This is a genomic window from Novosphingobium pentaromativorans US6-1 (assembly GCF_000767465.1).
Taxonomy (GTDB): domain Bacteria; phylum Pseudomonadota; class Alphaproteobacteria; order Sphingomonadales; family Sphingomonadaceae; genus Novosphingobium; species Novosphingobium pentaromativorans.
In genome coordinates, this window is record NZ_CP009291.1 from 2,691,693 (window position 1) to 2,801,845 (window position 110,153).

At 65.8% G+C, this 110,153-nt stretch carries 115 protein-coding genes (1 of these 115 only partly in view); 51 read left to right on the top strand and 64 right to left on the bottom strand.

The features are described 5' to 3' along the window. A protein-coding gene (rpoN, locus tag JI59_RS12605; protein WP_007012340.1) for an RNA polymerase factor sigma-54 crosses the window boundary here: on the top strand, positions 1-1,494 show its 3' portion. 33 nt of this gene lie to the left of the window's left edge; only the last 1,494 of its 1,527 coding nucleotides appear in the window; its start codon lies beyond the left edge, outside the window; the stop codon is at positions 1,492-1,494. Positions 1,495-2,336: 842 nt separating this feature from the next. Here rpoN and JI59_RS12610 read toward each other — a convergent pair. Continuing rightward, a complete protein-coding gene (locus JI59_RS12610) occupies positions 2,337-3,065 on the bottom strand; it encodes a Crp/Fnr family transcriptional regulator (RefSeq protein ID WP_007012338.1) in 729 nt (242 codons plus the stop codon). A 178-nt stretch (positions 3,066-3,243) separates the two neighbouring features. Here JI59_RS12610 and JI59_RS12615 point away from each other — a divergent pair, with 178 nt between their 5' ends. From JI59_RS12615 to JI59_RS12635, 5 genes are all read left to right on the top strand, one after another. Then, positions 3,244-3,519, top strand: coding sequence for a metal/formaldehyde-sensitive transcriptional repressor (locus tag JI59_RS12615; RefSeq protein ID WP_007012337.1), 276 nt, complete (start codon positions 3,244-3,246; stop codon positions 3,517-3,519). A 14-nt stretch (positions 3,520-3,533) separates the two neighbouring features. Next, positions 3,534-4,511 carry a CDF family Co(II)/Ni(II) efflux transporter DmeF gene (gene dmeF / locus JI59_RS12620; RefSeq protein ID WP_007012336.1) on the top strand — a complete coding sequence of 326 codons (978 nt, stop codon included), beginning with the start codon at positions 3,534-3,536 and terminating at the stop codon, positions 4,509-4,511. Positions 4,512-4,677: 166 nt separating this feature from the next. Continuing rightward, entirely contained in the window at positions 4,678-5,193 is a 516-nt protein-coding gene (locus tag JI59_RS25650) for a hypothetical protein (RefSeq protein WP_053226577.1), read from the top strand. Between the two features lie 190 nt (positions 5,194-5,383). Beyond that, positions 5,384-6,544: an aminotransferase class I/II-fold pyridoxal phosphate-dependent enzyme gene (locus JI59_RS12630; RefSeq protein WP_007012333.1), complete on the top strand. Its 1,161-nt coding sequence runs from the start codon at positions 5,384-5,386 to the stop codon at positions 6,542-6,544. Between the two features lie 187 nt (positions 6,545-6,731). Beyond that, positions 6,732-7,169: a hypothetical protein gene (locus tag JI59_RS12635; RefSeq protein WP_007012332.1), complete on the top strand. Its 438-nt coding sequence runs from the start codon at positions 6,732-6,734 to the stop codon at positions 7,167-7,169. Positions 7,170-7,192: 23 nt separating this feature from the next. Here the strand turns inward: JI59_RS12635 and JI59_RS12640 are convergent, their stop codons facing one another. The 19 genes from JI59_RS12640 to JI59_RS12730 form a co-directional block, all read right to left on the bottom strand. Next, positions 7,193-7,795: a response regulator transcription factor gene (locus JI59_RS12640; RefSeq protein WP_007012331.1), complete on the bottom strand. Its 603-nt coding sequence runs from the start codon at positions 7,793-7,795 to the stop codon at positions 7,193-7,195. 165 nt (positions 7,796-7,960) lie between these two features. Then, positions 7,961-8,332, bottom strand: coding sequence for a flagellar export chaperone FliS (locus JI59_RS12645; protein ID WP_007012329.1), 372 nt, complete (start codon positions 8,330-8,332; stop codon positions 7,961-7,963). Between the two features lies 1 nt (position 8,333). Beyond that, positions 8,334-9,770 (bottom strand): flagellar filament capping protein FliD, encoded by a 1,437-nt coding sequence (fliD, locus tag JI59_RS12650; protein ID WP_007012328.1) that lies wholly within the window; start codon positions 9,768-9,770, stop codon positions 8,334-8,336. Between the two features lie 70 nt (positions 9,771-9,840). Beyond that, entirely contained in the window at positions 9,841-10,980 is a 1,140-nt protein-coding gene (locus tag JI59_RS12655; RefSeq protein ID WP_007012327.1) for an EscU/YscU/HrcU family type III secretion system export apparatus switch protein, read from the bottom strand. After that, positions 10,977-11,756: a flagellar biosynthetic protein FliR gene (fliR, locus tag JI59_RS12660; protein ID WP_013834339.1), complete on the bottom strand. Its 780-nt coding sequence runs from the start codon at positions 11,754-11,756 to the stop codon at positions 10,977-10,979. The genes JI59_RS12655 and fliR overlap by 4 nt, the downstream gene beginning before the upstream one ends. Then, the gene (gene fliQ / locus JI59_RS12665) at positions 11,756-12,046 is read right to left on the bottom strand and encodes a flagellar biosynthesis protein FliQ (RefSeq protein ID WP_007012325.1); all 291 of its coding nucleotides are present in this window, start codon (positions 12,044-12,046) and stop codon (positions 11,756-11,758) included. The genes fliR and fliQ overlap by 1 nt, the downstream gene beginning before the upstream one ends. A gap of 8 nt (positions 12,047-12,054) precedes the next feature. Continuing rightward, a complete protein-coding gene (fliP, locus tag JI59_RS12670; RefSeq protein WP_007012324.1) occupies positions 12,055-12,852 on the bottom strand; it encodes a flagellar type III secretion system pore protein FliP in 798 nt (265 codons plus the stop codon). Next, on the bottom strand, positions 12,849-13,130 hold the full coding sequence (locus JI59_RS12675) for a flagellar biosynthetic protein FliO (RefSeq protein WP_007012323.1): 282 nt from the start codon (positions 13,128-13,130) through the stop codon (positions 12,849-12,851). Before JI59_RS12675 ends, fliP begins: the two co-directional genes overlap by 4 nt. 6 nt (positions 13,131-13,136) lie before the next feature. Continuing rightward, complete coding sequence (gene fliN, locus JI59_RS12680) at positions 13,137-13,436, bottom strand: flagellar motor switch protein FliN (RefSeq protein ID WP_007012322.1); 300 nt, start codon at positions 13,434-13,436, stop codon at positions 13,137-13,139. 19 nt (positions 13,437-13,455) lie between these two features. After that, complete coding sequence (locus JI59_RS12685; protein WP_007012321.1) at positions 13,456-14,319, bottom strand: FliM/FliN family flagellar motor switch protein; 864 nt, start codon at positions 14,317-14,319, stop codon at positions 13,456-13,458. A gap of 40 nt (positions 14,320-14,359) precedes the next feature. Beyond that, complete coding sequence (locus tag JI59_RS12690; protein ID WP_007012320.1) at positions 14,360-14,944, bottom strand: flagellar basal body-associated FliL family protein; 585 nt, start codon at positions 14,942-14,944, stop codon at positions 14,360-14,362. 26 nt (positions 14,945-14,970) lie between these two features. Then, positions 14,971-16,557: a hypothetical protein gene (locus tag JI59_RS12695; protein WP_081473943.1), complete on the bottom strand. Its 1,587-nt coding sequence runs from the start codon at positions 16,555-16,557 to the stop codon at positions 14,971-14,973. Positions 16,558-16,565: 8 nt separating this feature from the next. Beyond that, positions 16,566-16,991, bottom strand: a complete 426-nt coding sequence (locus JI59_RS12700) for a hypothetical protein (protein ID WP_007012318.1) — start codon at positions 16,989-16,991, stop codon at positions 16,566-16,568. A 40-nt stretch (positions 16,992-17,031) separates the two neighbouring features. Beyond that, a complete protein-coding gene (locus tag JI59_RS12705; RefSeq protein ID WP_007012317.1) occupies positions 17,032-18,354 on the bottom strand; it encodes a FliI/YscN family ATPase in 1,323 nt (440 codons plus the stop codon). 7 nt (positions 18,355-18,361) lie between these two features. Then, positions 18,362-18,988 carry a FliH/SctL family protein gene (locus JI59_RS12710; protein ID WP_007012316.1) on the bottom strand — a complete coding sequence of 209 codons (627 nt, stop codon included), beginning with the start codon at positions 18,986-18,988 and terminating at the stop codon, positions 18,362-18,364. 8 nt (positions 18,989-18,996) lie between these two features. Continuing rightward, positions 18,997-20,004 (bottom strand): flagellar motor switch protein FliG, encoded by a 1,008-nt coding sequence (gene fliG / locus JI59_RS12715; protein WP_007012315.1) that lies wholly within the window; start codon positions 20,002-20,004, stop codon positions 18,997-18,999. Then, positions 20,001-21,773: a flagellar basal-body MS-ring/collar protein FliF gene (gene fliF, locus JI59_RS12720; RefSeq protein WP_007012314.1), complete on the bottom strand. Its 1,773-nt coding sequence runs from the start codon at positions 21,771-21,773 to the stop codon at positions 20,001-20,003. Before fliF ends, fliG begins: the two co-directional genes overlap by 4 nt. A gap of 6 nt (positions 21,774-21,779) precedes the next feature. Next, the gene (gene fliE, locus JI59_RS12725; protein WP_007012313.1) at positions 21,780-22,181 is read right to left on the bottom strand and encodes a flagellar hook-basal body complex protein FliE; all 402 of its coding nucleotides are present in this window, start codon (positions 22,179-22,181) and stop codon (positions 21,780-21,782) included. Further along, positions 22,178-23,416, bottom strand: coding sequence for a sigma-54 interaction domain-containing protein (locus JI59_RS12730; protein ID WP_138921322.1), 1,239 nt, complete (start codon positions 23,414-23,416; stop codon positions 22,178-22,180). The genes fliE and JI59_RS12730 overlap by 4 nt, the downstream gene beginning before the upstream one ends. Before the next feature lie 320 nt (positions 23,417-23,736). Here JI59_RS12730 and JI59_RS12735 point away from each other — a divergent pair, with 320 nt between their 5' ends. Next, a complete protein-coding gene (locus JI59_RS12735; RefSeq protein ID WP_007012311.1) occupies positions 23,737-24,561 on the top strand; it encodes a flagellin N-terminal helical domain-containing protein in 825 nt (274 codons plus the stop codon). A gap of 937 nt (positions 24,562-25,498) precedes the next feature. Here JI59_RS12735 and JI59_RS12740 read toward each other — a convergent pair. The 13 genes from JI59_RS12740 to flgB all read right to left on the bottom strand — a co-directional run bounded on the left by JI59_RS12740 (position 25,499) and on the right by flgB (position 35,182). Then, positions 25,499-26,338 (bottom strand): flagellar motor protein MotB, encoded by an 840-nt coding sequence (locus tag JI59_RS12740; RefSeq protein WP_007012310.1) that lies wholly within the window; start codon positions 26,336-26,338, stop codon positions 25,499-25,501. Position 26,339: 1 nt separating this feature from the next. Continuing rightward, a complete protein-coding gene (motA, locus tag JI59_RS12745; protein WP_007012309.1) occupies positions 26,340-27,203 on the bottom strand; it encodes a flagellar motor stator protein MotA in 864 nt (287 codons plus the stop codon). A gap of 61 nt (positions 27,204-27,264) precedes the next feature. Then, positions 27,265-28,185 carry a flagellin N-terminal helical domain-containing protein gene (locus JI59_RS12750; protein ID WP_007012308.1) on the bottom strand — a complete coding sequence of 307 codons (921 nt, stop codon included), beginning with the start codon at positions 28,183-28,185 and terminating at the stop codon, positions 27,265-27,267. 7 nt (positions 28,186-28,192) lie between these two features. Further along, complete coding sequence (gene flgK / locus JI59_RS12755) at positions 28,193-29,530, bottom strand: flagellar hook-associated protein FlgK (protein ID WP_007012307.1); 1,338 nt, start codon at positions 29,528-29,530, stop codon at positions 28,193-28,195. Positions 29,531-29,533: 3 nt separating this feature from the next. Next, positions 29,534-29,869 carry a rod-binding protein gene (locus JI59_RS12760; protein ID WP_007012306.1) on the bottom strand — a complete coding sequence of 112 codons (336 nt, stop codon included), beginning with the start codon at positions 29,867-29,869 and terminating at the stop codon, positions 29,534-29,536. Beyond that, positions 29,866-30,966, bottom strand: a complete 1,101-nt coding sequence (locus JI59_RS12765; RefSeq protein WP_007012305.1) for a flagellar basal body P-ring protein FlgI — start codon at positions 30,964-30,966, stop codon at positions 29,866-29,868. The genes JI59_RS12760 and JI59_RS12765 overlap by 4 nt, the downstream gene beginning before the upstream one ends. Before the next feature lie 11 nt (positions 30,967-30,977). Beyond that, on the bottom strand, positions 30,978-31,658 hold the full coding sequence (locus tag JI59_RS12770; RefSeq protein ID WP_038577597.1) for a flagellar basal body L-ring protein FlgH: 681 nt from the start codon (positions 31,656-31,658) through the stop codon (positions 30,978-30,980). A gap of 5 nt (positions 31,659-31,663) precedes the next feature. Further along, positions 31,664-32,452: a flagellar basal-body rod protein FlgG gene (gene flgG / locus JI59_RS12775; protein ID WP_038576127.1), complete on the bottom strand. Its 789-nt coding sequence runs from the start codon at positions 32,450-32,452 to the stop codon at positions 31,664-31,666. A gap of 13 nt (positions 32,453-32,465) precedes the next feature. Further along, positions 32,466-33,209, bottom strand: coding sequence for a flagellar basal body rod protein FlgF (locus tag JI59_RS12780; RefSeq protein ID WP_007012302.1), 744 nt, complete (start codon positions 33,207-33,209; stop codon positions 32,466-32,468). Positions 33,210-33,246: 37 nt separating this feature from the next. Beyond that, positions 33,247-34,062, bottom strand: coding sequence for a flagellar hook-basal body complex protein (locus JI59_RS12785; protein WP_007012301.1), 816 nt, complete (start codon positions 34,060-34,062; stop codon positions 33,247-33,249). Positions 34,063-34,087: 25 nt separating this feature from the next. Continuing rightward, positions 34,088-34,429 (bottom strand): flagellar hook capping FlgD N-terminal domain-containing protein, encoded by a 342-nt coding sequence (locus tag JI59_RS12790; protein WP_007012300.1) that lies wholly within the window; start codon positions 34,427-34,429, stop codon positions 34,088-34,090. After that, the gene (gene flgC / locus JI59_RS12795; protein ID WP_007012299.1) at positions 34,426-34,833 is read right to left on the bottom strand and encodes a flagellar basal body rod protein FlgC; all 408 of its coding nucleotides are present in this window, start codon (positions 34,831-34,833) and stop codon (positions 34,426-34,428) included. Before flgC ends, JI59_RS12790 begins: the two co-directional genes overlap by 4 nt. A 1-nt stretch (position 34,834) precedes the next feature. Continuing rightward, positions 34,835-35,182: a flagellar basal body rod protein FlgB gene (flgB, locus tag JI59_RS12800; RefSeq protein ID WP_007012298.1), complete on the bottom strand. Its 348-nt coding sequence runs from the start codon at positions 35,180-35,182 to the stop codon at positions 34,835-34,837. A gap of 215 nt (positions 35,183-35,397) precedes the next feature. Between flgB and JI59_RS12805 the strand changes: the two genes are divergently transcribed. From JI59_RS12805 to JI59_RS12840, 8 genes are all read left to right on the top strand, one after another. After that, positions 35,398-36,087, top strand: a complete 690-nt coding sequence (locus tag JI59_RS12805; RefSeq protein WP_038576129.1) for a MotA/TolQ/ExbB proton channel family protein — start codon at positions 35,398-35,400, stop codon at positions 36,085-36,087. Further along, a complete protein-coding gene (locus tag JI59_RS12810) occupies positions 36,084-36,614 on the top strand; it encodes a hypothetical protein (RefSeq protein ID WP_007012296.1) in 531 nt (176 codons plus the stop codon). Before JI59_RS12805 ends, JI59_RS12810 begins: the two co-directional genes overlap by 4 nt. A gap of 20 nt (positions 36,615-36,634) precedes the next feature. Next, complete coding sequence (locus JI59_RS12815; protein ID WP_007012295.1) at positions 36,635-37,135, top strand: flagella basal body P-ring formation protein FlgA; 501 nt, start codon at positions 36,635-36,637, stop codon at positions 37,133-37,135. A 120-nt stretch (positions 37,136-37,255) separates the two neighbouring features. Next, positions 37,256-37,579, top strand: a complete 324-nt coding sequence (gene flgM / locus JI59_RS12820) for a flagellar biosynthesis anti-sigma factor FlgM (protein ID WP_013834314.1) — start codon at positions 37,256-37,258, stop codon at positions 37,577-37,579. Further along, positions 37,576-37,911 (top strand): hypothetical protein, encoded by a 336-nt coding sequence (locus JI59_RS12825; protein WP_013834313.1) that lies wholly within the window; start codon positions 37,576-37,578, stop codon positions 37,909-37,911. Before flgM ends, JI59_RS12825 begins: the two co-directional genes overlap by 4 nt. Before the next feature lie 81 nt (positions 37,912-37,992). Beyond that, on the top strand, positions 37,993-38,865 hold the full coding sequence (locus JI59_RS12830) for a lysozyme family protein (RefSeq protein ID WP_238532490.1): 873 nt from the start codon (positions 37,993-37,995) through the stop codon (positions 38,863-38,865). Then, on the top strand, positions 38,862-40,991 hold the full coding sequence (locus JI59_RS12835) for a flagellar biosynthesis protein FlhA (RefSeq protein WP_007012291.1): 2,130 nt from the start codon (positions 38,862-38,864) through the stop codon (positions 40,989-40,991). The genes JI59_RS12830 and JI59_RS12835 overlap by 4 nt, the downstream gene beginning before the upstream one ends. Then, a complete protein-coding gene (locus JI59_RS12840) occupies positions 40,988-41,761 on the top strand; it encodes a sigma-70 family RNA polymerase sigma factor (protein ID WP_007012290.1) in 774 nt (257 codons plus the stop codon). Before JI59_RS12835 ends, JI59_RS12840 begins: the two co-directional genes overlap by 4 nt. Before the next feature lie 20 nt (positions 41,762-41,781). Here JI59_RS12840 and JI59_RS12845 read toward each other — a convergent pair whose 3' ends face one another. Next, on the bottom strand, positions 41,782-43,830 hold the full coding sequence (locus JI59_RS12845) for a protein-disulfide reductase DsbD family protein (RefSeq protein ID WP_038577601.1): 2,049 nt from the start codon (positions 43,828-43,830) through the stop codon (positions 41,782-41,784). 98 nt (positions 43,831-43,928) lie between these two features. Here JI59_RS12845 and JI59_RS12850 point away from each other — a divergent pair, with 98 nt between their 5' ends. Both JI59_RS12850 and JI59_RS12855 read left to right on the top strand, forming a co-directional pair. Next, complete coding sequence (locus tag JI59_RS12850) at positions 43,929-45,614, top strand: alkaline phosphatase family protein (RefSeq protein WP_007012288.1); 1,686 nt, start codon at positions 43,929-43,931, stop codon at positions 45,612-45,614. Next, positions 45,611-46,870, top strand: a complete 1,260-nt coding sequence (locus JI59_RS12855; protein WP_007012287.1) for a UbiH/UbiF/VisC/COQ6 family ubiquinone biosynthesis hydroxylase — start codon at positions 45,611-45,613, stop codon at positions 46,868-46,870. Before JI59_RS12850 ends, JI59_RS12855 begins: the two co-directional genes overlap by 4 nt. 28 nt (positions 46,871-46,898) lie before the next feature. Here JI59_RS12855 and JI59_RS12860 read toward each other — a convergent pair whose 3' ends face one another. The 3 genes from JI59_RS12860 to hemC are packed head-to-tail and all read right to left on the bottom strand — an operon-like array spanning position 46,899 to position 49,515. Then, positions 46,899-47,855, bottom strand: a complete 957-nt coding sequence (locus JI59_RS12860) for a hypothetical protein (RefSeq protein WP_038576132.1) — start codon at positions 47,853-47,855, stop codon at positions 46,899-46,901. A gap of 14 nt (positions 47,856-47,869) precedes the next feature. Beyond that, a complete protein-coding gene (locus JI59_RS12865) occupies positions 47,870-48,568 on the bottom strand; it encodes a uroporphyrinogen-III synthase (protein WP_007012285.1) in 699 nt (232 codons plus the stop codon). A gap of 8 nt (positions 48,569-48,576) precedes the next feature. Continuing rightward, positions 48,577-49,515: a hydroxymethylbilane synthase gene (hemC, locus tag JI59_RS12870; protein ID WP_038576134.1), complete on the bottom strand. Its 939-nt coding sequence runs from the start codon at positions 49,513-49,515 to the stop codon at positions 48,577-48,579. A gap of 44 nt (positions 49,516-49,559) precedes the next feature. On the opposite strand from hemC, the gene tsaD reads away from it, so the two are divergent. The 6 genes from tsaD to JI59_RS12900 all read left to right on the top strand — a co-directional run bounded on the left by tsaD (position 49,560) and on the right by JI59_RS12900 (position 56,582). Next, positions 49,560-50,612, top strand: coding sequence for a tRNA (adenosine(37)-N6)-threonylcarbamoyltransferase complex transferase subunit TsaD (gene tsaD, locus JI59_RS12875; protein ID WP_007012283.1), 1,053 nt, complete (start codon positions 49,560-49,562; stop codon positions 50,610-50,612). Further along, positions 50,609-51,607 carry an NAD(P)H-dependent glycerol-3-phosphate dehydrogenase gene (locus JI59_RS12880; protein ID WP_007012282.1) on the top strand — a complete coding sequence of 333 codons (999 nt, stop codon included), beginning with the start codon at positions 50,609-50,611 and terminating at the stop codon, positions 51,605-51,607. The genes tsaD and JI59_RS12880 overlap by 4 nt, the downstream gene beginning before the upstream one ends. Beyond that, positions 51,604-53,124, top strand: a complete 1,521-nt coding sequence (locus JI59_RS12885; protein ID WP_007012281.1) for a lipopolysaccharide biosynthesis protein — start codon at positions 51,604-51,606, stop codon at positions 53,122-53,124. The genes JI59_RS12880 and JI59_RS12885 overlap by 4 nt, the downstream gene beginning before the upstream one ends. 112 nt (positions 53,125-53,236) lie before the next feature. Next, positions 53,237-55,027: a vWA domain-containing protein gene (locus tag JI59_RS12890; RefSeq protein WP_007012280.1), complete on the top strand. Its 1,791-nt coding sequence runs from the start codon at positions 53,237-53,239 to the stop codon at positions 55,025-55,027. A gap of 32 nt (positions 55,028-55,059) precedes the next feature. Continuing rightward, positions 55,060-55,788 carry an OmpA family protein gene (locus tag JI59_RS12895; RefSeq protein WP_007012279.1) on the top strand — a complete coding sequence of 243 codons (729 nt, stop codon included), beginning with the start codon at positions 55,060-55,062 and terminating at the stop codon, positions 55,786-55,788. Positions 55,789-55,979: 191 nt separating this feature from the next. Beyond that, positions 55,980-56,582: a hypothetical protein gene (locus tag JI59_RS12900; RefSeq protein WP_052117888.1), complete on the top strand. Its 603-nt coding sequence runs from the start codon at positions 55,980-55,982 to the stop codon at positions 56,580-56,582. Positions 56,583-56,588: 6 nt separating this feature from the next. Here the strand turns inward: JI59_RS12900 and JI59_RS12905 are convergent, their stop codons facing one another. The 4 genes from JI59_RS12905 to uvrB all read right to left on the bottom strand — a co-directional run bounded on the left by JI59_RS12905 (position 56,589) and on the right by uvrB (position 61,951). After that, complete coding sequence (locus JI59_RS12905; protein ID WP_007012276.1) at positions 56,589-56,792, bottom strand: plastocyanin/azurin family copper-binding protein; 204 nt, start codon at positions 56,790-56,792, stop codon at positions 56,589-56,591. 110 nt (positions 56,793-56,902) lie between these two features. Continuing rightward, a complete protein-coding gene (locus tag JI59_RS12910) occupies positions 56,903-58,417 on the bottom strand; it encodes a S10 family peptidase (RefSeq protein WP_007012275.1) in 1,515 nt (504 codons plus the stop codon). 94 nt (positions 58,418-58,511) lie between these two features. After that, a complete protein-coding gene (locus JI59_RS12915) occupies positions 58,512-59,534 on the bottom strand; it encodes a sensor histidine kinase (protein WP_007012274.1) in 1,023 nt (340 codons plus the stop codon). Positions 59,535-59,764: 230 nt separating this feature from the next. Next, positions 59,765-61,951, bottom strand: coding sequence for an excinuclease ABC subunit UvrB (gene uvrB / locus JI59_RS12920; protein WP_007012273.1), 2,187 nt, complete (start codon positions 61,949-61,951; stop codon positions 59,765-59,767). Between the two features lie 118 nt (positions 61,952-62,069). Between uvrB and JI59_RS12925 the strand changes: the two genes are divergently transcribed. Beyond that, positions 62,070-62,621 carry a DUF3617 domain-containing protein gene (locus tag JI59_RS12925; protein WP_007012272.1) on the top strand — a complete coding sequence of 184 codons (552 nt, stop codon included), beginning with the start codon at positions 62,070-62,072 and terminating at the stop codon, positions 62,619-62,621. Between the two features lie 37 nt (positions 62,622-62,658). After that, positions 62,659-63,417, top strand: coding sequence for an esterase/lipase family protein (locus tag JI59_RS12930; protein ID WP_007012271.1), 759 nt, complete (start codon positions 62,659-62,661; stop codon positions 63,415-63,417). 26 nt (positions 63,418-63,443) lie between these two features. Here JI59_RS12930 and JI59_RS12935 read toward each other — a convergent pair whose 3' ends face one another. Beyond that, entirely contained in the window at positions 63,444-64,964 is a 1,521-nt protein-coding gene (locus tag JI59_RS12935; protein ID WP_007012270.1) for a YifB family Mg chelatase-like AAA ATPase, read from the bottom strand. A 152-nt stretch (positions 64,965-65,116) separates the two neighbouring features. Here JI59_RS12935 and JI59_RS12940 point away from each other — a divergent pair, with 152 nt between their 5' ends. Further along, on the top strand, positions 65,117-65,803 hold the full coding sequence (locus JI59_RS12940) for an alpha/beta hydrolase (RefSeq protein ID WP_038577607.1): 687 nt from the start codon (positions 65,117-65,119) through the stop codon (positions 65,801-65,803). A gap of 46 nt (positions 65,804-65,849) precedes the next feature. Here JI59_RS12940 and JI59_RS12945 read toward each other — a convergent pair whose 3' ends face one another. Next, the gene (locus JI59_RS12945) at positions 65,850-66,092 is read right to left on the bottom strand and encodes a hypothetical protein (protein ID WP_038576140.1); all 243 of its coding nucleotides are present in this window, start codon (positions 66,090-66,092) and stop codon (positions 65,850-65,852) included. 348 nt (positions 66,093-66,440) lie between these two features. On the opposite strand from JI59_RS12945, the gene rpmH reads away from it, so the two are divergent. The 8 genes from rpmH to JI59_RS12985 all read left to right on the top strand — a co-directional run bounded on the left by rpmH (position 66,441) and on the right by JI59_RS12985 (position 73,033). Next, positions 66,441-66,575 carry a 50S ribosomal protein L34 gene (gene rpmH / locus JI59_RS12950; RefSeq protein WP_007012267.1) on the top strand — a complete coding sequence of 45 codons (135 nt, stop codon included), beginning with the start codon at positions 66,441-66,443 and terminating at the stop codon, positions 66,573-66,575. Between the two features lie 184 nt (positions 66,576-66,759). After that, on the top strand, positions 66,760-67,194 hold the full coding sequence (gene rnpA / locus JI59_RS12955; RefSeq protein ID WP_007012266.1) for a ribonuclease P protein component: 435 nt from the start codon (positions 66,760-66,762) through the stop codon (positions 67,192-67,194). After that, the gene (gene yidD / locus JI59_RS12960) at positions 67,191-67,436 is read left to right on the top strand and encodes a membrane protein insertion efficiency factor YidD (RefSeq protein WP_007012265.1); all 246 of its coding nucleotides are present in this window, start codon (positions 67,191-67,193) and stop codon (positions 67,434-67,436) included. Before rnpA ends, yidD begins: the two co-directional genes overlap by 4 nt. A 65-nt stretch (positions 67,437-67,501) precedes the next feature. Further along, on the top strand, positions 67,502-69,262 hold the full coding sequence (gene yidC, locus JI59_RS12965; protein ID WP_007012264.1) for a membrane protein insertase YidC: 1,761 nt from the start codon (positions 67,502-67,504) through the stop codon (positions 69,260-69,262). Positions 69,263-69,275: 13 nt separating this feature from the next. Next, positions 69,276-69,917, top strand: a complete 642-nt coding sequence (yihA, locus tag JI59_RS12970) for a ribosome biogenesis GTP-binding protein YihA/YsxC (RefSeq protein WP_007012263.1) — start codon at positions 69,276-69,278, stop codon at positions 69,915-69,917. Between the two features lie 204 nt (positions 69,918-70,121). Beyond that, a complete protein-coding gene (locus JI59_RS12975; protein ID WP_081473950.1) occupies positions 70,122-71,246 on the top strand; it encodes a DUF47 family protein in 1,125 nt (374 codons plus the stop codon). Positions 71,247-71,264: 18 nt separating this feature from the next. Further along, entirely contained in the window at positions 71,265-72,266 is a 1,002-nt protein-coding gene (locus JI59_RS12980; protein WP_007012260.1) for an inorganic phosphate transporter, read from the top strand. 104 nt (positions 72,267-72,370) lie between these two features. Beyond that, the gene (locus JI59_RS12985; RefSeq protein WP_007012259.1) at positions 72,371-73,033 is read left to right on the top strand and encodes a glutathione S-transferase family protein; all 663 of its coding nucleotides are present in this window, start codon (positions 72,371-72,373) and stop codon (positions 73,031-73,033) included. Between the two features lie 28 nt (positions 73,034-73,061). Here the strand turns inward: JI59_RS12985 and JI59_RS12990 are convergent, their stop codons facing one another. Then, on the bottom strand, positions 73,062-73,505 hold the full coding sequence (locus JI59_RS12990; protein WP_007012258.1) for a cupin domain-containing protein: 444 nt from the start codon (positions 73,503-73,505) through the stop codon (positions 73,062-73,064). Between the two features lie 56 nt (positions 73,506-73,561). Here JI59_RS12990 and dapE point away from each other — a divergent pair, with 56 nt between their 5' ends. Both dapE and JI59_RS13000 read left to right on the top strand, forming a co-directional pair. Next, entirely contained in the window at positions 73,562-74,707 is a 1,146-nt protein-coding gene (dapE, locus tag JI59_RS12995) for a succinyl-diaminopimelate desuccinylase (RefSeq protein ID WP_038577613.1), read from the top strand. Between the two features lie 112 nt (positions 74,708-74,819). Continuing rightward, complete coding sequence (locus JI59_RS13000; RefSeq protein WP_007012256.1) at positions 74,820-76,058, top strand: dicarboxylate/amino acid:cation symporter; 1,239 nt, start codon at positions 74,820-74,822, stop codon at positions 76,056-76,058. Positions 76,059-76,091: 33 nt separating this feature from the next. On the opposite strand, the gene JI59_RS13005 is transcribed toward JI59_RS13000, so the two are convergent. Genes JI59_RS13005 through dapB form a run of 3 tightly spaced genes read right to left on the bottom strand, consistent with a single transcriptional unit; the run spans position 76,092 to position 77,902 of the window. Beyond that, the gene (locus tag JI59_RS13005; RefSeq protein WP_007012255.1) at positions 76,092-76,490 is read right to left on the bottom strand and encodes a hypothetical protein; all 399 of its coding nucleotides are present in this window, start codon (positions 76,488-76,490) and stop codon (positions 76,092-76,094) included. Positions 76,491-76,502: 12 nt separating this feature from the next. After that, positions 76,503-77,162, bottom strand: coding sequence for an endonuclease III (gene nth / locus JI59_RS13010; RefSeq protein WP_007012254.1), 660 nt, complete (start codon positions 77,160-77,162; stop codon positions 76,503-76,505). 11 nt (positions 77,163-77,173) lie between these two features. Beyond that, complete coding sequence (gene dapB, locus JI59_RS13015) at positions 77,174-77,902, bottom strand: 4-hydroxy-tetrahydrodipicolinate reductase (protein ID WP_007012253.1); 729 nt, start codon at positions 77,900-77,902, stop codon at positions 77,174-77,176. Between the two features lie 125 nt (positions 77,903-78,027). Between dapB and JI59_RS13020 the strand changes: the two genes are divergently transcribed. Beyond that, the gene (locus tag JI59_RS13020) at positions 78,028-78,732 is read left to right on the top strand and encodes an NAD-dependent deacylase (RefSeq protein WP_007012252.1); all 705 of its coding nucleotides are present in this window, start codon (positions 78,028-78,030) and stop codon (positions 78,730-78,732) included. Positions 78,733-78,751: 19 nt separating this feature from the next. Here JI59_RS13020 and JI59_RS13025 read toward each other — a convergent pair whose 3' ends face one another. From JI59_RS13025 to mutM, 6 genes are all read right to left on the bottom strand, one after another. Continuing rightward, the gene (locus tag JI59_RS13025) at positions 78,752-79,525 is read right to left on the bottom strand and encodes a HesA/MoeB/ThiF family protein (RefSeq protein ID WP_007012251.1); all 774 of its coding nucleotides are present in this window, start codon (positions 79,523-79,525) and stop codon (positions 78,752-78,754) included. Further along, positions 79,522-79,953: a DUF983 domain-containing protein gene (locus JI59_RS13030; RefSeq protein ID WP_007012250.1), complete on the bottom strand. Its 432-nt coding sequence runs from the start codon at positions 79,951-79,953 to the stop codon at positions 79,522-79,524. Before JI59_RS13030 ends, JI59_RS13025 begins: the two co-directional genes overlap by 4 nt. Positions 79,954-80,026: 73 nt before the next feature. Next, a complete protein-coding gene (locus tag JI59_RS13035; RefSeq protein WP_007012249.1) occupies positions 80,027-80,896 on the bottom strand; it encodes a GGDEF domain-containing protein in 870 nt (289 codons plus the stop codon). Positions 80,897-81,160: 264 nt separating this feature from the next. Beyond that, positions 81,161-82,594 carry a chromosomal replication initiator protein DnaA gene (dnaA, locus tag JI59_RS13040; RefSeq protein ID WP_038577615.1) on the bottom strand — a complete coding sequence of 478 codons (1,434 nt, stop codon included), beginning with the start codon at positions 82,592-82,594 and terminating at the stop codon, positions 81,161-81,163. A 543-nt stretch (positions 82,595-83,137) separates the two neighbouring features. Further along, on the bottom strand, positions 83,138-83,398 hold the full coding sequence (gene rpsT / locus JI59_RS13045) for a 30S ribosomal protein S20 (RefSeq protein ID WP_007012246.1): 261 nt from the start codon (positions 83,396-83,398) through the stop codon (positions 83,138-83,140). A gap of 237 nt (positions 83,399-83,635) precedes the next feature. After that, positions 83,636-84,448 (bottom strand): bifunctional DNA-formamidopyrimidine glycosylase/DNA-(apurinic or apyrimidinic site) lyase, encoded by an 813-nt coding sequence (mutM, locus tag JI59_RS13050; RefSeq protein WP_038577617.1) that lies wholly within the window; start codon positions 84,446-84,448, stop codon positions 83,636-83,638. Positions 84,449-84,549: 101 nt separating this feature from the next. Here mutM and JI59_RS13055 point away from each other — a divergent pair, with 101 nt between their 5' ends. The 6 genes from JI59_RS13055 (at position 84,550) to dut (ending at position 91,184) form a co-directional block, all read left to right on the top strand. Next, positions 84,550-85,494 carry a DMT family transporter gene (locus JI59_RS13055; RefSeq protein WP_007012244.1) on the top strand — a complete coding sequence of 315 codons (945 nt, stop codon included), beginning with the start codon at positions 84,550-84,552 and terminating at the stop codon, positions 85,492-85,494. Positions 85,495-85,504: 10 nt separating this feature from the next. Then, positions 85,505-86,236 (top strand): class I SAM-dependent methyltransferase, encoded by a 732-nt coding sequence (locus JI59_RS13060; RefSeq protein WP_007012243.1) that lies wholly within the window; start codon positions 85,505-85,507, stop codon positions 86,234-86,236. 69 nt (positions 86,237-86,305) lie between these two features. Continuing rightward, entirely contained in the window at positions 86,306-87,883 is a 1,578-nt protein-coding gene (ubiB, locus tag JI59_RS13065; protein WP_007012242.1) for a 2-polyprenylphenol 6-hydroxylase, read from the top strand. A 74-nt stretch (positions 87,884-87,957) separates the two neighbouring features. After that, complete coding sequence (locus JI59_RS13070) at positions 87,958-89,052, top strand: hypothetical protein (protein ID WP_007012241.1); 1,095 nt, start codon at positions 87,958-87,960, stop codon at positions 89,050-89,052. A gap of 37 nt (positions 89,053-89,089) precedes the next feature. Continuing rightward, positions 89,090-90,730 carry a bifunctional phosphopantothenoylcysteine decarboxylase/phosphopantothenate synthase gene (locus JI59_RS13075; RefSeq protein ID WP_038577619.1) on the top strand — a complete coding sequence of 547 codons (1,641 nt, stop codon included), beginning with the start codon at positions 89,090-89,092 and terminating at the stop codon, positions 90,728-90,730. Further along, positions 90,714-91,184: a dUTP diphosphatase gene (gene dut / locus JI59_RS13080; protein WP_013834268.1), complete on the top strand. Its 471-nt coding sequence runs from the start codon at positions 90,714-90,716 to the stop codon at positions 91,182-91,184. Before JI59_RS13075 ends, dut begins: the two co-directional genes overlap by 17 nt. A gap of 6 nt (positions 91,185-91,190) precedes the next feature. Here dut and JI59_RS13085 read toward each other — a convergent pair whose 3' ends face one another. Both JI59_RS13085 and JI59_RS13090 read right to left on the bottom strand, forming a co-directional pair. Continuing rightward, positions 91,191-91,370: a hypothetical protein gene (locus JI59_RS13085; RefSeq protein ID WP_007012238.1), complete on the bottom strand. Its 180-nt coding sequence runs from the start codon at positions 91,368-91,370 to the stop codon at positions 91,191-91,193. A gap of 216 nt (positions 91,371-91,586) precedes the next feature. Then, entirely contained in the window at positions 91,587-92,261 is a 675-nt protein-coding gene (locus JI59_RS13090; protein WP_038576145.1) for a DUF4136 domain-containing protein, read from the bottom strand. A 205-nt stretch (positions 92,262-92,466) separates the two neighbouring features. On the opposite strand from JI59_RS13090, the gene JI59_RS13095 reads away from it, so the two are divergent. Next, positions 92,467-93,123 carry an MOSC domain-containing protein gene (locus tag JI59_RS13095; protein ID WP_038576147.1) on the top strand — a complete coding sequence of 219 codons (657 nt, stop codon included), beginning with the start codon at positions 92,467-92,469 and terminating at the stop codon, positions 93,121-93,123. A gap of 22 nt (positions 93,124-93,145) precedes the next feature. On the opposite strand, the gene trpS is transcribed toward JI59_RS13095, so the two are convergent. Genes trpS through secB form a run of 3 tightly spaced genes read right to left on the bottom strand, consistent with a single transcriptional unit; the run spans position 93,146 to position 96,340 of the window. Further along, a complete protein-coding gene (trpS, locus tag JI59_RS13100; RefSeq protein WP_007012235.1) occupies positions 93,146-94,165 on the bottom strand; it encodes a tryptophan--tRNA ligase in 1,020 nt (339 codons plus the stop codon). A gap of 18 nt (positions 94,166-94,183) precedes the next feature. Next, a complete protein-coding gene (gene murJ, locus JI59_RS13105) occupies positions 94,184-95,785 on the bottom strand; it encodes a murein biosynthesis integral membrane protein MurJ (protein WP_007012234.1) in 1,602 nt (533 codons plus the stop codon). Between the two features lie 48 nt (positions 95,786-95,833). Beyond that, entirely contained in the window at positions 95,834-96,340 is a 507-nt protein-coding gene (gene secB, locus JI59_RS13110; protein ID WP_007012233.1) for a protein-export chaperone SecB, read from the bottom strand. Positions 96,341-96,701: 361 nt separating this feature from the next. Between secB and JI59_RS13115 the strand changes: the two genes are divergently transcribed. The 3 genes from JI59_RS13115 to JI59_RS13125 all read left to right on the top strand — a co-directional run bounded on the left by JI59_RS13115 (position 96,702) and on the right by JI59_RS13125 (position 99,315). Continuing rightward, entirely contained in the window at positions 96,702-97,388 is a 687-nt protein-coding gene (locus tag JI59_RS13115; RefSeq protein ID WP_007012232.1) for a Tim44/TimA family putative adaptor protein, read from the top strand. A gap of 143 nt (positions 97,389-97,531) precedes the next feature. Beyond that, positions 97,532-98,740 carry a murein transglycosylase A gene (gene mltA / locus JI59_RS13120; RefSeq protein ID WP_007012231.1) on the top strand — a complete coding sequence of 403 codons (1,209 nt, stop codon included), beginning with the start codon at positions 97,532-97,534 and terminating at the stop codon, positions 98,738-98,740. Next, positions 98,737-99,315 (top strand): Smr/MutS family protein, encoded by a 579-nt coding sequence (locus tag JI59_RS13125; protein WP_007012230.1) that lies wholly within the window; start codon positions 98,737-98,739, stop codon positions 99,313-99,315. Before mltA ends, JI59_RS13125 begins: the two co-directional genes overlap by 4 nt. Before the next feature lie 467 nt (positions 99,316-99,782). Here the strand turns inward: JI59_RS13125 and ahpF are convergent, their stop codons facing one another. Further along, positions 99,783-101,381: an alkyl hydroperoxide reductase subunit F gene (gene ahpF / locus JI59_RS13130; protein ID WP_007012228.1), complete on the bottom strand. Its 1,599-nt coding sequence runs from the start codon at positions 101,379-101,381 to the stop codon at positions 99,783-99,785. A gap of 137 nt (positions 101,382-101,518) precedes the next feature. After that, on the bottom strand, positions 101,519-102,085 hold the full coding sequence (ahpC, locus tag JI59_RS13135) for an alkyl hydroperoxide reductase subunit C (protein ID WP_007012227.1): 567 nt from the start codon (positions 102,083-102,085) through the stop codon (positions 101,519-101,521). A gap of 340 nt (positions 102,086-102,425) precedes the next feature. Here ahpC and JI59_RS13140 point away from each other — a divergent pair, with 340 nt between their 5' ends. Further along, positions 102,426-103,382, top strand: a complete 957-nt coding sequence (locus JI59_RS13140; protein ID WP_038577621.1) for a sulfotransferase family protein — start codon at positions 102,426-102,428, stop codon at positions 103,380-103,382. Positions 103,383-103,421: 39 nt separating this feature from the next. Here the strand turns inward: JI59_RS13140 and aroC are convergent, their stop codons facing one another. Continuing rightward, a complete protein-coding gene (gene aroC, locus JI59_RS13145; RefSeq protein WP_007012225.1) occupies positions 103,422-104,504 on the bottom strand; it encodes a chorismate synthase in 1,083 nt (360 codons plus the stop codon). A gap of 125 nt (positions 104,505-104,629) precedes the next feature. Between aroC and JI59_RS13150 the strand changes: the two genes are divergently transcribed. Together JI59_RS13150 and JI59_RS13155 are read left to right on the top strand one after the other, a co-directional pair. After that, positions 104,630-104,935 carry an antibiotic biosynthesis monooxygenase family protein gene (locus JI59_RS13150; RefSeq protein ID WP_007012224.1) on the top strand — a complete coding sequence of 102 codons (306 nt, stop codon included), beginning with the start codon at positions 104,630-104,632 and terminating at the stop codon, positions 104,933-104,935. A gap of 2 nt (positions 104,936-104,937) precedes the next feature. Then, the gene (locus JI59_RS13155) at positions 104,938-105,285 is read left to right on the top strand and encodes an ArsC family reductase (protein ID WP_007012223.1); all 348 of its coding nucleotides are present in this window, start codon (positions 104,938-104,940) and stop codon (positions 105,283-105,285) included. 12 nt (positions 105,286-105,297) lie between these two features. On the opposite strand, the gene JI59_RS13160 is transcribed toward JI59_RS13155, so the two are convergent. Further along, positions 105,298-106,515, bottom strand: coding sequence for a hypothetical protein (locus JI59_RS13160; RefSeq protein WP_007012222.1), 1,218 nt, complete (start codon positions 106,513-106,515; stop codon positions 105,298-105,300). Between the two features lie 25 nt (positions 106,516-106,540). Continuing rightward, positions 106,541-107,305 (bottom strand): bifunctional 2-polyprenyl-6-hydroxyphenol methylase/3-demethylubiquinol 3-O-methyltransferase UbiG, encoded by a 765-nt coding sequence (gene ubiG / locus JI59_RS13165; protein ID WP_007012221.1) that lies wholly within the window; start codon positions 107,303-107,305, stop codon positions 106,541-106,543. Positions 107,306-107,370: 65 nt separating this feature from the next. On the opposite strand from ubiG, the gene JI59_RS13170 reads away from it, so the two are divergent. Next, positions 107,371-108,630 carry an aspartate kinase gene (locus tag JI59_RS13170; RefSeq protein ID WP_038576153.1) on the top strand — a complete coding sequence of 420 codons (1,260 nt, stop codon included), beginning with the start codon at positions 107,371-107,373 and terminating at the stop codon, positions 108,628-108,630. Positions 108,631-108,730: 100 nt separating this feature from the next. Here JI59_RS13170 and JI59_RS13175 read toward each other — a convergent pair whose 3' ends face one another. Continuing rightward, positions 108,731-110,029, bottom strand: a complete 1,299-nt coding sequence (locus JI59_RS13175; RefSeq protein WP_038576155.1) for an acetyl-CoA hydrolase/transferase family protein — start codon at positions 110,027-110,029, stop codon at positions 108,731-108,733. Positions 110,030-110,153 lie beyond the last annotated feature (124 nt).

Here is a 110,153-nt window from a genome sequence, read left to right on the forward strand (position 1 = left end):
AGCCAGTCGCTGGTCATGACGCCGCAGCTCCAGCAGGCGATCAAGCTGCTGGCGCTGTCCAATCTCGAAGTCGAAACCTTCATTGGCGAGGCGCTCGACGCCAATCCCCTGCTCGATGTCGGTGCGGAACCGGCACCTCCTCCGGTCGAAGCCGTGGAAATGCCCGAGGAAGCCCGGCGCACGACGCTTGAAGGTTCTCCGGTCGACCAGTTGATCGGCGAAGGCCGGGCAAGCGACGACCGGCCGCTCGACATCGACGCCGGATCGCTGGACCGGGACCGCGATACCGGTGACGGCGAACTGGCAGGCAATTCGACCAGCGGCACTGCCGACAACTGGGCCAGCGAATTCCGCATGGCCGGCGGCGAGGCCGGGCCCGGTATCGAGGACCATGCCGGGGGTGCAGCGTCGCTTGCCGAGCACCTGCAGGCGCAAGTGGGGTCCGAGGCGTTCAATCCCGTCGAGGCGGGCATCGCGCGCTACATCATCGGCCTGCTCGACGATGCCGGTTATCTCCATGCCGGCCTTGCCGAACTGGCAGCCGATCTCGGTGTGTCCGAGGATGCGGTCGAGGATGCGCTGCTCCTCGTCCAGTCGCTTGATCCTACTGGTGTAGGTGCTCGCTCACTGTCGGAGTGCATCGCCCTGCAGGCGCGCGAGGCGGACCGCTACGATCCGTGCATGGCGCGCCTGATCGATAATCTCGACCTTGTCGCCAAGGGGGAACTGGCTCGCCTCAAGCGCATGTGCGGCGTGGACGACGAGGATTTCGCCGACATGCTGGCCGAACTGCGCAGCTACGACCCCAAGCCGGGCGCGCGTTTCGGCGGGGAGGCAAGCGGGGCCGTCACGCCCGACATCCTCGTGACTCCGCGCAGCGACGGCGGCTGGGACATCGCGCTCAACCAGGCGACGCTGCCGCGCCTGATCGTCAATCGCGGCTATTACGTCGAGCTCAAGGGCACTTGCGAGGACAAGACCTCGCGAGCGTGGCTTTCCGAAAAGCTCGCCGATGCCAACTGGCTGATCAAGGCGCTCGACCAGCGGCAGAAGACGATCCTCAAGGTGGCGAGCGAACTGGTGAAGCAGCAGGACGGCTTCTTCCGGCACGGCGTCTCCCAGCTCAAGCCGCTGACCCTGCGCGCGGTGGCCGAAGCGATCGGCATGCATGAATCGACCGTCAGCCGCGTGACTTCGAACAAGTTCCTCAACTGTCCGCGCGGAACTTACGAGTTGAAGTATTTCTTCAGCTCGGGCGTCAGCGGCGCGGGCGGCGAGGGTGCGGCCTCGGCAGAGGCCGTGAAGGCCGCAATCAGGCAGTTGATCGACGCCGAGGATCCCAAGGCGATCCTGTCCGACGATGCCTTGGTCGAGCTGCTCAACGGCAAGGGTTTTGCGCTGGCGAGACGCACGGTCGCAAAGTACCGGGAGGCGATCGGGCTGGGAAGTTCAGTTCAGCGCCGACGTCAGAAGGCTCTTGCTGCAGCGCGGTAAGTAATGAGCAAGATGATATTGAGTATCTTCTGCATGTTGCTTGTCTAGGTTAGTAAAAAATTATACGCAAATTCCCATAGCGTGGTAAACTCATCGTCTATCAGCTGTGCCGGGCATGCGGAAGGTGGGAGCAGCCTGGCCACTGGAAGAAGGCGCTGACCATGTCCTGTATTGATCCCAAGCCGGGAGCAGATCGGTTGACAAAGGGCGGCGCCGTGGCCGCGCTCGCCCGGCACGGTGCATGGGCCAGCGGCGATGCGCGGCACGCTTTCTTCGGTTGGCTGTTGGCGCAGCGACCGCAGGCACTTTCGGTATCGGACAATAACAAGAGCTGTAGGGTAGCACCTGTCGAGGCACGAGTTGACAGGTCAATCCTGGGGGCGCCCTGAAAAGGGTGGCTCCGCCGGGGCGACATGTTCCGCACTCAGGTCGCTCCGGCACAGGTTGTCAGGGAGGAACGCCTTGCGATCGCCTCCGATCGCATAGACCCGCATTGGCGGGTCGACCGGCCCTTCTCGATCTTGTCGGCACCCCTACCGGCATCGTCGGGAAGGGCCATCTCGTTGCATCTCGGAAAAGTGGCGGCAGCCGTGTTGGGGATGGGCTCGAAGTATGCGGGCCCGGCTGCCGCCTTAGTCTGCGAGTGAATCCGGATGGAAGGGGGAGACCGAAGGTCGCATGCAAGCCTCACACTGGCTTCCGGTCGCATCCGAAAGCGGGGTCGCACGCTCCGGACAAGAACCTGTTAACCCTGACTGGAGGTTGAGCGCAGTGACCTAGACCACAGGGGCCTTGTGACTTTTACCACAATGCCGCGATGGGATCGTTGCGTTGCTGGCTGGTCAGGTCGTGCCGCGGCCGATTCCGGCCTGGTTGGCCCGCTGGATCAGTTCGACGTCCCCGGCAGCGGCGCGCACGATTTCCGCCAGTCGGGCAATGTCGCAGACGATCAGCTTGCGCCCGGAACTGGATGTGATGCCCTGTTCGGCAAGGTAGCGCAGTTCGCGGGTCACTGCCTCGCGGTGTGTGCCGATGCGGTTGGCCAGCTCGGCATGAGTGGGCGAAGGCGTGATCGTCGCCTCGTTACCCTTAAAGCCGGTATCGAGGCAGAAGCGCAGCAGTTCGCAGTGCAGGCGGCTGCGCACGGCAAGGGCATTGAGCTCGAAGATCCGCTCGTTGAGCTGGCGCAGCATGCGCACGAGGCGGCGGGTCAGCCACTCCGCCGATTCCGGATGCGCGAACGCGGCTTCGCGAAAGGCCGCCCCGGGAATACGCGCCAGACTTGCCTTGGTAGTGGCCATGACCGTTGCCGAGCGCGGCTGGTCGTCAAGCGCGGCGAATTCCCCCACGAGTGCGCCCGGACCGGCATCGCTGAGCGTGATCTCGCGTCCGTTCTGCGAGAGCAGTTCAATCCGCAGCGTGCCTTCGAGGATGACGAAGACGTCGCTCGTCTCGTCCTGGTGGCCCATGACCGTCTGCCCGGCCTTGAACTGCGCCAGGCGTGCAAGCGGCGCAACGGCTTCGGCAAGTGGCGCGGGAAGGTGACGGTCCAGATCGGACAATTGCGGCATCGATGACCCCAGTTCACATGGCGAGCCGCTACACCGCCGAGCCACGGCGGACCCTGCATCGACCCCGAATTGCCCGGCATAATGCCCAAGCCATGCCCGCCTGTCGACTTGGCCAGTGCGGGCGCGCTCGATGGATCGTCTTGCCGGATAAGTGGCTTATAGGATAGGGGGGTATCCTATGGGACACCTCTCCGCCAACAACGACGCCCTTGTCTTGCGCGTGCGCCGGCTCGTCGGTCAGCTCCAGGCCGTGGAGCGCGCGCTGGTCGGTGGCGAGGACTGTACCAAGACCCTGCATCTGGCCGCCGCCGTGCGCGGCGCGCTGAACGGTCTCATCGACGAACTGATCGAGGCGCACATGAAGGAACATGTCGCCGCGCCCCAACTCTCGCAGGAAGAGCGCGAAGCCGGGGCCGAGGCCCTGCTGGCGGCGATCCGGCGCTACGCGAAATAGAAAGACGGCCGAAGATGGCGAGCCAGCCTGAAATAGACCACTTCATCCACGACCACGATTTCCTTGGCGCGTCGCACGATGCCAATGCGCGCCGCACGCTATGGGTCGTGGCCCTGACCGCCGTCATGATGGCGGGCGAGATCGTGGCCGGATATCTGACCGGATCGATGGCCCTGCTTGCGGACGGTTTTCACATGGCGACCCACGCCGGCGCGCTGAGCGTTGCGGCGATGGCCTATGCCTATGCCAAACGGCACAAGCGCAACCCGGCTTTCAGCTTCGGGACCGGAAAGGTGGGCGATCTGGCCGGCTTCGCATCGGCGCTGGTGCTGGCCATGTTTGCACTGGGTATCGGTTTCGAATCCTTCATGCGCTTGCTTAGCCCGGTACGCGTTGCCTTCGGCGAAGCGACCGTGATCGCGATCATCGGCCTGGCCGTGAACGTCGTCAGTGCCCTGCTGCTTTCGGGCCATCACCATCATGGCCACGATCATCACCACGGGCATCACCACGGGCACCACCATGGGCACGATCACGACCACGGGCATCGTCAGGGGCATCATCATGGCCACGGGCACGGGGACAACAATCTGCGTTCGGCCTATATGCACGTCCTTGCCGATGCGCTGACTTCGGTGCTTGCCATCGCCGCCTTGCTGTCCGGGCGCTATCTCGGTTGGGTCTGGCTCGATCCGGTTATGGGCCTCGTCGGCGCGCTGGTGATCGCCCGCTGGTCCTGGACGCTCATGCGCGACACCGCCTCCGTCCTGCTGGATCGTACCGATGACCATGTTGCGGCAGAAGTGCGCGAACTGTTGGAGGCTCCGGGCGATGCGGTGATCTGCGACCTGCATGTCTGGCGCGTCGGACCCGAGGCCCACGCTGCCATCGTCGGTGTCTCCGTTCACGAGGAACGGGTCGATACCGCGGAACTGCGCCGGCGCCTGCGGCCGGTTCACGAATTGCAGCACATCACCATCGAGCGGTACTGAGCCCGCGCGGCACTAAGCCCGATCGGCAAGACGCGGCGTGCGATGGCCTCAAGTGGGCGGGCAGTCCTTCTTGCCGTTGCCATTCTTGCATCCGGGCGGCACGGTTACCCCGCCGGATGTACTGCCCCCCGAGGAACTACCGTTACCACCGCCCGAGGAACTGCCGTTGCCGCCGCCCGTGCTCGTGCCGCCACTGGTCGTGGTCGTGCCTCCGGATGTGCTGCTGGTGCTGGATGTGGTGGTCCCGCCAGACGTGTCGCCAGAGGTCGATCCTCCTGTAGTGGATCCACCGGTGGTCGAACCCCCGGTTGTCGTGCCCCCGCCGGACGAACTTGAGCCGCCCGAACTGCTGCCTCCGCTCGAACTTCCCGACGAAGTGCCGCCCGATGAGGTGCCGCCCGATGAAGTTCCGCCCGATCCGCCAGAGGAGCCGCCGCCTGAGGAACTGCTGTCACCGCTGGCTATCGAATGGGCGCCGTCGGCCATGGCAAAGTTGATTGAGCCGCTCAGGGCCAGCGCGGCGATGGCGATGCCGCCGCCGGCCATCGCCAGCAGAAGGGCGTACTCGGCCGCAGAGCTGGCCGTTCGGTCGCGTAGAAAGCGTAAGATCATCATGGCCCCGTCAAACGAGCGGCAAGCGGGCGGTTCGCCGAAAACCTCCGCTTGCCTGTCTTCAACATGATGCGAAACCGCTGCACATGCTCTGACTAACTTGTATGAGTGCGCCCATTTTAACTTATCTCTTTATTTCATATAATTAGATAGAAATTTCTGGGCAGGTGGTACCCCTTTTGAAGTATACCGGATGGCACCGGCCCAAGGATTTGCACCTCCGGCTTGTGCAAGCGATGCTGCAAGCCTAGCAACCGCCCATGGTTGCAAAAGTCGAACCCTTTCACGCCATGTCGATCGGCCGTCTCGCCTACGAGCTTGCCGAAGGCGGCCGCGACGTCATCCACATGGAATACGGGCAGCCTTCCACCGGCGCACCGGCCGCGGCCATCGCAAAGGCGCACGAAGTGCTCGACAGCGAGCCCGGCGGATACTGGGAAAACATCGCCCTGCTTGAGCGCATCGCCCGCCATTACGACGAGGCCTATGGCGTCAAGCTGGACCGGGAGCAGGTGATCCTGACCTGCGGAGCTTCTCCTGCCTTCGTCCTGGCGCTCACCAGCCTGTTCGAGCCTGGCGCGCGTGTCGCCCTCGCGAGGCCGGGATACGTTGCCTACCGCAATACCCTGAAGACGCTCTATCTGGAGCCGGTCGAAGTCGCCTGCGGGCCGACCGAGCGCTACCAGATCACGGCAGCCGCGCTCGATGCCCTGGACCCTGTGCCGGATGGCCTGATCGTCGCCAGCCCGGCCAATCCGACCGGCACGATCATTGCGCCCGAGGAACTTGCGGCAATAGCAAAAGTCTGTCGCCGCAAGGGCATCCGGATCGTTTCGGACGAGATCTATCACGGTCTGAGCTACACCCAGGCCGCGCAGTCGATGCTGCAATATGCGCCCGATGCCGTGGTCGTGAACAGCTTCTCCAAGTACTACTCGATGGCCGGATGGCGCCTCGGCTGGCTGCTCGTTCCGCCCGATCTGGTCGATGCGGCGCGCGCGCGCATGTCCAACCTGTTCCTGACGCCCTCGGTCCTCGCCCAGCATGCAGGGCTGGTCGCCTTCGACTGCCGGGAGGAACTGGCAGGCCATGTCGAGGTCTATGCCCGTAACCGTGAGCTGCTCTTGGCCGCGCTGCCGCGCCTGGGATTGCAAAAGATCGCACCTCCCGATGGGGCTTTCTACATCTATGCCGATGTCAGCCACCTGACTGACGATTGCCTGGCCCTTTGCCAGCAACTGCTCCGCGATACCGGCGTCGCGACGGCGCCGGGCATCGATTTCGATCCGGTCGACGGGCACCGCTTCATGCGCTTCAGTTTCGCTGTGTCCACTGCGCTGGTCGAGGAAGCGATCGAACGCATGGTGCCTTGGTTCGAAGAGCGCGCCCACACTGCCAACGCCAAAACGACTGCACGCTGAGCGATGCGCCGGGAGACGCATTGATCGTTTCTGGCGGATCTGCATGTCTGAATCCGCGCTTCACCTTGTGCAGTCATGCTGTAGCAAGGTGGGACGGCGCCTTATGTTGCGCGGAATCTGCGGATTGACAGGTGAACTTGCATGTCGTCTGGCGGGTGTGGGGCGATGGCAAAACGGGTCGGGCAACGTGATTGAGCGAACAACGGATTGGGAAGTCTGGACGGCCAGACTTCGAGATTTCCTGAACGATTGCGTCGGCAGCGACGCGGAAGAGGAAGGCGATCGCATTCGCGAGGCCGGTCTTCTGCTCCAGGGAACGCCGCTGGCACTCAAGCACGAACTCGATTTTCCGGTAGTCGAGGCGATGCTGGCCTGCGGAGCGGCGGAAAGCGCCGTGCTTGCAATTCTTGGCCCCGAGGTCGCCTTCATGCTCTCACGCGGGGGGAGCGGCTCCTGCCTTGCAACCGTGGTCATGGACGACGAATCCGAGGAAATGATTTCCGAAGGAGCGACCGTCGCCCTGGCCCTGTTGGCGGCGCATGTTTCCCTGCTGCTCGCGCGGCTGGATTTCGACCGGCAAGACCTGGAAGCCTTTGAAGTGCCGCCCGCCGCGCGCCTTCACTGAGCGGCTGCCAAAGGGGCTTTGCGTCACTTGATCAGGGCCGCCTCGATCGCAATGCGAATGGCGTCCGAGGTATGGCTGGCCCCGAGTTTTGTAAGCATGTTGGCGCGGTGAATCTCAACCGTGCGCGGACTGATCGAGAGCCTTTCACCTATCAGCCGGTTGGACAGGCCGCTTGCCACGCCGCCCAACACTTCCCTTTCGCGGCGGCTGAGCCGGTCGATCCGGGCCCGGGCCATAACTTCGCGCAGCTTGGCGTGGCCGAAGGCGTCCGTGCGGCGGATCGCGCGCTGGAGCGAGGCGTTCAGTTCCTCTGCCGTGATCGGCCAGCCGACATAGTCGATCGCCCCGTCGAGTACGGCCTGCACGATGCGCGGCGGTGAGGGATATTCGCTGAAGGCGATAATGGGAAACCATTCGCCGTGCCTGGCCATCTGTTCGATCAGGCTGGAAATCGCCCCGGCCTGCTCATGCAGCAGGACGACACCTGAGCTGGGCCAGGCCGCGCCGAGTTCGGAAATGTTTTCGAAAGGCTCGACATGAATCTGGTTCGTCGCAAGGGCATGGCTGATCGCGGCACGCCGGCGGGTATCGCCGTCTATCAGGATCAGGTTGGAAATGCGTTCCACTGCTCTCTCCCCACAGGATTACCCTTAGGGAATTACGCGCAGTCTTGCGGCCATGCGCGGCAGGATGCCCCCGATCTCGAGGTGATTGGGACTTGCGGATTCCAGACGCCGGGAAACGCTTGTGCGCTGGCAACCGAAACCGTGCGATCTCGGCGTCAATCCGGCTCAGCCGGCCTGGAGGGCCTGGCCGATCTCCATGAAGTCGGTGCGCAGCGTGTCGACCGTGCGCGGATCGAAGGCCACTGCATTGTCGAGAATCGTGCGGCGTGCCGATTCGTAAAGGTGATTGAGCGCCGCTGCCATTTCGTTCTCGCCCGAGACGCCCAGCTGCAGTGCCGTGACTGCGGTGAGCGCGCGGGTCATCGACCGGCTCTTGAGGCTGTTGTCGCCGATGCGATCCGCATGGATCGCGGTGCCCAGCGCGCTGACGAGATGTTCGTAGCACAAGTGGACGAGTTCGGTCGGGCTGGCGCCCTTGACGCGGGCGTCGAAATCGACCCGGCGGTAGGCTTCGTGAGGGGATCGGTGCGCCAGCATGTCAGTTGTTGCCCGAGTTGTTCCAGATGTCGATCTGGCTCTGGAGGAACGAGAGGGTGGACTGCGAGGAGCTGATCCGCGTCTCGGTCTTGGCGAAGCGGGCGACCATGCGTGCGCGAAGCTCCTCCTGCTTCACGACGAGGTCCGACTGGTCCTCGGTCACTTCGGTCAGCTGCTTGGAATAGCGCGAGATCGAGCCGCCCAGCGAACCGGGATCGCTTGTGCTGCTGGCCTTGCGGTAGATCGCGTCGAAGGTCGCGTAGACGCCGTAGATGCCGTTGGTGAACATCGCGACGACGCCGTCCTGGTCGGCTTCCATCGTCGCCTTGAAGCGTTCGGTATCTAGCGAAAAAGTGCCGTCGCGCTCGGTCTTGAGGCCGAGGTCGGCCAGGGTCTTGGCCACGCCGGTCGCATTGGGCATCACGGTGGTGCCGGCGAGCTGCGAGAGCGAACGCTTCAGCGCCCGGGCGCCGCCGTCGTTGGCCAGGTCCCCACCGATTGCCGTCGCCGCGTTCAGTTCCGACATCAGTTCGTTGAGCGCGCTGGTGAAGTCCTGCATCGCCGATTCGATGACATCGGTGGGATCGTTGAAAGTCACGTTCGTCGGCGCGCCGACATTGGTCGTGCCCAGCGTCAGCTTCACGCCCGGAATGGCTTCGGAAATCGTGTTCGAGCTCGAGGTCATTGCCAGACCGTCGACGTTGTACTTGGCGTCCTGCGCCGTCGCCAGGAGCTGGCCGTTCGCCGAGCCGGGATTCCAGGCCAGGTTGGACAAGCCGGGGTCTGCGGCATCCTCGGTCGCCTCGAGAACGAAGCCGTTGGATTCGCCTTCCGGACCGCGCAGGACGAGCTGCGCGCCGCTGACGGTGTTGGCGACATAGGCGGTGACGCCGGCATTGGCGCCGTTGATGGCCGAGGCCACCTGCGACAGCGTCGAGCCTGCGGCTATCGCGATGTCGACCGAGGCGTGGCCGGTGTCTTCAGTGAAGGTTCCACCCGAAACCGCGCCGAAGCGCAGGGTCAGTGTGCCCGAACCGACCGTGTCGGTCGCCGCGCTGTAGGCGTTCGAGGCGATCCGCTGGCCCGAGGCGAGCTGCGTGACTTCAAGCGAGAACGTGCCGGTCGGCTGGCTCGTGCCGGTCAGCGAGGCCGAGGCCACCGCGCCGTTGGCCACGACCGGGGTGCGGGCCAGGTCGCCCGAACGCACGAGCGTACCGAACGAGGTGTCGAGGTTGAGCAGCATCGACTTGATGTTCGAAGCCGCCGAGATCTTGGCGTCGAGCTTCTCCGACTTGGCAGCGAGCTGATCGCTGTGCGCGGCGAACTGCGCGGCCGACAGGCTTGCGGCGAGTCCGGCAAAGTCGATCCCGCTCCCTGCGCCGAGGGACGAAATCAGCGATGACGTCGCCGAACTGGTCGAGGATGTGCTGTCTACCATGTACCTCTAGGACGGCCTTGCCGTGCCGGGCTTAAGGGGTTGGAAACGGTTTTTTCCGGGAAAGCCACGATCAGTGCACCGAAGCCGGGTCGAGATTGCCGTTGGCGTCGAAGCGCAGCGTGACCGGCACCGACACTTCGGGGCGAACGCGCTTTTCGCCGCGCTTGAGCGACATGACGAAGGCAAGGATCGCGGCGACCGCGGCATAGTGCTCCTCGCGGATCACCTGGCGTTCGCGGGTGGTGTAGAACACCGAACGGGCAAGTGCGGGATACTCGAGGACCGGCAATTGGTACTCGGCGGCCAGTTCGCGCATGGCGAGCGCCTTGTCGCCGCGGCCCTTGGCCAGCACGATCGGGGCATGGGCCTTGTCCGGATCGTAAGTGAGCGCGATGGAGAAGTGCGTCGGGTTGGTGATGACGAATTGCGCCTCCTTCATGGCCGGGATCAGGCCGCCCATCGCGATCTTGCGCTGGGCGTTCCTGATCGCGGCTTTCTTCTCGGGCGAGCCTTCGCTTTCCTTGTTCTCGTCGCGCATCTCCTGAAGCGTCATCTTCAGGCGCGAGAGGCGGCGGACCATCTGCACCGGCACGTCGACCAGCGCGATCACGAAGAGACCGCCGGCAAGCCAGAACAGCAGAATGATGACGCCGTGCCAGGCATAGGAAAGCTGCCCGAACAGGTCGCCGCGGCCGAGCTTGGCGATGGTTTCGAGACGGCCGTCGGCCCAGAACCACGCGATCGTGCCGAGCAGGCCGACCTTGGCGATGCCCTTGCCCATCTCGATCCAGCCGTTCGGGCCGAACATGCGCTTGAGGCCCGACATCGGATTGATGCGCGAGGCCTTGGGCGCCATGTTGCCGCCGATCCAGCGACCCTCGCCGAAGCCGAGCTGCGAGATCAGCGAAACCGCGATGATCGCCAGGCCCAGCAGGAATACGGGCGGCAGGGCGGAGATGGCCGCCGAAACGATCAGCTGGCCGGGCTCGAAATCGTCGATCGCGGCGCGGTCCCAGACGAAACCGGCCCGCAGCGTTTCACTCAGCCGTTCCAGGACCCAGGGACCGGCGGCCAGCATCCACACCGCACCCACGGTGACGGCGCCAGCCGTGGCGAGTTCGCGCGAGCGAAGGACGTCGCCCTTCTGGGCTGCGTCGCGTTTGCGCTTCTCTGTTGGCGCAAAGCTCTTTTCGCCGCTCTGTTCGCTCATGGCTTCAACAGGTCCGAAGTGGCGCCGATGGCATCGGCGGAAATGCGGGTGACGAGGTCGGTGAGGACCGGGGCGGAAATCAGCAGGGCGGCAATGCCGGCCAGAACGCCGGCAGGCAGGCCCAGCGCGAAGAGGTTGAGCGCAGGTGCCGAGCGGCTGAGGACGCCGGTGACCATCTGGACGATCAGCAGGATCAGGCTGACCGGCAGGGCGATGGTGACGGCGGTTACGAACATGTAGCTGGCGAAACCGGCGATTTCGGACAGGCGCTCTGCACCGAGCCAGGTGTGGCCCGGGGGGAAGCTCTTGTAGCTCTCGATTACCAGCGAGAACCACTGCAGGTGGGCGCCAAGGGCAAGGAAGACGAGGGTGATGACCACCGAGAAGTACTGGCCGAGAGCGGGCGACTGCGCACCCGAGTTGGGATCGACCGCGGTGGCCATGCTCATGCCCATCGAGCCGCCGATGATTTCCGCGGCAAGGACAGGGGCGGCAAAGGCGACCTGCAGGATGAAGCCGAGCGAGAGGCCGATGAGGACCTCACCGGCAACCGATACCATCCCTGCCAGCGAGAACAGCGCTGCGGGAGCCTGGACGTCGGTCCAGGCGCAGACGAGAACGGCAATGGCTCCGGCTGCGACGACGCGAAGCTGGGGTGGCACGCTCGCGGTCCCGAACAGCGGGGCGGCAACAAGCGCCGCGCCGATGCGGGTCATCACGAAGAGCAGCCGCCAGAAATCCTGTTCAAGCGCGCCGAAACCGAAGTCCAGGTTCATCACGGCAGGACGCGCTCCGCCTGCGAGATGTTCGCGATCTGGGCGAAGATCTCCTGGGTGAAGTCGCCGATCAGCGTCATCATCGAGCCGCCGAAGAGAACCAGCACCAATGCGGTGATGGCCAGCTTGGGGACGAAGGTCAGGGTCTGCTCGTTGACCGACGTGGCAGCCTGGACGACGCCGACCGCGAGGCCGACGACCAGCGAGGCAATCAGCACCGGGGCGGCGACGAGCGCCGTCACCCAGAGCATCTTGTCGGCCAGGCTGAGCAGGTTGGTGATGTCTTCCATCGCCCGCGCTACCCGAAGCTGGAGGCCAGCGAGCCCATCAGCAGCGCCCAGCCGTCGACCATGACGAAGAGCAGCAGCTTGAAAGGCAGCGAAACGACCATCGGGCTCATCATCATCATGCCCAGCGACATGAGGACGGAGGAGACGACGAGGTCTATCACGAGGAACGGCAGGAACAGCATGAAGCCGATCTGGAAGGCGGTCTTCAGTTCGCTGGTGACGAAGGCGGGCAGCAGGATCGAGAAGGGCACGTCGGCCGGCTTCGCGAAACGCGGTGCATTGGCCATCTCGGCGAACATCGTCAGGTCGCGCTCACGCGTCTGGCGGATCATGAAGGCGTGGAATTCCTTGCCGCCGTTGGCAATCGCCTGCTCGGCATTGATGGTGCCGGCGGAATAGGGGGCGATGGCATTGGCGTTCACGCGTTCGAGCGTGGGCGCCATGACGAACAGCGAAAGGAACAGCGACAGGCCGATCAGCACCTGATTGGGCGGCGATTGCTGCAGGCCCAGCGCCTGACGCAGGATCGCCAGCACCACCAGGATGCGGGTGAAGCTGGTCATCATCAGGATCAGGCTGGGCAGGATCGTCAGCAGCCCCATGATCAGGAGCAGCTGCAGCGAAAGGCTCATGCCCGGACCCTCGGTGCCGCCCATTGCCCCGAAGGCGCGGTCGAGCGCGCCGGGGATCGCCGAGTCCGATGCAGGCGCCGCCGCCGGAAGCGACTGGGCCTGGACCTGCGCGAAGGCCACCGCGGGAAGCAGCAGCGCCGGCAGTGCGGCGATCAGGGAAACGATGCGCTTCATTCGGGCAGGCTTTCCGCAGTGCGGGGACGCGCCGGTGCTTCGGCCAGGCGGGTGAGGCCGCCGCGCGAGGCCGAGACGAGGATCTCGCGGCCGTGGAATTCGATCACCGCAAGCTTGAGCGTGGGCGAGAGCATGGTGGTCTCGACGATGCGGATCGACTTCGAACCGCCGCCGATTCCGGCCTTTTCCTGCATCTTCTTCGCCAGCTTGAGGCAGCCCCAGGCGATGAAACCGATCAGTGGCAGCAGGATGATAAGCTTGAGGATGTACCACAGCATGATGCGTCAGCCCTGCGCGCCGCCGGGAAGCGGGATGGCATTTTCGTCGGCTGTTTCCTCGACGCCGACCATCTCGACGATGCGCAGGCCGAAGCGGCCGTTGTGCGAGACGACTTCGCCCTTGGCGATCGGCTTGCCGTTGACCAGGACGTCAAGCAGCTCGTCCGACATGCGGTCGAGGACGACGACGCTTTCCGGGCCGAGGGCGAGGATGTCCTTCAGCTTCATTTCGGTGCGGCCCAGCTCGACCGAGAGCCGGACGTCGACGTCGCGAAGAAAATCGAAACCGCGGGGATGAATGCTCATGGTTGATCGTCTTTCGTAGTCAGAATGCGTGGGAAACCTGAACCGCGACGCGATCGTCGAGTTCACCGATAGTACCGTTGGCGACGGTCCGGTCGCCCACCTTGAGAGGAACGCTGCGCGCCACTGCCACCGGCAGGATGTCGCCGGGCTTGAGGCTGGACAGACGCGAAAAGCCCATCGTCATGTCGACGAGGACGGCCTTCACCTGCAGCGGCATCGAAGCGAAGGGCTCCGACGCCGGATCGGGCGCGGCCTGCATCATGCGCGCCTTGCGCGGGTGGCGCGGCACGGTGACGAGCGCCGAAAGCGTCGTCTGCGGGAAAGCGAGCAGCATCGACCAGGGCTCGCAGCCGGTTTCCTCGACTTCGAGCGAAAGGAGCAGCAGCTCCTCGTTGCGGTCGAACGGTGCAAGCTGGCGCAGGCTGGTCTCGCGGCGCACGGTGCGCACCGTGTGCTTCGCTTCGCCGCCAAAAGCGATCGAGAGCGCATCGGCAACGGTGCCCTCGATGCGCGCGATCAGCAGTTCGGCAGAAAGCGGGAAGGTATCGGGCAGCGGGTCCGGCACGTCGCCGCGTCCGCCGAAGGCACGGTCGACGAGGCGGAAGACCGGCGCGGCCTCGAAGACGGCCAGCATCGGCCGGGATTCCGCACCCACCGCAAGGAGCGTGTGCGAGGCAAGGCCTTCCAGTTCCGACTGGATGGAGCCCAGCGTGCCGTCGAGCGGCATGCCGACGCGCACGACCGGGGCATCGCCGCCCGAGAGGCGGGCAAGGCCCGAGGCGAGCGCCCGCGCAAGCCGCTCGCCGATCAGCGAGAGAGCCGGGACGAGCTCGCCGATCGACGGACCGGTCCCCAGCAGTTCCTTGCAGTGGCGGGCTTTCATGCGCTCGGTTCCTTGGGATGCGGCGGACGTCATCGTCGGATCACTGGACGATGAAGCTGCGGAAGTAGACGGCGTCGACGCCGCCGAAGCCTTCCTTCTGGGTGAGGACCTTGTTGATCGCGGCGGTCATGCGCTTCTGCAGCTGTTCCTTGCCGGCCATCGTGTAGACGTTCTCTTCGGGCGTGTCGGCGATGATGGTGAGAAGCTGCGAGCGGATCGCCAGTTCATGCTTCTTCAGCCACATCAGCACGCGGCCGTCGCGGCGGGTAGAGCAGGCCAGTGCCATCTGCACCATCGCGTCGGAGTTCTTGAGGTTCGAGGTGAATTCCTCGGAGAAGGTGTAGTAGGCGGTGCGATATTCGTCGCCGCCTTCGCCATCGACTTCCGCGGCGCCGCCTTCCTCCTTCTTGCCGCTGACCGGCGCGTAAGGGTCGACTTCGCCCTTGCGGATCAGCTTGGGATTGTTGTCCTGCTTGGCTTCGTGATGGCCGCCGCCGATCACGCCGGCCTGCACCAGGCCGAACATGCCGCCGCCGCCCACGGCCAGAAGGCCCACCGCGCCCAGGATCAGGCCGAGCTTGCCCTTGCTCTTGGCTGGCTTTTCTTCCTTGCCGGATTTGCTCATCTCAAAGTCCCCTGAATAGTCGGATGTCAGGCGTAGATGCCGCTACGCCGAGGGCCGTTGGCGGCCCCGTCGGACGGCTTGCGCTCGCCCTGCTGCGCGCCGGCCGAGGCGGACTGCGCGCGGTGAAAGTTGCGTTCGCCTTGCTCGGCGCGGGCCTGGGCGGCCTGTTGCTGCCCTTGACCCTGGCCCTGTCCGTTGCTCGATGCGGCGGACTGCTGCTGGGTCGATGCCTGGTGCTGCTGTTGCTGCTGGGCCTGCTGGCTGTCGCTGCGCTGCTGGTCGCCATTGCCCGCGGCATTGCCAGCGAGCGTCGCGGCGACTGCCGAGTGGACTGCCGACGTGAAGCCGGGATCGGCATTGGTGAGCGTCACGCTCATCTTCGCGTCGTCCTGGCGGAACTGCATCGAGACCTGGCCGAACTCGGCATGGTTGATCGCGGTGCGCACGACCTGCGGCGATGCAGCTTCGCGCGCTTCGGAAAGGCGGTCGACCAGCGTGGTGAAATCGTGGGGCTGCTCGACTGCTGTCGGCGCTGCTCCCGGGACAGTCGCAATGGCCGGCGCGGTCGAGACGGCCGGCTGCGCGCTTGCGAAGTGCATGGCGGCGGGCTGCACTGCCGAGCGCGTTGCTGGCTGGCTGGCGGATTGGGCCGTGTCGATGTCCTTCTTACCGGGGTCGGCAATGACCTCGCTCGCGGTGTTCGCCTTGGTTTCGGTGCGCGGTGCGGCATCGGTCTGAACCGGAAGTGCCGTAGCCTGAAGTCCGGGGGCCTGCGCCTTGCCGGTGGTCGCCGGCGCCACCTGCCCTGCGGGAGTAGCTGCGGCGGCGGCCTTGGCGGTGTCGATGCGGGCCATGATTGCGGCTACCGGATTGAGGTCGACCGGGGCCTGGGCGCTCTTGCCGGCTTCGGCCGCATCGGTGGTGACGATGGGGGCCAGTTTGACCTGCAGAACCTGTGCGGGCGCTGCGGCCTGGGCTTTGGTACCAGCGTTTCTGGCCGGTGTTGCGGTGCCCTGCACGAGCGCGCTCAGCGAAGCGGCAGAGCGGCCAGCGGCAGCGGTATCGGGAACCGCTGCCCGGAATTCGACGGGATTGTCGGTGCCGGGCAGCGGTGGGACGACAAGCGGCATGACGGGATTGGCAGCCGCGATGGGCACGTCTGCCTGGTCAGAAGTCGCTTCTTCGTCGGGAGCATCGGTGGTCTTCGCCTCGCCCTTGCCTTCGCCCGCTTCTGCGGTTTCGGCGGTGGGCTTGGCATCCTTGATGAGGGTCGGTGCGGCAACGGTTGCGGCAGCGGCTACAGCGGCGGCAGCGGCATTTGCGGCAACCGGCAAATCCTTGCCGCTTTCGTTGCCGGTTGCCTTGCCGTCCTTGCCGCCATTGCCGGTCGCTTGCACTGCCAGCGCCGCCGTCAATGCGGCAGCGGCGGGCTTGGCTTCGCCCGTGGCGGTCTCGCCCGGGGTCCCCGCAGCGCCGAGAAGCGCGGCGAAGTCGGCGGTTTCCGTGCCGTTTGCTGCAGTCGTCGGCACAGTACCGGCGGCCGGGGCAGCATTCGCGGAAATCGACGGGGCCGAGAGCTGGATCATGCCTTGATGGACCTCATGGTTAACCATGCAAGGTACTATTCAAGATCCGTGCCAGATCCCTTTCTACTGCCGAGGGCCGGCGTTTGCCCGGCCTTGGCGATCATGCGTTCCTGCAGCAGCGCGCGTTCCTCGATGGCGGCGCGGCGCCGTTCCGCCTCGGCAAGGAGGCGCTGCTTGGCATCGGCGATCGACTGCGCGCGTATCGCGTCGCCGTCGGTGGTCTTGGTCAGGGCCTGCAGCCCGCTGACGAACCGGCCGACCTGGTGGAGCGAGCCGCCATCGGTCATTTCGCGGCGGCTGGCATAGTCGCTCGCCATCTGCCGGGTGCGGTCGGACAGCGCGCGCAATTGCGTGAGCGTGCTTTCCGCCTGCGCGGATTCCAGGGCGGCGGTCTGCTTGGCGATGGCGCGGATCTTCTCGAGCCGCTTGAGGCGCGCAAGCCGCTTGCGCTCTTCCTTCACGGCATCGCCTCACGGCAAGGGGCAGGAGGAACCGATGAACTCATCCCAGCAAGGCGGCAAGCTGCGCGCCGCTGTCGGAAAGGTCGATCACTTCACCGGCCTGCTGGCACAGGAAGGCGGTCAGCAACTCGTGCATCGCGATCGCCTTGTCGAGCTGCGGGTCGGCTCCGGCACGGTAGGCGCCCATCAGCACGAGGTCGCGGTTGGCCTCGTAGCTGGCGATAAGCGCGCGGAACTGGCGGGCCAGTTGCTGGTGTTCGGGCGAGACGATGTCGTTCATCACGCGGCTGAGCGAGGCGGCGATGTCGACCGCCGGATATTGCCCGCGCTGGGCGAGATCGCGCGAGAGCACAATGTGACCGTCGAGGATCGAGCGCGCGGTGTCGACCACCGGGTCGTCCTGGTTGTCGCCGTCTGCCAGCACCGTGTAGAGCCCGGTGATCGAGCCCTTGCTGGCGGCCGAGTTGCCGGCGCGTTCGACGAGCTTGGTAATCGTGGCGAGAGCGGATGGCGGATAGCCGCGCGCTGCGCCGGGCTCGCCGAGCAGCAGGCCGATTTCGCGCGCGGCGTGGGCCACGCGGGTCAGGCTGTCGAGAATGAGCAGGACGCGCTTGCCCTGCGCGCGGAAGTGCTCGGCCATCGAAGTGGCGAGCATCGCGCCGCGCAGGCGCAGGTTCGGCGCGTGGTCGGCCGGTACGGCGACGACCACGGTCTTGTCCTTTTTCTCGGCGTTCATGTGCCGCTCGACGAAATCGGAAACCTCGCGGGCGCGTTCGCCGATCAGGCCGACGATGATCACGTCCGCGGTTGCGCCGCGCGCGATCATGTCGATCAGCACGGATTTGCCGACGCCCGATCCCGCCATGACGCCGATGCGCTGGCCGATGCCGAAAGTGGTGAGCGCGTTGAGTGAGCGCACGCCGGTGTCGAAGCATTCGCGCACCGGGCTGCGATCGAGCGCCGAAGTGCGCACGCCGCCCGCGGGCCATTCGGTGCGGGTATGGATCGGCAGGCCGCCGTCGATCGGCAGGCCTTCGCCATCGACGGCACGGCCGAGAAAGGCATCGCCCACCGGCAGCATGCCGGGGCGGCCTTCGGGGCATACGCGCGCGCCGGGGCGCAGCATGATCGTGTCGCCCAGCAACATCATCATCGTCTTGCCGTTGCGAAAGCCGATGACTTCGGCGGAGAGCGTCTTGCCCCGGCCATGGCCGACGCGGCACATCGCGCCCACCGGTACCGACAGGCCGCTGACCTCCAGCAGGCCGCCGTCGCAGGCGGTGACGAGGCCGAAGCGGCGCGGCGTCAGGTCGACCGGCTCGGCGGCCAGGTCGGTCAGGATAGGGTCCCAGAGCTTCAGCACGCGCGGCTCAGCACTGTTGCAAGGCTTCGGCGATGGCGATGCGCCAGGTTGCCGGGCCATCCTCGACCCCGCCGCTGGCCGTCTCGATTCGGATCGTGCCGCGTTCGAGGCCGGCTTCTTCCTCAACCTGCCATTCGGCGGCAAGGCGCGGCGAAACCAGCTTCACGTCTTCGGGGTGCAGCTTGATCACGCGCTCGTCGTCGGCGCGCGAGAGCATGCCCACCGCGGCATTGATCCGGCGCACTAGGGCGTCCTCGTCGATCGCCAGCGGAGCGATCGCGCTTTCGCACAAGGCGGCCACGGTTTCGCGCAGGCGGTTGCGCAGTTCCTCTTCGAGTACCGCGTTGAGGCGCGTCAGCGACAGCTCAAGTCCTTCGCGTGCGGCCGCTTCGGCCTGGGCCTGGGCCTGCGCCTCCTGCAGCGCCTGCTCGTAACCTGCGGTGAAGCCCTGGGTGAAGGCCTGCTCTACCGGATCGGGCGCAGCCGGTTCCTGGGATGGAGGCGGCGGCGCCGGTTCGGGCTCGGGGGCGGGCAGCGCGCCGAAACGCGCGTCGGCGCGAAAGCCCTGCGGCTGGGCCATGGCCTCGAACAGGCTCATGCCTTGCGTGGGTATCTTGAAGCCGAGATCGGACATCGCGCTGCTCAGACGTATTCGTCATCGCCCGAGCCGAAGATGATCGAACCTTCGGCTGCGAGCTTGCGGGCGACGAGGACGACCTCCTTCTGTGCGGCGACGACGTCGGCCAGCTTGGTGCGGCCGCGAGCGGCGATCTCGTCCTTGACGCCATCGGCGGCGCGGCTCGACATGGCGCGGAAGAAGTAGTCGCGTTCTTCCTCGCTGATGCCCTTGAGCGCGTCGATAAGGGTGTCGTTGCCGATGTCGCGCAGCAGCGTGCCCATCGATTGGGGGTCGAGCACGAAGAGATGCTCGAACTTGAACATCTCGTTCTCGATCTCCTTGGCGAGCGCCTTGTCGATCTTGCCGATCTCGCTCATCACCCGCTTCTCGATCACCTTGCCGGCGCCGTTGATGATGTCGGCCGCTTCCTTCGGACCGCCCATTGCCAGCGGGCGATGGCCATGGTTCTCGTTAATGCGGCGGGTCAGCAGTTCTTCCAGCATCGCGATGGCCTGCGGCGAGACCGGGCCGAGCGTGGCGATGCGGTGGACGATCTGCGACTGTTCTTCGGTCGGCAGGGCGTGCAGCACTTCGGCGGCGACGACCGGGTCGAGCTGCACCAGCAGGACGGCAATCGCCTGCGGATGCTCGCCCTTGACCAGCGGCACCAGCGCTTCGGAAGTGAGCCAGCGGGCCAGTTCGAGCGGCGAGGTCTTGGGCTCGTCCGGCATGATCTGGCGCATCACGCTCTCGGTCTTCACTTCGCCGATGGCGTTGCTCATCATCGAGCGGACCTTGTCGACGCGGTCGTGCGCGACGAGGCCGAGCTTTTCGGTCTTCTCGACGAAGCCGGCGATCGCCTCGGCAATGACGTCCGGGCTGATCTCGCCCAGGGCGCACATCTTCTCGCCCAGGCGGCGCAGTTCATCGGGCTCGAGTTCGGACAGGATGCGCGAGGCATTGTCGTTGTCGAGCAGCATGACCATGACCGCGGCGTTGTCCGCCGGGAACAGGGGTACGACTTCGCTCACTGCGCGAATTCCTTCTTCTCGGCCTGCTGATCGAGCGGTTCGTTGAGCATCTGGCGCAAGGCGGCAACGGCGCTGTCGGGCCGTTCGGCCACCAGCTTCTGGGCAAGGTTGAGTTGCCTGGCGAGCAAGTCAGAACGGGTGATCTCGATGTCGACCTCTTCGGCGCCGCCGGCGGGCAGGGCGCCGCGCACGGCGCTGCGCTGCAGGACCGGCTGGCCGTTCTCGTCGAGGACGGTTTCGCCTTCCTCATCCAGTTCGTCTTCGTCGTCGGCAGCGCCCTTCTTGCCTTTCCTGGCCTTCTTGGCAGGCTTGGGCTTGTCGCCGCGCACGGCCTTGACCATCGGGCGCACGCCCAGCAGCAGCACCATCAGGACGGCAAGGACGGCCGAACCGTAGCGCACGACCATCGGGAACCACGGCATTTCGTAGAACGGCAGGGCGGCGGCATCCCCGATCGGCTCGAAGCTGCGCGCGATGACCTTGACCTGGTCGCCGCGCTGCGGGTTGGCGCCGACTGCGGCGCTGACGAGCGCCTCGATTTCCTGGATGTCCTTGGCCTTGGCGCCCTTCATGGCATCGGCGCTGATCGCGACTGCGACCGAGAGGCGCTTGATGCCGCCCGGCGTGGTGTTGGCGACCGAGACTTCGCGGCCCAGTTCATAAGTGCGCGAGGAGCGGGACTCGCCGTTGGTCGGCGGAGTCGCTCCCGGCTGGGGTGCGGTGCCCTGCGGCGCGCCCGGCTGGGCCTGCGTTACCGGCGGCGGCGTATTGGACAGGACGCCCGGGACGCCGACGGCCGGAGTGGCAGCGGTCGATTGCGACTGTGCCTCGGTCTCGGTGCGTACGGCGCCGTCCTTGTCGTAGCTTTCGCGGGCGGAAGTCACTTCGTCCATGTCGAGGTCGACCTGGATTTCCGAGGTGAAATTGCCTTCGCCAAGCATCGGGCGCAGCAGCTGCGAGACCTGTTCGCGCAGCTTGGATTCCATCCGGGCCTGCAGGTCGAGGCGGTCGCTGTCGACCCCGCCGGTCTCCGACAGGAGCTGGCCGTGCTGGTTCACGACGCGCACGGCGTCGGGCGAGAGGCCCGGCACCGAACCGGCCACGAGATTGAGGATGGCCGAAACCTGGCTCTCGGTCAGCGAACGGCCGCGCGCGAGACGGACCATGACCGAGGCGGTCGGCGGCACGTTTTCACGCACGAAGACCGATTTCTCGCCCTGTGCCAGATGCACGCGGACCGATTCCACGCCGTCGATCTGGGCGATGGTCTGCTGCAGGTCGGCCTCGCGGGCTGCGCGCAGGCGTTCGCCTTCCAGCGTGCGGCTGGCGCCCATCGGCATGTTGTCGAGCATCTGCACGCCCGATTCCGGGGTCGCCAGCGCGCCATCGGAGGCGACCAGCATGCGCGCCTTGTAGAAGTCGCCCTCGGAAACCGAGAGGGCGCCGGTGCTGTTGTCGATCGAGTAGTCGATCGAGGCCTGGTCGAGCGCGGCGGCGACGCTCGCGCGTTCGCTGTCGGCAAGCTGCGAGTACAGCACGCGCTGCGGAGAAGGCGCGAGCGCGCTCCACGCGAGCAGGGCCCCGCCGATGGCTGACAGGCCGACGAACACCGGCAGGACCTTGCGGACCGCCGGCTGGGCCGTGAAAGTGCCAAGGCGCGTGAGCATGCTGCCGCCTGCCGGATCGGTGAGCGGAGCAAACATCGACTGCGTGGCGGGCAGCGAGGCCGCCGGGACGCCGTCAGGCGTGGCTGGAACGAGCTCGGGCATGGTACATTATACCCCCATCCGCATGATGTCCTGGTAGGCGGACAACAGCTTGTTGCGAACCTGCATGGTCGCTTCGAATGCGACTCCGGCTTCCTGCCGGGCAAGCATGACACTGGCTACGTCGGTCACTTCACCGCGCTGGTAGGCGTCGGTGATCGTGTCCGATTTGGCCTGGACGGCATTGACGTTGTCGAGTGCCGTCTTGAGCGTATCGGCGAAACCCTGGGCGGGGGCCTGGACCTCGGTCGGGGCTGCGCCGCCGACACCGGCCACGCCGCCTGCCTGATCAGGGCCTTTCGGCGCATGAATTTGCTGGAGCAGTTCGTTGCGCTGGATGATCTGCTGGCGCATGGCCATGATCTGTTGAATTCCTCCAGCGCCGCCCCCGATGCCGGAGATGCCGCTCATCGACGGCCTCCTGCGGCCGCTCTGCCGATCTCGATCCCGGCATCACGCATCGAAGCGAGGCGATAGCGCAGGGTCCGTTCGGAGATGCCGAGTTCGCGGGCCGCCCGCACCCGGCTGCCGCCGCATGCCTCGAGCGTCTCGACGATGGCGCGGGCTTCCGAGATCTGCACGATCGAGGAAAGCTTGCGCGGCGTTTCCGCCTCTTCGACCTGCGGCTGGGCGACGGTGACGCCGAAGCCGGTGGCCGTGACCGGCGACTGGATCAGGCGGGCCGGGCTGTCGAACACGATGTGCTCGGGCGTGATCATGTCGTTGCCGTGGGCGAGGAGCAGCGCGCGGCGCATGACGTTCTCCAGCTCGCGGACGTTGCCGGGCCAGGAGTGCAGCTTGAGCATCGCGATCGCCGCTTCGCTGGGGCACGGCACCTTGGCCGGGTCCGGCGCGTGACGCAGCGCCATCGCGAAGGCGAGCGGGGCGATGTCGTCGGCGCGCTCGCGCAGCGGGCGCAGCGTCAGCGGGAACACGTTGAGGCGGTAATAAAGGTCGGCGCGGAAGCGGCCTTCGGCCACTTCGGTCGGCAGGTCGCGGTTGGCGCAGGCGATGATGCGCACGTCGACCTTGATCGGCTTGGTCGAGCCGATCGGAACGACTTCCTGTTCCTGCAGGGCGCGCAGCAGCTTGGCCTGGAGCTGAAGCGGCATCTCGGCGATTTCGTCCAGCAGCAGGGTGCCGCCGTCCGCCGCGCGGATGAAGCCTTCGCTCGCCTGGGTAGCGCCGGTGAATGCGCCCTTCTGGTGGCCGAAGAGCATCGCCTCGAGCATCGTCTCGGGCATCGCTGCGCAGTTGACGGCGATGAACGGGCCTTCGCGGCGCGGGCTGCGGGCGTGGATGAAGCGGCTCAGGACTTCCTTGCCGGTCCCGGTCGGGCCGTTGATCAGCACCGGAATGTCGCTGCCGGCCAGGCGGTCGGCGAGAGCGAAGACCGAAAGGCTTTCCGGGTCCGCCGCGATCGGCTCGTCGGCGCCGGCCATGGCTGCGAGCAGCATGGCAAGCGAGGCTTCGCTGACCGGATCGACATAGGTCAACGCGATCTGCGATGCGCCCTTGCGACCGAATGCGGGCGCAGTGCCGCGTGAAAGTTGAACCGACCGCGTGCGCGGACGGCCAGGAGCCTCGTCCGCAGCGTCACGCAAATCGATTGCACCAAGATCGAGGAGTGAAGTGGCAATAGCCATTCCCCGATCTGCCAGCGGTCCGTGCCGCTGGGCGAATTTCGAGTCGAAATTCAACCCGCCCATGTCTCGATGTCCCCCGTAGTATTAACCAATCTCCACGGCCGTTTATGCGGGTGATTCAGTTAAAAATTCGGAAAATTTTACACTCGGGATTCGGCGAAGTTTGACGGGATTCCGCGGGTTTATGATGGGGTGGGTAACCTTTTTTTGCCGGGGCGGCTTAAATTTGCCGCCAGCTTGCCGGTCTTCACCTTGGCAGCGGAGCCGGATGGGCCGGCGAAGCTGATCCGGAAATCGGGACATTCAACGGGAGCTACCTAATGTCTGTTATCAATACCAACATCAGCGCGATTCGGGCTACCAACGCCTCGAACTCGGCAAGCAAGATGCTCAGCACCTCGATGGAACGCCTGTCGACCGGCAAGCGCATCAACTCCGCCAAGGACGACGCCGCGGGCCTCGCCATTGCCACCTCGATGACCTCGCAGATCAAGGGCATGAGCCAGGGCATCCGTAACGCAAACGACGGCATCTCGATGGCGCAGACCGCTGAAGGCGCGCTCTCGGAAGTCACCAACATGCTGCAGCGCGTTCGTGAACTGACCGTTCAGGGTTCGAACGACACCTACTCGGCCGATGACCGCACCCGTATGCAGACCGAAGTCTCGCAGCTTCAGTCGCAGATCACCGACACCCTGACCAACACCGAATTCAACGGCAACAAGCTGTTCGACGGTACCGCCGGCACCGCCGGCACGGTCAAGATCCAGGTCGGCGCCAACGCTTCGGACACCATCGACCTGACCTTCGACGACGTTAGCGGCGGAGCCGGCATGACGGCAGCTCTTGCGGTTGACGTGACCTCGCTTGCCGGCACGGAGCTTGCCAGCCTCGATACGGCGCTGGATGAAGTCTCGACCACCCGCGCCAACCTCGGTGCTTCGCAGAACCGCCTCGACATCGCCGTGAACACGATGACTGCCAACGTCACGAACCTCTCGGACGCCCGTTCGCGTATCGAAGACGCTGACTACTCGTCGGAAACGACCGCGATGGCCAAGTCGCAGATCCTGTCGCAGGCATCGACGGCGATGCTCGCCCAGGCGAACCAGAGCCAGCAGAACGTGCTCTCGCTGCTTCGCTAAGTAGCGAAAAGTAACCAATAGCCTGCATTCGGCAGGCTAAGGCCCCGACGGTTCTCCCCAGTCCGTCGGGGCCTTCTCCGTGCCTGCGCTTCGCGCGGGCCGAAGCGATTCGTGCCGTTACCCAAGCCAACGCGTGGCGGCCGAGCGCGAATCGCGAACGGGTTAACGGCGAATCGGTAGGTGATTCGCTCTCGGCGAAGGCGCCGTGCCAGGGGCGTCATCATTCGACAGGCTCAGGATGAGCGGTCAGGGTGGCGCGAGCCTCGCTCTCCAGCCCTGGCACTCACCCCACCGACTTCCACTCAGGCTGAGCCTGTCGAAGTCCAGTCACGGCGGCGCGTGGTTCGCGTCCTGCGACAGTCTTCGGATGAGCGGAGAGGGTGGCGCCGGCCTCGTTCTCCTGCCTTGCAATACCCCGCCTCCCACTCAGGGTGAACTTGTGGAAGCCCGGTCGCGGCGGTGCGCGGTTCGTATCCTGCGACTGGTTGAGGATGAATGGCGCGGGCGGGGCAGATCTGGGTCACTCCGCGGGCATTGCCCCGCGTGGGCTGACCTGGACGAGGCCGCCCCGGCCTGGCCCGCCGGTCTACAAATGCAAAAAAAGGCCCGCTCACACCCAGGCCGGGAGATCGCGCGAGGGTGCGGCGATCGCTTGGCGTGGGCGTGAACGGGCTGTCGTCAGGTGATTGGAGATCCGGGCCTACGGAGTTTGGAGACTGGCGGCCCGGCGAGGTTCGATGGCTTGTTGCGACAGATCGCCCTGAGGCGTCCGTCTCTTGCGCATTCTTTCTAGTGTGAAGCGGTGAAACCGATGGGGGCGAATGGAAGGCGGGAGCGCGGAAGGTGAGGGCATGGGGACCCTCACCTCACGGGCCGAAGATGATTGGAGATCGGGGGATCGGCCCGATTCGCGTCCCGCCGTGGACCGAGCCGAAGCTCAGTCCAGGAGAGTGATCGAGATACGGCGGTTGCGCGGGTCCTGCGGATTGTCGGGAATCAGCAGTTCCTTGTCGGCAACGCCTTCGATGCGCTTGAAGCGGTCTTCGGCGATGCCGTCACGCATCAGCGCCTGGCGGGTGGCTTCGGCGCGACCGGCCGAAAGCGACCAGTTGTTGCCGTAAGTGCCCGGCTTGTAGGGCAAGGCATCGGTATGGCCGCGCAGCGTCAGCTGGCCGCCGTCGGTTCCGACCGCCTCCGCAATCGCCGAGATCAGCTCGACCGCATCCGGCGTCAGCACGGTGGTGCCGAGGCGGAACATCGAGAAGTCGGCATCGTCGACGAGGTCGATGCGTACGCCGATCGAGGTGTCGACGAGGCGGACTTGCTTGGCGAGCTTGCGCAGCCGTTCGGTGGAGCGCAGCTTTTCCTCGACCGATTGCTTGGCGCGGGCCGAGCGCTTGATCTTGGTGCCGCCCTCCTTGGGGCCGCCGGTCGCATCGCGCGGGATCGTCATGGCCTGGGTGCCGGTCTGGCCCATGGCATGCGGATAATTGTCGACGTCGGTCAGCGACGAACCGCCGAGCAGGCCGTTGTTGGACCCGGCCGAGGACTCCTTGGTCTTGACCAGGGTCGGGGTGAAGTAGTCGGCAATGCCCTTGCGCTGCTTCTCGGTCGTGGCGCCCAGGATCCACAGCAGCAGGAAGAAAGCCATCATCGCGGTCACGAAGTCGGCATAGGCGACTTTCCAGGCCCCGCCGTGATGGCCGCCCTCGACCACAGTGATCTTCTTGACGATGATCGGTGGTGGCGGCTCGTTCTTGCCTCGCTTGGCGGCCACGTCAGCGTCCCCTCATCGCGTCGAGAAGTTCGGAAAGACCCGGGCGGAACGAATGACCGAGACCCGAGCGGGCCGATTCGACGACCAGCGGCTGCGGCCATCCGTGAAGGCTGGCGATGACTACCTGCTTGACGGCGTGGAAGATCTGCTCGTCTTCCTCGATCACCTGCTTGAGGCGGCCGGCCATCGGCGCAACGATGCCGTAGGCCAGCAACACGCCCATGAAGGTACCGACTAGCGCGGAGCCGATCATGCCGCCCAGAACCGAGGGCGGCTCGTCGATCGAGCCCATCGTCTTCACCACGCCGAGAACGGCGGCGACGATACCGAGCGCGGGCAGCGCGTCGGCGAGGGTCTGCAGCGCGTGCTGCGGCTCATGCAGTTCGTGGAAGTGCGTCTTCATGGCATTGTCCATGACGTCTTCGACCGCATGGACTTCCAGCGTGCCCGAGGAGACCACGATCAGCGTCAGGGTATCGCAGATCAGGTGGACCAGCGCGTCATTGGCAAGCAGGCGCGGGAACTCAGCGAAGAGCGAGGACGACTTGGGATCGTTGACGTGACTTTCGAGGGCCACGGGACCTTCGGTGCGCAGGATCTTCATCAGGCGCGTGGTCAGGATGATCGCGTCGATATGGTCCTGCTTGTTGTGCTTGGGGCCCTTGAAGACCTTGGCCAGACCGCCGCCGAGCGCCTTGAGCTGGTGCATCGAGTTGCCGGTAACGATAGCGCCCACAGCGGCGCCGCCGATGATCAGCATCTCATGCGGGATCGCGTGCATGACCGGTCCCAGCGCGCCGCCGGTGAGGGCGAAGCCGCCGAATACCATGACCAGCAAGATCACGACGCCGACGATTGCAAACATGGTTGGAAGTCCCCCTGAAAAGTAGAAACCCGGTCCTGTCCCGATGGACCGGGGGCAAGCGTCAGCTCAGATTGTTGAACAGCGATAGATTGGCGAGCTTGGTGAAGCTGGCCTGGCTGGCTTCCAGCACCAGCAGCGCTTCCTGCAGCGATGCCGCGGTTGAGGCGATGTCGGTCGAGCCGATGTCGGCCTCTTCGGTGGAGCGCAGCTGCGAAAGGTTGGTACGGCGGTCGGCGGTCAGCTCGATCCAGGCAAGGCGGGTGCCGACCACGGTCTGTCCGGTCGTAAGCGAGTCGAGGCCGGCCTTGAGCGCTTCCAGACCGTCATTGGCGGCGCCGGCCGGATCGGCGGCTGCACCCTGAAGCGCCGCCCCGAGATTTTTCACGACCGACAACAGGTCCGTCGGCGTGCCGCCCACGGAGAAGTTGAGGAATTCCGGTCCGGTCAGCGAACGGGCTACCGTCTGGCCTTCGCCGAGCGGAAGGGTTCCCGAGGTGGTCGTGCCGACATAGACGGGATTGCCCGAGCCATCGAGCGCATAGGCGTCGCCGGAGCTTTCGCCGCCGAACAGGGCATGGCCGTTCGAATCGCGTGCATTGGCGAGCGTCATCAGGGTCGAATAGATCGAGTCCAGTTCGCGGCCGATGGAGGCGCGCTGGTCGCTTGAGATCGAATCGCTGGCCGCCTGGGTGGCGAGTTCCTGCGCACGGATCAGCGCATCCGACATGTCGGAAAGCGTGGCGTCGGCAAGCGTCAGGTCGGCATTGGCGCGCTGCGAGTTCGACTTGTCGATGTTGGAAAGCGATTCCAACCGCGAGAGCGACCGCAGACGCGAGGCGGCGACCGGATCGTCGGACGAGCGCGAGAGCTTGTTGCCGCTGGAGAGCTGGCTTTGCAGGGTCTCGGTCTGTGCGCGCAAGTCCTTCAGATTGGTACGCGACCGTTCGAAGAAAGCGCTGGTGCTGGTGGAAACGATCGCCATGTCAGCCTCACCTGATGTTCAGGATGGAATCGAAGATGTCGCTTGCGACCTGCATGACGCGGCCGTTGGCCTGGAAAGCCTGCTGGTAGCGCACGAGGCTCACCGCCTCCTCGTCGAGGTCGACGCCGGCCTGCGCCTGGAGCGCGACCTTGGCGGTGCTTGCGATGGATTCCAGGGCGTCGCGCGTGACCGTGCGGCCGGCGACGGCGCTGGAAATGGTGAAAAGCAGGGTGTCCATTTCGCCGGCCGGATCGGCGGTGGCGAGGTCGTTGCGCAGGGCGGTCAGGTTGCCGGGGTCGCGGCTGTTCGCTGCCGATCCCGCAGGGGCCGTCGCGATCGCGCTGCCATTGGTGGCGATCATCGCCATGTCGCCGGCGCCGGTGCCCGAAAACAGCGGCTGGCCGGCATTGCCGTTGAGGTCGGCGCCATTGGCCTGTGCGGTGTTGACGACGTCGACGATCTTGGCGGCCAGCGTGTCGAGCTGGCCGCGGGTGTCGGCCAGCTGGGTGAGGGCCTGGCTCCGCCCGGCGAGCGCGCCCGAGCTGATCGAGGCGGCCGCGCCGTCCAGAGTAAAGGATATGGTGCCATCGGCGGCTGTAGCCATTGCCAGCGTCGCCGTGGTTCCGCCCGAGACCAGCGTCTGCCCGGCCGTGCCGCCGATGGTGACGCTGACGGTCTTGTCCGGATTGTAGCTGGCGTTGACGTTGGCGACCTTGCTCATCTGTTCGAGCAGCGAGTCGCGCTGGTCGAGCAGCGTTGTCTGGTCGCTCGACTGGTCCGACGCGCGCGAGAGGCGCAGGTTGACGCGGGCCAGTTCGCCGGCGAGCCGGTTGACCTCGTCGACGCCGTCCTGGGCGTCGAACTGCAGGCCCTTGCCGACAGCATCGAGGCTGGACGACGCGACGTTGAAAGTTTCCGAAAGGGTCCGCCCCTGCTCCAGCACGGCGGCGCGCAGCGAACCGTCGGTGGGGTCGGACAGAAGCTGCTGCAGGCTGCCTTCGAAGGCAACGATGGCATCGTAGACGCCGGTCTGCTCGACGGAACTCTCGATGTTTTCCAGGCCCTGGACTTCCGCGCTCGCGCGGGCGGCATCGGCGCCGGTGCGGCGCACTTCGGCCTGGCGGAAGACGTCGGCATTGCGCACGACCCCGTTGACCCGAACGCCTGCGAGGTTGACCGCCGTCGGGGCCGAGCTGACCGAGTTCGCAGAGAGTTCGGACACGCTGATCGTGCGGCGGACATAGCCCTCCGACGATGCGTTGGCGATGTTCTGCGCGGTCAGGTCCAGCGCGGTGCGGGCAGCCGCAGCGCCGGACTTGGCAATCGAGAGGAGGTCTGCGGCCATGGTTTACCTTTGCGCCTTTTCTTGCGCCGTGACGTCGGCTTCTGGCGTGGTCTCTGCAGGCAAGAACCGTGCCATCTGCGCCTCGATGATAGAGGCCATGCCGAGCGTGCCGGATTCGGCGGTGACATCGGCGAAGTGCTCGTCCTGAAGCTGGCGAAAGGTGTCCATTGCCTGGCTGCCGAACACGTCCTCGCCGCCAAAGTCGGTCTTGCGGGCGGCGGCCAGCATCTGGCGCACGAAGATGGCTTCGAACTGCTTGGCCGTCGTGTGCAGCTTCTCGCGGTCGCTGCCCTGCGCGTTGACGGTCAGGCCCGGGGTGGAAGGCAGGATGACACTCATATCACCACCATCTCGGCCTTGAGCGCGCCGGCCTGCTTGAGCGCCTCGAGGATCGCCACGAGGTCGGACGGGGTGACGCCCAGCATGTTGAGGGCATCGACGACCGAGGACAGCGAGGCGCCGGGCCTGAACATCGCGACCGAACGCTTTTCCTCGTCGGTCGTAATCGTGCTGTTTTGCTCGACGGCGGTCTGGCCGCGGCTGAACGGCGCGGGCTGGACGACGGTCGGGTCTTCGTCGACGCGCACGGTCAGCTTGCCGTGGCTGATCGCGGCAGGCGAGAGGCGCACCGCATTGTTGATCACGACGGTCCCGGTGCGGCTGTTGACGATGACGCGTGCGGCGGTTTCTGCCGGTTCGACTTCGATCATCTCGATCGCGGCCATGACGCTGGCCCGGGTGTCGGGCTGCGGCGGCAGGCGCAGGGCGAGGGTGACGCCGTCTTCGACCGAGGCAGTGCCCGGCAGGCGGCGGTTGATCGCGTCGCGCACGCGCGAGGCCGTGAGGAAGTCGGCGTTGAACAGGTTCCAGCGCAGCAGGGGATCGCTGTCGAAGCCGGTGGCGACCGCACGTTCGACGCTGGCGCCATCGGCGATGCGGCCCACGGTCGGAATGTTGACAGTGACGTTCGAGCCGTCCTTGCCCGAAATGCCGAGCCCGCCGACCGCCAGGTTGCCCTGGGCCATCGCGTAGATCTGGCCGTCCGCGCCGTAGAGCGGGGTCATGATCAGCGCGCCGCCGCGCAGCGACTTGGCCTTGCCGATTGTCGAGACGGTCACGTCGATGCGCTGGCCCGGCTTGGCGAAGGCAGGCAGGTCGGCCGTGATCATCACTGCGGCGGCATTCTTGAGACCGGGCGAGACGCCGGGCGGCAGGGTCAGGCCCATGCGGCCCGAAACGCCCTTCATCGCCTGCGTCAGGTATTCCAGGTTGTCGTCGCCGGTGCCGGGCAGGCCGACGACGATGCCGTAGCCGGTCAGCTGGTTGGAGCGCACGCCCTGGAACTGGCCGAGGTCGCGTACGCGTTCGGCGCTGGCGATGCCCGGGGTCAGCGCGGTCATCGCTGCGGCGAGGACGAGCAGGATTTTGCGGATCATCTCGGCCTCCCTCAGAACGGCGAAATCATGTTGAAGAACTTGCCCAGCCAGCCCTGGCGGCTGGCACGCTGGAGCGAGCCCTTGCCCGAATATTCGATCTTCGCATCTGCCACGCGGCTGGAGAGGATCGAGTTTTCCTCGTCTACGTCGGCCAGGCGAACGATGCCGGAGAACCGGACCCATTCATCACCCTGGCTGAGCAGCATCTGCTTTTCCCCTTTGACCAGCGCGGTGCCGTTTGGCCGCACTTCGGCGATCGTGACGGAAAGCGTCGAGGCGAGCGAACTCGTCTGGGCCGCATTTCCCTGACCATTGAACGACGAAGAGCTGCTGGCTTTAAGCGCATCGGGATTTAAAAATGACAGCGGCCCGGCCGTGGGCGGGGTGATCGAGGCGCCTCCGCCCTTCTGGCTCTTGGAACTGACGGCCTTGGACGCCGTCGTTGTCTCGATCAGGACGATGGTCAGCGGATCGCCGATCCGGCGCGCACGGTTGCCTTCGTAAAGTGCGGCATAGCCGGTCGAGGCATTGAAGATGCCGCCGGTCGGCGCGCTTGGCGCTGCGGGCTGGGCCAGGGGCAAGGTCGGCTCGAAGCCCGAAGGCTTGTGCTTCTTGGCATAGGCCGGCGCGCCGCCGAGTGCCGCAAGGGCGGCGACTGTGGCGATGGCCGAAACGATGGTCTTGCGCGTCATGGCGATCACAGCGTCTGGTTGGCGTTCTGCAACATCTGGTCGACCGCCGAGATCATCTTGGAGTTGATCTCGTAGGCGCGCTGGGTTTCGATCATGTCGACCAGCTCCTCGACGATGTTGACGTTGGAAGCCTCGAGCATCCCCTGCCGGATCTGGCCGCGGCCGTTTTCGCCGGGCACGCCGATCTGCGCCGGGCCGCTGGCCGCGGTCTCGAGCATGAAGTTGTCCGAGGAAGCCTGCAGCCCGCCCGGGTTGGTGAAGCTGGCGACCGTGATCTGGCCGAGCTGCGTCGGGTCCGATTGGCCGGCGATCTGCGCCGAGACGGTGCCGTCGGTCGAGATGGTGATCGACGTGGCGTTGTCGGGGACGGTGATCGAGGGCTGCAGCGCATAACCTTGCGAGGTCACCAGCTGGCCTTCGGACGAGCGGGTGAAGTTGCCCGCGCGGGTATAGCCGAGCTGGCCGCCGGGAAGCTGGACCTGGAAATAACCGTCGCCGTCGAGCGCGAGGTCGAGGTTGTTGCCGGTCGTCTCCAGCGAGCCTTGCGTTTCCATGCGCGTGGTCGACTGGATGGCAACGCCGGTGCCCAGATTCAGGCCGGTGGCGTAAGTGGTCTCGGTCGAGGAGTCTGCCCCGGCCACGCGCGCGTCCTGGTAGGCCAGCGTCGCGAAGTTGGCGCGGTCGCGCTTGAACGCGGTGGTACCGACGTTGGCGAGGTTGTTGGCGATCACGCGCATGCGCTGGTCTTGGGCTTCGAGACCGGTGCGGGCGACCTGGAGTGCTGAGCTAGGCATGGTTTCTTACTCCTCAGGAATCGATGCGCATGAGACGCGCGCTGCCCTCGTCGAGCTGCTTGGCGGTGTCGACGAGTTTGGTACGCATGTCGAAAAGGCGCTGGGCCGAGATCATTTCGACCAGCACTTCGGACGCGTTGACGTTTGACTGTTCAAGGGCCTCGGGGGTCAGCCGGGCGTTCTCGTCGACCGGCAGGACGCCGCCGCCGCGTACGCGGAACTGGCCGGCGAGGTCCTTTTCGATCTGCGATCCGGTGGTGCTGACCAGCTTGAGGCGGTCGAGGCGGACCGGCGGGTCCTGGGGCGTCGCCGGGTCCTTGACCAGCACGCCGCCGTCGGGCGCGATGGTGACGATCGAACCGGGCGGGACCGTGACCGGGCCGTTGTCGCCCAGGACCGGCAGGCCCTCGCCGTTCTCGATCACGCCGGTGACCGAGACCGAGAGGTCGCCGCGGCGGGTATAGGCCTCGCCGCCGTCGTAGGCCTGGACCGCGAGCATGGCATCGCCGTCGAGCGCGACGTCGAGCGGATTGCCGGTCGAAGTGACCGAGCCTTCCTTCATCGATGCGCCGCGCACTTCGGTGCTGGTCATCGCGCGCGCTTCCAGCTGCGGGCCTTCCAGCGTCATCGGCGTCGCCTGGATGATTTCCTTGCGAAAGCCGATGGTCTGGGCATTGGCCATGTTGCTTGCGATCACGCGCTCGCGCGTCATCGAGGCATTCATGCCGGAAACGGCGGTATAGATCAGCCGGTCCATGGGATCAGGTCCTTGTCAGGGTTTGCTACTGCTGGCTTCAGGTCCGCAGGTTGATGACGGTCTGCGAGATCTGCGAGGCGGTATCGATGGCCTTGGCATTGGCCTGGAAGTTGCGCTGCGCGGTGATCAGCGAAACCAGTTCCTCGGCGATGTCCACGTTCGAGCGCTCCAGTGAGCCCGACAGCATGGAGCCGTAGAGACCCGTCTTGGGTTCGCCGTAGCTGGCGGCGCCGGAATTGCCGGTCGCAGTCCAGCTAGCGTTGCCCATCTGCTTCAGGCCGTTGGGGGCGAGAAACGAGGCAAGCGCAACGACGCCCACCGTGGTGTTGGAGCCGTCGGCATAAGTGGCGACGACCTCGCCCCTGTCGCCGATGGACACGCCCGCGAAGATCGAGCCGGCGGCATTGGTCTGCGGCAACTGCGCATCCTGGAGGGTCGTGGTCGAAGTGACGGTGCCGGTTGCGTCGACCGGGAAGACCTGGACGCGCGAGCCCTGCGCGTTCTTGATGAAGCCCTGACCGTCGATGGAGAACGAACCGGCGCGGGTATATTCCGTCTGGCCCGAAGTCGGCGAAACGACCGTGAAGAAGCCGTCGCCGTTGATCACGACATCGAGCGCGTTGCCGGTCTGGTCGATCGGGCCGAGCGAGAAGTTCTGCTTCACCGCCGCGACGCGCGCGCCGATGCCCACGGTCGTCGAGGAGTCGGAGAAGACCGAGTTGGTGACGATGTCCGCGAAGGCTGTGTCGCTCTTCTTGAAGCCGCCGGTTTCCGCGTTGGCGATGTTGTTCGAGATGACGTTGAGGTCGGTCTGGGCGTTCTTGAGGCCGGTAAGCGAAGTGTAGAAAGACATGGCGTTGGTCTCCTGGAATGCAGTGTCAGGCGCTGGTCGAGCTGTCGGTCGCCTGCGAAGCGGCTACTTGCTGTGCGAGCGAGGTCAGGGCCTCGTTGGTCGAAGTCTGGGCCGTCACGAGTGTGTCGAGCTTCGAGGAAATCGTGCTCAGCGTGTCGGACATCTCGGTCGTGCTCGAGAGCTGCGAGAACTGCGCCATCTGCGCGAGCATTTCCTTCTGGTCGACCGGGTTGGTCGGATCCTGCTGCTGCATCTGCGCGAGCATCAGCTTGAGGAAATCGCCGGAATTGAGCGAAGCGAGCGAATTCTTGTTGGTCGACGAGGTGCTCGTCGACGCGCTTGTCGAATTTACGGAACTGACGGTCATTTGAGCCTCATCGTGTCGAGCATGAGTTGCTTGGCGGTGGAAAGGGCCTCGACCATGTTCTGGTACTGGCGCGAGGCCTCGAGCATCTCGACCATCTCGGCGTTCTCATCGACGGGAGCGGCCCAGACATCGCCGTTTTCATCGGCGAGCGGGTGGTCGGGATTGTGTTCGCGCACCGCTGCGGCCTGTTCGCGCACCACACCCTGCACCTGAACGGTGGCAAGGCCGCTGGCGCGATCGAGGTCCTCGGCGAAGACGGCGCGGATCGGCTTGTAGGCATCCGCCTCGCTGCCCGACACGGTGCCGGCATTGGCGAGGTTGGAAGCGGCGGCGTTCATGCGCACGAGCTGGGCGGACATGCCGCGCTGTGCGACGTCGAAGATGGTAAAGGGCTGACCGGCCATCCTATTCACCTCTCAGTGCGCGTTTGACGTTGTCGACGCGCGAGCGGATGAACTCGAGCGTGGTGGCGTAGCCGACGGCGTTTTCCGAAAAGGCGAGCTGCTCGTTCTGCAGCTCCACCGTATTGCCGTCGAGCGAGGGCATCACCGGAATGCGGTATTGCGTGGCGCTCTGGGCTGCGCTCTCGATATCGGCGCCGTTGCTTGCGGACTTCAGCGCCGCGGCAAAATCGATGTCGCGCGCCTTGTAGCCCGGGGTCCCGGCATTCGCGATGTTCGAGGCGATCACGCCCATGCGCTCGGAGCGAAGCTCGAGCGCCTTGGCGTGAATTCCGAACAGGTCCTGCGGCATTTGTCCTGGCTCCAGGTTTGATCTCCCCGGTTATTCGCAAGGACCGTGCCAGTTTCATCGATTGCCGCGGATTTCCGGGCTTCTGCCGCTCTCTTGCCGGAGACGGCAGGGCAAGGCGGCAAGCCTTTGCCGGATGGCGGCAAAAAGGATCCGTCAAGCCCCTGAAATTCCCGCATTGCCGTCCGTTCTATCCTGCACGAAGGAGATGCAGCTTCATGCAGGTCGACAATCTGTTCGATGCCACCAGCGCCCTGATCGTTGTGGGCGGTACGATCGCGGCGACGGTCATGCGCTGCGGCCTGCGGGACACACGCACGGCGATCGCATCGCTTGGCGGACTGTTCGGCAAGCGTTTCGACGCTTCCCGCGCCCGGTCCGAACTGGCCGGGCACGTGCGCGAAATGCAGACCCACGGGGTGATCCGCACGGCACCGCATCATTTCGGCGATGCGGAATTCGACGAGGCGACCGATGCCTTGATCGGAACCCGTTCGATCGGCGCCCTGCAGGCGGCCCACGTCGCCCACAAACGCCGCCGCGTGGTGCGCAATCGCCGCGCCGTGCGTACCTTCAACCAGGCGGCCGACCTCTCGCCGGTTTTCGGACTTGCCGGCACGCTTGTCTCGCTCAGCCAGTTGCCCGGCGGCGCGGAAGGGGCCGGAGATTTCACCACCGCAATCTCGATGGCGGTGCTGACGACGCTCTATGGGCTGCTGCTGGGCAACATCGTTTTCGCTCCGCTTGCGCGTGTCGTGGCCCGGGTGGGCGCGAAGGAAGAGCGTGAGCGCCAGAAAGTGCTCGATTGGCTGGAGGGCCAGCTCGTTTCCGCCTTGCCGGCCCATGCGCGCCCTGCGGCCATGGAAAAGGCCGTGGCGTCCATTGCCGCGCGCGGCTCACGCGCGTGAGCGGGCGCGCCTCGGTCGGTTGGCAAACCGCGCTGGCCGACCTTTCCCTGATCCTGTTCATGGTAACGGCCGCCGCGGTGAGCCGGCAGCCGCCCGAAGCCTTCGCCAAGGCCGGAAAGGTCGCGGCGCAGGCTGGCGGCGGAGCAGCGGTTTCGCCGCAATCCGAGCCGCTCGCCGTCTATGTCGATGCGCCGGGTGCGCCGCCGCTTTCGCAGTGGCTGGCACAGCAGGCCGTCGATCCGCGCCAGCAGCTCACGATCACCGCGCATTACGGAGAGGCCCCCGAGGCGCAGGCCCGCGCGATGGCCGAAGCCACGCGCCTGCTCGAGCAGGCGGGGCGGGCAGGCCACGCCGCACGTATCGTCGTCGAGCCCGGGCAAGGTCCATCGCGCGTCGTCATTGCTTACGATGCGCCGCTGGTGAACGATGAGGGCAGGGCGGCTGCGCAAGTCAGCCTCTCGTCGCGCGGGACGCAGAAAAATGCGCCGGAAGTGGCACGAAAATTGCAGGAGTCGGGCCAAAGTTAAAGCTACAGGATACCCTGAAGATGACGACTGGCCTTGTCCTCGCTGCCGCCGCGGCAGCTTCCGCCCTTGCCGGCTTTGCCGATCTCGAAGCGATCGACCGGCAGGTTGCCGGCTTTACCGGAGCGCCGATCGGCGCGGTCGGCGGGGCCTTGACGGGTGTCGACCGCCGTCTGCGCCTGCAGCCTTGCCGCAGCGGACTGGCGCTGTCCTGGCGCACGACGATGCATGACAGCGTCGTCGTCCAGTGCGGCGATGCCAACGGCTGGCGGATTTTCGTGCCGGTGCGCCAGGCCGCTCCGGTCGCCGCCGCTCCCGTGGCCAATGCGGTCAATCGCGGCGATGCGGTCGCGATCTCGATTTCCGGTGACGGCTTTTCCGTCTCGCAACCGGGCGAGGCTCTCGATGCAGGTGCCGTGGGCGACTGGATCAGGGTGCGCCCGGTAACCGGCACGCGCACACGTGCCGAACCGATGCGGGGCCGTATCGAACGGCCGGGCGTAGTATCCATTCCCTTGCCCTGAACAAAAACTTTCGGTTTGCCCTTAGTACCTTGCGGCTCATTTCGAAATTTTTTGCCCCGGGCCTTAAAAGAACCTTAGCCCCGCCGTTTTAAGCTGCAGGAACTTTCAAGGAGCGGCATCATGCCACCTATCGAAGTGGGACCTGCACGCGCAATTACCGCGATCAGTGCCAGGCTGGCCCGCACGGCGGGCAAAGACTCCCTGCCCGGCGCGAACGGCGCCGCGGCAGTCAGTAAAACTGCGCCGACCGACAAGCAGGCGGCGATTGCCGCCGGTGCGGCGGTGGAGACGACCGAGGCGCTCGATCCGAGCGCGCCGCCGGTCAATACCGAACGCGTGAAGCAGATCCGCAAGGCCGTGGAATCGGGGACCTATCCCCTCGTTCCCGCCGAAATTGCGGACGCCATGATTGCAGCCGGTGTGCTGCTGAGGAGCGGCAAGTGATTACCAGGACTGAACTTCGTGACACCCTGCGGCAGATGCTTGCCGTGCTGGAAAGCGAACGGCAGGCTCTTGCCGGTCTCGACCTCGACGCAATCGTCGGTGCGACCAACGACAAGGACCGCCTGTGCGGTACCCTTGGCGGCGTCGACGGCATCGAGCTCGACGACGAGTGCCGCAGCCTGATCGATACGGCCAAGCGCCTCAACGAGGTGAACCGGCAGGTCCGCAATATCATTGCCGCCAATGTCACGACGCGTCTCAACGCCATCGTCGGCAGTCCGCAGGTCTATAACGCAACGCCGCGCTATGCGCAGGCAGTGGGCCGCAACTGACATTTGCCTTTCCCGGCAGGGGCCGTTTGGCACGGTTCTTGCTGAAACACTCCCGGTTAGATTTTCGACCGGGAGCCGGAATTGAGCGATGCACCAGGTATCGGTGGGGTAGGAAGCCCGAATGGCGGCGGCACTCGCGTGCAGGCCGCCATTGCGCGTGCCGCTGCCGCCACCGGCGTCGACTTCAAATACCTGATGGCCCAGGCCAAGCTCGAGTCCAGCATGGACCCGGGCGCCAGGGCGTCGACATCCAGCGCCGCCGGCCTCTATCAGTTCACCCAGGGCACCTGGGTCGAAACGCTCGACCGCCATGCCGATCGCCATGGCCTCGACTGGGTCGGTTCCGCGATTGACGGTGGGCGGATCACCGATCCCACGATGCGCGCGCAGATCATGTCGCTGCGCTACGATCCCGACACTTCGGCGATGATGGCTGCCGAACTGGCCAGCGACAACCGCGCCGAGCTGACCGGCGTGCTGGGCCGCGAGCCGGATTCGTCCGAGCTATATCTCGCCCACTTCCTCGGCATTTCCGGGGCCAGCCAGTTCCTGTCGGCCCTCAATACCAATCCATCGCAGAGCGCGGCCTCGATCCTGCCCAAGGCGGCAGCGGCCAATCGCGGCATCTTTTACGACGGCGGCGCACCGCGCAGCGTCGGCGGGGTGATGGATCTCATCCGCGGCAAGGTGTCGCAGGCGATGAACGGCGAAGCGCCGGCGCAGTGGGCGACGATGTCGACCAATGCGCAGCTCGCGGCAGCACCGGCTGCACCGCAATCGCACCTGGGGCCAATCGCCCGCGAATTCCATGCCGGACTGGGCGAGGCGCCGCAGATGGCGACGCGCTCCATGTCCGCAACTCTCCAAGGCACTTTCGGTTCGGGCTCGGGGGCGGATGCCGCCCCGGCGCATGTCCGTAACGCCTACGCCAAGCTTGCGAGGTTCGGACTGTGAATCTGTTCAAACGCGTTTCGGACCCCGGGTCGCTGGCGTTGCCGGCCGGTATCCTCACGCTCATCGTGCTGATGATTGTGCCGGTCCCGGCCATCGTCCTCGACATCTCCTTCGTCATGAACATCGCGCTTTCGGTGGCGATCCTGATGGCGGCGATGAACGCGGACAAGCCGCTGGATTTCTCCTCGTTCCCGTCGGTCCTGCTCTTCGCCACCTTGCTGCGCCTGGCGCTCAACGTCGCCTCGACGCGCGTCGTGCTGGTCCACGGACACGAGGGCGAGGCGGCCGCTGGCAAGGTCATCGAATCCTTCGGCGCCTTCCTGATCGGCGGCAATTTCGCCGTCGGTATCTTCGTCTTCCTGATCCTGATGATCATCAATCTGGTCGTGGTGACCAAGGGCGCGGGACGCGTGTCGGAAGTTTCGGCACGTTTCACCCTCGACGCCTTGCCGGGCAAGCAGATGGCGATCGACGCCGACCTTGCCGCCGGACTGCTCACCGCAGACGAGGCCAAGGCCCGCCGCCGCGAAGTGTCCACCGAGGCGGACTTCTACGGCTCGATGGACGGTTCGTCGAAGTTCGTGAAGGGCGACGCGATTGCCGCGCTGCTGATTCTGGGCGTGAACATCATTGCCGGCTTCTGCCTCGGCATGATCAGCCACGGGCTGTCTGCCGGAGAGGCCGCGCAGACGTACATCACCCTGGCCATCGGCGACGCGCTGGTCGCGCAGGTTCCCTCGCTTCTGCTGTCGATTGCCGCTGCGGTCATCGTCACCCGCGTTGCCGACACCCGCGACCTTGCCGGCCAGATCGGCGGCCAGTTTGCCGATCCCGGCACCTGGTTGCCGGTTGCCGTCGTGCTTGGCGCGATGGGCATGATCCCGGCGATGCCGCAGTCGATCTTCCTGCCCGCATCGGGTCTCGCCTTCTGGTTGTGGTATGCGCTCAAGAAGCGGCGCGACCGCCCGGTGGTCGTGGCCGAGCCGATGCCCGAACCCGTCGATCCGGCGAAGATCGAGCTGGAGGAAGTCTCCGACCACACGCTTGTCACCATCGAGCTGGGCTATGGACTCGTCCAGCTGGTGGACGACCGCAAGGGTTCACCGCTTGTCCAGCGCGTCACCGGCGTGCGCAAGCAACTCAGCCAGGCGTTCGGCTTCATCGTGCCGCAGTTCCGGGTGCGCGACGCGCTCGACATGCCGCCGCACGAATATCGCATCATGCTGGGCGGGGTGAACCTGGGCGGCGCCATGATCCGCGCCGACAAGGTGCTGGCCATCGATGCCGGCGAAGTGCGGCCCAACCACACGCTCAAGGGCGAGGCGACGCGCGATCCCAGCTTCGGCTGCCCGGCGCTGTGGATCGACCCGGCCCAGCGCGACCATGCCACGGCAGAGGGCTTCCTTACCGTCGATGCCGGCACCGTTATCGCCACGCACCTCAACCAGCTCCTGTCGGAACGTCCGCAGGACATGCTCGGTCCCGACCAGGTCAAGGACTTGCTGGAATCGCTCAAGGAACATGCCTCGGGCCTTGTCGAGACGATCCATCCCCAGCCGCTCACGCTGGCTGCGATCACCCGCCTGCTGCGCTCGCTGCTGGAAGATCACATCCCGATCTCGCATCCCTTGCCGATCCTGCAGAGCCTCAGCCGCGCGGTGCAGCAGACGGTCGATCACGACCGGCTGGTGGAACTCCTGCGCGCGGACCTTGGCGCCCTGATCGTCGGGCGCATCTGCCCACCGCACGAGCGGCTTCCGGTCCTGACGCTCGACGCCGGGCTGGAATCCGCCATCGTCCAAGGGATGCAGGACCCGGTCACCGGTCAGCCGGTGATCGAACCCGACCTCGCCCGCATGATCGGCGAGCGCGTTTCCGAACTGTCGGAGGCCCGCGGCCCGGGCGCGATCCCGCTGACGCTGGTCGTCCAGCCCCGCGCCCGCCGTACCCTGGCCGCGCTGCTGCGCCTGCGCGCGCCTTCGTGTCTCGTACTCAGCATTGCCGAACTGCCGGCGACCCAACCGATCGAGGTGGTCGACGTCATCGGCAGTGCGCCGCCGCAGCGACAGGCTCCGGGCCTGCCGCGACCAGACCATAACGATCCAGCTGAAAGCATGGCAGCATGAAGCACGATCCCAATGCATTCGCGCCCGCGCCGACCTACAAGGTCAACACTGCGCAGTCCCGGCGTGTCAGTGGCGCCTATCAGGGTGACGTGGCGGACCGGGTTCGCCGGTTCCTGCCCATGGTCAGGCGGCTTGCCTGGCATGTGAACGGAACCGGCCGGCCCGGTATCGAACTCGAAGACCTGATGCAGGCTGGCCTCGTCGCCCTGACCGAGTGCGCCCAGCGTCATCAGGGGCCGGGCGAGGACGGCTTTGCCGCCTATGCCAAGATGCGCGTGCGCGGGGCGATGGTGGACCTGATCCGCCGGACGCTTCCGATGTCACGCGGTGCCAGCGAAAGGCGTCGCCTGCTGGCCGAAAAGCAGACCGAACTGCGCGGGGTGCTGGGCCGCGATCCATTGCCGCAGGAACTGGCCGAGGCCATGGGCATCGACGAAGCGGAACTGCACGCCCTGCGCGATTCCAGCCAGCCGCTGCACTTCGAGCCGATCGACGAGATCTATTCGGACCAGAACATGGCCTTTGCCGACGAGACCCCCGACAGCCTTTCCATCCTCCAGGAAGAGGAGATGCGCGAGGCGGTCATCGCCGCCATCGCCGAGCTTCCCGAGAGGCTCAAGCTGATCGTCTCGCTCTATTTCGTGGAGGAACTGAATCTCTCCGAAATCGCGCAAGTGCTCGATGTCTCGATCCCGCGCGTCCACCAGCTCAAGGCGCAGGCTCTCGCCAAGCTGCGCGAGGCGCTGGAAGGCATGGCGGAGATCATCTGATTCCGGCCTGACGGGCCGGATCAGCGGCCCGCTTTTTCCGCCAGCAGTGCTGGGGTGAGAACCTGCGGCAACTTCTCGGGCGTGCGGCCCGGTGCATACCAGACATAGAGCGGAACACCGGCCGCGCCCTGAGCGGTGAGATAGCGGGTAATATCCGGATCGCGCCGGGTCCAGTCTCCGCGCAGCACCACTACGCCTGCCTTTTCGAAGGCGGCCCGGGTGTCCTCGCGCTCTATGGCTACTTCCTCGTTGACCTTGCAGGTCAGGCACCAGTCCGCCGTCATGTAGACGAAGACCGGCTTGCCCGAAGCGCGCGCCTGCGACAGCGCTTCCTCGCCGAACGGCGCGGTCTTCAGGATGCTGTCGACATGCGCGGCACGCGGGCCCGGACGCGGCAGGAGGGCAAGTCCGGCAACGGCAGCGAAGGTCGCAAGCAAAGCTGCGGGCGCGGCGCTGCGACCCCGGCGCTGGGCCATGCCGGCCCCGGCGAGCGCCACGAGGACGACGCCGGTGAACAGCAGTGCGCCCAGCAGGAACCATTCGCCTCCGATTTTCCACGCCAGCCATGCGAGGGCCAGCGCGGTCAGGCCCATCGGCACGGCCATGATCAGCCTGAAGCGGCGCATCCACGCCCCGGGCCTGGGCAGGCGGCGGCGCAGGGCCGGGATGAATGCAACGGCGATGAAGGGCAAGGCGATGCCCAGGCCCAGCGCGGCGAAGAGGGTCAGCGCGGGCACGACCGGCAGCAGCAGCGCCGCGCCCATCGCGCTCGCCATGAACGGCCCGGTGCAGGGCGTCGCGACGAAGGCGGCAAGCAGGCCGGTGGCGAAGGCGCCCTGCGTATAGCTGCGCGGGCTGCCGCCGGACACGAAACCGGGAACGGCGAATTCGAACAGGCCGAGCAGGTTGGCGGTAATGGCGCTTGCCAGCAGCAGCAGGCCGACCACCACCAGCGGTTCCTGCAACTGGAAGGCCCAGCCTACTTCCTCACCCGCGGCGCGCAGCACCAGCAGGACGCCGCCCAGCGCCAGGCACGCGGCGATGACGCCGGCTGCATAGGCAAGGCCCTCGATCCGCGCATGGGCCTCGCTCTCGCCCGCGCGGGCGAGGCTGAGCGCCTTGAGGCTGAGGATCGGGAAGACGCAGGGCATGACGTTGAGCAGCAAGCCGCCTGCCAGCGCGGCGAGCAGCAGCCATGGCAAGGAGGGCAGCACAGGTGCGCCGCCGGCTGCGATCGTTTCCCCGCCCGTCGGCACCGTGCCGGGCCGTGCGGTGAAGGAAATGCCGTTTCCGGCGCGGTCGAACTTGAGCACGCCTTCGATCACTGCCGGGCTCTGCGGGTCGAAACCGACGCGCGGGATCGTCACCAGCAGCAGGTCGCCCTTGCGCGCGAAAACCTGCGGCGCGGCGTAGTCCACCACCTTGTCCTGCGCGATGAAGACGTGCGGTTCGCCAAGGTCGACCGAAGCCGGAAGCGGGATCGCGAGACGCAGGGACTGGTCGGAAAGCGCCATCTCGACCGGCGCGCCCAGCGGCGCGGGCAGGCGGCGGGTCCATTCGGCAAAGCGGGCGGGGTCCTCGCCCGGCGCACCGACAATCACTTCGGTGCCAAGGTCGGCGCGTTCGGGCACGCAGATCTGGTCGGTGCAGGCCAGCCACTGCGCCTTGACGCGCACCGGCAGGCGGCTGCCCGGCCTGGCATTCGCAGGCAGGGTCAGCGGCACGAGAACCGCGTAGTCGCTCTCATAGACATGGTTCATCAGCCCGGAGACGATCAGCGTGTGCGGTACCGGGTACTGCGGCTGGCCGACTTTCGCGCCGGAAGGCAGGGCCCAGTCGAGCTGCATGCCCAGCCCCGCGTCGCCCGGATTGGTCCAGTAGCCGTGCCAGCCCTTTTCAGGCTTCATGTCTATCGCGAGGGTGACGTGGTCGCCATCCGGGGCAGGCGGCCCGGCCACCAGCTGCGCAGCGATATGGTTTGGCGCTGCCGATACTGTCGCCGGAAGCAGGAACAGGGCCAGCAGGTGACACATGACTGCCACAAACAGGCGATAGCGGCGCGTATCCATGAAGCTCCCGTGCATCCGGCGGCCTTGCGAAACATATTCGCTCCGGCCAAAGTTGCATTGCCTGCATTGCGCTGACTTTTCAAGGAACCTCCCCCCATATGTCCTTTACTTCGCGCCTTCGCCTCGCACCGCTCGTTCTTGCCGGTTTCGCAGCTCTCTCATCACCCGCATTTGCCGAAGATGCGCCGTCTCCGCAGGCACCTGCGGCCGCGGCTGCGCAGGAAAAGCCGAAGATGATCCTGGCCATTTCGGTCGACCAATTTTCCGCCGACCTCTTCGCCCAGTATCGTGAGCATTACAGCCACGGCCTTGGCCGCCTGCTGACCGGCGCGGTGTTCCCGTCGGGCTTCCAGTCGCATGCCGCTACCGAGACATGCCCCGGCCATTCGACGCTGCTGACCGGCGTTCACCCGGCACGCACCGGCATCATCGCCAACAACTGGTATGTCCCGGGCATCGGCCGCGAGGACAAGCAGGTCTATTGTGCCGAGGACGAGAGCAATCCGCAGAGCACTTCAGACGATCCGGTCGTCTCGCCCGATCATCTCAAGGCGCCGACGCTGGGCGACCTGATGAAGCAGCGCAACCCGGCCGCGCTCAATGTCGCGGTCTCGGCCAAGGACCGTGCGGTCGTGATGATGAGCGGGCACACCGCCGATGCCGCCTACTGGTTCAAGGGCAAGGGCTTCACCAGCTATGCCGACCGCAAGCTGTCGCCCGCAGCGCAGGCCGAGAATGCCGCGCTGGCTCAGACCGTGAGCGCGGGCAGCGGCGACCTGCCGGTCCCGGGCTGGTGCGGCGCGGTCGATCGCGCAATGTCGCTCGGTACATTCTCGATCGGTACCTATCGCTTTCCGCTCAAGGCGGGCGACTTCAAGGGCTTCAGCGTCAGCCCGCGGATGGATGCGGCGACCACCGACATGGCCGTGCGCCTTGTCGACGAGATGGGCCTTGGCAAGGATGACGTCACCGACGTTCTTTCCGTCAGCTATTCGGCGACCGACAAGGTCGGCCATGCCTTTGGCACCGAGGGCGTCGAGATGTGCATCCAGATGGCGCAGCTCGACCAGACCATCGGAACCCTGCTCGATGCTCTCGATGCGCGCGGAATCGATTACCTGGTCGTGCTGTCGGCGGATCACGGCGGCATCGACGCGCCCGAGCGCCTGCGCGAGCAGGGCGTGCCCGATGCGGCCCGCCTCGATCCTTCGCTGACCGGCCAGGCTCTGGCGCAAGCGGTGTCGCAGGATACCGGGATCACTGCGAAGTCGGGGCCGCTCCTGTACGGTGCGGGCAGTTCGGGCGACATCTGGCTGGCCGACGGCCTGAGCGCCAGGGAGCGCCGCAAGGTGATCGCGGCACTGGTCGCCCGGCTCAAGGCGAACCCGCAGATTGCGGCGGTCTTTACCGCCGATGAGCTCAAGGCGGCCAAGATCCCCAGCGGCAATCCGCAGGACTGGACGATGATCGAACGCGTCGCGGCCTCCTACAACCCCGCCCACTCGGGCGAGGTTCTGATGATGACGAAGCGCGGCGTCGTGCCCGGCACCGAGCCGCATCCGGGCTATACCGCCACCCACGGCAGCCCCTGGGACTATGACCGCCGCGTGCCGATGCTGTTCTGGCGCCGGGGCATGGTGACGATGGAGCAGCCGCAGCCGGTGGAGACAGTCGACATCGCGCCGACGCTCGCCGCACAGATCGGTCTGGTCGAACCGGCGGGGACCTGGGATGGCAGGTGTCTCGACATCGACGCTTCGGAGGCCGATAGCTGCTCGCGATGAGCGAATCGCAGACGACCATGCAGCAGGCGGCTTCTCCCGAACCCGGGGAGCGCCGCGACCTGATCATCCTTGGCGGCGGCCTTGTCGGCATGACGCTGGCACTGGCGGCCGCCCGCTCGGGCATCACCAGCCACGTCATCGACCGGGCCGATCCCGCTGACCTGACCGCGGTCGGCGCCGATGGCCGCGCCTCGGCGATTTCTACCGCGAGCTGGAACCTGTTCCGCAACATCGGTATCGCCGACAGTCTGGATGCGCTGGGCTGTCCGATCGATTCCATCGCGGTAACCGACGGCATGAAGCCGGGCCGGATCGATTTCACGCCCAAGCCCGAGGAAGGCTCGCTGGGCCGCATGTTCGCCAACCGCGACTTGCGCATCGCGCTGTTCGATGCGGCGCGGCAGGAACCGAACATCGCCTGGCACGTGAAGACCGAGGCGGTGCGCCGCGATCGCGGGCCTCACGGTGTCGAGGTCGAGCTATCCGACGGCCGCGTGCTCAAGGCGAGCTTGCTCGTCGCGGCGGAAGGGCGCCAGTCGCCCACTCGCGACGAAGCCGGTTTCGCGCTGGCCAAGTGGGACTACAAGCACCGCGCCTTCGTGACCGGGCTGTTCCATGAAAAGCCGCATGACAATACCGCGTGGGAGATCTTCTATCCCGCCGGGCCTTTCGCGCTATTGCCGCTGCTCGACGACGAGGAGGGCCGCCATCGCAGCGCGCTGGTCTGGACCGTCGCGGAAAAGGACGCCGCCGGGATCACGGCCATGCCTGACGCGATGTTCGTCAACGAAGTGGCATCGCGCATGCACGGCGTGCTGGGCGCGATCTCGCTATCCGCGCCGCGCATGTCCTATCCGCTGCGGTTCCACCATGCAGGTCACGTGATCGACGACCGCCTCGCAGTGATCGGCGATGCCGCGCACGGCATGCATCCGATTGCCGGTCAGGGACTCAATCTGGGCCTGCGCGATGTCGGTGCGCTCTTGGAAGTGCTGACCGAAGGCATGCGTCTCGGCCTTGAGCCGGGCGATGCGCAGCTCCTGGCCCGGTACGAGAAGTGGCGCAGCCTCGATGCCTTCATGGTCATGTCGGTGACCGACGGATTGACCCGCCTCTTCGGGATCCCGGGCCGCCTGCCCAGCGCGGCGCGGCGCCTTGGCATGGGCGCCGTGCAGCGCATGCCGACGCTCAAGCGCTTCTTCATGGACGAGGCGCGGGGCATGTCGGGCAAGTTGCCCGCACTGCTGCAGGGATAAGGACGCAGGCCCGGCCGGCGCGCCCGCGTCAGTTGACCGGCATTTCCATCGGTTGATCTGCGCTGTCTTCGCCGGGCATGGATTCCGGCGTGCCGGGCGTGGCCAGTGGGCTGGGCTGATCGACCTTGTGGCCCTCGGCATCCTGCAGGCGGCGCGGTTCGAGCATGGCCGTCGTTTCCAGCAGGTCGAGTGCGCGCTGGACTTCCTCATAGCGGCGGGCGTCGGCGATCCAGCGGTCGGCGGCTTCCGCGCCCGGCAGGCGTTCCACTTCGGAGACCGCGCTGCCGATGCGCTTGGCGGTAAGCATGACGCTGGCGCGTTCGATTCTTGCCGACGGGCTCATCAGCGCCGCCGAATCGCGGTGGACCTTGAACATCCCGGCCAGTTCGGTGCGGGCACGGTCCCACAGGCTCATGTCGCTGCCGGTCGCGCTCAGTTCGGGTGAAAGCGCCTCCAGGCGCGCGCGCAATTCGTCGATGGTGACGGGGTTCTTCGAGAAATCGATCACCGTCTGCACCGCGCGCGGCTGGGCATTGGCGAAACGCAGGCGCAGCTGGTCGGCGACGTAGCTGAGCGGCTCGCCGCGATCGACCATGCGGCGTGCGGCAAAGGCGATCAGCAGGCCCTCGGCCCTTGCGGCATTGCCCGATGCGGCGTCGGTCTGGAAATCGATGCGGGAAAGCCGGTCCTCCAGCAGCGCGAGGCGCCCTTCTATCGATCCAATAGCGGCAAGCTGCTTGGCGGTGGGCTGGGAGGTCTGCGTGCTCGTGTCGGCAATGACGCTTTCGGTATCCGGCTCGGCAATCGCGGCGGGCTCTTCGGTCGGTTCTTCGACCGGCTGCAGCTTGTCGAGATAGCCGCGCGAACCCGCCCAGGCGACCAGCAGGGCGCCCAGCAGGAAGGCGAGCAAAGCCACGAAGATCACCCCGCTGCGCGAGCGCGGGCGGGTATGGGTTGCAGAGGATATCGCTGAACTGTCCTGCATCGAGCCTTTTTCGGTTATGGGACCCTGTTTGCGGTGTCTTGGCACATCTGCGAGGCCAAGACCAGTAAGGCGGCATCGCTCGGTTCGTCGGCGCTGTGCAACGCGGCCCAGCCATCGCCCGCCCGTTCGGCCACGCGGGGGCCGATGGTGGCCAGGGAAACGGTCCCGCGGTCGATTCCCGATGCCTCCACGCACTGTGCGAAGTGGGCGGCAGCCTCGCCGGAATGCAGCAGGACCACACAAGGCGCAGTCAACAGGCGCTTCAGGTCCGCGGGGAGGGGCAGGGGTTCGCTGGCATAGACCTCGCGGGTGGTCATGGTTACGCCGGGGGGCAGCGAAAGCTCGACCCGTTCGCGTCCGGCGAGCCGAAGCAGGCGACGGTGTCCGGGCTCGAGGTCAGGCAGTACGCGCTGCAGCCCGCCTTTTCCGGTCGCCACGATGTCAAGGCCGGCGGCCCGGGCCGCATCGGCCGTCTTTTCGCCCACGGCATAGGCGGGAAGCCCGCGGTAGGTTTCCAGCGCCGCGCCGCCATGGCGCAGGGCATTGGCGCTGCCCAGCAGGATCGCGTCGACTTCGCGTGCAGGAACCGGCTCCCATTCGAGCGCGCGGATCGCGAAGAGGGGGTAGCAGCGCGCATCGAGGCCCATGGCATGGGCTGCGACTTTCGTGGCACCCGCTCCGGGTTCAGGCCGAATGATGACGAGAGGGGTCATCGCCCCGCTCAGGCCGGTCCGTCGAAATGAGCGGCGATGGCCGGGACCGCGCGGGACAGGAGATCCGCACCCAGTCTGGCGGGGGCCTCGAGGTCGCCCGCGGCAAACCGGATTTCGCCTTCCACCTTCTCGGCGCCGTCCGGGCTGTACAGGGCGGCGCGCAGCACGATCCGGTCCCCTTCCAGGCGGGTCAGCACGGCGATCGGGCTGTGGCAGTTGCCGCCCAGCGATGCGAGCAGCGCGCGCTCGGCCATCACTGCGGACCGGCTGGGGGCATCGTCGATGGCCGAGAGAATCTCGTGGGTGCGCGCATCGTCGGCGCGGCATTCGATCAAGATGGCGGCCTGTCCCGGTGCCGGGAGCCATTCATCCTCGGCCAGGGGGTGGCCGGTTCCGGTCTGGCCCAGGCGCTCGAGCCCGGCGGCGGCAAGGAAGGTCGCGTCGGCTTCCCCCGCGGCCAGCTTGGCGAGGCGGGTGGCGACGTTGCCGCGAAAGGTGATGACCGAGCAGTCCGGGCGCGCGTGAAGCAGTTGCGCTGCGCGGCGCGGGGCGCTGGTGCCGACCACGGCGCCGGGCGGCAGGGCGTGGATGCTGTCGGCACCGATCAGCACATCGCGCACGTCCGCGCGCGGCAGCACCGCGCAGATCGCGAAAGCATCGGGCCGGATCGTCTCCACGTCCTTGGCCGAATGCACGGCGAAATCGATCTCCCCGGCAGCCAGCCAGGCGTCGAGTTCCTTGGTCCACAGGGCCTTGCCGCCGATTTCGGCGAGGGCGCGGTCCTGGATGCGATCGCCGCTGGCGGTAACCGCGACGATCTCTATATGCGCAGGATCGATTCCATGGGCCGCGGCCAGGCGATCGCGCGCTTCCTCGGCCTGGGCCATGGCAAGCGGTGATCGGCGGGTGCCGAGGCGGAGTTTCATGTCTTGTTTATCGTGTGCCATCGGCGGGTTGTGCTACCCGGCATTGTCGTTCAGGGAAAGTCGCGATGAGGACAGTTCTCGGGATAGAATCTTCCTGCGATGAAACGGCTGCCGCGCTCGTGACCGACGGGCGCGTCATTCTTGCGCAGCGCATCGCGTCGCAGGACGAGGTGCACCGCCCCTATGGCGGCGTCGTGCCCGAGATCGCCGCGCGCGCCCATGCCGAGCGCCTCGCTCCGCTGATCGAGGCCACGCTGGCCGATGCCGGCATGAAACTGGAAGAGGTCGATGCCATCGCCGCCACGGCCGGTCCCGGCCTCATCGGCGGCGTGATGGTCGGCCTCGTTACGGCCAAGGCCCTGGCGATGGCGACCGACAAGCCGCTCATCGCGATCAACCATCTTGAAGGCCATGCCCTCTCGCCCCGCCTGGCTGACGAGACGCTGGCCTATCCCTATCTGCTGCTGCTCGTTTCGGGCGGCCACTGCCAGATTCTCGCGGTCGAAGGTGTCGGGCAGTTCCGCCGCCTGGCCACGACCATCGACGATGCCTTGGGCGAGGCTTTCGACAAGACCGCCAAGCTGCTGGGCCTCGGCTATCCGGGCGGCCCCGCGGTCGAGCGGCTGGCCGCGCAGGGCGATGCGAAAAAAGTGCCCCTGCCGCGTCCGCTGGTCGGATCGGCCGAGCCGCACTTCTCCTTCGCGGGCCTCAAGAGCGCGGTCATGCGCGCCAAGCATGCCCTCGATGCGGCGGCGGATCCGGACTATACCGATGCGGATATCGCCGCTTCGTTCCAGCAGGCTGCGATCGACTGCCTGATCGACCGCACGCGGCGCGCGCTCAGGGGTGTGAGTGAAATGAACGCGCTGGTCGTGGCCGGGGGGGTCGCTGCGAACACGGCGATCCGCGGTGCGTTGGAGGCATTGGCACAGGATCACGGCCTGCCTTTCGTTGCGCCGCCGCTGGGCCTGTGCACGGACAATGCGGCAATGATCGCCTGGGCGGGCGTGGAACGTCTTGCGCTGGGGCAGTCGGATCCGCTGGATACGGCCGCGCGCCCGCGCTGGCCGCTCGATCCCAATGCAGAAGCCGTTCGCGGCGCGGGAGTGAAGGCATGACGTGCAAGGTTGGGGTCATCGGCGCAGGCGCCTGGGGCACGGCCCTGGCGCAGTCGCTGGCGAGCGACGGCAGCGACGTGCTGCTCTGGGCGCGCGAGAGCGAAGTCGTGGCCGAAATCAACGCGCAGCACCGCAACAGCCTGTTCCTGCCGAGCGCCGGGCTTTCCCCGACGATCCGCGCTACCGGCGATCTTGCAGAGATGGCGGGATTGTCGGCGCTGCTGCTGGTGGTGCCTGCGCAGTTCCTGGCCTCCATCATCGCCCTGTTGCCCAAGGGTGAGCATGACCTTGTCCTGTGCGCCAAGGGGATCGAGGCCGGCACCGGGCGCCTGATGTCCGATGTCGCGGCCGCTGCCGCGCCGGATGCACAGCTGGCGGTGCTGTCCGGGCCGACTTTCGCGCATGAGGTTGCCGCCGGGCTGCCGACCGCGGTGACGCTCGCCTGCGCGGGCGGGGAAGCGCAGTGGGACCGGCTGGCGCCGCTGATCGTGCGCCACACCTTGCGCCCCTATTATTCCGACGATGTCATCGGCGCCGAGATCGGCGGCGCGGTCAAGAACGTCCTCGCCATCGCCTGCGGCGTCGTCGAGGGGCTCAACCTCGGCCAGAACGCCCGTGCGGCACTGATCGCGCGCGGCTATGCCGAGATGCTGCGCTTCGGCATCGCGCGCGGCGCGCGGGCTGAGACGCTGGCCGGCCTTTGCGGCTTGGGCGACATGGTACTGACCTGCAATTCCACTTCCAGCCGCAACTTCTCGCTCGGTCTTGCGATCGGGCAGGGTCAGTCTGCGGCGGCGGCCCTCTCGGGCAAGAACAGCGTTGCTGAAGGCGCGGCCACCGCGCCGGTCCTTGCCGAACTGGCCGCGCGCGAGGGGATCGACATGCCCATCGTCCAGGCCGTGTGCCGCTTGCTGAAGGGCGATGCGCCTGCAGGAACCGTAGTTGAAGACATGCTCGCACGGCCGCTGCGCGCAGAGCAGGAAGCCAGTACTTGAGCGAGACTTCCGGCAGCGCCCAGGGCGCGCCCGGTTCCGGCGACCGGGATGACATTGCAGCGCTGGCCAAGGGCGGGCGGACGAACTTCTTCGGGTTCTTCCTGCGCCTGGCCGCGCGCATACCGTTTCTCTTCATCGCCGGCCGCGCCGCGGTCTACGGTCCGGCCGCACTCGGTCGCTTCGCCTCCGCGCTGGTGGTGATCGAACTGTGCGCAATGATCTGCACGATGGGCGAGAAACGCGGTCTGGCGCAGCGCCTCTCCGATACCGAGGGCGAGGTCCATCCCGCCAATGTCGTTGCCGATGGCATGGTCCTCGCGATCCTCGCCTCGTGCGCGGCGGCACTGATCCTCTGGTTCGTGCCCGCGCTGACGTTCCCGGGCGGCAAGTACACCGAGATCGACCGCTTGATGGTGATCGCCATCCCGCCCCTGACCCTGACCGAGATCTGGCTGGCGGCACTGGCCTATCGCCTGCGGATCAGCCCGACGGTCTGGTCGCGCGCCATCGTCGAGCCATGGACGATCTCGATCATGGCGGGCGCGATGATCTGGATTGCGCCCGAAAGCGGCCTTTCGCTGGCCTATATCGCCTCGATCTTCGCAGCGGCGATCACGGCCTTCATCCCCTTCATCCGCGAATACGGCCTGCCGCATCACTGGCGCCCCAAGGGCGGGCAGATGCGCCGTCTTGCGGTCCGTTCGATGCCGATCGCCCTGGCCGACACGATCGAGTGGGGGACGCGCCGCGTCGACATCTTCATGCTCGGTTTCCTTGCGCCGCCCGCTGCGGTGGGCGTCTACTACGCTGCCCAGCAGGTCGCGAGCCTGCCGCAGAAGCTCAAGACCAGCTTCGAGCCGGTGCTGGGGCCGGTCATCACCCGCAACCTGAAGGAAAAGGACTACGGGGCGATTGCCCGGCAGGTCTGCCAGGTGGGCTTCTGGATCACCGCGGCGCAGGCCGGCATTGCGCTTGCACTCGGTATTCCGGGTGAAGGCGTCATGGGCCTCGTCGGGCGCGAGTTTGTCGGCGGCACCGGCGCACTGGCCTTCCTGCTGGCGGCAGAAGTCGTCGCCGCGACGGCAGTCGTCAGCGAGGCGGCGCTGATCTACGTCGCCCGGGTCAAGAACCTCGTGGTCTCGGTCGTCACCATCGGCCTGCAGGCGGCCCTGACGTTGGCAGGCATCATGCTGATGCAGCACTATGGCTACAATTCGCTGTACCAGGCGGCAGCCGCTGCAATCGCGCTGATGCTGGCGCTGGGCTTCGCCTCGGTCGTCAAGTCGTGGATGCTGGCAAAGCACCTTGGCGAGAAGATCAACAACTGGCGCTGGGCGCTGGTCTGGGCGGCCGCTCCGGCGGTCGTCATCGGTTTCCTCGCCACGCAGTACCTGCCGGAATGGGCCGAACTGCTTTTCGGCATCCCCGCAATCCTCGGTTCGTACCTCTACGTCATCTGGAAGAAGGCCTTCGGTCCGGAAGATCGCAAGCTGTTCCAGAAAACGAAGGCGGCCTGAACCCGATTAACTCGCTGTAATCGGTTCGTCGCGCGCCAACGGCATTCAGTCGCGATTAACCCGCACTAGGCCCTTCTTCGCTCCGGGAAAGAATCCGAGAGGAGGGAAGGCCATGCCGAAGCAAAACGCAGGCCCGCGTTCATGGATTGCGGGCACGAGTATTTCGACGGTTCTCTTTCTTGTCGCCGGCTGTGCGGGTGAAACCGGCGATCTGGCAAGCGGGCAGGGCGCCGTGCAGGCCGATGCGACAAGACCGCGCGAGGCCGCGACCCAGGCGCCGCCTGCCGTGGCCGTTCAGGATGGGACCACGATCGTGACCACCGCGCAGCGCAAGAACGCGGGCTCGGTGCAGGCCGAGGCGCAAGTCGCCCCGCCGGCGTCGATCGCGATGGCCGCGCCGCCTCCACCGCCTCCACCGCCTCCACCCCCTCCACCTCCTCCACCCTATTCTTCGCGGCTTCTCGTTCCGCCGGTACAGGTGGCGACCGACCCCGGGCGTGAGCAATACGAGGGCAAGGAAGTCTCACCCGTCCATCTCGCGCGCGAGGAGCCCGTCTCGACTTTCTCGGTCGACGTCGACACCGGCGCTTATGCCAATGCCCGCCGCTTCCTGACGCAAGGCCAGCTGCCCCCGGCACGTGCCGTGCGCACGGAGGAGATGATCAACTATTTTCGCTACGACTATGCGCGGCCCGAAAGCCGGGAAGTTCCCTTTTCTGTGACGACCGACCTTGCGCTCACGCCCTGGAACCCGGCCACCCGGCTCCTGCGCGTGGGCCTGCGTGGCTATGACCTCCCGCGCGAGGGACGGCCGCCCGCCAACCTCGTTTTTCTTGTCGACGTGTCCGGCTCGATGAACGCGCCCGACAAGCTGCCGCTGCTCAAGTCGGCACTGGCCGGGCTCGCGGGTGAACTGGGCAAGCAGGACAAGGTCTCGATCGTCGTCTATGCCGGTGCGGCCGGGCTGGTGCTCGAGCCGACCAACGACACCCGCAAGATCCGCGATGCGCTGGATCGATTGCAGGCCGGAGGATCGACTGCCGGGGCCGCCGGGCTCCAGCTGGCTTACAACATTGCCCGGGACAACTTCATCGAAGGCGGGGTGAACCGTATCCTCATCGGCACCGATGGCGATTTCAACGTCGGCGTCACCAACCGCGACGACCTGATCGCCATGATCGAAAAAGAGCGCGACAACGGCATCACGCTCACCACGCTCGGCTTCGGGCAGGGCAATTACAATGAAGCGCTGATGGAGCAGATCGCCGACCACGGGAACGGCAACTACGCGTATATCGACAGCGCTCTGGAAGCGAAGAAGGTGCTGGGCGAGCAGATGAGCTCTACCCTGTTCACCATCGCCCAGGACGTGAAGATCCAGGTCGAGTTCAACCCCACCCAGGTCAGCCAGTATCGCCTGCTCGGTTATGAGAACCGGGCGCTGCGCGAACAGGATTTCGACAATGACAAGGTCGATGCCGGCGACATCGGCGCCGGCCACCAGGTCACCGCGATCTACGAGATCGTTCCTGCCGGTGCGAAAGGCTGGATCGCGCCGCGCCGCTATGACGATCCGCTGCCGGCGGCGGCAAGGCAGTCCGGCGAGCTGGCCTTCGTCAAGCTGCGCTACAAACTGCCCGGCGGCAAAATCTCGAAGCTGATCGAGCGTCCGGTTCCTGCGCGCCTGATGGCCGCCGCCGCGCGGCCGCGGGGGGATTTCGCCTTTGCTGCCGCGGTTGCCGCCTTCGGCCAGTCGCTGCGCGGCGACGACCTGCTGGGCGGCTTCACCCCCGCGCAGATCCGCCAGCTTGCCGGTGCCCAGGACGATTACTGGCGGCAGGAGTTCGTCAAGCTTGTCGACGTCGCCGATTCGCTTGGGGGCAATTCGCGCGAAGGAGGCTGACAGCGCCGGGTTTGCGCCCTAGGCTTGAGGGCATGAACCCGCGCCGTGCCTCGATTGCTGCAGCCGGAGCTGCCCTGTGCCTGGCCTTGTCCTTCGCCGCCTCGCGGCTTTACGGGCCGGTTTTCATCGAGGAGCTTGAACGCAAGGCGGCAGCAGCGCGCGATGCGGCGGGCGGGCAGGGCATCGAACTGGCATTTCGCGATCGCTATGGCTGGTACACGCGCCACCCGATCCTGTCCGGTGGCAATAAGCTCGACACGGCCACGCGCACCCGCGTCGCGGCGGCCGTGGCCGAAATTCCGGGCATCGGCGGGGTCAGCTGGGCGCGCGACGGCGAGGGCGTTCCGGCGGTAACGACGCTGCATTGCCAGGACGATGTCCAGACGATCCTGCGAACCCGCACGATCCGCTTTTCCGAAGCGAGCGCGCGCATCGACCCGGCCAGCGAACGGCTGCTTGATGAAGTTGCCCATGCCCTGCGGCCCTGCGTGGGCAGCATCATTGCGGTTACCGGCCATACCGACGGGGTCGGCAACAACGAGGCCAATGTCGCGCTGTCCAGGGCGCGGGCGGAAGCGGTACGTTGGGCCCTTGTGGGCCGCGGCATCCCGGCTGATGGATTGCGGGCGACGGGCGTAGGTTCGCGCGATCCGATTCCGGGGCTCGATCCGCTCGATCCGGCGAACCGCCGCATCGAATTCTCGGTGATCACGTCCGCGCCGGTCAAGCCGACGCCGATCGATACGCCGGGGCCGGGGTGATATGAACTTGTCTGTTGAGCGCGCGCCCGACTTTGGTCATGGGCAGATCCGCGAGGCCACGGGATCGTGGCAGAAAGGATGCGCGGATGCCGCTTTGGCTTGAAATGGCCGTCTCGGTGCTGCTGACATATTGCGTCGGCTTCGGCATCGGCTGGCTCTTGTGGAACCGGAAGGGATAGATCTTGGTGCAGATGATCGCAGCCAATTGGCTGATCTTTATCGCCGCTCTGCTGATCGGCATTGTCGTTGCCTACTGGCTCTTCGTGCATGGCTCGAAGCAGGGCAGGCGCGATCGCCGGCCCGACGTCCTCGATGAAGGGGCCGCTCCGGCCAAGCGCAACCAGGCGCTGATCGACGCGCCGCCTGCCGCCCATATCGATCCGCCCGCGATGGCGGGCACGATGGCCGGTATAGGCGAGGTGATCGCAGTCGCCGCGCAGGACGAAGTCGACGCGGTGAAAAAGCCCGCAGCGCCTGCGCCCACTCCCACAACCACTTCCGCACCCGCACCCGCTCCCGCCCCTGCCGCGCCGAAGGCCGAAACGGCAGCTGGCGAGGCTGACGATCTGCGCAAGATCAAGGGGCTCGGCCCCAAGATGGCGACGCTCCTGACCTCGCTCGGCGTGACCCGCTACGAGCAGATCGCGGCCTGGACCGAGGCGGATCTCGACGAGTTGGACACCAAGCTGGGCTCTTTCGCGGGACGTCCGCGCCGCGACAACTGGGTTGAGCAGGCAAAGCTCCTCTCGAGCGGAGACAGCGCCGCCTACGAGGCCAAGTTCGGCAAGCTCTGATGCGCGTCAGTCGACGACGATCTTCCCCTTCATGCCGAACCCGGCATGAAGGAAATGCGTGCACTTGAGCGGATAGGTCGCCGGTGCCTGCGGGGCGGTCAGCCTGAGATCGACCGCCTCGCCGCCCTTCAGTTCGATCTTGCCGTCCCTCACCTTGTCCCGGTCGTCCGGGGCAAGCGCGGTGTCGGCGAAGAAGGCCCCGGTTAGCAAGCGGGGGCAGGCGCACGGTTGCTCTCCCGGTTCGATCGGGCGATCATACGCCTCGTGCGCTGCCCCGTCGCGCTGAATCGATAGCTTCGCGTCGTCGCAGCGGCTGGCGCTCAGCCCCTTGCCCGGTAGCTGGCCATGACATCCTGGCGCATCATCTCGCCGCTGTCCGAGCGCGAATAGAACATGTGCCCGCCGGGGTACATGTGCAGGCGCACCCGGTTCTCGACGCCGAAGTCGGGCATCTGCGAAACGATGAGGCGTGAGGCGAAGTAGGGGCAGGACAGGTCGTCCCAGCCATGGACGATATCGACCGTCATCTTCGGGTCGATGGAAATGGCGCGCCGCAGGTCGGAAACCGGGCTGTCGGTATCGTCGCGGTCCCACTTCTCGTTCACGTCGTAGGACAGCGCGTTGTAGCGCGCATCGACCTTCCAGCCGACCTGCCGGGTGACGAAGTCCACCATGGCTGAAGTCGTCGGAGCGATCAGTGTGGTCAGCAGCGGATCGTTATACTGGGGCGAAGCGCTGGCCGGGAAGGGGTCGTAGGCGGTGTAGTTGGAATCGTAGACCGATCCGATGAGCCCCTGATCGCGGCGGATTTCGCGAAGGTAAGTGGCAATGTCGACGCGTCCGTTCATGCGACGGACCATCGCCGGGTCCAGTCCGGTGAGTTCCGCGACCCTGGCCGAAAGCCGGTCGGTCGCGGCCTTGTCGCGCGGTCCGGCAAGGAAATCCTGAACGAACTGGGTGCGCATGTAGGTTTCGACCGGGCCCATCGTCGCATCGTCGAGATGCAGGCCCTGACGCTCGAAATGCCCCGCGGCCATCGAAGGATAGGCGATCATCCAGGGCAGGGGTGAAAGGGCATCGTCCTCGCCGATGGCGGGCGGGTCGAGATAGGGCGAGACCAGCGTCATGCCGGAAATGCCGACGCCCATCTGCGTCTGTAGATAATAGGCGAGGCGCGGGACCCGGTAACCGCCGTAGCTTTCACCGGTGAGGTACTTGCGGCTGGTCAGACGGTCGTTGGCGACGAGCCAGTCATAGACGATGCGGCTGAGGTAGTGGATGTCGGCATCGGCCGAATAGAATGCCTTCTTCGACTGCTCTTCGTCCACGCGTGAGCGCGAAAACCCGGTGCCGATGGGATCGATGAAGACGAGATCGGTGAAATCGAGCCAGGAATTGGGATTGTCGCGCAGCACCGCCGGATCGGACGGCGCATCGCCCTGTGCGCCGAACGGTACGCGCTTGGGGCCGATCGCACCGAGGTTGAGATAGACCGAGGCCGCGCCGGGGCCGCCGTTGAAAGCGAAGGTGACGGGCCGGTCGGTTGCGCGTCCGGGGACGGTATAGGCGGTATAGACGACCTCGCCGATGACCTTGCCCTTGTCGTCCTTGACGGGAAGGGCGCCGACCGTGGCGGTGTAGTTCACGGTCTTCCCGCCGATCACGGCCGATTGCCTGATCGATTTCGTCGCGGGGAAGGGTTCGAGCCGGTCTTCGGCGCTCTTGTCGTCGGACTTGGCCTCGGCGGCCTTTTCCTCGGCATGGAGCGCGACGGGGGAGAGGGTGGAAGCGGCGGTAAAGATGGCGGCCGATGCGGCCAGAGCGAGAAGTCGCATGGGGGGGGAAGTGACCTCGATTGCAGTGCCTTGGGCACCCGAAGCGGGGCACTGTATCGTCCGGCGCGCCGCCTGCAAGGGGCTGGGCGCGCGCCTAGTTGCCGTTGCCGCGCCGCAAGTGGACGCTACGTCCGCGCGCGGTCTCGCCGACGAAATATTCCGCCTCGGCCTGCCGGGCGAAGGCTTCCATGAGGCCCACTCCCATGCCGGCGGTTCCCGCGGCCTTCTGCTGGCGCGATTCGTCCGCGGCGCCGACGCCGTCGTCCACCACCCTGAGTTCCCAGTTGTCCTCGTTGCCGGTGAACGTCACGCTGACCTTGCCGGCGGCGCCGTCGGGGAAGGCGTACTTGGCGCTGTTGGTCAGCGCCTCGTTGATGAACAGGCAGATGGCGACGGCAGTCTGCTGCGGCAGTTCGCAATCGCTGGACCTGACCTCGATTTCGACAAGGTCGTGAAAGGACCCGGCCGATACCCGGGAGACGACGTCGCCGACATACTGGCGCATCGGCACGTAAGAGCCTTCCGCGTCGGTCAGCTTGAGGTTCTCGTAGGCGCGCGCGAAGGTGTCGACGCGGCCGATCGCCTGGTCGAGCGCCTCAACGATTTCGGGATTGTCGTGACGCCGCCGCTGCAATGAGAGCAGGCTGGCGACGAGGGCGAAATTGTTCTTGGTGCGATGCTCCAGTTCACGCAGCAGCACCTGACGCCGCTCCAGTTCGGCATCGCGAGCGCGGGTAACCTGCCGGACCGCGCGGCGGAAGATCTCGGCCAGCACCAGCACGACCAGAACCGCCATTGCGTTGATCGCCACGCGCGGCGGGTCGGTCGCGACCACGAACCGGAACGAATGGACCGTGGGCAGGACGATCCACCAGGCCCAGAAGAAACTGATCAGGTAGGCGACCGCGCCGGCCTGCCAGTGACCGTAGAGCGTGGCGATCAGGATCGTGGGATAGACCAGCGCGAAGGGCCCCGAGGTCGGCGCCCACATGTTGATGGCCGCGCGCAGTGCGATCATCGCCAGGGCGCAGATGATGCCGAAGCCGATTTGGGCAAGGATTCGCCGGGTTTCGCTGGGAATGTTCGCCGTGACGTCGAAGCTGGCCAGTCGGTGCATAGGGGTCTTCGCGCTCTCTCCGGTCAGCCGGTGCATCACCTGAAGACCCCGAACGCACAGGCGGACGGGGTCTCGATGTCAGTTAACTCTTGGTCGCGCGCGGCGTCGTGTGACCTGGTAACACTATCGTACGCGACTTGTTTCCTGTCGATGGAAATATTCCCCGCGCTGCCGCGCGCAGGACAGGGCAAGTGCCCAGGATCGGACAATATTCAGCTTGCGCGCTTTCGTCAGCGGCCGAACTTTCTTTGCGTCTTGCCGTAACGCAGCTTTCGCGTCCCCGGCTTGCCTTCGTTGGACCGGCCCACCAGCGGGGCCTTCTTCTGTGCGTCCGGCAGGCCGAGTTCGCTGGCCTCGAGGCGGCGGATCTCGTCGCGCAGGCGGCCCGCTTCCTCGAACTCGAGGTCGGCTGCCGCAGCACGCATGCGCTGCTCCAGTTCCTCGATGTAGGCGCGCAGGTTGTGGCCGACCAGTTCATTGCGCTCGCCGTCCTCGAGATCGACGACCACGCCGTCGCGGCTGGCGGTATCGGCGACGATGTCGGCGATGCGGCGCTTGATCGTCTGCGGGGTGATGCCGTTAGCCTCGTTGAACGCCTGCTGCTTTTCGCGGCGGCGGTCGGTCTCGGCGATGGCGCGCTCCATCGAGCCGGTCATGCGGTCGGCATAGAGGATCACGCGGCCATCGACGTTGCGCGCAGCGCGCCCGATGGTCTGGATCAGCGATGTTTCGCTGCGCAGGAAGCCTTCCTTGTCGGCATCGAGGATGCACACGAGCCCGCATTCGGGAATGTCGAGGCCCTCGCGCAGCAGGTTGATGCCCACCAGCACGTCGTAAACGCCCATGCGCAAGTCGCGGATCAGCTCGATGCGCTCGAGCGTTTCGACGTCGGAGTGCATGTAGCGCACGCGCACACCTGCCTCGTGCATGAACTCGGTAAGGTCCTCGGCCATGCGCTTGGTCAGGGTGGTGACGAGGGTGCGATAGCCCTTTGCTGCGGTTTCCTTGCACTCGTTGATGCAGTCCTGCACCTGGTCCTCGACCGGGCGGATGGTCACCGGCGGGTCGATCAGACCGGTGGGACGGATGACCTGTTCGGCGAAGACGCCGCCGGTCTGCTCCATCTCCCAGCTGCCGGGCGTGGCCGAGACAGCGAAGGTCTGCGGGCGCATCGCATCCCACTCATTGAAGCGCAGCGGGCGGTTGTCGATGCAGCTGGGCAGCCGGAAACCGTACTCGGCCAGCGTGATCTTGCGGCGATGGTCTCCCTTGGACATCGCGCCGATCTGCGGCACCGTCTGGTGGCTTTCGTCGACGAACAGCAGGGCATTGTCGGGCAGGTACTCGAACAGCGTGGGCGGTGGTTCGCCCGGCATGCGCCCGGTGAGGAAGCGAGAGTAGTTCTCGATGCCGTTGCACGAACCGGTCGCGGCGATCATCTCGAGGTCGAACTGGGTGCGCTGCTCCAGCCGCTGCGCTTCCAGCAGGCGGCCTTCGGCTTCCAGTTCCTTGAGTCGCTCGGTCAGCTCGAAGCGGATCGCCTCGCTCGCCTGCTTCATCGTCGGGCCGGGAGTGACGTAGTGCGAATTGGCATAGACCCGGATCTTCTCCAGCGCCGCGCCCTTCTTGCCGGTCAGCGGATCGAACTCGGAGATCTCCTCGATTTCGTCGCCGAAGAACGAGATGCGCCAGGCCATGTCCTCGTAGTGCGAGGGGAAGATTTCCAGATTGTCGCCGCGCACGCGGAAAGTGCCGCGGGTGAAGGCGGCATCGTTGCGCTTGTACTGCAAGGCGACGAGCTTGCGGATGATCTCGCGCTGGTCCTGGGTTTCGCCCGCCTTGAGGTCGAAGATCATCGCCGAGTACGTCTCGACCGAGCCGATGCCGTAGAGGCACGAGACCGAGGCGACGATGATCACGTCGTCGCGTTCGAGCAGGGCGCGCGTGGCCGAGTGGCGCATCCGGTCGATCGCCTCGTTCACCGAGCTTTCCTTCTCGATGTAGGTGTCGGAGCGGGGCACGTAGGCTTCGGGCTGGTAGTAGTCGTAGTACGAAACGAAGTACTCGACCGCGTTGTCCGGGAAGAAGTCCTTGAACTCGGCATAGAGCTGGGCGGCAAGGATCTTGTTGGGCGCCAGGATCAGCGCGGGACGCTGCAGTTCCTCGATCACCTTGGCCATCGTGAAGGTCTTGCCCGAGCCGGTGACCCCCAGCAGCACTTGCGTGCGTTCGCCTTCCTGTGCCGATTGCACCAGTTCCGAGATGGCGGTCGGCTGGTCGCCCGCCGGTTCGTAGTCGGAGACGATCCGGAACTTCTTGCCCGGCAGAGACTTTTCGGGTCGCAGCGGCTTGTGGGGGACGAAGTGGCCCGAGGTATCGGGTTCCTCGAGCCCGCGGCGGATGACGAGTTCGGCCATGGCGGAACATATGGGGTATATGAAGGCCCGCCGCAATGAGGGAGAGTGAATCGTTGGCAGTTCACAGGGCGGGTGTTACGCCCTCGCCCATGGGGATGGTCCAGAGGGAAGACAGGACATGAAACCACTTATCGCCATAGCCGCTGCCGGGATCGCGGTGCTGACGCTCGCGGGATGCGGCTCGGAAAAGGAACCGGCCAGGAGCCCGGAAGAGCAGGCCTCGGCGGCGAAGCAGGAAGTTGCCAAGCTCGAACCTCCGCAGCCTGGCCAGTACCGCCAGACGGTGGAATTCACGAAGTTCGAAGTTCCCGGGATGAGCAAGGAAGGCGCTGCCCAGTTCAAGACGATGATGGCGAACGTTCCGCCCCGCACTTACTGCCTGACCCAGGCGGAGGCGGACAAGGGCTACAAGGACATGCTCGATTCGCTGCCGGGCGACAGCCAGTGCAGTTATTCGCGCTTCGACGTCAGTGGCGGTACTCTGAACGCTCAGTTGGAGTGCAAGGACAAGTCCGGTGCAAAAGCGATGGCTACGATGGTCGGTACCGTCAGTCCGCAGGGCTCCGAGGTAAATCTCGACATGGAGCAGTCGATGCCCGGCATGGGTGAGCAGATGGCGAAGATGTCGATGCACATGAAGACGACGCGCCTCGGCGACTGCGAATCCTGAACCGCTGCGGTACCGAGGCAGGGAGTACGCGGATTACATGAGTGACGGGCGGGCCGAGAACGGACTGGCGGGATTGCGCGAGGCGCTTGCCCGCCGCGCGGCTCTGGCCCGCCAGCCCCGGCCGGAAGGTGCGCGCGCGCCTTCGCTGCGCCTCTTCCTTGCCGAACTGGCCTCGCTCCGGCGTGGACGGCCCAAGCCCGTCGCGGTGGAGAAATCCGCGCATCCGCAGGTGGTCATGCTGCTGCCCGGTTTCGGGGCGCATCCCAACCGGATGAGGCCGATGGCCGATGCATTGGCCGAGGCCGGGCATTCGGTTCACGAATGGGGGCTGGGTTTCAACTTCGGCCCCAACCAGCACAATTTCGCCTATCTCATGCGCCGCGTCGGCGCGCTGGCCCGGCAGCACCGCAATCCGGTGGCGCTGGTCGGCTGGAGCCTTGGCGGACTGTTCGCCCGTGAAATCGCGCAGCGCCAGCCCGAAAACGTCGCCAAGGTGATCACCATGGGCACGCCCTTCTCGGGCGACCCGCGCAACAACAATGCCTGGCGGGCCTATCAGGTCATCACCGGCCATGCGGTGGACAAGCCGCCGATCGAGGTCGACTTCGCGATCAAGCCGCCGGTGCCGACAATCGCCCTGTGGAGCCCGCGCGACGGGGTGATCCACCCTCGTTCGGCCTGCGGCTGGGCCGACGAGCGCGACAGGGCCGTATCGGTGCGCTGCACCCACCTGGGTTTCGCCAGCGATCCCAGGGTTGTCGCCGAGGTTCTGCGCCAGCTCGACCTTCCCGATTGAGAGCGAGGCGCGCGCCGCTGGGCACTTCAGGCGCGCGGCGGCTGCCGGCGATAGCTGAGGGCTTCCGCCAGGTGAATCCGGCCGATCTGCTTCGCTCCGGCCAGGTCGGCGATCGTTCGCGCCACGCGCAGGACGCGGGTATAGCCGCGGGCGGACAGGTGCATGGCCTCGGCCGCCTGCATCAGCAGCCTGCGCCCGTCTTCGTCGGGTGTCGCGTGCTGTTCGAGCAGGACTCCGCCGAGTTCCGCATTGGTGCGCGCAGGCGTACCCTCAAGGCGCTGCGACTGGATTGCCCGCGCGCGGCCGACGCGCCGGGCGACTTCGGCCGAACCTTCCATAGGTGGTGGCAGGGCGAGGTCGACGGCGCGGACCGGATCGACGTCGACGTGCAGGTCGATGCGGTCGAGCAGGGGGCCGGAAACCTTGCTCTGGTAATCCGCAGCGCATCTTGGTGCGCGTGAGCAGGCCAGCGCCGGATCGCCCAGGTGGCCGCAGCGGCACGGGTTCATCGCGGCGACAAGCTGGACGCGCGCGGGAAAGGTGACATGGGCATTGGCCCGCGCGACGGTGACTTCGCCGGTTTCCAGCGGCTGGCGCAGTGAATCGAGTGCGGCGCGCTGGAATTCCGGAAGTTCGTCGAGGAACAGCACGCCAAGGTGGGCCATGGAGATCTCTCCGGGCCTGACCTTCAGCCCGCCGCCGGTCAGCGCCGCGATCGAGGCGGAGTGGTGCGGCGCGCGATAGGGCCGGGCACGGGAAATGCGGCCCTCCTCAAGCGTCCCGGCGACCGAGGCGACCATCGAGACTTCCAGCGCCTCGGCCGCGGTCAGCTCGGGCAAGATGCCGGGCAGGCACGAGGCGAGCAGCGACTTTCCCGCACCCGGCGGACCTGCCATCAGCAGGTTGTGCGACCCGGCCGCCGCGATTTCGAGGGCCCGCTTGGCGGTTTCCTGGCCCTTCACCTGCCTGAGGTCCGGCCCGCTGGGCACCGGGTCGGCGCGGCCCGGTTCGGGTGGGCGCAGGACCTGCGTGCCCTTGAGGTGATTGAGCAGGCTGACGAGATCCGGCGCGGCCAGCACCGGCACGCCGTTGCTGCCGCCGCTGACCCAGCTGGCCTCGCTGCCTTGCGCGGCCGGACAGATCAGTCCTTTCTCCGTCTCGCTGGCATGGAGCGCGGCGAGCAGCACCCCGGGTGAGGGGATTACCCTGCCATCGAGCGCGAGTTCGCCCACGGCCACGAAGTCGGCCAGGTGTTCGGCATCGACAACGCCCATCGCCGCCAGCAGCGAAAGCGCTATCGGCAGGTCGTAGTGCGAGCCTTCCTTGGGCAGGTCCGCAGGGGAGAGGTTGATCGTGATCCGCTTGGGCGGAAGCGCGAGGCCCATCGATGTGAGCGCGGCGTTCACCCGCTGGCGGCTTTCGCCCACTGCCTTGTCGGGCAGGCCGACGAGATGGAAGCCGGGCATCCCGGGTGCGACCTGGCACTGCACTTCGACAGCGCGCGCCTCCAGCCCGAGGTAGGCGACCGTCGCGACGAGTGAGACCACTCCCTTACCCTTTTTCCTTGCAAACCCGCGTGTTGGACGATGCGATCCTTGCAGAAGCGGAGGGCGGGCGCAGCCAGGGAATTTATCCCTTACATGCTTTTAACCGAATCGCGCAGGGCTTGGGTAAGCTACGGGGCTGCATTTTCGCGCGCATGCGCTCGACCGCTGCGATCCTCGCCCTGGTGGCTCTGACTGTCTCGTCCCCCCTGTCGGCACAAGAGATCACCTACGAGATCGTCGACGTGGATGCCGATCATGCCGGCGACGGCGGCGAGCGCATGCTGCAAAGCGAGGCCGCCGCAATCCCGCAGGGGATTGCCGCTTACGGTCCGTTCCGGGTGCTGGACGACGGCCATGCCGCGCTGGTCGACGTCACCGATGCCCGCAGCCCCGCACAGTTTGCCGCCATGCTCAAGGACTTTCCGGGCATCGGCATGATCGAGATGATCGAATGCCCGGGTACCGAGGACGACCTCGCCAACCTGCGGCTGGGGCGGATGATCCGCGAAAAGGGAATCGCCACCCATGTTCCTGCAGGCGGCTCGGTCAGATCGGGCGGCGTCGAGCTGTTTCTGGCGGGCGCGCGGCGCTATGCCGATGCCGGAGCGGAATTCGCGGTCCATTCGTGGATGGACGACACCGGGCTGGAACCGGACGATTATGCCGCCAATGCGCCGGAGAATAGGCGCTACATCGTCTATTACGAGCAGATGGGCATGAGTGCCGTCGAGGCCCGGGCCTTCTATGCCATGACCAATTCGGTTCCGTTCGAATCGGCCCACTGGTTCGGCGCCCGCGAAATGGGACTTTGGGTTGCTCTGGACAGGGCTGGAGCCTGAGCCGTTCGAACGCCCTTTGCGCAGGGTCGTGACGACCGATCGGCGGCTAGTCGAACAGCGATTGCAGGAATCCCTTGCGCTTCACCGGGGTGAGCGAGCCCGAGGCCTTGAGCAGATAGTTGGCCAGTACCGCAGCCTGGCTCTTGGTCAGGAAAATGCGTGTGTGATCAGGTTCTTCGCCAGCCTTCCAGCTCGTTTTTTCGAAAGTCTGCAAGTCGACGAGCATGTTGGTGCCCAGATCCTGCGAAGACCAGCCCACCAAAACCCCAATGTCTTCTTCCTGTGGCATCGGTTCTATTGCCCCCACAATTCTTGGGTCGCGGGAAGCGGTTGCAAGATGCTTGCGGTTCCTTGTCCCCCCGGACCAATTGGAGCGGTTTGCCGCCGAGCCGACTAACCGTTCACTAATAACTTACCATGTCCTGCCGTCTCTTGTCATGCAAAGCCGCGGCTGCCATGCGGGCCGGGTGCTTCGGTCCGGTTCCGGCGATGAATTCGATGCGCCCACTGCGCGCCTTAGCCTTGACTCTGTTCCGGGCCTCCAGTAACGGCGCGCTTCTGTTTAGCGGTCGTCTGCATGGGCGATCGGATTTTGTTCGGGCCTTTAGGGGCCGTTTGTTGAATTTCGAGGACTGACATGAAGCGCACTTTCCAGCCCAGCCGCCTTGTCCGCGCCCGCCGTCACGGCTTCCGCGCCCGCATGGCGACCGTTGGCGGCCGCAAGGTGCTTCGCGCTCGCCGCGCCCGCGGCCGCAAGAAGCTCTCGGCCTGACCTGATCCAGCCTCACGGCTGGACTCGCACCGGCCCGCGCCTCCATCCGGCTTCCCGCTAGACGGGGAACCGGGCGGAGGCGCGGGCCGATGCCGTTTGGAGCTGGCGCCGTTTGGAACCGGAAGGGATTCGCGAATCGCCTGACGCGGTTCCGCAGCGCCCCGGATTGCGATAGACCCCTGTCATGAGCGCCGCCTACACCACGATGTCCCGCCGAGCGGACTTCCTGGCCGCCAATCGCGGTATCAGGGTGGCGCGGCCGGGTTTCGTGCTGCTGGCCAATGCCAATGGCGGCAAGGGGCAGCGCGCGGGCATCACCGTTACCAAGAAGATCGGCAACGCGGTGGTACGCAACCGCATGAAGCGCCGCTTTCGTGCGCTGTTGCGCGAGCTGCTGCCCGATCATGGCCTTGCCGATACCGACCATGTCCTGATCGGGCGCGATAACGGTGTGGAGCGCGAATTCGCGCGCTTGCGCGAGGAACTCATAGCCGCTCTCGGCCGTGCGCGCGAGGGCAAGGGCGATCCGCCTCGCGGTGCGAGGGGGCGCAAGGGTGGCGGCAAAGGTCGAGGTGGCAACAGGAACGCCGTCAGGGCCGGGGGTGCGGGAACGCCATGAAAAGGGCGCTTGCCTTCATCGCCGCGCTGCCCGGCTTCATTCTCATTGCCGTGGCCCGGGCCTGGCAGTGGGGGCCTTCGCGGATCATGCCGCCAACCTGCCGCTACTCGCCGTCCTGTTCGCAATATGCGATCGAGGCGGTGAAAAAACATGGTGCGATTAAGGGTGGCTGGCTCGCGTTCAAGCGTCTATTGCGCTGCCAACCGTGGGGTGGGCACGGCTATGACCCCGTCCCGGACTGAACGATGCAATACAGGCGGCGCGTCTCGCGTCGCCACTGGCGGGAACTCGACAGGAAAACGTCTTCGTGGAAAATCAGCGTAATATCATCCTCGCGGTCCTCCTGACCGCGCTTGTCCTCTTCGGGTGGGAAGCCGGAGTCGGCTATTTCTACCCGCAGGCCAAGACGCCGACGAAGGTCGAGCAGGCTGGCGGCGCCGAAAAGGCATCCAGCCCGTCCAGCTCGATCAAGCCGACTCGCGAGGGTGGTCTGCGTGACGCGGCCGACGTCGCGCTCGAAAAGCAGGACCTGAAGTCGGCACTGGCCGAAGGCGGCCGCCTGCTGATCGAGGCACCGGGTCTTTCGGGCTCGATCAACCTTACCGGCGCAATCGTCGACGACCTTGTCATCAATCGCCACCGTGAGACGGTGAAGAAGGATTCGGGCCCGGTCCGCATCTTCTCGCCCGCAGGCACTCCCGCGCAGCAGTTCGCCCAGTTCGGCTGGGTCGGCAGCGGCGTCGCCACGCCCAATGCCAAGACCGTGTGGACCGCGCAGAAGGACGCAAGGCTTACACCGTCCAGCCCGGTCACGCTGAGCTGGAACGACGGCAGCGGCCAGACCTATTCGATCCGCTTCGCGATCGACAAGAACTACATGATCACGGCCGAGCAGACGGTCGACAACAAGGGCTCGGCGCCGATCACGGTCCAGCCCTTCGGCCTCGTCAACCGCACTGACCAGACCGCCAGCCTCGACACCTGGAACGTCCACTCCGGTCCGATCGGCGCTTTCGACGGCTCGGTAAGCTTCTCGACCAATTACAGCGACGTGTCCGGCAAGGGCACGGTCAAGGAAGCCGGCAACACCGACTGGATCGGCTTTACCGACGTCTACTGGATGTCGACCCTCGCTCCGGTCGGCTCGAAAGCCGAAGGCACGTTCCGTTCGCTCGGCAACAACCTTTTCCGCGCCGACCTGATCTACGACCAGAGCATCGTGCAGCCCGGCCAGCGCCTTTCGCGCACCACCAAGCTCTTTGCGGGCGCCAAGGAGCACAACGTGCTCGACGCCTATGAAAAGCAGGGCATCACCAACTTCGGCCTTGCCATCGACTGGGGCTGGTTCCGCTGGTTCGAAAAGCCGATCTTCTGGCTGCTGGTGAAGCTGTTCAGCCTCGTCGGCAACTTCGGTGTCGCCATCATCCTGCTCACGCTGATCGTGCGCGGCATCATGTTCCCCATCGCCCAGCGCCAGTTCGCCTCGATGGCCGCGATGCGCGCGATCCAGCCGAAGATGAAGGCGCTGCAGGAGCGCTACAAGGACGACAAGCAGAAGCAGCAGCAGGAAGTGATGAAGCTGTACAAGGAGGAAGGCGTGAACCCGCTCGCGGGCTGCCTCCCCATGTTCCTTCAGATCCCGGTGTTCTTCGCGCTCTACAAGACCCTGATCCTGGCCATCGAGATGCGCCACCAGCCCTTCGTGCTGTGGATCAAGGATCTTTCCGCGCCTGACCCGCTGCACATCCTCAACCTGTTCGGCCTGCTGCCGTTCGACCCGCCCGGCTTCCTGGCCATCGGCGTGCTCGCACTTCTGCTGGGCATCACCATGTTCCTGCAGTTCAAGCTGAACCCGGCGCAGATGGACCCGACCCAGCAGCAGATCTTCATGATCATGCCGTGGTTCATGATGTTCATCATGGCACCCTTCGCCTCGGGCCTTCTGGTCTACTGGATCACCTCCAACCTTCTGACCATCGCGCAGCAGAAGTTCCTCTACAGCCGTCACCCGCAGCTCAAGGCCCAAGCCGAGAAGGACGCGGGCGATAAGAAGCGCGTGAAGGCGTGATCGGACTGACCCCGTGAGCGAGGAATTCGAAGAACTGACCGAGCGCGCGCGCAAGCTCTTTGCAGGACCGGTGACGTTCCTGAAGAGCGCGCCCGCGCTCAAGTTCCTGCCTGACCCGGACGTGCCGGAGATCGCCTTCTGCGGCCGCTCCAATGTCGGCAAGTCCTCGCTGCTCAACGCGCTGACGGGGCGCAAGGCGATCGCGCGCACCTCGGTGACGCCGGGGCGCACGCAGGAGCTGAACTTCTTCGAGGTCGGCGAGCCGCTGCTGTTCCGCCTCGTCGACATGCCGGGCTACGGCTTCGCCAAGGCTCCCCCCGCCGTCGTCGAGAAGTGGCGGCGCCTCGTGCGCGACTTCCTGCGCGGCAGGGTGGTGCTCAAGCGCACGCTGCTGCTCGTCGATGCGCGCCACGGCGTGAAGGCCGTCGATGCCGAGATGATGAAGATGCTCGACGAGGCTGCCGTCGGTTACCGAATCGTGCTGACCAAGGCCGACAAGATCAAGGCGACAGAGCTGGAAAAGGTCCATGCCGAGACCGTGGCCGAGGCGCGCAAGCATCCCGCGGCTTTCCCGGAAGTGCATATCACGTCTTCCGAAAAGGGCATGGGCATCGCCGAATTGCGCGCGGCAGTTCTGGCCGACTCAGAGATCTGATTCGGGTCCTCGCGAGGACTACGTTACTGACATTCATCGAATTATCGGGTTCGGCGGTCTATCATGTGCGATAGTCCCGCCAGCCCGGCGCGCCGTGCCGCAGGGCGACTCCGGGGAAATCCCGGAATATGACGATTGCGTGACACTCAAGAGTCCCCTAGTGGGCCCGCCAGTGCGTGTTGAGGAAGGAGGATAGTCTTGCCGCTGCGCCAGATTGCCGTTCTGCCTTATCGCACACAGGGACCCGCGGTGGATGCACCGATCGAGATCCTGTTGATCACCTCGCGCGAGACGCGTCGCTGGGTGATGCCCAAGGGCAACCTCATGAAGAACCTCCAGCCGCATGCCGCCGCTGCCCTCGAGGCAGAAGAAGAGGCCGGCGTGCTCGGCGCGGTCTGCCCGACGCCTTTGGGGTCCTATCGCTATCGCAAGCGCCGCAATTCGGGCGCCTCGGTCTGGGCCGACGTCGACGTTTTTCCTTTCGCGGTGACGCAAGAGCTTCCGACCTGGGACGAGCAGCACCAGCGCGATCGCCGCTGGTTTTCGCTGACAGACGCCGCCAATGCCGTGGACGAGGAAGACCTCGCCGCACTCATCCGCAGTTTCGGCGCCCGGGAGTTTCGCGCCGCTACCCAAGGTAGCCGGCTGTTCGAAACGGTTGCCGACAAGACAGGGGTCAATGCCATGTTTGCCTGGTTCCAGAAGCTGCTTCCGCAGCAGGGGAACTTCTTCGAGCTGTTCGAGCAGCAGGCCGCCACGCTGGTCGCCGGTGCCGACGCTCTTGCGCGCCTTGCCCAAGGCGGCGCGGGCCGCAACCAGCACATCCGCGAGATCGAGGAGCGCGAGCACGACGCCGACGAGATCACCCGCGAAGTGCTCCATGCGGTGCGCCGTACCTTCCTGACCCCGTTCGACCGTTCCTCGATCACCAGCCTGATCACGACGATGGACGATGCCATCGACGAGATGCAGCAGGTGGCCGGCGCCTGCGATCTTTACGACATTACCGACTTCGAGCCGGAAATGCGCGACATGGCTGCGATCATCGTCGATTCGGCGCGCCTCACCGCCGAGGCCATGCCGCTGCTGCGCAAGGTTGCCGATAACGGCCATCGCCTTCACGAGCTGACCGAGCGCCTCGTGCGCATGGAAGGCCATGCCGACGAGATCCACGCCGCTGGCATGAAGCGCCTGTTCAAGCAGAGCACCGGCAAGGACCCGCTGCACTTCATCGTCCGCCAGGAAATGTTCAAGCGCCTCGAGCGCGTGGTCGACCGTTTCGAGGACCTCGCCAACGAGATCGACGGTCTCGTCATCGATCACGCCTGACGCCGATTTCCTGCCCTCATGGATCATAGTCTCGCCCTGCCGCTGCTGATCGGCCTCGTCGCGCTTGCGCTGGCCTTCGACTTTCTCAACGGGCTGCACGATGCCGCCAACGCGATCGCCACGGTGGTGGCGACGCGCCTGCTTTCGCCGGTCGTGGCCGTCCTGTTCGCCGCGCTGGGCAATTTCGCGGCCTACTTCTTCGTCGGCCTCCATGTCGCCGAGACAGTGGGCAAGGGCATCATCGACAAGGATGCAGTAACGCCTGCCGTCGTCTTCGGGGCGCTTGTCGGGGCGATGTTCTGGAACGTGGTGACCTGGCTCAAGGGTATCCCTTCCAGCTCCAGCCACGCGCTGATCGGTGGCCTGCTGGGCGCCGGTATCGCAGCGGCGGGGCCCGGCGTCGTCGAAAGCTCGGGCACGACCAAGACGATCGTTGCCATCTTCCTCTCGCCCATCATCGGTTTTGCCATCGCCATGGCGCTGATGCTGGTGACCAGCTGGCTGTTCAGGGGATCTTCCCCGCGCGGATCGAACAGCGTGTTCAAGGGGCTGCACCTGTTGTCCTCGGCGGCCTATTCGATCAGCCATGGCGGCAACGACGCCCAGAAGACCATGGGCATCATCGCCGTATTGCTCTACTCGACGGGCCACCTCTCGGGCGATTTCCACGTTCCCGAATGGGTCGTGCTCTCGTGCTACACCGCGATTGCGCTGGGCACGCTCTCGGGCGGCTGGAAGATCATCAAGACGATGGGTTCCAAGCTGACCAAGCTCAACCATCACTCGGGCTTCTGCGCCTCGTCGGCGGGCTCGATCGTCGTTTTCGGCGCCAGCGCGCTGGGCATTCCGGTCTCGACCACCCATGCCATCACCGGATCGGTCGTCGGTACCGGCGCGGCCCGTCGTGCCAGCGCGGTACGCTGGAGCGTGGCGAGCCGGGTGATCGTGGCGTGGTTCATCACCATCCCCGCCAGCGCGATCGTCGGCGCCCTGTTCTACTGGCTGACGCTGCTGTTCTGATCGCGCCGTTGAAGCGCCGGAAGGGGCGTTGCGCCCCGCTTCACCCTCGACACGGCACGCCTTAACTTCTAGGTCCGGCCTTCAAGCGAGAGGGACCGCCGCCTGTGAAGCTGATCATCGGCAACAAGAACTATTCGAGCTGGTCGCTGCGCGGCTGGTTGGCCTGCAAGCAATCCGGCCTGCATTTCGAGGAGCTGACGGTCCCGATCTACGGCGACGACTGGGACCAGCGCAAGATCGAGGGCGAACTCGCGCCTTCGCACGGCAAGGTGCCGATCCTGTGGGATGGCGAGGCGGTCGTGTGGGACAGCCTGGCGATCGTCGACTACCTGGCAGACAAGGTGGGCCGTGACCGTTTCTGGCCCAAGCCGGACGATGCCCGCGCGATGGCCCGCTCGATGGTCGCCGAAATGCATTCCAGCTATCTGCCGCTGCGGCGCTCGCTGCCGATGAACGTGCGCGCGCGGGTGGAAGGCGCGCAAGTGGATGACGAGGTGCGCGGCGACATCGTGCGTATCCTGACGCTCTGGGCCGAGGCGCGGGCGCGCTTCGGCGGCGGGGGGCCGTTCCTGTTCGGCACGTTCAGCGCCGCCGACGTCTTCTATGCCCCTGTCGTCAGCCGCTTCCTGACTTACGGCGTCGGCGTACCCGGCTTCGCCCAGGCCTACATGCAGGCAGTCTGGGAACACGAATGGATGCAGCAGTGGGTCAGCGCCGCCGAATCCGAAGACTGGGTGATCGAGCAGTTCGAGGTCCCCGCGACCTGACCTGCGGCCCCTCCGGAGCCCTCTACCATCAGTAGGGCGAGCCGTCCTTGTGAACGAAACCAGTTTCGTTGAACGCAAGGTCGATGTCCGGATAGGAGCCGGAGGTGTCCTCACCGGCGCTGATCGCCACGAACACGCAGTCCTCCTCGGTTTCATTGACCAGGTGGTGCCCGTTCTCGACGCCCTTGGGCCAGGCGCAGATGTCGCCCGCGCGCAGTACGGTGCGTCCCTCGTCTTCGATCAGCACGGCCTCGCCGCTCAGCATGACGAGCAGTTCGTCCTCGCCAACGTGCCAGTGGCGCTGGCTGGACCACGCGCCGGGCTTCAGGACGACATGGCTTGCGCCCATCTCGGTCAGCCCGCCTGCAGGCGCGAGGCGTTTCCACCAGCGGCCCTCTACTGCCTTGTCGAAAGGGTCGGGGTAGCCGGTGGCATTGGACTGCGGAATCGCATCGAGATCGATTTTCGGCATGGCTTCCTCTTTACCACCTATGGTCAAGCCCGCAGGCATATGCGATGGGCCGCGATATGTCCCAGACCGCGCCTTCCACTGCAAGCGTTGCCGAGCTTGCCGAAGCCCTGATCGCCTGCCCCAGCGTCACTCCGGCCGCGGGGATGGTGTTCGACTGTCTCGAAGGCCAGCTCAAGCCGCTCGGCTTCGAAGTCGTGCGCTTCGTCGCGGGCGAGGCGCCGGACGGTCCGGTCGAGAACCTCTTCGCGATCCGCAAGGGGCCGGAAGGTTCGCGTCACTTCGCCTTCGCCGGGCATCTCGATGTCGTCCCGCCGGGCGAGGGCTGGACGAGCGCGCCCTTCATGCCCGAGCGACGCGGCGAGCTGCTCTATGGCCGCGGAGCCGTCGACATGAAGGGCTCGATTGCGGCGATGGTCGCGGCCGTGCGCGAAATTCCGCAGGATGCGGGCACGATCAGCTTTGTCATTACTGGCGACGAGGAAGGCCCGGCGCGTTTCGGCACCGTCGCGCTGATCGACCTGATGCGCGAGCGCGGCGACATTCCCGACTTGTGCCTTGTCGGCGAGCCGACGTCCGTCAATCGTCTCGGCGACATGATGAAGATCGGTCGCCGCGGCTCGGTGAACATCTTCCTCGAGGTCGAAGGGACGCAGGGCCACGTCGCCTATCCGCACCTCGCCCATAACCCGATCACGCCGCTCGTCGCGATGCTGGCCGAACTCAACGGGCTGCTGCTCGACGAGGGGACCGACTGGTTCCAGGCCTCGAACCTCGAAGTGACCGACATCACTGTCGGCAATCCCGCGCACAACGTGATTCCCGCCAAGGCGATGGCGCGCATCTCGATCCGCTTCAACGACCTGCATACGGGCGCGGAGCTGGGCGCGCGCGTGACCGAGATTGCCGAGAAGCACGGCGGCACCGCCCGCCCGGTGATCTCTGGCGAGGCATTCCTGACCGAGCCGGGCGCGTTCTCCGACCTCCTTGCCGACGCGATCCGCGCAGAGACCGGCGTCGAACCGGAACTGTCGACCAGCGGCGGCACGTCCGACGCGCGCTTCCTCAAGGACATTTCGCCGGTCATCGAATTCGGCCTGTGCAACGCGACGATGCACAAGCGCGACGAGGCCGTGGCACTGGAAGACCTCGAGGTTCTGGCCCGGATCTATCGAAGGACGGTACAAAACGCTCTGAAGGCTTGAATTATCGCCCTGCGCTTGCGAGCCTCGGGCGATAATCTTGATCGCGTCGCCCCTTCGCGGTGACGGCCAGTGGCCTGCGGGTTTCCTCCCGCAGTGCCGGAAGGGGTAATCGATGCTGCGTTTCTGGTTTGCCGTGCCGCTTTGGCAGCGCGTGGTCGCTGCACTCGTCCTGGGCGTGATCACCGGGCTGCTGTGGGGGCCCGAAGCCGAATCGATCAAGTGGATCGGCGACTTCTTCATCAAGTCGATCAAGATGCTGGTCGTGCCGCTGATCTTCGTCTCTATCGTCGGCGGCGTCGCTTCTATCGGCGACTTGCGCAAGCTGGGCGCGGTCGGCTGGCGGGCGATGGTACTGTTCGTGGTGACCGGCCAGATCGCCGTCTGGCTTGGCCTTGCCCTCGGCACGATCTTCGCGCCGGGTATCGGCGTCGATACGAGCGCGATTGCGGCGGGCGCGACGCCCGAGCCCGTGGCAACCAGCGCGGTCGACATGATCCTCTCGATGGTGCCGGAAAGCCCGGTCAAGGTGATGGCCGATGCGCAGGTTCTCCCGCTCATCGTCTTTGCCCTGCTGATCGGCATCGGCATCGTCATGGCCAAGGAGGAAGGCCAGCCGCTCGTCCGCGTCTTCGATAGCGGCTCGATCGTCATGCAGAAGGTGACGATGATCGTCATGGAGTTGACCCCGTTCGGCGTCTTCTCGCTGATGGCGTGGGTCGCAGGGACGCTGGGGCAGGATGCCCTCGTCGCGCTGGCCAAGCTCGTCGCGCTCAATTACCTGGGCTGCCTGCTGATCATTGGCGTCATGTACACCGCGATCATCAAGTTCCTGGCCCGTCTGCCGGTACGCCACTTCTTCCGCGGCATCATCGACGCCATGGCAGTTGCCTATTCGACAGCCTCTTCCAATGCGACCCTGCCGGTGACGCTGCGCTGCGCAGAACGCAACCTGGGCGTGAGCCGTCCGACCGCCAGCTTCGTCGTCTCGCTGGGGGCGACGATCAACATGGACGGCACGGCGATGTACCTGGGTCTGGCCACCCTGTTCGGCGCCCAGATCTTCGGCATTCATCTCGGCTTTTCGGACTACATCGTGATCTCCGTGCTCGCGACGCTCGGCTCGGTCGGCGCGGCCGGCATTCCGGGGGCCGGACTGATCATGATGGCATTGGTGTTCGGGGCCGTCGGCGTCCCGCTGGAGACCATCGCCTTCGTCGCCGGGGTGGACCGGATCATGGACATGATGCGCACCGCCACCAACGTCACCGGCGATTCGGCGGTGACGACGGCGGTTGCGGTCATGACGAACGAGATCGACACGGCCGAAATGATCAGCGCCGACGACGTCTAGGCGATTGCCTGGCGCCGCGCCTGCCGGACCGGCTTACTTGTCGAGCAGCTTGACCGGTACGAAGTCGCCCAGCCCGCAGGCCCCTTCGCGCTGGTACTGGCCGCCGTACTGGCGGATGGGATAGATGATGTCGTTGCTGCACAGCTGCGTCAGCGAAGTTTCGAAGCTGAAGCTGTCCGCGGATTTCAGGCCAGGGCACTTGTGGGGCAGCGTGACGCGCCAGACCTTGCTTCCGGCGCCGCCGATGAAATCGATGGTCCAGTCGTCGCGGATGCGGGTGGTCGAATAACTGGTGAGCGGCAGGCAACTCACGGCCTTGCCGATCACTTCTGCCGCCGGTGAGGCCGACGGTGCCTCGCCCGGCGCGGTCTTCGCGCAGGCGGTGAGCGCCAGCGGCAGCACGGCAATGGACAATGCGATGGAACGCTTCATGGCAACCTCCTGTCAGGAAGCCTTTTTCGCGGCTCCCTTCTCCATGATCTTGGGCTTGTAGCCGCACAAGTCAACGACCGGGCATCGCCAGCATTCGGGGCTGCGAGCCTTGCAGATGTATCGGCCGTGCAGGATCAGCCAGTGGTGCGCGCCGACGCGAAAAGGGGCCGGCACCTTTTTCTCAAGCTGCTTTTCGACCGCGAGCGGGGTCTTGCCCTTGGCGAGCCCGGTGCGGTTGCCGACGCGGAAGATATGCGTGTCGACAGCAAAGGTCTCGGCTCCGAAGGCGCAGTTCATGACGACGTTCGCGGTCTTGCGGCCGACGCCCGGCAATTCGACGAGCGCGTCACGGTCCTGCGGCACTTTGCCGTCGTAACGCTCGACCAGGATCTCGGACAGGGCGATGACGTTCTTCGCCTTGGAGTTGAACAGGCCGATCGTCTTGATGTGCTCCTTCAGCCCCTCTTCCCCCAGCGCGACCATCTGCGCGGGGGTCTTTACCTCGCGAAACAGGGCGCGGGTGGCCTTGTTGACGCCGACGTCGGTCGCCTGCGCGGAGAGCACCACGGCGACGAGGAGCTGGTAGGTATTGCCGAATTCCAGCTCCGTCTCGGGCGAGGGGTTCAGCTCGGCCAGGCGCCGGAAGAACTCGAAGACGTTGTCCTTCTTCACCGGATTGCGCCCTAGAGCCCGAGGACCTCGGGCATTGTGTAGCGGCCGGGCTTGCGCTCCAGCATCCACTGCGCCGCCTTAACCGCGCCGCGCGCGAAGATGCCCCGGTTCTCGGCCATGTGCGACAGGGCGAGGCGCTCGTTCTCGGCCAGGAAATGAACCGTGTGATCGCCCGCCACGGTGCCGCCGCGCAGGGCGGCAAAGCCGATAGTGCCGGCCTCGCGCTTGCCGGTGATGCCGTCGCGGCCGCGCTCGGAATTGTCCGCCAGCGCAATGCCGCGCCCCTTGGCGGCAGCCTCGCCCAGCAGCAGGGCGGTGCCCGAGGGCGCGTCGACCTTCATGCGGTGATGGGTCTCGACGATCTCGATGTCCCAGTCTTCGCCCAGGCGGCTCGCGACCTCGCGCACGAGATGCGCCAGCAGGGTGACGCCCAGCGAGGTATTGCCGGTCTGCAGCACCGGAATCGATTCGGCCGCCGTGTCGATCAGCCAGTGGTGGCGTTCCTCAAGGCCGGTGGTGCCGACAACGATCGGCTTGTTCGCGGCCATGGCCGCTTCGAGATTGCCTTCGAGCGCACCGGGGCTGGAAAAGTCGATCAGGACATCGGCCTTGGCGGCCAGCGCGGCGACGTCGCCGTCCTTGTCCACTCCGCCCGCCAGTTCCTCGCCCGCCGCACCGATCGCTTCCGCGATTGCGCGTCCCATGCGACCTTCGCTGCCGATGATTCCGATACGTGCCACGTTACAATCTCCATGGGGGCGGCAAGCCGAACTTGTTTCGGCGTGGTTCGTGCCCCAGACATCGTCCTGCGCATGGCGAAAAACGGCCCCTGAAACAAGGTCGGGGTGATGCTACGGGAATTTGCATGAACCAGATCCGCAATATCGTGATCCTCACAGGTGCCGGGGTTTCGGCCGAAAGCGGCATCGACACCTTCCGCGATGCCGGCGGTTTGTGGGAGCAGCACCGGGTCGAGGACGTGGCGACGCCCGAGGCATTTGCCCGCGACCCCGAGCTTGTCCTGCGCTTCTACGACATGCGGCGCGAGGCGATTCAGACCAAGCAGCCCAATGCCGCGCACCACGCCCTTGCCCGGCTCGATGCCGAGTGGCGGGGGGAACTGCTGATCGTCACCCAGAACGTCGACGACCTGCACGAGCGGGCCGGGGCGACGCGGGTCCTGCACATGCACGGCGAACACCTCAACGCCTGGTGCACTGCCTGCGACGAGCGCTCGCCCTGGACCGGTCCGTTGCTGGATCGTCCGGCCTGCCCCGAATGCGGGGTGGCCGCGCTGCGGCCCGACGTCGTGTGGTTCGGCGAGATGCCCTATCGTATGGAAGAGATCTTCGCGGCCCTGCGCGAGGCGGACCTGTTCGTCTCGATCGGTACTTCGGGCGCGGTCTATCCCGCTGCAGGCTTCGTGCGCAATGCGCGGGAGCTGGGGGCGGCGACGCTCGAACTCAACCTGGAGCCGAGCCAGGGCAGCAGCTGGTTCGACGAGTCGCGGCACGGCCCGGCGACCGAAGTGGTGCCGGCCTGGGTGGACGAGCTGCTGACCCGGAAATGAGCCCGGGGGCGGCGCAGCGTCAGGCTGGGAAGCCGCAGCCCTTGCAACCGGGGTCCTTGGCGATTCGCAGCTGGCGCATCGAGGGGGCGAGGCCGTCGATGAGATGGAGCGTACCGAACTGCGGCTCGCCCAGCGCGGCGCGGCCGGCAAGCAGGACGCGCATGGCATGCATGGCTGCGAAAGTGCCGACCATGCCGACCATCGCGCCCAGTACGCCGTCGGCGGCACAAGTGTCGCAATCCTCGGCATCGAAGGCATCGCCCACGAAGCAGCGGTAGCAAGGCTGGTCGGGCAGGTGGCCGGCGAAGTTCGCGACCTGGCCCTGAAATCGTCCCACTGCGGCGCTCGTCAGCGGAAGGCTCAGTTTGACGCAGGCATCTGACACCAGCAGGCGAGTCGCGAAGTTGTCACAACCGTCCAGTACGAGGCTCGCGCCGGCGAGGATCTGTGCGACGTTTTCTATTTTTACCCGCTGGACGATCGCACGGACCTCAAGGCCAAGATCAAAACGCCGCACCCATTCGGCCGCCGCTTCCGCCTTGGGCTTGCCGATATCAGACGGCGTGAAAATCGTCTGGCGCTGGAGGTTGCTGACGTCGACGACGTCGTCATCCACCAGGGTCAGTCGGCCTATGCCGGCTGCGGCGAGATATTGAAGGGCAGGACTGCCGATCCCGCCGCAGCCGACTAACACCACGTGGGCTTCGGCCAGCGCCATCTGTCCCGCACCGCCCACTTCGGGCAGCACGATGTGACGGGCGAACCGCTCGAGTCGATCCTGCTTAAGCGTCATACCTGGTCCGAACCTGCCTTTGTGCCCTCATTTTCGGGCAGTCTTTCCTTGCTGAAGCCGTGCAGTCCGTACCACCACTGCGCGGCGATGACCGCGCCTTTCGAAGGTTGAAGCAAGCCCAGCATCATCACCAGTGCGAGCGGCACCAGGATCGCGAACATGCCGGCGGGGCCCAGGTCGAAGTCCTTGGACAACGCGATGATCAGCGGCGCCATCAGGTGGCCGGTGACGATGATGGCGATGTAGGCAGGGAAATCGTCGGCGCGTTGCGGGCTCCAGTCGACTCCGCAATGCGGACAGGCGTCGAGCGGCTTGAGCCACTTGCGAAACAGCGGCGCTTCCCCGCAGCGGGGGCACCTGCTGCGAATTCCGCGCAGGGCGGCCTGCCAGAAAGTGGCAGGTAGCGAAGGGGTGAGACCGGGAACCATGGGGCCCGCTTAGAGCAGGAGCGAGGCCGGGGAAAGGAAGAAGGCGCGGGGGCTGGGCAGGCCTGCAGGGCGATCAGTTCTCCTCGACCTGTTCCTCCTCGGCGATCTGCAGGCGATTGCGCCCGCGCGCCTTGGCGACATAGAGCGCCGCATCCGCCCGTCGTGTCGCATCGCCCAGTTCTGGGAAGCTGCGCAGCGGCGCCAGCCCGCAGGAGAAGGTGACCGGCCAGCTGTCGTGCCCCAGCTCGCTGTCGAGCGCGACCGAGGCGCGCAGCCGCTCAAGCACCAGGCGGGCCTCGTCGAGCTGGGTGTCGGGGAACAGGACCGCGAATTCCTCGCCGCCCCAGCGCGCCGCGATGTCGGTACGGCGCAAGCCACCCTCAAGGCGCTTGGCCAACGCGCGTAGCAGCGAGTCGCCGGCGTCGTGGCCGAACTGGTCGTTGATCAGCTTGAAATGGTCGATGTCGATGATAGCGAGCACGGCATTGGTCTTGCCCTGCAGGATGCCTTCGGCCGCATCGAGGAAGCCCCTGCGATTGCGGATCCCGGTCAGGGCATCGCGCTGGGCGGCGGTGATCAGTTGTTCGATCCTGGTCGCGGATTCGTTGGCGGCAGTGGCCACGCCGTGAAGCAGGCGGCCGACGAGATCGGTGCCGCCGTCGGGAATATGCGAGATGCGCTCACCGTTCTGGATCGCCTCCAGCATCGCGGTTGCGCGCGCGATCGGGGAGAGCAGGCCGTGGATCGCCGCGATCCCGAGGCCGGTGCCCACCAGTGTCGCCAGGAGCAGGGTGATGAGGGTGACGGGGTGCCATTCACCGGTGACGACCTGGAGGCTGACGCAGGCAATCAGGGGGACATGTACCGCGCCGAAGCAGATCAGGAGAATCCGCCATTCGTAATTGCGCGGGAACAAGAATGTCGTGGCTCGGTAGAAGCGCATGGGGGGGTGCCTTCTCGTTGCAATTCGGGCTTTGTACTCGAAAGGTAACGGGAAGTGCTTTTCCAATAGTTAATCGAATTTTGGAAACGACTGAAAAATAGGGATTAAATTCTTGTAAGGCGGCTTTGCGTTTTCACGGATTGGCGCAATGCGACCGTCAACTACCCAAATGCAAGGAGCGCGAAAGGCTCGAACCTTTCGCGCTCCTCATGGGACGTCCCTGTTGGGAACCCTGTGCATTTCTCGGGACAGGCCCGGGAAAACTCAGCTTTCCAGCTGGCGCAGCAGCGAACGGACGTCGCCGTCCATGTCGGCATCGCGGGTTCGCAGTTCCTCGATCAGGCGCACGGCGTGGATGACCGTGGAGTGATCGCGGCCACCGAACTTGCGGCCGATCTCCGGGTAGGAGCGCGGCGTCAGCACCTTGGCGAGATACATGGCAACCTGACGCGGGCGGACCACGGCGCGCGCGCGGCGTTTCGAGCTCATCTCGGTCCGGTCGATCCGGTAGAACTGGCACACCGTGCGCTGGATCTCGTCGATGGTGATCCGGCGGCGATTGGCCGAGAGGATGTCAGTCAGCTGTTCCTCGGCCAGCTGCAGCGAGACGGCCTGACCGGTAAGCTGGGCATAGGCGATCAGCTTGTTGAGGCCACCGACGAGTTCACGCACGTTGCGGTTGATCGTCCGCGCGAGGAACTCGATGACGTCGGCCGGCACGTCGATCGACGCGAAACGCTGGAGGCGGTTCTCGAGAATCGAACGGCGAAGTTCGATATCGGCCGGCTGGATGTCGGCGACGAGGCCCATCGACAGGCGCGACAGCAGGCGCGGCTCGACGCCGTCGAGTGCCTGGGGCGCACGATCGGCTGCGAAGACGAGGCGCTTGCCCTCCTGAAGCAGGGCATCGATCGTGTAGAGCAGCTCTTCCTGCGCCGATGCCTTGCCGATGATGAACTGGATATCGTCCACCAGCAGCAGGTCGAAGCCGCGCAGGCGCGCCTTGAACTCGATCATCTGGTTCTGGCGCAGCGCCTGGACGAATTCGACCATGAAGCGCTCGGCAGAGCAGTAGAAGATCCGCGCATGCGGGTGGTTCGCAAGGTACGCATGCCCGATTGCGTGGAGCAGGTGCGTCTTGCCCTGGCCGGTCGCCGCCTTGAGATAAAGCGGCGAGAACTGCGGCTTTTCGCCGGCTGCCATGCGCTGTGCCGCATTGCAGGCGAGCACGTTTGCAGTGCCGGTCACGAAAGTCGAGAACGTCTGCGAGGCATCGATGCCGGCCGGGCCCTGGCCCAGCGATGCGAAGGCATCGCCGCTCAACGCCGCCGAGATGGCATCGCTTGCACCCACGACCGAATCGTTCGCCGGCGCGTGGCTGGGACGACCGCCATGGCCGAGGCGCAGCTCGGGCAGCTGGCGGCGGCCCGGGTGAACGAGAATGCGCACGTGGCGCACGTCGGGACGGGCGATCTTCCATGCCAGCGAGAGACGATCGGCGAATCGGTCATTCACCCAATTCGCCGAGAACTCGGTCGGCAGGTACAGATCGAGCGTACCCGTTTCCTTGCAATAGTTGCCGGGCTGGATCGGCTTGATCCACTGGCTGTGAGCCTGATGTCCCAAGTCCTTGCGCAGGCCCTGGCTGATGTCTGCCCAGTCCGCCGCCAAATTCACGGCTTCCTGATCCTCTTCCATCACCACTTTTCCTGCCTTCGATTTCTTCACAGTCTGATTTGCGCCCTGACCCGCCGAATTACCTGTCACTTGGTCGAACTCCCCTTGCCCGTAACCAACCCCCGAAATTCGGGCCGGATACGGAACTGGCATCACACGATTGCAAGGCAAAACGACCCCGTCACCGCAAACGCGTGTTTGCGGCAATTGTCTTACATGCTTTCGTTATTCCCCGGCCAGTTCCGCAACGGCCGAGGACCTTCATAAGGAGGCCTTGGCCTGACAGGCAAGACGGTCGCTCCAAATAAATAAAATTATCTCGGCTTGACTCACGGGAGACTGCCGAAAAAGCGTCATCTACTAAATTAATCGTTTATAATCAGTACTTTGCTGTGATGCCTATGACGAATCGCAGCTATTCCGTGCACTTGCGGATTCTTCCGCGTCGCAAGACCGCAAACAAGAACGGAGCCGGAGATTGTCTCTCCGGCTCCGTTCTTGTTTCGTGCCTGCGTCACACTGCGATTGGAGCGCTGACTCCAGTCTCAGGTGATTCGCAGCGACTCAGAGAGCGGCGACGCGCTTGCTGAGGCGCGACATCTTGCGCGCAGCGGTATTCTTGTGAAGCACGCCACGGGCAACGCCGCGAGCCAGCTCGGGCTGGGCAGCCTTCAGGGCTTCCGCAGCGGCAGTCTTGTCGCCACCGGCGATGGCGCTCTCGACCTTCTTGACGAAGGTGCGGATGCGGCTGACGCGGTTGATGTTGATCTCGGCGCGGCGCTCATTGCGACGGATGCGCTTGCGGGCTTGCGGCGTGTTGGCCATGAACTTTCCTCTGTCTGGCCGCCGGGCGGCCCAATTGCCTGTCGAATCTGCTGCTGGCGAGCGGACTCGCCGGAAAGCGCGCCCCTTAGCGGCAGGCGGTGCTTGCGTCAAGCCGCAGGCACGGCTGCAAACCGCCCGATTCTGCAGCTTTGGCCCAATATCGGCCCTTCCGGCGAACATGGCCATGCCTGATGCGCGCGGACTCGATGTAGACTCGCAAGGGCGCGGCGTCTCGCCCTACTTCTGGCAGCGCCTGCACCAGAAGGTGCTGCGCCCACCCTGGACGAAGCGCAGGACCGGCGCGCCGCAGGTGCAGGCTTGCCCCTCGCGGCCGTAGACTTGCCAGGACGTAGCGAAGTAACCCAGCTCGCCGGTCGGCTGCGCATAGTCGCGAATGGTCGACCCGCCGGCCGCGATCGATTCGGTCAGCACTTCGCGGATCGCCGGGACGAGGCGGGCGAGGGCGGCCAGGGAAACCCGGCCCGCTGCCTTGTCAGGGCGGATGCCGGACCGGAACAGCGCCTCACATACATAGATGTTGCCCAGACCGGCCACGATCGACTGGTCGAGCAGGAGCTGCTTGATCGGCGCGGTCCGGTCCTTGAAGGCAGCGCGCAGGTGCGCGGCAGTGAGCGCGTCTCCCAGCGGTTCCGGACCCATGTCGGCGAACGGGCCCCATGTCTCCAGCCCATCCGTGGCGACAAGGTCGACCGAGCCGAAACGCCGGGCGTCGTTGAGTGCAAGGACATGGCCGGAGCCCGTTTCGATCACGAGGTGGTCGTGCTTTTCCGGCCGCTCCGGCTCGATCCGCCAGCGACCCGACATGCCGAGATGGAAGACCATGGTCTGGCCGCGGTCGCTATGGATCAACCCGTATTTCGCCCGGCGTCCCATCGCGGTCACCGTCGCGCCGGTCATCACCTGCACGAGATCGGGCGGAAATGGGCGGCGCAAGTCGGGGCGGTTGACCGCAATGCGGGCAATCCTCTCGCCCTCGAGAAAGCGGGCAAGGCCGCGCACGGTCGTTTCGACTTCGGGTAGCTCTGGCATCGCCATGCAGATAGGCGCGCGATGCGCTCCTGTCATCGCTTCGTGATCGTTCGGCCGGGCCGCGCTCGCCAATCCGGCATGTCCCGGCTAAGGCCGCGGGCATGGGCAACGACCGGTCGCACCTTCGCGCATTCCTGATGCTGGGCATCGTCATGCTTTGCTGGGCAGGCAATTCGATCATCGGGCGCGCGGTGCGCGACGATATCCCGCCGCTCACGCTGGCCTTCGGGCGCTGGACTATCGCGGTGCTGATCCTGCTGCCGATCGCCTGGCGCCAGCTGCTGCTGGAGCGTGAGGCGGTACGGGCGGGCTGGCGCTGGATCGTCGCGCTGGGCGTGCTGGGCATCGTGTGCTTCAATTCGCTGGTCTATTCCGGGCTTCATTACACGACGGCGGCCAATGCCCTGCTGCTGCAGGCCTCGGTCCCGGCTGTGGTACTTCTGCTGGACCGAATCATCTTCAAGTCGCGGCCCGAGAAGATGCAGGCGATTGGCGTTATCGTATCGACCCTGGGGGTGGCGGCGATCGTCTTTCGCGGTGAGCTTTCCGCGGTCCTCAACCTGGAGATCGGCGGGAAGGGCGATGCGCTGATCCTGTGCGCGGTCACCGCCTGGTCGCTTTACACCGTACTCTTGCGCAAGAAGCCGCCGGTCAGTGCGCCGGTCTTCCTGCTGCTGACCTTTACGCTGGGCTCGGTAGTGCTTGCGCCCCTGGCCGCGATGGAATGGCTGCAGGGGCAGCGGGTGAACTGGGGCCTGCCGGTGCTGGGTGCCTTTGCCTATGTCGGCGTGTTTCCCTCGATTATCGCTTACTTCATCTACAATGCCGCGACCGCCACGATCGGACCGGCGCGCGCAGGGCAGGGCATCACGCTCATGCCCTTGTTCGGGGCCCTGCTTTCGGCGCTGCTCCTGGGCGAGCGGCTTCATGGCTACCACTTCGCCGGTATCGTCCTGATTCTCGCCGGGATCATTCTCTCGGCCCTCGCGTTGCGCAGCGGGGCAACGGGCAAAACTCCGGTGGCGCCCGGGCCGGCACGACGCTAGAGGACGGCGCATGAACGATAAGGTTTCCTTCGGCTACGAAGAAGTCGCCCCCGAGGACAAGGAGGGCCGCGTCGGCGCGGTCTTCTCCAGCGTCGCGCGCAAGTACGACGTCATGAACGATGCCATGTCCGCCGGCATGCACCGTTTGTGGAAGGACAAGTTCGTGCGCCGCGTGAAGCCGCAGGCGGGCGAGCAGATCCTCGACATGGCGGGCGGCACCGGTGACATTGCCTTTCGCATGGAGCCTTCGGGCGCGGCGATCACGGTTTCCGACATCAACCAGGACATGCTCGACGTCGGCATCGAGCGCGCCATGGAGCGCGGCATCGACAGTCTCGTCTGGTCGCGCCAGAACGCTGAGGAACTGTCGTTCCCCGACCGCTTCTTCGATGCCTACACGATTGCCTTCGGCATCCGGAACGTCACGCATATCGACAAGGCACTGGCCGAGGCGCACCGGGTGCTCAAGTTCGGCGGGCGTTTCTTCTGCCTCGAATTCTCGACGACCGAATGGCCGGGCTTCAAGGAAGTGTACGATGCCTATTCGCATCATCTCGTCCCCCGGATTGGGCAGGCGATTGCCGGCGACGCGGATTCCTATCGTTACCTGATCGAATCGATCCGGCGCTTCCCGCCGATGCCCGAATTCGAGGCGATGATCCGCGACGCGGGCTTCCGGCACACCAAGGTCGAGCCGATCATGGGCGGTCTCGTCGCGATTCACTCGGGCTGGAAGGTATAAGCCAGCCATGGTTCCGATGAGCAAAGCCACGGTGCGGGCCGACGGCACGCGGCAGTCGGATGCCGCCGCGTGACCGGCAAGGTAACCCATATCGCCCGCCTGCTCAAATGGGGGCGGGTGCTGGCGCGCCACGGTGCGCTGCGCGGGATCGAGAAGGACCGCAATGCCCCGGCGCCGGTCAAGCGCCTGTGCCGCATCGCCCGTTTCGGGACGCGCCAGCCCAGGGAGCCGGACTATGCCGGTGCCTTTCAGGAAATCGGCCCCGCAGCGATCAAGCTCGGCCAGGCGCTGGCAACGCGGCCCGATCTTGTCGGTGAAGGTCCGGCGCGCAATCTGCTTACCTTGCAGGACAGCCTGCCGCCCGTCGCCTTCGCGCTGATCCGCGAACGCGTAGAGGAAAGCTTCGGCAGGCCCATCGAGGCCCTGTTCTCCTCATTCGATGAAGAACCCATCGGCGCGGCTTCGATCGCCCAGGTGCATCGCGCCGTGACCACAGACGGCCGCCACGTCGCGGTCAAGGTGCTGCGCCCGCGTATCCGCGAGAAGTTCGCCCAGGACGTAGGCACCTACGAATGGGCTGCGGCGCACCTCGAGGCGCTGGGCGGCGAGGCGATGCGCCTGCGTCCGCGCGCGGTGATCGACAACCTCAAGCGCTGGACCCTGCGCGAGCTGGACTTGCGGCGCGAGGCGGCTTCGGCTTCGGAGCTGGCCGAAGCAATGAAGGGCATCGAAGGCTACGCGATTCCCGATATCGACTGGGACCGCACCAACGGTTCGGTGCTGACGGTCGAATGGGTCGACGGCGTCAAGATGAGCGACCTCGCAGCGCTGCGCGCCGCCGGGCACGACTTGCCCAGGCTCGCCCGCAAGCTGGTGCTGACTTTCCTGACCCAGGCGATCTCCAGTGGCTTCTTCCATGCCGACATGCACCAAGGGAACCTGTTCGTGCGCGATGACGGCACTATCGTCGCCATCGATTTCGGGATCATGGGCCGGATCAATCGGCAGGCGCGCCTGTGGCTGGCGGAAATCCTCTACGGCCTGACCACCGGCAATTATCGCCGCGTCGCCGAGATCCACTTCGAAGCTCAGTACGTGCCGAGCTATCACACGGTAGAGGAGTTCGCGACGGCGCTGCGCGCGGTGGGCGAGCCGATGCGCGGCAAGCCGGTGTCCGAGCTTTCGGTCGGGCAGATGCTCGACGGGCTCTTCGCCATCACCCGCGACTTCGACATGCAGGTCCAGCCGCACCTGCTGCTGTTGCAGAAGACGATGGTCATGGTCGAAGGTCTCGCGACCGCGCTCGATCCGCAGATCAACATGTGGGACGTCTCCGGGCCTTTCGTGAAGGACTGGCTGCGCGACGAACTGGGCCCGGAAGCCAAGATCGCCGACCGCCTGCGCGAAGACCTCGGTACACTCGCGCGTCTGCCTGACCTGGTCCGCCGGATCGAGGAGAAGTTCCCGCCCAAGGGCGGCGCGCCCGAACAGGCACCCCTGCCCGAAGTGGACCTGATCTGGGCCGGGAGATCGGCGCGGGAGGCTTCGGGCAAACCTGATGTTAACCATTGGGGTGGCTATGTTGTCGCAGCGCTTGCTGGGGGCATTGCTGCATGGGCCGTCACGTACTGGAGCATTCTGGGCTAGACCCGAGAGCCGGGGGGCTTGCGCCCGCCCCTGCTCGTGCTCCTGCTGCGCCGCGTTTTTCCGATTGGTCGCCGATGCTCGCCCGGCTTGTCCTGGCGATCCTTGGTCTGTTGCTCGTCGCCTCGGCCGTGGTGCCGGTCGGGCGACCGCAAGGCACGCCGGGAGCCATCGTGGCCTCGCATGCGAAGCCGGTCGACACTGCGGATGAGCCGTACGACGAGGACATCGCTTTGTACGAAGCGGCCATCGACCGCATTCGGCATGGCGAGAATTATTACGATTTCATCGTTCCCGAGCAGCGGGCGCGCAACTATCCGGTGAACCCGGGCCTTGCCGTGCGCCTGCCGACGCTGGCCTATCTCGATGCCTGGCTGGGCGAGGCGGGACAGATCGTCGCCGCGATTGCGCTGATGCTCGCAGTGATCGCCGCGTGGTGGTCGCGGTTTCGCGAGGACGCCTCGCTCGGCCGGCTGCCGCGCATGGCAACGACCATGGTCTTCGTCGGCGCATCGCTGGGGCTGAACCGCCACTATTTCCCGCTGCATGAGCTCTGGGCAGGCATGCTCGTTGCGCTTTCCTTCGGACTGCACCGCATCGGCACAGGCGGGCAGGGCGGATGCTGGGGAGGGGCCTTCCTTGCCGCGGCGCTGGCTCTGGCGATCCGGGAGCACAGCTTGCCGTTCGTACTGCTGATGGCGGCCACTGCGCTTTACTATCGTAACTGGCGCGAGGCCGGGGCCTGGATCGCTCTGGTCGCGGTCTTCCTCGCTGCGCTGTTTTGGCACCTTGCCATCGTCTCGCGCGATGTCCTGCCCAGCGACCCGCATTCCGCCCCATGGCTGGTGATGCGGGGTCTGTCGGGCTGGCTTGCCAATGTCGTGCAGGCGAGCAATCTGCGGTTCCTGCCGCACTGGTTGGCGGGTCCCGCCGTGGTGCTCATGACGTTCGGTTGGCTTGGCTGGAATTCGCGCGCCGGTACCTTCGGTTTCCTGCTCAGCGCGGGATACGGCTTCGCCTTCATGCTGGCCGGGCGCTGGGACAATTTCTACTGGGGGGCGATGATCGCACCGGCGATGTTTGCCGGGATCGTCTTTGCCCCGCGCGCCATCGCCGCCTTGATCGAGGCGGCCCGTTCGGGGGAAGGGCCGCGGTTAGTTGCGGTAAAGTAATTGCGTGAACTTCGATGCTGTTGCACAAGCGCCGACGATGAATGGACCCAGGATTCTTCTGGTCATTGGCGGCGGCATTGCTGCCTACAAGGCCTGTGAGTTAGTCCGCCACATCCGCAAGGAGGGTGGCGAGGTTACCTGTGTTCTGACCGAAGGCGGATCGAAGTTCGTGACGCCGATGGCGCTCGCAGCGCTGTCCGAGAAGCCGGTCTATACCACGCTCTGGGACCTCAAGAACGAGGCCGAGATGGGACACATCCAGCTCAGCCGCGAGGCGGACCTCGTGGTGGTTTGTCCGGCTACGGCGGACCTGCTCGCCAAGATGGCCTCGGGCATTGCCGACGATCTTGCCACGACGATGATGCTGGCGACGGACAAGCCGGTGATGGCCGTGCCTGCGATGAACGTGCGCATGTGGCAGCATGCCGCCACGGTGCGCAATGTGCAGGCCCTGCGCGAGGCGGGTGTCGATGTCATGGAGCCAGACGAGGGCACTATGGCTTGCGGTGAATTCGGACCCGGGCGGCTGCCCGATCCGATCGCGATCTGGCAGCGTATCGCCTGGGCGCTTGGCCTCGGTCCCGTCGAAGTCGCGCCGCTGCCCGGCGACATGCCAAGCCGGGCCCTGCCCGAACCGCAAGAAGATCCGCTTCAGTGGCAGCCGCAGTTCCATGAGCCTGAAGCGGATCTTTCCGAAGGTGAAGGACAGGGACTGGGCGGACTGTCGGGTTCGATGATCTCGCGCGGGCTGAAGAAGGCCAAGAAGGCGATTTCCTTCGGGCACCATGACGAGGACCCCGCAGCCACGCGGCCAGTTGCGCCGTCGCCTGCGTCCTCGCTCCTGGTATCGAGGAAGGGCGCTGCCCGCGCCGCGCCGCCGACCGACCCGGACGCGATCAATCACCTTGTCACCGGCGCCTCGGATTTTGCACGCCCCGAACCGTTCGATGGCGGCGTCGAGATGGTCGCCGACATGGGCGAGGTTCACAATCACCGCGGGGCCGGGACGCCGGAGCAGGCTTTCCCTGTCGAAGGGCCGCTGACCGGTCGCCACGTGCTGGTCACGGCCGGTCCGACCTGGGAGCCGATCGACCCGGTGCGCTACATCGCCAATCGCTCTTCGGGCAAGCAGGGCTTCTCGATCGCCGCCGCTGCGGCGGAAGCGGGCGCGCGCGTAACGCTGGTCGCCGGGCCGGTACACCTGCCCACTCCGCCGGGCGTCGACCGCGTCGACGTAGAGAGCGCGCTGGAAATGGCCGATGCCGTGAAGAACGCGCTCCCGGCCGACATTGCCGTCATGGTCGCGGCGGTCGCGGACTGGCGTACGGTCAATACCGCCAAGGAAAAGCTCAAGAAGCGCGGTTCGGCCCCGCCGGCGCTGCTGCTGACCGAGAACCCCGATATTCTGGCCACCGTTGCCGCGCGGCCCGACCGGCCGCCGCTTCTGATCGGCTTCGCTGCAGAAACCGACAACGTGCTCCAGTATGCCAAGGAGAAGCGCAAGCGGAAGGGCGCGGACTGGATCATTGCCAACGACGTGTCTGGCGATGTGATGGGCGGCGATGCCAATGCCGTGCACATCGTCACCGGCAGCGACGTCGTCAGCCTCCCCGAAATGCCCAAGGAGGATGTCGCGCGCATCCTTGTAGAAAGGTTTGCAGATGCACTCGCCCAGTAACGTTCCCGTGCCGATCAAGGTCCTGCCGCATGGCGAGGGGCTGCCGCTCCCCGCTTATGCGACATCGGGCGCTGCCGGCATGGACGTCGTCTCGGCCGAGGACGTGACGATCGCGCCGGGCGCGCGTCACGCCGTTGCGACGGGCATTGCCGTGGCGATCCCGCACGGATTCGAGATTCAGGTGCGTCCGCGCTCCGGCCTTGCGCTCAAGCACGGCATCACTGTGGCCAATGCGCCCGGCACGGTCGATTCGGACTATCGCGGCGAGGTGAAGGCTATCCTCATCAACCACGGCAACGCGCCTTTCGAAATCCGGCGCGGCGACCGCGTCGCCCAGCTTGTTCTTGCGCCGGTCACGCTGGCCTCGTGGCTGCCGGTGGAGGAACTCGACGAGACCGAGCGCGGTGAAGGCGGTTTCGGTTCGACCGGCGGGGTCGTCGCCCTCGGCAACTGACCTGCGTCAGTCGTCGCGGGCAGCGCTTTCGCGTCTGGCCCGGCGGCGCTTCATGCCATACCAGCCGACAAGGCCGAGCGTGCCCACAGTCGCGAACCCCTTGGCGAGCGAGGAGAAGGCTGCCGAAAGCGCGCCGACGGTCACACCCCAGAAGAGCTGCGACATGATGGCCATGAACGTGTTCATGGCTCGGGCTTGTCCGGGTTCGCGGCGGGCGCGTCAAGCTGCCTGAACGCATGAACCGCGCCGGCAGGTCTTACGGGGCATGCAAATCGGCTGGAGCAAGCTCACCCTCCGGGGGTGGGCAAATGGCAAGCCAGCGGATGCAAAAAAGGACGGGCCCGCATGTCGCAGCGGACCCGCCCCTCGGTGTCTCCCTCTTTGCGCAGGGAGCCTGTCAGATCACTTCTTTTCCGGTGCGACTGTAATGCGCACGGTCTCGCCTGAGTTCCCGGGGAATCCGGTAAACATCGATTCGACGAGATTGGGTACGAGATACTGCAGGCGATTGGAGGTCGAGAGGGCCTCTGCCTTGCCTTCGAACAGCCGCTGGCCGTCGGCCGCGCGGTCGATCTTCAGGCTGATGCCGCTGGTATAGACGGTGTAGCTGTCGACGCCGCCATCGAAGAACGGGTCGTAGAAGCCATAGCGCCACGGTCCGCCCCAATAGCCGAAGCGCGACGGGCCCCAGTAGCCGAAGCGGTTGTAGCCATACCACGGGCCCCAGTAGGACGACGGGCCGATGCCGGTCGAACGGATGCGTTCGCGCCCATTGTCGACGCCGTAGTCGAAGCGCACGATCATGTCCGCCTTTGCCGGGTCTTCGGTCGGGACATAGCCCAGGTTGGCCATGCGATCGCGCACGAGGCCAGCATACTGGGCGAATTCGAGACCGCCGGCCAGCTTGGGATCGTCTGCGACGACGGCGAAAGTCTGGCCCGAGGGGGCCGGAAGCTGGGACTGGAAGCGCGAGACGTCCGCCTTGAACGGCGTGGCGCAGGCGGCGACCGCCATCAGCAGCATGGCAGCGGCGACGAAGCGCAATCTGCCTAAAAATGATCCGGATTGATGTGACATCCTGGTTTTCTCCACGATCCATGCGGGGTCTGTCTTGCCCCGCCTGACGCGACCCGCGATTCCTTGCGATACTGTACTAGATTCAACGGCCTGAATAGCTGTTGAATGGAGGCGCAGCCGCGACGGGCCGTTGGCCTTGTTCAAACCGCCTTGGCGTGCGCGCTTCGGTCTATATGTAGGAAGACAAAGGCAAATGGCGAGTCTGATGTCCCCGTTGACCATTCCGGTTCTTTCCGTCCAGTGCGGCAAGGTGCGCAGCTTTCGCGGCGCGGACGAGCCGAGCGCAATCGGCAAGCGGCCGGTTGCAGGGAGGGTGGGTGTCGGCCGCCTCGGCCTCGACGGCGACGAGCAGGCCGACCTTGCCGTGCATGGCGGGCCGGACAAGGCGATCCACCACTATCCGCACGACCACTACGCCTACTGGCGGGGTGAAATCGGCGCGCACCCGCTTCTCGACGACTTCGGCGCTTTTGGCGAGAACGTGTCGACCCGGGGATTGACCGAGGACATGGTCTGCATCGGCGACCGATGGCGGCTCGGCACTGCACTCGTCGAGGTCAGCCAGGGGCGCCAGCCATGCTGGAAGCTCGACCACCGCTTCGACGGTGCGCGGGTCAACGCCGGCACCGTCAGGGCCCGGCGGCCGGGCTGGTACTACCGGGTGATCGAAGAGGGCGAGGTCGCTGCCGGCGACCTCATGGCACTCGAGCAGCGGCCCTATCCGGACTGGACGGTGCTGCGCGTCTTCGGCCTACTCATCGCAGGCGATCACAAGCGCGACCGGGCGAGCCTGGAAGCACTGGGCGATGTCGCGCCGCTCGCCGAACCCTGGGCCCGGCGGCGTACGCAACTCCTGGGCTGACGGCCTTTCCGCTAAGGGGCGCTCAGCCCCTGACGAGGCCGAGCGCCTTGTAGGTCGCATCGAGCGTCGGCACGGCCAGGGCGCGGGCCTTCTCGGCGCCCTTGTGCAGGATCGCGTCGAGTGCGCCGCGGTCCTGGCGCAGTTCGACAAAGCGCGCATTGATCGGCGCCAGCTTCTCGACCAGCAGTTCGCCCAGTGCAGGCTTGAACTTGCCGAAGCCCTCGCCGCCGAAATCGGCAAGCACGCCATCGACCGTGCTTCCGGTCATCACCGCGTAGATCCCGACGAGGTTCGCGGCTTCCGCGCGGCCCACAAGCCCGGCCTTCTCGGAAGGCAGCGGTTCGGGATCGGTCTTGGCCTTCTTGACCTTCTTCATGATCGTGTCGGCATCGTCGGTCAGGTTGATGCGCGCCATGTCCGAGGGGTCGGACTTGCTCATCTTGGCCGTGCCGTCGCGCAGGGACATGATGCGCGCCGCCTCGGGCGGGATGATCGGTTCGGGCAGGGTGAACACCGGGTTCTCTTCCGAGGCGAAGTCGTTGTTGAACTTCTGCGCGATGTCGCGGGCAAGCTCGAGGTGCTGCTTCTGGTCCTCGCCCACCGGAACGTGGGTCGCCTGGTAGAGCAGCACGTCTGCGGCCTGCAGCACCGGGTAGGTGAACAGCGCGACCGAGGCGCCTTCGCGGTTCTTGCCGGCCTTGTCCTTCCACTGCGTCATGCGGTTCAGCCAGCCCATGCGGGCCGTGCCGTTGAGCAGCCATTGCAGCTCGGCATGTTGGGGAACCTGCGCCTGGTTGAACAGGATCGAGCGGTCCGGGTCGATGCCGCAGGCGACCAGCGCGGCGACCATCTCGCGGGTGTTTGACGACAGCGTTTCGGGCTCGAAGGGCATCGAGATCGCGTGGAGGTCGGCGAGGAAATACAGGCTCTGCCCGCCCTGCGCGGCCATGTCGTCCTGCATCTTCACCCAGTTGCGGATCGCGCCCAGGTAATTGCCGAGGTGCAGGTTGCCGGTGGGCTGGATGCCGGAGACGATACGCATGATGGATGAAGCCTGATGTTATTCCGAAAGATCGACCGGTTCCGCCTTCGCGGCCGGCCGGCGACGCCGTAGCTGGGCAAGCAGGTCCTTGTCGAGAGCGCCGACGACATAGGCGACGCCGAAGAAGACCACGAGGCCCGCCGTGCACAGGGCGCCGAGCGACCAGATCTTCTCGAACACGTTGCCCCCATAGCGCGAGGCCATCGTCGGCACGAGCAGCCACAGGACCGCGCCCATCGCCGCGCTGGCGACGATCTGGCGCACGATGCGCGAGCCGAGCTTGCCGGTGAAGTGGAACCAGCCGCGCAGTTGCAGGATCGTGTAGAGCGTGATCACGTTGAGCGTGGAAGTGAACGCAGTGGCCGCGGCAAGGCCGACGATGCCGTAGATCGGCACGACGACGATGTTGATGGCGATGTTCACGATCAGCGCGCCGGCCGCGATCCAGACCGGGGTACGGGTGTCCTCGCGGCTGAAGAAGGCGGGCTGGAACACCTTGACCAGCACGTAGGAGGGCAGGCCGATGACCAGTGCCACGACGATGTCGGCCATGATCGCCCCGTTCGCGCCGGTCATCTTGCCGCCCACGAAGAAGGCCGTGACGAAGGCGGGCGCGCAGATTGCCAGCGCAGTGGCCGCGGGCAGCGTGAGCAGGGTTGCGATTTCGACCGCATTGGCCTGAAGGCGCTGGGCTCCGGCCCTGTCATCGCTCTGGATGTGGCGCGCCAGCATCGGCAGGATCGCGGTGCCCAGGGCAATGCCGACGATGCCGAGCGGCATCTGGTTGAGGCGGTCGGCGTACTTGAGCAGCGTGAGCGAACCCTGCGCCAGCGAAGTGGCGAAGAAGGTATCGACGAACTGGCTGATCTGGTAGACGCCCGCGCCAAAGGTGGCAGGCAGGATCAGCATGCCCAGGCGCTTCACTTCGGGAGTGAACCTGGGCGTCGTGAGCTTCAGCTTCACGCCGGCCTTGCGCGTGGCCCAGGCCATGTAGGCGAGCTGCGCCACGCCCGATGCCGTCACTGCGACCGCGATCGACCAGGCGACCGTCACGTCGCTGCCGCCGTTTTCGCGCAGGAAATAGCCGGTGAGGATGCCGGTGATCAGCACGATGTTGAGCAGCACCGGCACGAAGGCGCCCGGCGCGAACTTCGAGTGCGCGTTGAGCAGGCCCGAGAGCATCGCCACCAGGCTGACGAGGCCGAGATAGGGGAAAGTCACGCGGCTGAGCGTGACCGCGAGCTCGAACTTGCCTGGGATCGCCTGGTATTCGGCTGCGAGCAGCCAGACGATCAGCGGCATCGCCAGCATGGCGATTGCCGAAAAGCCCAGCAGGACCCAGACGAAGACCGCAAGGACGTCGCTGGCGAAACGGTCGGCGGCATCCTCGCCGCCTTCGCCGGCCAGCGTCCGGGTGTACATCGGCACGAAGGCGACCGAGAAGGCGCCCTCGGCGAACAGGCGCCGGAAGGTGTTGGGCAGGACGAAGGCAAGCTGGAACGCGTCCGCGGCCAGCCCGGCGCCAAGGACGCGGGCCAGCAGCATGTCGCGCGCAAAACCGAAGACGCGGCTGAGGGCTGTGAGGCCGCCGATCGTGCCGACGTTGCGGACGAGACTCATGGCATCAGCCCTTCGGCATCCGGCCCGTTAGCCGCGCTTCGGCAGGGGTCAGGCGTTGCCTGCGGGCTGGGTTTCGGCAGCCTGCTGCTGAGCCTGAAGCTGCTGGACGTAGAGCCCGTTGAAGTCGATCGGCTCGAGCATCAGCGGCGCGAAGCCGGCATCGCGGACGGCGTCGGAAACCACGCGGCGCGCGAAGGGGAACAGGATGCGCGGCGCTTCGGCGAACAGGAAGGCGTGCGCCTGGCCCTCGTCGAGATTGCGCATGCCCACGAGCGCGCAATAGGACAGGTCGACGACATAGGCGGTGCCGGCCTCGGCCTTCGAGGTGCAGGTGATCTTCAGTTCGACTTCATGGACTTCGCCGTCGATCGGGCGCGCGCCGATGTTGAACTGGATGTCGACCTGCGGCTGGTCCTGCCACTGGAAGCTCTGCGGCGAATTCGGGTTCTCGACCGAGAGATCCTTGACGTACTGGGTGATGATGCCCGCGGACGGACCGGTGTCCTCGCCATTGCCGAGGTTGAGATCGGAGATGATGTTGCCGTCGTCGGCCATTTTGCTGTCTTCCCGCAAGTAGGTCTGAAATGAACTCTGGCGGCGCGCCTAAAGCATTTTGCCCCCCTGTGGAACACCCGAAGCGCGTGAATTTGCCTTCCGGAACGGATTCGCGCAGGGGATTTTCGTGAAGATCGGGGTCGCCGGCGGGCTATCGGGCAACGGACGGGCGAAAAAATGCCCCGACCGGGCCACTCACGCGTTGTTCATTTGTAAAGGCTACCTATCTCAGGTTATGTTGAATCGCTGGAACAGGGGCTCGTCCTTCGAGTTGAATGCCTGAAGGGTTGTTTGCCGGAACATGGCGCAATCGCTGTTTTACAGGTTTCCCTCAAAGCGAAGAAGGGATGGAATAAGGAACGTGACACCGGAAATCGTGATCCTGGCCATGATCGCAGCCTTCCTGGGCTTGCGGCTCTATTCCGTGCTTGGGCGTCGTGCCGAGCACGAAGAAGAGCCCATTCAGGGACGCTTCGAAGGCCGCCAGGGGCAGCCGGGTGCAGCGCGCGTTCCGGCTCCCAAGCCCGACGCCAAAACGGACGATCGCAACCCTGCCCGCCAGGCCCAGCGCCTGCGTGAAATGCCGCTGGCCCCGCCTTCGGTCGAGCGCGGCCTCGCCGAAATCGCGCAAGTCGATCGCCGGTTCGATGCGCTTGCCTTCCTCGAAGGCGCGCGCAGTGCCTACCGCATGATCCTCGAGGCCTTCTGGAAGGCCGACAAGGCAGAGCTTCGCGCCCTGTGCGACGATGACGTCTACGAGAGTTTCTCGGCAGCGATCGACGCCCGCGTCGAGGCTGGCGAAACGATGGATAACCGCCTGATCCGCATTGAGGAATGCGCCGTCACGGCAGCCGGCATCGACAATGGTCTTGCCCGCATCACGCTGCGCTTCCGTTCGGATATCGCCGCGGTTACGCGCGACGCGGATGGGCATGTCGTGGCAGGCTCGCTCGACGATGCGATTGAAGCTGTCGACGTGTGGACCTTCTCGCGCGCCGTCAATTCGCCCGATCCCGACTGGCTGCTCGACGAGACCGACGCGGCCTGAGGATCAGGAGCACGGCAGCTCGAATGACGACCATTCGAAACTGAACTACGCGGGGCCGGTTTACCGGCCCCGTTCCGTCTGGGAGCATGGTCTTGGGGCAGGGACTTCAAACGGCAGGTAGAGCGCCAGAGGGCAAGTGCGCATTGGGCAACACTGGCGTTCCCGCGCGCAAGATCGCCGCTCTCTCGCTCGCCTTTCTGCTGGCCTCGTGCGTGCGACTGATCCCGGGGGGCAGCGTCAGCGGACCGGTGACGCCGCCGGTTCCTGCACCGACCGCCGAATCGGCCCTTGCCCTTGGCGTGCGGCAGGGGCCCGCCATCGCCGCATTGCGACTCGGACAGTCCGATGCGGTTTCCGCGCTGGCCTCGTTCCGCGAAAGCTGCCCGCGCGTGACGGTGCGCGCCGACGGCAGCGGGCTTACCCGGCCAGAGGACTGGCGTCAGGCCTGCGTCGCTGCGGCGAGCTGGGCGCCTGCGACCGCGCCGCAATTCTTCACCACGTTCTTCGAGGCCGCGCGCGTCGGCGACGGATCGGCCTTCGCGACCGGATACTACGAACCGGAGATCGCGGGCTCGCGCATTCGCCGTCCCGGCTACGATGTGCCGATCTACGGCCTGCCGACGGACCTGGTGCGGGCGAACCCCGGCGATGCGCAGCCGCTTGAGAACGGTCGCATGCCGCTGGGGCGGTACGATCGCGGCGGCCGTTTCGTGCCCTATTTCGACCGCGCCGAGATCGAGCAGGGTGCGCTCATGGGCCGCGGGCTGGAAATCGGCTGGGCGGCCGACCCGGTCGAAGTGTTCTTCCTGCAGGTCCAGGGTTCGGGACGGCTGCGTGCGCCGGACGGATCGGTGTTGCGGATCGGCTATGCCGGGCAGAACGGCCGGCCCTACACCGGTATCGGCGGCCTCATGCGCGAGCGCGGGTTGATCGGTTCCGGGCCCGGGCAGTATCCCGGCTCGATGCAGGGCATCATCCAGTACATCCGCGATCACCCGGCCGAGGGCGCGGCGCTCATGCGCGAGAACCGCTCCTGGGTCTTCTTCAGGGAGCTCACGGGCGACGGACCGCTTGGCGCGCTGAACGTGCCTGTACGACCGCTCAGCTCGGTTGCTGCCGATCCGCGCTTCGTGCCCCTCGGTGCCCCGGTCTGGCTGGACCTTGATCGCCGCGAGGCAGGCGGGCTCTGGATTGCACAGGACACCGGCGGCGCGATCAAGGGCGCCAACCGCTTCGATACGTTCTGGGGGGCAGGTGAGCAGGCCCGGCTGACCGCTGGCGGCATGAGCGGCCGGGGCAGTGCGCTGATCTTCCTGCCCAAGGGGAAGCTGAAGCGACTTGGCGCGCAATGAGGCGTCCCAGTCGCAAGCTGTCGCCCGACGAGGCGGAAGTGTGGGCCCGTGTCGCGCGCACGGTCACGCCGCTGGAGAAGCGCAAGCCGCTGCCGGTCGCATCGCCCGCGCCTGCGGAACGGCCCAGCATCTCGTCTCCGCCAGTGCCGCCGCCGAAGAAGATCAAGGGGCGGGTGCCGCCGCCGCTCCCGCCGAAACCTCTGCCGCCCAAACCGAAGGGGGAGACGCAGCTCCACCTCGACGGTTCATGGGAGAAGCGCATCGCCAAGGGCACGCTGGTGCCCGACTTCAGTCTGGACCTGCACGGCTCCACGCTCGACAGCGCCTATCATCGCCTCATGCATGGGCTGGGACAGGCCAAGGCCATGGGCGCGCGCGTGGTTCTGGTGGTGACGGGAAAACCCCGCCCGGTCGACGCGATGGATCGCGGTTTGCGGCGCGGGGCTATCAGGGCCAAGATCAATGACTGGTTGGCCGCCAGTGAACATGCCTCCGACATCGTCGCCATTCGCGGCGCGCATCGCCGCCATGGCGGGCAGGGGGCTATCTACGTGGTGTTGAAAAGAAGGCGCTGAACCCGAAAGGGTCCAGTCAAATTCATCCGAATCGACTGTGCAGATCCGACGCGACTGCGTCAGTTCTTGCGAGCGCGTAAGTCATGGGGCCAGATCTTCTCAGGGACTGGCAAATCCAGATGCCATGATCTTCGCAATAGTCGCGAAGTTCATGGAATTTGTCTTCTCTATACGTAAAGCGGTGAAAGTCCGATATATTGTTGGTCATGTGGCGAAGTATATACGAAGATTGCGAAATTTTCAACCGGAGCGGTTTGCATTATTTTTCATGTGACCTGCGCGATTTCAGCGTCATTTTTTTCGCCGGTCTCTATGCTCATTTTCTGCAAGTCACAGGCCGGCGGGCGAGCCTTCGCTTCCACCGGATGTAAGCCGGAACGCAGGAACGGGCGGGGACCCTGCGATCCTCGCCCGTTCCGGTTTTCCAGTGCAGTGCGCCGGATGATCCGGGCACCGCTGCTGCGCGATCAGGCGGCCTGGGCGGCCTGCGCGATCTCTTCGGGTGCCTCGTTGCGGATCAGGTAGTCGAACGCGGAGAGCGCCGCCTTCGATCCTTCGCCCATGGCGATGATGATCTGCTTGTAGGGCACCGTGGTGGCATCGCCTGCGGCAAAGACGCCGGGCAGGTTGGTCGCCGCCTTGCCGTCGATCACGATCTCGCCGAAGCGGGTCATCTCGAGACCCGAGTCCTTGAGCCACTCGGTGTTGGGCACCAGTCCGATCTGCACGAAGACGCCTTCGAGCTCGACGTGGTGTTCCTCGCCGCTGTCGCGATCCTTGTAGGTCAGGCCGTTGACCTTCTCGCCGTCGCCGGTGACCTCGGTGGTCTGGGCGGAGACGAGGATGTCGACGTTCTTCATCGAACGCAGCTTGTCCTGCAGGACCTGGTCGGCGCGCAGCCTGGCGTCGAACTCGATCAGGGTGACGTGGCCGACGATATTGGCCAGATCGATCGCCGCCTCGACGCCCGAGTTGCCGCCGCCGATCACCGCCACGCGCTTGCCCTTGAACAGGGGGCCGTCGCAGTGCGGGCAATAGGCCACGCCCTTGGTGCGGTACTCGGCCTCGCCGGGCACGCCCAGGTTGCGCCAGCGCGCGCCGGTGGTGAGAACCAGCGAACGGGCCTTGAGCGATGCGCCGTTCGAAAACTGCACTTCGTGATAGCCGCCGGCTTCGCTGGCCGGGATCAGCTTCTCGGCACGAAGCAGGTTCATGGTGTCGATGTCATATTCGCCCACGTGCTGTTCCAGCGCGGCTGCAAGTTTGGGACCTTCGGTGTAGGGAACAGAGATGAAGTTCTCGATCCCCATGGTGTCCATTACCTGGCCGCCCATGCGCTCGGCGGCGATGCCGGTGCTGAAGCCCTTGCGCGCGGTGTAGATCGCGGCCGAGGCGCCGGCAGGACCGCCGCCGATGACGAGCACCTCGAAGGGCTTCTTGTCGGCAAGCTTGGCCGCGGTCCTGGCGTCGGCGCCCTTGTCGAGCTTGCCGAGGATTTCCTCGATGCTCATCTTGCCCGAGCCCCACATCTCACCGTTGAGGAACACGGCGGGCACGGCGAGGACGCCGCGGCCTTCGACCTCGTCCTTGAACGCGCCGCCTTCGATCAGGGTGGCGGTGATGCGCGGGTTGTAGAGCGCCATCAGGGTCAGCGCCTGAACGACATCCGGGCAGTTGTGGCACGAGAGCGAGAAATACATCTCGAAATCGAAGTCGCCCTCAAGCTGGCGGATCTGGTCAAGGACCTCGTCGGATACCTTGGGCGGGTGGCCGCCGGTCCAGAGCAGAGCGAGGACCATGGACGTGAATTCGTGGCCGAGCGGAACGCCGGCGAAGCGGACCCATACCTCGGTGTTCGAGGCACGACGGATGATGAAGCTGGGCTTGCGCGCGTCGTCGCCGTCGAATTGGGCGGTGACCTTGTCGGAGAGCGCGGCGATCTGGGTCAGCAGGTCGCGGGTTTCGGCCGACTTTGCATCGTCGCCAAGCGAGGCAACGAGTTCGATCGGTTCGCGCAGCATGCCGAGGTACTGCGAAAGTTGCTGCTTCAGGTTTTCATCAAGCATCGTGTTGGGTCCTGTGAAAATGTTGGGAGAGGTTGCGAAGGTCCGCGGCCCGGGGCTTTCGGGGGGAGGGATCCGCCCCGAGCCGCGTCCTTCAGGCGGCCCTCAGGCCACCGTTCTCCGGTACGACCCGGAGGAAATCAGAGCTTTCCGACGAGGTCGAGCGAGGGAGCGAGGGTCTCGCTGCCTTCTTCCCACTTGGCCGGGCAGACCTGGCCGGGGTGGGCGCGCACGTACTGGGCGGCCTTGATCTTGCGGACGAGTTCCGACGCGTTGCGGCCGACGCCTTCGCAGGTGATTTCCATGATCTGGATCACGCCGTCGGGGTCGACGACGAAGGTGGCGCGGTCGGCAAGGCCCGAATCTTCGCGCAGGACGCCGAAGTTGTTGGTCAGCGCGTGGTTCTGGTCACCCAGGAAAGCATATCCGCACTTGCCGATCTTTTCCGAGGTGTCGTGCCAGGCCTTGTGGCTGAAGTGGGTGTCGGTCGAGACGCCGAACACTTCGACGCCCATGCCCTTCAGCGCGTCGTACTGATCGGCGAGGTCTTCCAGTTCGGTCGGGCAGACGAACGTGAAGTCGGCCGGATAGAAGAAGAACACGGCCCACTTGCCCGCGATGTCGGCTTCGGTGACGTCGAAGAAGTCCTTGCCCGCCTGGAATGCGGTGTTCTTGAACGGCTTGATGGTGCTGCCGATGATACCCATGGTCGTGTTTCCCTCTAGATTGGGTGTTGAATGGACGAGACGGAGATAGGCGCTGCGCGTGACGATTTGTAGCGCGATGATTCGATTGGCTTGATCGGATTGCTCGATTAGTCGCAGTCAAGTTGACCGATTTCATCGATAAGGCGTGTCCCCGCGCTTCGCGGGCCTCGAAAACGGCCGCTGCGATCATGCCGGAAGGGTTACCCTGTCGCCGCGTCCGGCACCGATCCGCTATCCCGAACGGGTAATTGACTCTCCGTGCCCCGGTCCTGTTCCCTGTAACTATAGATTAAAAAAGCGGTTTCGGAGTCGCGGTGTGAATGGGGATGAGGAACTGAACATGCGCGCCAGGTTGGGGCGTTTCGCGCGCGGGGCTGCCGGTTCGGCCATCAGGCTGCTGGATGCCTCGCTCGCGCCATTCGTGCCTGTCCGCTCGGGCCGGCCGCAGCATCCCCCCATCTTCATCGTTGGCCTGCCACGATCCGGAACCACGGTTGTCTACCAGGCAATGACGACGGTCTGGCGCTTCGCCTACATCAACAACATCACCGAGCGCTTCCCCCGCAGCAATGCGTGCGTTTCCAGGCTCTTGCGTGCGCATGCCTGGCGCGTGCCGCCCGAATTCACCAGCTATGTCGGCAGGACGCCGGGCCCGTCCGGACCGAGCGAGGGTATCGCCTTCTGGCAGCACGCCTTCCCGAGCGAGACGCACGAGGCGGTTGAGCCGGAGGAAGTGGATCCGGAGCGCGAGCGCTGGCTGGTAAACTCCGTGGCAAGCCTGAGCGAACAGTTCGATGCGCCCTTCCTGTCCAAGGTCCCCTGCAACAGCCTGCGGATTTCCGCGCTGGCGGCGATCTTCCCGGATGCGCTCTTCGTCGTCGTCCGGCGCGACCTGATGGACGTGGCGCAATCGCTGCTCAAGGCGCGCCGTGAACGCTGCGGAAACGCGCGCGGGCATTATTCCGTCATTCCGCGAGGGCTTGAGGATCTCGGCGATCTACCCCCGGTTGAGTATGTCGCCCAGCAGGTCGCCATGACCGAAATTGCCATGCGCGAAGCTCTGGAAAGTCTGCCGGGGAGCCGCTTCCACGAAATCGACTATGTGGACTTCTGCGCCGAGCCGCGGGACGTGCTGGCACAGTTCGAGCAATTCGCTTCGGGGCACGGTCTGGAGCTTGAGCGGCGATCCACGATGAGCCGGGTTCCCCCCGCTTTCGAAGCCAGCCAGGGGATCTGCATGCCTGCCGTCGAGCGCAAGACGATCGAAAAGACGCTGGTCAGGAACCGCGTGATCTAGACCGCGCCGCACTTTCGCGCGGCGCCGAAGCAGCCTCGTTCAGCCGCACTGGCCCCGGTGCAGGAGCTTGTGGTCCGCCAGCACCAGCGCCATCATCGCTTCGACTACCGGGACGCCGCGAATGCCGACGCAGGGGTCGTGGCGGCCCTTGGTGAACAGCTCGGTAGCTTCGCCTTCGCGCGTGACCGTCGGCTGCGGTGTGAGGATCGAGCTGGTCGGCTTGAAGGCGACGCGCACGGTCACCGGCTGGCCGGTCGAGATGCCTCCGGCAATGCCGCCGGCGTGGTTGGCGAGGAAGTCGGGGCCGTGCTCACCGGGGCGCATCGGGTCGGCGTTCTGCTCGCCGGTCAGGCGCGCGGCTGCGAAGCCGTCGCCGATTTCCACGCCCTTGACCGCATTGATGCCCATCATCGCCGCAGCGAGATCGGCATCGAGCTTGCCGTAGAGCGGGGCGCCCCAGCCAGCAGGGACATTGGTGGCCACGCATTCCACCACTGCACCGACCGAGGAGCCGGACTTGCGGGCATCGTCGACGATCTTCTCCCAGCGAGGGACCGCTTGGGGATCGGGGCAGAAGAAGGGATTGCGGCCGATCTCGGCGGGATCGAAATTCGCCATGTCGATGGCATCGCCGCCGATCTCGGCGACGTAGCCCAGGATCGAGACATCGTCGATGACCAGCCGCGCGACTGCTCCCGCCGCGACACGGCTTGCGGTTTCGCGCGCGGAGCTGCGGCCGCCGCCACGATAGTCGCGAAAGCCGTACTTGGCGTCGTAGGCATAGTCGGCATGGCCGGGGCGATAGGCCCTGGCGACGTCCGAATAGTCCTTGGAGCGCTGGTCGACGTTCTCGATCATCAGGCTGATCGGCGTTCCGGTGGTGCGGCGCACGCCGTCGGGAGCCTCGAACACGCCGGACAGGATGCGGACCTGGTCCGGTTCCTGGCGCTGGGTCGTGAACTTGGACTGGCCGGGGCGGCGCGCATCGAGGAAGGGCTGGATGAGCGCTTCGTCGATCTCGATGCCCGGAGGGCACCCGTCGACGACGGCGCCGATCGCGGGCCCGTGGCTTTCGCCCCAGGTGGTGAAACGCAGGATATGGCCGAAGGTGTTGACGCTCATGGGTTGCGCTTTGTCGCGACAAGTACGGTTTGTCCAGCGTTTCGCAGGGTCTGGCGGCCTGCTCATATGCCTGTACTGCGTCCTGCGAGCTTTCGCGAAGTTGGCGAGTGGGATAGGGGGCAAGGATGTTTCTCGTCGTCTTCCGCAACCGCAAGCGCGCCGACATCGATGCGCGGGCCTATTCCCGCGATGCCGAGGCGATGGAAGCGCTCGCCCGCAGCCAGCCGGGCTTCCTCTCGTTCAAGAGCTACGCCAGCGAAGACGGCGAAGTGATCGCGCTGTCCGAATGGGAGGACGAAGCCAGCGCCCGCGACTGGGGCCGCCAGGCCGAGCACGCCATCGTCCAGGGCCGCGGCCGCGACGACTACTATCGGGACTATACCCTCTTCGCGTGCGATTCGCCGCGCATCCACCGCTTTGAAAGGAGCTGACATTGAGCCTCGAATTCTACGGCATTCCCAACTGCGACACCGTCAAGAAAGCGCGTAAGTGGCTGGAGGGGCAGGGGCTCGACTACGCCTTCCATGACTATAAGAAGGAAGGTGCGGATGCCGCCAGGCTGGAGAAGTGGGTTGCAGAAGCCGGTTGGGAAAAGGTCCTGAACCGCGCAGGCACGACCTTCCGCAAGCTGCCCGAAGAGGACAAGGCCGATCTCGATGCGGCCAAGGCCGTGCGCATCATGGTGGCCAATCCGAGCTGCATCAAGCGGCCCATCGTCGAGCATTCCGGTGGCATTCTCGTCGGTTTCAAGCAGCCCGAGTGGGAAAGCGCGCTGGGCTGAGGCGGCTCCGGCTCACCCTTCGGCGGAGGTGCCGAACACCGCGGCCGCGGCACCGAGAACGGCCAGCGCGCCGAACAGCAAGACCCGCCGGTCGCGGCCATCCCTGGCGCCGCCATACCAGGCGCGCAAGGCGGCCAGCAGCGATTGCGCCGCGTAATAGAAGGCGAAGGCGCGCGATGCATAGGCGATGATCTCGAAGACATTGGCAAGCCAGGTCATGGCGAGGCCGACGCCGACCAGGATCAGGTAAGTCGTCTTGCCGCCGACCTTGCCTTGCGTCAGTTCGCGCACGAGGCCGCCCGATCCGTTGGTGTCTGCCACGGCGGCGCTGAACTGGGCGCTGAGCGCGGCCAGGATCAGAAGCGGGCCGAGGACGACCGAAACGCCGCGCATCATGTCGATGATCGCGGTTTCCTCCAGCGTGAACGAACCGCTTTCGAAGCTGACGGCGAGCAGGGCGACATAGGCGAGGTAGATGCCGGTCGCGATCCACTGCGACAGGCGCATGGACCGCTGCCGCTCGTCTGGCGAGTAGTGCGAGCCGAGATAGCGCGATGTCTCGAAGCCCTGCACCGTCACGATCAGGCCGAACATCAGCTGGACCGAGCCGATGAAGCCCAGCTTCATCCCGCTGGTTTCGAGGTGATGGCCGTTCCATTCGACCCCTGCATGGACGGCGAGGGCGGCGATCAGGGCGGCGATGACCACCAGCTTGATCGATACCGTGACCTGCTCCATCCGCTCGAGCAGCGAGAAGCCCTTGGTCAGCCCCGCCGCCAGGATCACCAGGTACACGCCGGTGGTGATGGCGCGTCCCAGGAGGTCCGAAGGCGCACCGAAGATGCGCGCGGCGAAGGCGCCGAACAGGTTGAGGTAATAGGCAACCGAAATGACGTAGGCGAAGGCCAGCGCCCAGCTGGCGATCCCTTCGACGCGATTGGCGAGATCGGTGTCGCGGTCCGGCTCGTCGAGGCGGGCGATGTTGTAGCGGATCGCCGAGCCGAAGGCGTAACCGGCGAAACACAGCAGCGCCATGGCGACGATGCCCCAGGTGCCGAAAGTATCGGTGAGGATCGGGCCGAGAATGAGGAAGCCGCTGCCGATGATCGAGGCGAGCGGCGTTACCGTGGCCCGCCACAGCTTGGCCTTGGCAAGCCGCGGCCAGAACAGCAGGGCTGCCACGGCGATGCCGGCCACGGCCATGGCGATGTCGATCATGCCGGCGATCATCGGTTTCGGGTTCCGGGTGGAAGGATCAGGCCGCGCGCGCGGTGACGATGTAGTTGAGGGACATGTCCGAAGAGAGGTGCAGGCCGCTCACCGGCGACCACGAAATCCCTTTCGGCTCGCCCATGACAAGACCGGCTGCGGCCAGCAGATCGTGCAATTCTTCGGGCGTGACGAACTGGCTCCAGTCATGCGTGCCGCGCGGCACCTTGCCGAGACGCTCGGCGGCCTCGACCAGCAGCAGGCGCGAGGCAGGTGTGCGATTGGGGCACGAGAGGATCATCAGCCCCTCAGCTGCCAGCGCTCCTGCCAGCTCGCTCACGAACTGCGCCTTGTCGGCGACGTGCTCGATCACTTCCAGCGAGCAGACGAGGTCATGGTCCCGCAGGCCCAGCGCGCCGAGTTCGCCGTGACGATAGTCGATGGCAAGGCCCATGGCCGCGGCATGGGCGCTGGCGGTCGCGACGTTCTCGGCCGCAGCATCGACGCCGGTGACCTGTCCGCCCAGCCGCGCGAGCGGTTCGCACAGCAGCCCCGCGCCGCACCCGGCATCGAGCACGCGTTTTCCCGAAAGTGGACGCAGCGCGTGCGAATCACTCCCGAAATGCAGGTCGATCGCCTCGCGGATAAAGGAAAGGCGCACCGGATTGAGCTTGTGCAGCATCGCGGAGGAGCCTTTCGGGTCCCACCACTCTGCCGCCAAAGCCCCGAAATGTGCGGCTTCTTCCGGGCGAATCGTGGCACTTGCGGAAGGCTTGTTCACGTCCGTGCTCGTGGCAGTTGCATTGTTCATGGACCATCCCTAACAGCGCGCCGAACTCTTATCTACTCGCGCAATTTGACGGGAGCACCGGCACCTTGGCACGTATCGTGATGAAATTCGGCGGCACTTCTATGGCCGGGACCGAGCGCATTCGTCGCGTGGCGGGCATCGTCAAACGCCAGCAGGAAGCCGGGCACGAGGTTGCCGTGGTGGTTTCCGCGATGGCGGGCGAGACCGATCGCCTCGTGAACTTCTGCCGCGAGGCCAACGCGCTTTACGATCCGGCCGAATATGACGTCGTCGTCGCCAGCGGCGAGCAGGTCACGGCCGGCCTCCTGGCGCTGACCTTGCAGTCGATGGGCTGCAAGGCCCGTTCATGGCTGGGCTGGCAGCTGCCGATCCGCACCGACGATGCCCACGCCAAGGCGCGCATCGAGGAAATGGATTCCGAAGCCGTGCTGGCCTCGATGGCGGGCGGCGAAATCGCGGTCTTCCCGGGCTTCCAGGGCATTTCGCCCGATGGCCGCGTGACCACGCTTGGCCGCGGCGGTTCCGACACTTCGGCCGTTGCCGTGGCTGCTGCGGTCAAGGCCGACCGCTGCGATATCTACACCGACGTCGACGGCGTCTACACCACCGATCCGCGCATCGTCGCCAAGGCGCGCAAGCTGCCGCTCGTCACCTATGAGGAAATGCTCGAACTGGCTTCGGTCGGCTCGAAGGTCCTGCAGACCCGTTCGGTCTCCCTTGCTATGAAGGAGAACGTCCGCGTCCAGGTGCTCTCCTCGTTCATCGACGAGAACGCCCCGCCGGCCGACGACCTGCCCGGAACGATGATCGTCAGCGATGAGGAATTGGAAGGAAGCGACATGGAACGCCAGCTGATCACCGGCATCGCCGCCGACAAGAATGAAGCGAAGATCACCCTGACCCGTGTGCCCGATCACCCGGGCGCCGTTGCCGCGATCTTCGCGCCGCTTGCCGAAGCGAACATCAACGTCGACATGATCATCCAGAACGTCCCCAAGGACAAGGGCGAGACCGACGTGACCTTCACCGTGCCGCAGGCGGACCTCGCCCGCGCGCAGGCGATGCTCGAGGAACGCAAGGAAGCGATCGGCTTCTTCCGCATGATCGCCGACGACAAGGTCGCGAAGATCAGCGTCGTGGGCGTGGGCATGCGCAGTCACGCCGGCGTAGCCTCGACGATGTTCAAGACGCTGGCCGACCGCGGCATCAACATCCAGGCGATCTCGACCAGCGAGATCAAGGTATCGGTGCTGATCGACTCGGACGAAACCGAACTGGCCGTGCGCGTCCTGCACACCGCCTACGGGCTCGACGCCGCGGCCTGATTTCCCGTCAGACCCGGCTTCGCGCGCTGGCGCGGACCCGGGGTGGCCGTTATGCGCTCAATCGGCCTCGCTCGCGTCGCGCACTCGGCCGCATGGATGCCTAGAGTGACCTTGCCAGTTCGTCACGAAAGTGCGGATGGGCGAGGGCGATCATCGCTTCGGCCCGCTGTCTCAGCGATTTGCCGCGCAAGTTGGCCGCGCCGAATTCGGTGACGATCCAGTGGACGTCGTTGCGCGGCGTCGTCACCGGGCCTTCGAGGGACGGGACGATGCGGCTGACGGTTCCGTCCTTGGCGGTGGAGCGGCAGGCGATGATCGAGATACCGCCCTTCGAGGCATTTGCGCCGCGCACGAAATCGAGCTGCCCCCCCGATCCCGAGTACTGGTGGCCCATCATGTGCTCGGAATTGCACGCGCCCGACAGGTCGACCTGCAGCGTTGCGTTGACCGAGACGACATTGTCGTTCTTGGCGATGTGGCGCGGGTCGTTCACGATGTCGACCGGCAGCGAGTAGATCGCCTGGTTGTCGTCCAGCCATTCATAGAACGCGGTATCGCCCATCGCGAACGTGAAGACGGTGCGGCCCGGGAAGGTGGCCTTGCGCCGGTTGGTGACGGCTCCGCGCTGCATCAGCCCGGCGAGTGCGGGGGTGAGCAGTTCCGTGTGGATGCCAAGGTCACGGCGGCTCCTCAGGCGGCTGCAGACGGCGGCGGGCAGGTTGCCGATGCCCATTTGCAGGCAGGCCCCGTCATCGATCATTTCGGCGACGATCCGCGCGATTGCCTCGTCCTCTGGCGCTGCGGCGTGATCCTTCACGGTGATCAGGGGGGACCGTTTCTCGACGATGGCGTCGATTTCCGAGACGTGCAGCGGCGATTCGCCGAAGACGCGCGGCATCAGCGGATTGACCTCGACGATCAGCTTCCTTGCAGATCGGGCGGCAACCGAGGTGTAGTCGTTCGCCGTGCCGAAGGTGAAGTAGCCGTGCTTGCCCATCGGCGAGACCATCGTGACGCAGGCGTCGAGCGCCACATCCTCGCGCAGGAGCTGCGGCGAGGCGCTGAAGGCGGTGGGCACGAATTCGATCAATTCGTCGCAGTGCGCCGGATCGTTCTTCATCAGGCCGCGCTCGACGCTGGACAGGAACATGCAGTGCGGGCGTACCCGGTCGAGCAGGTCGCGCCGCAGGACGCTGCTCGCCGCATGGGTCATCGAGTGGAAGTACCACAGTCGCAGCGCCGACAGGTCTTCGGTCTCCACGCGCCGTGCGATCGCGGCAAGCAGTGCCGGCGGTTCGGCAACGGCCATGCCCATGGCGACGTCGCTGTCGGCAACGAGAAGCCGCGCCGCGTCCTGCGCGGACATCAGCTTCGAGCGATAGAGTTCCTGGACGTCCATTGCGGGCAAGGCTCGCACCGCCATGCGACAATATCAAGTCGGCAGCCCCGCTTCGCAGCGGGCCTGACAGGCCCCATCGATCCTGCTGCAGGCGTCAAACACGCGAAATAGCCGAAGGCGAGGC

Excerpts from the sequence above, each read along its gene's own strand:
- JI59_RS12940 (WP_038577607.1), top strand. The coding sequence starts at position 65,117 with ATGCGCTCGACCGCTGCGATCCTCGCCCTGGTGGCTCTGACTGTCTCG.
- JI59_RS12780 (WP_007012302.1), bottom strand. The coding sequence starts at position 33,209 with ATGGACCGGCTGATCTATACCGCCGTTTCCGGCATGAATGCCTCGATG.
- JI59_RS12645 (WP_007012329.1), bottom strand. The coding sequence starts at position 8,332 with ATGCTGGCGCACCGATCCCCTCACGAAGCCTACCGCCGGGTCGATTTC.
- JI59_RS12925 (WP_007012272.1), top strand. The coding sequence starts at position 62,070 with ATGAAACCACTTATCGCCATAGCCGCTGCCGGGATCGCGGTGCTGACG.
- JI59_RS12630 (WP_007012333.1), top strand. The coding sequence starts at position 5,384 with ATGGTTGCAAAAGTCGAACCCTTTCACGCCATGTCGATCGGCCGTCTC.
- flgB (WP_007012298.1), bottom strand. The coding sequence starts at position 35,182 with ATGCCGCAGGACCTGTTCGGAATTCACGCCAAGGCGCTCGAGCTTCGC.
- JI59_RS12890 (WP_007012280.1), top strand. The coding sequence starts at position 53,237 with ATGCCGAAGCAAAACGCAGGCCCGCGTTCATGGATTGCGGGCACGAGT.
- JI59_RS13150 (WP_007012224.1), top strand. The coding sequence starts at position 104,630 with ATGTTTCTCGTCGTCTTCCGCAACCGCAAGCGCGCCGACATCGATGCG.
- fliN (WP_007012322.1), bottom strand. The coding sequence starts at position 13,436 with ATGAGCATTCATCCCCGCGGTTTCGATTTTCTTCGCGACGTCGACGTC.
- JI59_RS13070 (WP_007012241.1), top strand. The coding sequence starts at position 87,958 with ATGCTCGCCCGGCTTGTCCTGGCGATCCTTGGTCTGTTGCTCGTCGCC.
- JI59_RS13025 (WP_007012251.1), bottom strand. The coding sequence starts at position 79,525 with ATGACGCTTAAGCAGGATCGACTCGAGCGGTTCGCCCGTCACATCGTG.
- JI59_RS12765 (WP_007012305.1), bottom strand. The coding sequence starts at position 30,966 with ATGATCCGCAAAATCCTGCTCGTCCTCGCCGCAGCGATGACCGCGCTG.
- JI59_RS13005 (WP_007012255.1), bottom strand. The coding sequence starts at position 76,490 with ATGAAGCGTTCCATCGCATTGTCCATTGCCGTGCTGCCGCTGGCGCTC.
- aroC (WP_007012225.1), bottom strand. The coding sequence starts at position 104,504 with ATGAGCGTCAACACCTTCGGCCATATCCTGCGTTTCACCACCTGGGGC.
- JI59_RS13160 (WP_007012222.1), bottom strand. The coding sequence starts at position 106,515 with ATGATCGCCGGCATGATCGACATCGCCATGGCCGTGGCCGGCATCGCC.
- mutM (WP_038577617.1), bottom strand. The coding sequence starts at position 84,448 with ATGCCAGAGCTACCCGAAGTCGAAACGACCGTGCGCGGCCTTGCCCGC.
- JI59_RS12850 (WP_007012288.1), top strand. The coding sequence starts at position 43,929 with ATGTCCTTTACTTCGCGCCTTCGCCTCGCACCGCTCGTTCTTGCCGGT.
- ahpC (WP_007012227.1), bottom strand. The coding sequence starts at position 102,085 with ATGGGTATCATCGGCAGCACCATCAAGCCGTTCAAGAACACCGCATTC.
- JI59_RS12895 (WP_007012279.1), top strand. The coding sequence starts at position 55,060 with ATGAACCCGCGCCGTGCCTCGATTGCTGCAGCCGGAGCTGCCCTGTGC.
- JI59_RS13030 (WP_007012250.1), bottom strand. The coding sequence starts at position 79,953 with ATGGTTCCCGGTCTCACCCCTTCGCTACCTGCCACTTTCTGGCAGGCC.
- JI59_RS12845 (WP_038577601.1), bottom strand. The coding sequence starts at position 43,830 with ATGGATACGCGCCGCTATCGCCTGTTTGTGGCAGTCATGTGTCACCTG.
- JI59_RS12900 (WP_052117888.1), top strand. The coding sequence starts at position 55,980 with ATGATCGCAGCCAATTGGCTGATCTTTATCGCCGCTCTGCTGATCGGC.
- JI59_RS12855 (WP_007012287.1), top strand. The coding sequence starts at position 45,611 with ATGAGCGAATCGCAGACGACCATGCAGCAGGCGGCTTCTCCCGAACCC.
- hemC (WP_038576134.1), bottom strand. The coding sequence starts at position 49,515 with ATGGCACACGATAAACAAGACATGAAACTCCGCCTCGGCACCCGCCGA.
- dapE (WP_038577613.1), top strand. The coding sequence starts at position 73,562 with ATGTCCCAGACCGCGCCTTCCACTGCAAGCGTTGCCGAGCTTGCCGAA.
- fliQ (WP_007012325.1), bottom strand. The coding sequence starts at position 12,046 with ATGGAAGACATCACCAACCTGCTCAGCCTGGCCGACAAGATGCTCTGG.
- JI59_RS12915 (WP_007012274.1), bottom strand. The coding sequence starts at position 59,534 with ATGCACCGACTGGCCAGCTTCGACGTCACGGCGAACATTCCCAGCGAA.
- JI59_RS12675 (WP_007012323.1), bottom strand. The coding sequence starts at position 13,130 with ATGCTGTGGTACATCCTCAAGCTTATCATCCTGCTGCCACTGATCGGT.
- rpsT (WP_007012246.1), bottom strand. The coding sequence starts at position 83,398 with ATGGCCAACACGCCGCAAGCCCGCAAGCGCATCCGTCGCAATGAGCGC.
- flgG (WP_038576127.1), bottom strand. The coding sequence starts at position 32,452 with ATGCCTAGCTCAGCACTCCAGGTCGCCCGCACCGGTCTCGAAGCCCAA.
- JI59_RS13140 (WP_038577621.1), top strand. The coding sequence starts at position 102,426 with ATGCGCGCCAGGTTGGGGCGTTTCGCGCGCGGGGCTGCCGGTTCGGCC.
- JI59_RS12790 (WP_007012300.1), bottom strand. The coding sequence starts at position 34,429 with ATGACCGTCAGTTCCGTAAATTCGACAAGCGCGTCGACGAGCACCTCG.
- JI59_RS13175 (WP_038576155.1), bottom strand. The coding sequence starts at position 110,029 with ATGGACGTCCAGGAACTCTATCGCTCGAAGCTGATGTCCGCGCAGGAC.
- JI59_RS12910 (WP_007012275.1), bottom strand. The coding sequence starts at position 58,417 with ATGCGACTTCTCGCTCTGGCCGCATCGGCCGCCATCTTTACCGCCGCT.
- JI59_RS12840 (WP_007012290.1), top strand. The coding sequence starts at position 40,988 with ATGAAGCACGATCCCAATGCATTCGCGCCCGCGCCGACCTACAAGGTC.
- JI59_RS12860 (WP_038576132.1), bottom strand. The coding sequence starts at position 47,855 with ATGCAGGACAGTTCAGCGATATCCTCTGCAACCCATACCCGCCCGCGC.
- rpmH (WP_007012267.1), top strand. The coding sequence starts at position 66,441 with ATGAAGCGCACTTTCCAGCCCAGCCGCCTTGTCCGCGCCCGCCGTCAC.
- fliR (WP_013834339.1), bottom strand. The coding sequence starts at position 11,756 with ATGAACCTGGACTTCGGTTTCGGCGCGCTTGAACAGGATTTCTGGCGG.
- yidD (WP_007012265.1), top strand. The coding sequence starts at position 67,191 with ATGAAAAGGGCGCTTGCCTTCATCGCCGCGCTGCCCGGCTTCATTCTC.
- ubiG (WP_007012221.1), bottom strand. The coding sequence starts at position 107,305 with ATGAACAATGCAACTGCCACGAGCACGGACGTGAACAAGCCTTCCGCA.
- JI59_RS12735 (WP_007012311.1), top strand. The coding sequence starts at position 23,737 with ATGTCTGTTATCAATACCAACATCAGCGCGATTCGGGCTACCAACGCC.
- JI59_RS12945 (WP_038576140.1), bottom strand. The coding sequence starts at position 66,092 with ATGCCACAGGAAGAAGACATTGGGGTTTTGGTGGGCTGGTCTTCGCAG.
- JI59_RS12730 (WP_138921322.1), bottom strand. The coding sequence starts at position 23,416 with ATGGCTATTGCCACTTCACTCCTCGATCTTGGTGCAATCGATTTGCGT.
- JI59_RS12695 (WP_081473943.1), bottom strand. The coding sequence starts at position 16,557 with ATGGTTAACCATGAGGTCCATCAAGGCATGATCCAGCTCTCGGCCCCG.
- JI59_RS13020 (WP_007012252.1), top strand. The coding sequence starts at position 78,028 with ATGAACCAGATCCGCAATATCGTGATCCTCACAGGTGCCGGGGTTTCG.
- rnpA (WP_007012266.1), top strand. The coding sequence starts at position 66,760 with ATGAGCGCCGCCTACACCACGATGTCCCGCCGAGCGGACTTCCTGGCC.
- secB (WP_007012233.1), bottom strand. The coding sequence starts at position 96,340 with ATGGCCGACGACGGCAACATCATCTCCGATCTCAACCTCGGCAATGGC.
- JI59_RS12710 (WP_007012316.1), bottom strand. The coding sequence starts at position 18,988 with ATGTCCGATCTCGGCTTCAAGATACCCACGCAAGGCATGAGCCTGTTC.
- JI59_RS12930 (WP_007012271.1), top strand. The coding sequence starts at position 62,659 with ATGAGTGACGGGCGGGCCGAGAACGGACTGGCGGGATTGCGCGAGGCG.
- JI59_RS12770 (WP_038577597.1), bottom strand. The coding sequence starts at position 31,658 with ATGACGCGCAAGACCATCGTTTCGGCCATCGCCACAGTCGCCGCCCTT.
- fliP (WP_007012324.1), bottom strand. The coding sequence starts at position 12,852 with ATGAAGCGCATCGTTTCCCTGATCGCCGCACTGCCGGCGCTGCTGCTT.
- dut (WP_013834268.1), top strand. The coding sequence starts at position 90,714 with ATGCACTCGCCCAGTAACGTTCCCGTGCCGATCAAGGTCCTGCCGCAT.
- JI59_RS13055 (WP_007012244.1), top strand. The coding sequence starts at position 84,550 with ATGGGCAACGACCGGTCGCACCTTCGCGCATTCCTGATGCTGGGCATC.
- JI59_RS12785 (WP_007012301.1), bottom strand. The coding sequence starts at position 34,062 with ATGTCTTTCTACACTTCGCTTACCGGCCTCAAGAACGCCCAGACCGAC.
- uvrB (WP_007012273.1), bottom strand. The coding sequence starts at position 61,951 with ATGGCCGAACTCGTCATCCGCCGCGGGCTCGAGGAACCCGATACCTCG.
- JI59_RS12980 (WP_007012260.1), top strand. The coding sequence starts at position 71,265 with ATGGATCATAGTCTCGCCCTGCCGCTGCTGATCGGCCTCGTCGCGCTT.
- JI59_RS13090 (WP_038576145.1), bottom strand. The coding sequence starts at position 92,261 with ATGTCACATCAATCCGGATCATTTTTAGGCAGATTGCGCTTCGTCGCC.
- flgM (WP_013834314.1), top strand. The coding sequence starts at position 37,256 with ATGCCACCTATCGAAGTGGGACCTGCACGCGCAATTACCGCGATCAGT.
- dnaA (WP_038577615.1), bottom strand. The coding sequence starts at position 82,594 with ATGGAAGAGGATCAGGAAGCCGTGAATTTGGCGGCGGACTGGGCAGAC.
- JI59_RS12760 (WP_007012306.1), bottom strand. The coding sequence starts at position 29,869 with ATGAGTGTCATCCTGCCTTCCACCCCGGGCCTGACCGTCAACGCGCAG.
- JI59_RS13085 (WP_007012238.1), bottom strand. The coding sequence starts at position 91,370 with ATGAACACGTTCATGGCCATCATGTCGCAGCTCTTCTGGGGTGTGACC.
- JI59_RS13035 (WP_007012249.1), bottom strand. The coding sequence starts at position 80,896 with ATGCGCTTCTACCGAGCCACGACATTCTTGTTCCCGCGCAATTACGAA.
- fliF (WP_007012314.1), bottom strand. The coding sequence starts at position 21,773 with ATGCCCGAGCTCGTTCCAGCCACGCCTGACGGCGTCCCGGCGGCCTCG.
- JI59_RS12990 (WP_007012258.1), bottom strand. The coding sequence starts at position 73,505 with ATGCCGAAAATCGATCTCGATGCGATTCCGCAGTCCAATGCCACCGGC.
- JI59_RS12655 (WP_007012327.1), bottom strand. The coding sequence starts at position 10,980 with ATGAGCGAACAGAGCGGCGAAAAGAGCTTTGCGCCAACAGAGAAGCGC.
- dmeF (WP_007012336.1), top strand. The coding sequence starts at position 3,534 with ATGGCGAGCCAGCCTGAAATAGACCACTTCATCCACGACCACGATTTC.
- ahpF (WP_007012228.1), bottom strand. The coding sequence starts at position 101,381 with ATGCTTGATGAAAACCTGAAGCAGCAACTTTCGCAGTACCTCGGCATG.
- JI59_RS12685 (WP_007012321.1), bottom strand. The coding sequence starts at position 14,319 with ATGAAAGCCCGCCACTGCAAGGAACTGCTGGGGACCGGTCCGTCGATC.
- JI59_RS12880 (WP_007012282.1), top strand. The coding sequence starts at position 50,609 with ATGACGTGCAAGGTTGGGGTCATCGGCGCAGGCGCCTGGGGCACGGCC.
- trpS (WP_007012235.1), bottom strand. The coding sequence starts at position 94,165 with ATGCGTATCGTCTCCGGCATCCAGCCCACCGGCAACCTGCACCTCGGC.
- flgC (WP_007012299.1), bottom strand. The coding sequence starts at position 34,833 with ATGGCCGGTCAGCCCTTTACCATCTTCGACGTCGCACAGCGCGGCATG.
- JI59_RS12865 (WP_007012285.1), bottom strand. The coding sequence starts at position 48,568 with ATGACCCCTCTCGTCATCATTCGGCCTGAACCCGGAGCGGGTGCCACG.
- JI59_RS13125 (WP_007012230.1), top strand. The coding sequence starts at position 98,737 with ATGAGGCGTCCCAGTCGCAAGCTGTCGCCCGACGAGGCGGAAGTGTGG.
- JI59_RS12815 (WP_007012295.1), top strand. The coding sequence starts at position 36,635 with ATGACGACTGGCCTTGTCCTCGCTGCCGCCGCGGCAGCTTCCGCCCTT.
- JI59_RS12610 (WP_007012338.1), bottom strand. The coding sequence starts at position 3,065 with ATGCCGCAATTGTCCGATCTGGACCGTCACCTTCCCGCGCCACTTGCC.
- JI59_RS13060 (WP_007012243.1), top strand. The coding sequence starts at position 85,505 with ATGAACGATAAGGTTTCCTTCGGCTACGAAGAAGTCGCCCCCGAGGAC.
- murJ (WP_007012234.1), bottom strand. The coding sequence starts at position 95,785 with ATGAGTCTCGTCCGCAACGTCGGCACGATCGGCGGCCTCACAGCCCTC.
- fliE (WP_007012313.1), bottom strand. The coding sequence starts at position 22,181 with ATGAGCGGCATCTCCGGCATCGGGGGCGGCGCTGGAGGAATTCAACAG.
- JI59_RS12805 (WP_038576129.1), top strand. The coding sequence starts at position 35,398 with ATGCAGGTCGACAATCTGTTCGATGCCACCAGCGCCCTGATCGTTGTG.
- fliD (WP_007012328.1), bottom strand. The coding sequence starts at position 9,770 with ATGGTAGACAGCACATCCTCGACCAGTTCGGCGACGTCATCGCTGATT.
- JI59_RS13000 (WP_007012256.1), top strand. The coding sequence starts at position 74,820 with ATGCTGCGTTTCTGGTTTGCCGTGCCGCTTTGGCAGCGCGTGGTCGCT.
- JI59_RS12750 (WP_007012308.1), bottom strand. The coding sequence starts at position 28,185 with ATGGCGATCGTTTCCACCAGCACCAGCGCTTTCTTCGAACGGTCGCGT.
- JI59_RS13075 (WP_038577619.1), top strand. The coding sequence starts at position 89,090 with ATGAATGGACCCAGGATTCTTCTGGTCATTGGCGGCGGCATTGCTGCC.
- motA (WP_007012309.1), bottom strand. The coding sequence starts at position 27,203 with ATGTTTGCAATCGTCGGCGTCGTGATCTTGCTGGTCATGGTATTCGGC.
- JI59_RS12690 (WP_007012320.1), bottom strand. The coding sequence starts at position 14,944 with ATGAGCAAATCCGGCAAGGAAGAAAAGCCAGCCAAGAGCAAGGGCAAG.
- JI59_RS13095 (WP_038576147.1), top strand. The coding sequence starts at position 92,467 with ATGTCCCCGTTGACCATTCCGGTTCTTTCCGTCCAGTGCGGCAAGGTG.
- JI59_RS12615 (WP_007012337.1), top strand. The coding sequence starts at position 3,244 with ATGGGACACCTCTCCGCCAACAACGACGCCCTTGTCTTGCGCGTGCGC.
- tsaD (WP_007012283.1), top strand. The coding sequence starts at position 49,560 with ATGAGGACAGTTCTCGGGATAGAATCTTCCTGCGATGAAACGGCTGCC.
- flgK (WP_007012307.1), bottom strand. The coding sequence starts at position 29,530 with ATGGCCGCAGACCTCCTCTCGATTGCCAAGTCCGGCGCTGCGGCTGCC.